At 35.0% G+C, this 115,343-nt stretch carries 83 protein-coding genes, 4 tRNA genes and 12 pseudogenes (2 of these 99 running past the window's edge); 44 read left to right on the top strand and 55 right to left on the bottom strand.

Annotated elements, in window-relative coordinates:
* Positions 1–23, bottom strand: a tRNA-Val gene (locus tag NL281_RS02705); it reaches 50 nt to the left of the window's first position.
* 250 nt (positions 24–273) lie between these two features.
* On the opposite strand from NL281_RS02705, the gene NL281_RS02700 reads away from it, so the two are divergent.
* The 6 genes from NL281_RS02700 (at position 274) to NL281_RS02675 (ending at position 8,361) form a co-directional block, all read left to right on the top strand.
* Complete coding sequence (locus NL281_RS02700) at positions 274–3,354, top strand: peptidase M2 (RefSeq protein ID WP_253303570.1); 3,081 nt, start codon at positions 274–276, stop codon at positions 3,352–3,354.
* 67 nt (positions 3,355–3,421) lie between these two features.
* On the top strand, positions 3,422–4,291 hold the full coding sequence (locus NL281_RS02695; RefSeq protein ID WP_253303228.1) for an IS982 family transposase: 870 nt from the start codon (positions 3,422–3,424) through the stop codon (positions 4,289–4,291).
* A 52-nt stretch (positions 4,292–4,343) separates the two neighbouring features.
* Positions 4,344–4,598, top strand: a complete 255-nt coding sequence (locus tag NL281_RS02690; protein ID WP_253303569.1) for a hypothetical protein — start codon at positions 4,344–4,346, stop codon at positions 4,596–4,598.
* Positions 4,599–5,729: 1,131 nt separating this feature from the next.
* Positions 5,730–7,202 carry a collagen-like triple helix repeat-containing protein gene (locus NL281_RS02685; RefSeq protein WP_253303763.1) on the top strand — a complete coding sequence of 491 codons (1,473 nt, stop codon included), beginning with the start codon at positions 5,730–5,732 and terminating at the stop codon, positions 7,200–7,202.
* Positions 7,203–7,231: 29 nt separating this feature from the next.
* On the top strand, positions 7,232–7,420 hold the full coding sequence (locus NL281_RS02680; protein ID WP_253303568.1) for a hypothetical protein: 189 nt from the start codon (positions 7,232–7,234) through the stop codon (positions 7,418–7,420).
* The gene (locus NL281_RS02675) at positions 7,405–8,361 is read left to right on the top strand and encodes an IS5 family transposase (protein WP_253303014.1); all 957 of its coding nucleotides are present in this window, start codon (positions 7,405–7,407) and stop codon (positions 8,359–8,361) included. Before NL281_RS02680 ends, NL281_RS02675 begins: the two co-directional genes overlap by 16 nt.
* Before the next feature lie 714 nt (positions 8,362–9,075).
* On the opposite strand, the gene glyA is transcribed toward NL281_RS02675, so the two are convergent.
* From glyA to NL281_RS02655, 4 genes are all read right to left on the bottom strand, one after another.
* The gene (gene glyA, locus NL281_RS02670) at positions 9,076–10,353 is read right to left on the bottom strand and encodes a serine hydroxymethyltransferase (protein ID WP_253303567.1); all 1,278 of its coding nucleotides are present in this window, start codon (positions 10,351–10,353) and stop codon (positions 9,076–9,078) included.
* A gap of 40 nt (positions 10,354–10,393) precedes the next feature.
* Entirely contained in the window at positions 10,394–11,614 is a 1,221-nt protein-coding gene (locus NL281_RS02665) for an MFS transporter (RefSeq protein ID WP_253303566.1), read from the bottom strand.
* A 135-nt stretch (positions 11,615–11,749) separates the two neighbouring features.
* Complete coding sequence (locus NL281_RS02660; protein ID WP_010962993.1) at positions 11,750–12,979, bottom strand: MFS transporter; 1,230 nt, start codon at positions 12,977–12,979, stop codon at positions 11,750–11,752.
* A 75-nt stretch (positions 12,980–13,054) separates the two neighbouring features.
* Positions 13,055–14,269, bottom strand: coding sequence for an MFS transporter (locus tag NL281_RS02655; protein ID WP_174515889.1), 1,215 nt, complete (start codon positions 14,267–14,269; stop codon positions 13,055–13,057).
* A gap of 713 nt (positions 14,270–14,982) precedes the next feature.
* On the opposite strand from NL281_RS02655, the gene NL281_RS02650 reads away from it, so the two are divergent.
* On the top strand, positions 14,983–15,471 hold the full coding sequence (locus NL281_RS02650; protein ID WP_253303565.1) for a hypothetical protein: 489 nt from the start codon (positions 14,983–14,985) through the stop codon (positions 15,469–15,471).
* Positions 15,472–15,516: 45 nt separating this feature from the next.
* On the opposite strand, the gene NL281_RS02645 is transcribed toward NL281_RS02650, so the two are convergent.
* Positions 15,517–16,710, bottom strand: coding sequence for a pyridoxal phosphate-dependent aminotransferase (locus NL281_RS02645; RefSeq protein WP_012673336.1), 1,194 nt, complete (start codon positions 16,708–16,710; stop codon positions 15,517–15,519).
* A 69-nt stretch (positions 16,711–16,779) separates the two neighbouring features.
* Entirely contained in the window at positions 16,780–17,796 is a 1,017-nt protein-coding gene (gene hemE, locus NL281_RS02640; protein ID WP_253303564.1) for a uroporphyrinogen decarboxylase, read from the bottom strand.
* Positions 17,797–18,198: 402 nt separating this feature from the next.
* Here hemE and NL281_RS02635 point away from each other — a divergent pair, with 402 nt between their 5' ends.
* Positions 18,199–19,017 (top strand): transporter associated domain-containing protein, encoded by an 819-nt coding sequence (locus NL281_RS02635; RefSeq protein WP_253303563.1) that lies wholly within the window; start codon positions 18,199–18,201, stop codon positions 19,015–19,017.
* A gap of 66 nt (positions 19,018–19,083) precedes the next feature.
* Here NL281_RS02635 and NL281_RS02630 read toward each other — a convergent pair whose 3' ends face one another.
* Together NL281_RS02630 and NL281_RS02625 are read right to left on the bottom strand one after the other, a co-directional pair.
* The gene (locus NL281_RS02630) at positions 19,084–19,362 is read right to left on the bottom strand and encodes a hypothetical protein (protein WP_410543422.1); all 279 of its coding nucleotides are present in this window, start codon (positions 19,360–19,362) and stop codon (positions 19,084–19,086) included.
* 80 nt (positions 19,363–19,442) lie between these two features.
* Complete coding sequence (locus tag NL281_RS02625; RefSeq protein ID WP_006280049.1) at positions 19,443–19,736, bottom strand: hypothetical protein; 294 nt, start codon at positions 19,734–19,736, stop codon at positions 19,443–19,445.
* Positions 19,737–19,869: 133 nt separating this feature from the next.
* On the opposite strand from NL281_RS02625, the gene purM reads away from it, so the two are divergent.
* Positions 19,870–20,907 carry a phosphoribosylformylglycinamidine cyclo-ligase gene (purM, locus tag NL281_RS02620; RefSeq protein WP_253303562.1) on the top strand — a complete coding sequence of 346 codons (1,038 nt, stop codon included), beginning with the start codon at positions 19,870–19,872 and terminating at the stop codon, positions 20,905–20,907.
* Here purM and purC read toward each other — a convergent pair.
* Positions 20,904–21,626 carry a phosphoribosylaminoimidazolesuccinocarboxamide synthase gene (purC, locus tag NL281_RS02615; RefSeq protein WP_006279491.1) on the bottom strand — a complete coding sequence of 241 codons (723 nt, stop codon included), beginning with the start codon at positions 21,624–21,626 and terminating at the stop codon, positions 20,904–20,906. The genes purM and purC overlap by 4 nt on opposite strands.
* Before the next feature lie 74 nt (positions 21,627–21,700).
* Between purC and trmD the strand changes: the two genes are divergently transcribed.
* From trmD to terL, 5 genes are all read left to right on the top strand, one after another.
* Positions 21,701–22,411: a tRNA (guanosine(37)-N1)-methyltransferase TrmD gene (trmD, locus tag NL281_RS02610; RefSeq protein ID WP_007549279.1), complete on the top strand. Its 711-nt coding sequence runs from the start codon at positions 21,701–21,703 to the stop codon at positions 22,409–22,411.
* Positions 22,395–22,772 (top strand): 50S ribosomal protein L19, encoded by a 378-nt coding sequence (rplS, locus tag NL281_RS02605; RefSeq protein WP_006279489.1) that lies wholly within the window; start codon positions 22,395–22,397, stop codon positions 22,770–22,772. The genes trmD and rplS overlap by 17 nt, the downstream gene beginning before the upstream one ends.
* 279 nt (positions 22,773–23,051) lie before the next feature.
* The gene (gene pstA / locus NL281_RS02600; RefSeq protein ID WP_253303561.1) at positions 23,052–24,302 is read left to right on the top strand and encodes a phosphate ABC transporter permease PstA; all 1,251 of its coding nucleotides are present in this window, start codon (positions 23,052–23,054) and stop codon (positions 24,300–24,302) included.
* A 6-nt stretch (positions 24,303–24,308) separates the two neighbouring features.
* Positions 24,309–25,106: a phosphoribosylformylglycinamidine synthase subunit PurQ gene (locus NL281_RS02595; RefSeq protein WP_182319642.1), complete on the top strand. Its 798-nt coding sequence runs from the start codon at positions 24,309–24,311 to the stop codon at positions 25,104–25,106.
* Positions 25,107–25,847: 741 nt separating this feature from the next.
* Entirely contained in the window at positions 25,848–27,311 is a 1,464-nt protein-coding gene (terL, locus tag NL281_RS02590; RefSeq protein ID WP_253303711.1) for a phage terminase large subunit, read from the top strand.
* A 667-nt stretch (positions 27,312–27,978) separates the two neighbouring features.
* On the opposite strand, the pseudogene NL281_RS02585 reads toward terL, so the two are convergent.
* Together NL281_RS02585 and ltrA (NL281_RS09130) are read right to left on the bottom strand one after the other, a co-directional pair.
* Positions 27,979–29,139 (bottom strand): annotated as a pseudogene (locus NL281_RS02585) (IS4 family transposase); the annotation flags it as partial.
* 106 nt (positions 29,140–29,245) lie between these two features.
* A pseudogene (ltrA, locus tag NL281_RS09130) lies at positions 29,246–30,343 on the bottom strand (group II intron reverse transcriptase/maturase).
* A 934-nt stretch (positions 30,344–31,277) separates the two neighbouring features.
* Between ltrA (NL281_RS09130) and NL281_RS02575 the strand changes: the two are divergent.
* The 3 genes from NL281_RS02575 (at position 31,278) to petA (ending at position 34,797) form a co-directional block, all read left to right on the top strand.
* Positions 31,278–31,350 (top strand) — tRNA-Val (locus NL281_RS02575).
* Positions 31,351–31,402: 52 nt separating this feature from the next.
* Positions 31,403–34,105 carry a DNA gyrase subunit A gene (gyrA, locus tag NL281_RS02570; RefSeq protein WP_253303560.1) on the top strand — a complete coding sequence of 901 codons (2,703 nt, stop codon included), beginning with the start codon at positions 31,403–31,405 and terminating at the stop codon, positions 34,103–34,105.
* A gap of 92 nt (positions 34,106–34,197) precedes the next feature.
* The gene (gene petA, locus NL281_RS02565) at positions 34,198–34,797 is read left to right on the top strand and encodes a ubiquinol-cytochrome c reductase iron-sulfur subunit (RefSeq protein WP_010963095.1); all 600 of its coding nucleotides are present in this window, start codon (positions 34,198–34,200) and stop codon (positions 34,795–34,797) included.
* Between the two features lie 9 nt (positions 34,798–34,806).
* Here petA and priA read toward each other — a convergent pair whose 3' ends face one another.
* The gene (gene priA / locus NL281_RS02560; RefSeq protein ID WP_253303559.1) at positions 34,807–37,149 is read right to left on the bottom strand and encodes a replication restart helicase PriA; all 2,343 of its coding nucleotides are present in this window, start codon (positions 37,147–37,149) and stop codon (positions 34,807–34,809) included.
* 165 nt (positions 37,150–37,314) lie between these two features.
* Between priA and NL281_RS02555 the strand changes: the two genes are divergently transcribed.
* A complete protein-coding gene (locus NL281_RS02555; protein WP_253303558.1) occupies positions 37,315–39,078 on the top strand; it encodes a hypothetical protein in 1,764 nt (587 codons plus the stop codon).
* 72 nt (positions 39,079–39,150) lie between these two features.
* Here NL281_RS02555 and thyX read toward each other — a convergent pair whose 3' ends face one another.
* From thyX to NL281_RS02540, 3 genes are all read right to left on the bottom strand, one after another.
* A complete protein-coding gene (gene thyX, locus NL281_RS02550) occupies positions 39,151–40,005 on the bottom strand; it encodes an FAD-dependent thymidylate synthase (RefSeq protein ID WP_253303557.1) in 855 nt (284 codons plus the stop codon).
* A 9-nt stretch (positions 40,006–40,014) separates the two neighbouring features.
* A complete protein-coding gene (gene murA, locus NL281_RS02545; protein WP_006279833.1) occupies positions 40,015–41,292 on the bottom strand; it encodes a UDP-N-acetylglucosamine 1-carboxyvinyltransferase in 1,278 nt (425 codons plus the stop codon).
* A 155-nt stretch (positions 41,293–41,447) separates the two neighbouring features.
* Positions 41,448–42,221 carry a CPBP family intramembrane glutamic endopeptidase gene (locus NL281_RS02540; protein WP_416635899.1) on the bottom strand — a complete coding sequence of 258 codons (774 nt, stop codon included), beginning with the start codon at positions 42,219–42,221 and terminating at the stop codon, positions 41,448–41,450.
* Between NL281_RS02540 and NL281_RS02535 the strand changes: the two genes are divergently transcribed.
* A complete protein-coding gene (locus NL281_RS02535; RefSeq protein ID WP_010082031.1) occupies positions 42,130–42,354 on the top strand; it encodes a hypothetical protein in 225 nt (74 codons plus the stop codon). The genes NL281_RS02540 and NL281_RS02535 overlap by 92 nt on opposite strands.
* A 147-nt stretch (positions 42,355–42,501) precedes the next feature.
* On the opposite strand, the gene fabF is transcribed toward NL281_RS02535, so the two are convergent.
* Together fabF and acpP are read right to left on the bottom strand one after the other, a co-directional pair.
* The gene (fabF, locus tag NL281_RS02530) at positions 42,502–43,773 is read right to left on the bottom strand and encodes a beta-ketoacyl-ACP synthase II (protein ID WP_077188419.1); all 1,272 of its coding nucleotides are present in this window, start codon (positions 43,771–43,773) and stop codon (positions 42,502–42,504) included.
* 13 nt (positions 43,774–43,786) lie between these two features.
* Positions 43,787–44,047: an acyl carrier protein gene (gene acpP, locus NL281_RS02525; RefSeq protein WP_006279836.1), complete on the bottom strand. Its 261-nt coding sequence runs from the start codon at positions 44,045–44,047 to the stop codon at positions 43,787–43,789.
* A gap of 145 nt (positions 44,048–44,192) precedes the next feature.
* Here acpP and NL281_RS08980 point away from each other — a divergent pair, with 145 nt between their 5' ends.
* From NL281_RS08980 to NL281_RS02500, 4 genes and pseudogenes are all read left to right on the top strand, one after another.
* Positions 44,193–45,200, top strand: coding sequence for a polyprenyl synthetase family protein (locus NL281_RS08980; protein ID WP_264705443.1), 1,008 nt, complete (start codon positions 44,193–44,195; stop codon positions 45,198–45,200).
* Positions 45,193–46,134: an FKBP-type peptidyl-prolyl cis-trans isomerase gene (locus NL281_RS02515; RefSeq protein WP_253303555.1), complete on the top strand. Its 942-nt coding sequence runs from the start codon at positions 45,193–45,195 to the stop codon at positions 46,132–46,134. The genes NL281_RS08980 and NL281_RS02515 overlap by 8 nt, the downstream gene beginning before the upstream one ends.
* Before the next feature lie 897 nt (positions 46,135–47,031).
* Positions 47,032–48,129 (top strand): annotated as a pseudogene (gene ltrA, locus NL281_RS09125) (group II intron reverse transcriptase/maturase).
* A gap of 106 nt (positions 48,130–48,235) precedes the next feature.
* A pseudogene (locus NL281_RS02500) lies at positions 48,236–49,473 on the top strand (IS4 family transposase).
* Between the two features lie 70 nt (positions 49,474–49,543).
* Here NL281_RS02500 and hslU read toward each other — a convergent pair.
* The gene (gene hslU / locus NL281_RS02495; protein ID WP_253303554.1) at positions 49,544–51,034 is read right to left on the bottom strand and encodes an ATP-dependent protease ATPase subunit HslU; all 1,491 of its coding nucleotides are present in this window, start codon (positions 51,032–51,034) and stop codon (positions 49,544–49,546) included.
* Position 51,035: 1 nt separating this feature from the next.
* The gene (hslV, locus tag NL281_RS02490; protein WP_253303553.1) at positions 51,036–51,590 is read right to left on the bottom strand and encodes an ATP-dependent protease subunit HslV; all 555 of its coding nucleotides are present in this window, start codon (positions 51,588–51,590) and stop codon (positions 51,036–51,038) included.
* 115 nt (positions 51,591–51,705) lie between these two features.
* Here hslV and gshA point away from each other — a divergent pair, with 115 nt between their 5' ends.
* Complete coding sequence (gshA, locus tag NL281_RS02485) at positions 51,706–52,866, top strand: glutamate--cysteine ligase (RefSeq protein ID WP_253303552.1); 1,161 nt, start codon at positions 51,706–51,708, stop codon at positions 52,864–52,866.
* Positions 52,867–52,869: 3 nt separating this feature from the next.
* On the opposite strand, the gene NL281_RS02480 is transcribed toward gshA, so the two are convergent.
* The 3 genes from NL281_RS02480 to NL281_RS02470 all read right to left on the bottom strand — a co-directional run bounded on the left by NL281_RS02480 (position 52,870) and on the right by NL281_RS02470 (position 55,515).
* Positions 52,870–53,691 (bottom strand): hypothetical protein, encoded by an 822-nt coding sequence (locus NL281_RS02480; protein ID WP_253303551.1) that lies wholly within the window; start codon positions 53,689–53,691, stop codon positions 52,870–52,872.
* Between the two features lie 78 nt (positions 53,692–53,769).
* Complete coding sequence (hemH, locus tag NL281_RS02475; RefSeq protein ID WP_236514410.1) at positions 53,770–54,717, bottom strand: ferrochelatase; 948 nt, start codon at positions 54,715–54,717, stop codon at positions 53,770–53,772.
* Positions 54,718–55,515: a hypothetical protein gene (locus NL281_RS02470; protein ID WP_253303550.1), complete on the bottom strand. Its 798-nt coding sequence runs from the start codon at positions 55,513–55,515 to the stop codon at positions 54,718–54,720. It abuts the gene before it with no gap.
* Positions 55,516–55,628: 113 nt separating this feature from the next.
* Here NL281_RS02470 and ndk point away from each other — a divergent pair, with 113 nt between their 5' ends.
* The 4 genes from ndk (at position 55,629) to NL281_RS02450 (ending at position 60,292) form a co-directional block, all read left to right on the top strand.
* The gene (ndk, locus tag NL281_RS02465; RefSeq protein ID WP_182309846.1) at positions 55,629–56,048 is read left to right on the top strand and encodes a nucleoside-diphosphate kinase; all 420 of its coding nucleotides are present in this window, start codon (positions 55,629–55,631) and stop codon (positions 56,046–56,048) included.
* 694 nt (positions 56,049–56,742) lie between these two features.
* Entirely contained in the window at positions 56,743–57,612 is an 870-nt protein-coding gene (locus NL281_RS02460; RefSeq protein WP_253303228.1) for an IS982 family transposase, read from the top strand.
* Positions 57,613–58,462: 850 nt separating this feature from the next.
* Positions 58,463–59,068: a recombination mediator RecR gene (gene recR, locus NL281_RS02455; protein WP_010963080.1), complete on the top strand. Its 606-nt coding sequence runs from the start codon at positions 58,463–58,465 to the stop codon at positions 59,066–59,068.
* A 3-nt stretch (positions 59,069–59,071) separates the two neighbouring features.
* Positions 59,072–60,292, top strand: coding sequence for a KAP family P-loop NTPase fold protein (locus NL281_RS02450; protein ID WP_253303549.1), 1,221 nt, complete (start codon positions 59,072–59,074; stop codon positions 60,290–60,292).
* Between the two features lie 45 nt (positions 60,293–60,337).
* On the opposite strand, the gene NL281_RS02445 is transcribed toward NL281_RS02450, so the two are convergent.
* Positions 60,338–61,162, bottom strand: coding sequence for a hypothetical protein (locus tag NL281_RS02445; RefSeq protein ID WP_253303548.1), 825 nt, complete (start codon positions 61,160–61,162; stop codon positions 60,338–60,340).
* Between the two features lie 69 nt (positions 61,163–61,231).
* Positions 61,232–62,596, bottom strand: coding sequence for a pyruvate dehydrogenase complex dihydrolipoamide acetyltransferase (locus NL281_RS02440; protein ID WP_010963079.1), 1,365 nt, complete (start codon positions 62,594–62,596; stop codon positions 61,232–61,234).
* Positions 62,597–62,771: 175 nt separating this feature from the next.
* On the opposite strand from NL281_RS02440, the gene NL281_RS02435 reads away from it, so the two are divergent.
* A complete protein-coding gene (locus tag NL281_RS02435) occupies positions 62,772–63,158 on the top strand; it encodes an SH3 domain-containing protein (RefSeq protein WP_253303547.1) in 387 nt (128 codons plus the stop codon).
* Here NL281_RS02435 and NL281_RS02430 read toward each other — a convergent pair.
* The 7 genes from NL281_RS02430 to NL281_RS02400 all read right to left on the bottom strand — a co-directional run bounded on the left by NL281_RS02430 (position 63,155) and on the right by NL281_RS02400 (position 72,444).
* A complete protein-coding gene (locus NL281_RS02430) occupies positions 63,155–63,649 on the bottom strand; it encodes a WBM0748 family T4SS-associated protein (RefSeq protein WP_253303546.1) in 495 nt (164 codons plus the stop codon). The genes NL281_RS02435 and NL281_RS02430 overlap by 4 nt on opposite strands.
* Before the next feature lie 123 nt (positions 63,650–63,772).
* Positions 63,773–66,520 (bottom strand): hypothetical protein, encoded by a 2,748-nt coding sequence (locus NL281_RS02425; RefSeq protein ID WP_253303545.1) that lies wholly within the window; start codon positions 66,518–66,520, stop codon positions 63,773–63,775.
* The gene (locus NL281_RS02420) at positions 66,501–68,855 is read right to left on the bottom strand and encodes a VirB4 family type IV secretion/conjugal transfer ATPase (RefSeq protein ID WP_253303544.1); all 2,355 of its coding nucleotides are present in this window, start codon (positions 68,853–68,855) and stop codon (positions 66,501–66,503) included. The genes NL281_RS02425 and NL281_RS02420 overlap by 20 nt, the downstream gene beginning before the upstream one ends.
* A gap of 44 nt (positions 68,856–68,899) precedes the next feature.
* Positions 68,900–69,274, bottom strand: a complete 375-nt coding sequence (locus NL281_RS02415) for a hypothetical protein (protein ID WP_253303543.1) — start codon at positions 69,272–69,274, stop codon at positions 68,900–68,902.
* Between the two features lie 94 nt (positions 69,275–69,368).
* Positions 69,369–70,772, bottom strand: coding sequence for a hypothetical protein (locus NL281_RS02410; RefSeq protein WP_253303542.1), 1,404 nt, complete (start codon positions 70,770–70,772; stop codon positions 69,369–69,371).
* Between the two features lie 113 nt (positions 70,773–70,885).
* A complete protein-coding gene (locus NL281_RS02405; RefSeq protein ID WP_253303541.1) occupies positions 70,886–71,917 on the bottom strand; it encodes an NAD(P)H-dependent flavin oxidoreductase in 1,032 nt (343 codons plus the stop codon).
* Between the two features lie 5 nt (positions 71,918–71,922).
* Positions 71,923–72,444, bottom strand: a complete 522-nt coding sequence (locus NL281_RS02400; RefSeq protein WP_010082022.1) for a cytochrome b — start codon at positions 72,442–72,444, stop codon at positions 71,923–71,925.
* A gap of 938 nt (positions 72,445–73,382) precedes the next feature.
* Between NL281_RS02400 and NL281_RS02395 the strand changes: the two genes are divergently transcribed.
* From NL281_RS02395 to NL281_RS02390, 3 genes and pseudogenes are all read left to right on the top strand, one after another.
* A complete protein-coding gene (locus NL281_RS02395) occupies positions 73,383–74,552 on the top strand; it encodes an IS4 family transposase (RefSeq protein WP_253302993.1) in 1,170 nt (389 codons plus the stop codon).
* Between the two features lie 176 nt (positions 74,553–74,728).
* A pseudogene (locus NL281_RS08640) lies at positions 74,729–74,821 on the top strand (ankyrin repeat domain-containing protein); the annotation flags it as partial.
* Between the two features lie 51 nt (positions 74,822–74,872).
* Complete coding sequence (locus NL281_RS02390) at positions 74,873–75,097, top strand: hypothetical protein (RefSeq protein ID WP_253303540.1); 225 nt, start codon at positions 74,873–74,875, stop codon at positions 75,095–75,097.
* Here NL281_RS02390 and secA read toward each other — a convergent pair.
* The 6 genes and pseudogenes from secA to murJ form a co-directional block, all read right to left on the bottom strand.
* Positions 75,081–77,741, bottom strand: coding sequence for a preprotein translocase subunit SecA (gene secA, locus NL281_RS02385; protein ID WP_253303539.1), 2,661 nt, complete (start codon positions 77,739–77,741; stop codon positions 75,081–75,083). The two genes, NL281_RS02390 and secA, sit on opposite strands and share 17 nt — an antisense overlap.
* 517 nt (positions 77,742–78,258) lie before the next feature.
* Positions 78,259–79,496: pseudogene (locus tag NL281_RS02380) on the bottom strand (IS4 family transposase).
* A 106-nt stretch (positions 79,497–79,602) separates the two neighbouring features.
* A pseudogene (ltrA, locus tag NL281_RS09120) lies at positions 79,603–80,700 on the bottom strand (group II intron reverse transcriptase/maturase).
* A gap of 910 nt (positions 80,701–81,610) precedes the next feature.
* Positions 81,611–84,145 carry an AsmA-like C-terminal region-containing protein gene (locus NL281_RS02370; protein WP_253303710.1) on the bottom strand — a complete coding sequence of 845 codons (2,535 nt, stop codon included), beginning with the start codon at positions 84,143–84,145 and terminating at the stop codon, positions 81,611–81,613.
* A 44-nt stretch (positions 84,146–84,189) separates the two neighbouring features.
* Positions 84,190–84,378 carry a hypothetical protein gene (locus NL281_RS02365; protein WP_253303538.1) on the bottom strand — a complete coding sequence of 63 codons (189 nt, stop codon included), beginning with the start codon at positions 84,376–84,378 and terminating at the stop codon, positions 84,190–84,192.
* A complete protein-coding gene (murJ, locus tag NL281_RS02360; RefSeq protein WP_253303537.1) occupies positions 84,360–85,859 on the bottom strand; it encodes a murein biosynthesis integral membrane protein MurJ in 1,500 nt (499 codons plus the stop codon). The genes NL281_RS02365 and murJ overlap by 19 nt, the downstream gene beginning before the upstream one ends.
* Before the next feature lie 150 nt (positions 85,860–86,009).
* Here murJ and NL281_RS02355 point away from each other — a divergent pair.
* The 10 genes from NL281_RS02355 to NL281_RS02310 all read left to right on the top strand — a co-directional run bounded on the left by NL281_RS02355 (position 86,010) and on the right by NL281_RS02310 (position 95,888).
* A tRNA-His gene (locus tag NL281_RS02355) sits at positions 86,010–86,085 on the top strand.
* Positions 86,086–86,151: 66 nt separating this feature from the next.
* A complete protein-coding gene (locus tag NL281_RS02350) occupies positions 86,152–86,595 on the top strand; it encodes a hypothetical protein (RefSeq protein WP_253303536.1) in 444 nt (147 codons plus the stop codon).
* 296 nt (positions 86,596–86,891) lie between these two features.
* A complete protein-coding gene (locus NL281_RS02345; RefSeq protein WP_253303535.1) occupies positions 86,892–87,356 on the top strand; it encodes a hypothetical protein in 465 nt (154 codons plus the stop codon).
* Positions 87,357–87,477: 121 nt separating this feature from the next.
* The gene (mnmG, locus tag NL281_RS02340) at positions 87,478–89,412 is read left to right on the top strand and encodes a tRNA uridine-5-carboxymethylaminomethyl(34) synthesis enzyme MnmG (RefSeq protein WP_253303534.1); all 1,935 of its coding nucleotides are present in this window, start codon (positions 87,478–87,480) and stop codon (positions 89,410–89,412) included.
* An 8-nt stretch (positions 89,413–89,420) separates the two neighbouring features.
* Positions 89,421–91,088: an aminopeptidase P family protein gene (locus NL281_RS02335; RefSeq protein WP_253303533.1), complete on the top strand. Its 1,668-nt coding sequence runs from the start codon at positions 89,421–89,423 to the stop codon at positions 91,086–91,088.
* A gap of 121 nt (positions 91,089–91,209) precedes the next feature.
* Complete coding sequence (locus tag NL281_RS02330) at positions 91,210–91,575, top strand: hypothetical protein (RefSeq protein ID WP_064125381.1); 366 nt, start codon at positions 91,210–91,212, stop codon at positions 91,573–91,575.
* 678 nt (positions 91,576–92,253) lie between these two features.
* Positions 92,254–93,423 (top strand): IS4 family transposase, encoded by a 1,170-nt coding sequence (locus NL281_RS02325; protein WP_253302993.1) that lies wholly within the window; start codon positions 92,254–92,256, stop codon positions 93,421–93,423.
* A gap of 109 nt (positions 93,424–93,532) precedes the next feature.
* The gene (locus tag NL281_RS02320; protein WP_253303376.1) at positions 93,533–94,564 is read left to right on the top strand and encodes an IS4 family transposase; all 1,032 of its coding nucleotides are present in this window, start codon (positions 93,533–93,535) and stop codon (positions 94,562–94,564) included.
* Positions 94,565–94,705: 141 nt separating this feature from the next.
* Complete coding sequence (locus NL281_RS02315) at positions 94,706–95,236, top strand: phospholipase D family nuclease (protein WP_015589462.1); 531 nt, start codon at positions 94,706–94,708, stop codon at positions 95,234–95,236.
* A 109-nt stretch (positions 95,237–95,345) separates the two neighbouring features.
* Entirely contained in the window at positions 95,346–95,888 is a 543-nt protein-coding gene (locus NL281_RS02310) for a hypothetical protein (RefSeq protein ID WP_006279913.1), read from the top strand.
* A gap of 338 nt (positions 95,889–96,226) precedes the next feature.
* Here the strand turns inward: NL281_RS02310 and rnc are convergent, their stop codons facing one another.
* The 11 genes and pseudogenes from rnc to NL281_RS02250 all read right to left on the bottom strand — a co-directional run.
* On the bottom strand, positions 96,227–96,925 hold the full coding sequence (gene rnc, locus NL281_RS02300; protein ID WP_253303709.1) for a ribonuclease III: 699 nt from the start codon (positions 96,923–96,925) through the stop codon (positions 96,227–96,229).
* A gap of 90 nt (positions 96,926–97,015) precedes the next feature.
* Positions 97,016–98,083 (bottom strand): quinone-dependent dihydroorotate dehydrogenase, encoded by a 1,068-nt coding sequence (locus tag NL281_RS02295; RefSeq protein WP_253303532.1) that lies wholly within the window; start codon positions 98,081–98,083, stop codon positions 97,016–97,018.
* A 130-nt stretch (positions 98,084–98,213) separates the two neighbouring features.
* A tRNA-Cys gene (locus NL281_RS02290) sits at positions 98,214–98,285 on the bottom strand.
* Between the two features lie 5 nt (positions 98,286–98,290).
* Complete coding sequence (locus tag NL281_RS02285) at positions 98,291–99,187, bottom strand: class I fructose-bisphosphate aldolase (protein WP_038228077.1); 897 nt, start codon at positions 99,185–99,187, stop codon at positions 98,291–98,293.
* Positions 99,188–99,251: 64 nt separating this feature from the next.
* Positions 99,252–101,558 carry an AAA family ATPase gene (locus tag NL281_RS02280; RefSeq protein ID WP_253303531.1) on the bottom strand — a complete coding sequence of 769 codons (2,307 nt, stop codon included), beginning with the start codon at positions 101,556–101,558 and terminating at the stop codon, positions 99,252–99,254.
* Between the two features lie 204 nt (positions 101,559–101,762).
* Positions 101,763–102,989 carry a DEAD/DEAH box helicase gene (locus NL281_RS02275; protein WP_010963123.1) on the bottom strand — a complete coding sequence of 409 codons (1,227 nt, stop codon included), beginning with the start codon at positions 102,987–102,989 and terminating at the stop codon, positions 101,763–101,765.
* Positions 102,990–103,024: 35 nt separating this feature from the next.
* On the bottom strand, positions 103,025–103,276 hold the full coding sequence (locus NL281_RS02270; RefSeq protein WP_006279919.1) for a cold-shock protein: 252 nt from the start codon (positions 103,274–103,276) through the stop codon (positions 103,025–103,027).
* 408 nt (positions 103,277–103,684) lie between these two features.
* Positions 103,685–105,001, bottom strand: a complete 1,317-nt coding sequence (locus NL281_RS02265; protein WP_253303530.1) for a TldD/PmbA family protein — start codon at positions 104,999–105,001, stop codon at positions 103,685–103,687.
* Between the two features lie 18 nt (positions 105,002–105,019).
* Positions 105,020–105,892: an ATP synthase F1 subunit gamma gene (atpG, locus tag NL281_RS02260; RefSeq protein WP_253303529.1), complete on the bottom strand. Its 873-nt coding sequence runs from the start codon at positions 105,890–105,892 to the stop codon at positions 105,020–105,022.
* Positions 105,893–106,087: 195 nt separating this feature from the next.
* Positions 106,088–106,910: pseudogene (locus tag NL281_RS02255) on the bottom strand (IS5 family transposase).
* 88 nt (positions 106,911–106,998) lie between these two features.
* Positions 106,999–107,613, bottom strand: a pseudogene (locus NL281_RS02250) (heme biosynthesis protein HemY); the annotation flags it as partial.
* A 246-nt stretch (positions 107,614–107,859) separates the two neighbouring features.
* Between NL281_RS02250 and NL281_RS02245 the strand changes: the two are divergent.
* Positions 107,860–108,879 carry an IS110 family RNA-guided transposase gene (locus tag NL281_RS02245; protein WP_253303708.1) on the top strand — a complete coding sequence of 340 codons (1,020 nt, stop codon included), beginning with the start codon at positions 107,860–107,862 and terminating at the stop codon, positions 108,877–108,879.
* 6 nt (positions 108,880–108,885) lie between these two features.
* Here the strand turns inward: NL281_RS02245 and NL281_RS02240 are convergent.
* The 6 genes and pseudogenes from NL281_RS02240 to NL281_RS02215 all read right to left on the bottom strand — a co-directional run.
* A pseudogene (locus NL281_RS02240) lies at positions 108,886–109,506 on the bottom strand (heme biosynthesis protein HemY); the annotation flags it as partial.
* A complete protein-coding gene (locus tag NL281_RS02235; protein WP_038250643.1) occupies positions 109,503–110,234 on the bottom strand; it encodes a hypothetical protein in 732 nt (243 codons plus the stop codon). The gene NL281_RS02235 and the pseudogene NL281_RS02240, both read right to left, overlap by 4 nt.
* The gene (locus NL281_RS02230) at positions 110,227–111,456 is read right to left on the bottom strand and encodes a lipoprotein-releasing ABC transporter permease subunit (protein ID WP_253303526.1); all 1,230 of its coding nucleotides are present in this window, start codon (positions 111,454–111,456) and stop codon (positions 110,227–110,229) included. Before NL281_RS02230 ends, NL281_RS02235 begins: the two co-directional genes overlap by 8 nt.
* 280 nt (positions 111,457–111,736) lie before the next feature.
* On the bottom strand, positions 111,737–112,945 hold the full coding sequence (locus NL281_RS02225) for a hypothetical protein (RefSeq protein WP_070357004.1): 1,209 nt from the start codon (positions 112,943–112,945) through the stop codon (positions 111,737–111,739).
* Positions 112,946–113,073: 128 nt separating this feature from the next.
* A pseudogene (locus NL281_RS02220) lies at positions 113,074–113,199 on the bottom strand (hypothetical protein); the annotation flags it as partial.
* 204 nt (positions 113,200–113,403) lie between these two features.
* Positions 113,404–114,201: pseudogene (locus NL281_RS02215) on the bottom strand (sugar phosphate nucleotidyltransferase); the annotation flags it as partial.
* A gap of 47 nt (positions 114,202–114,248) precedes the next feature.
* Between NL281_RS02215 and NL281_RS02210 the strand changes: the two are divergent.
* Positions 114,249–115,343, top strand: the 5' portion of a protein-coding gene (locus NL281_RS02210) for an IS4 family transposase (protein WP_253303197.1). The gene runs 75 nt beyond the window's last position; the window shows 1,095 of its 1,170 coding nt (coding positions 1–1,095); its start codon is at positions 114,249–114,251; the stop codon falls past the right edge of the window.

The following is a 115,343-nucleotide window of genomic DNA, read 5'->3' as shown; positions in this document are numbered from 1 at the left end:
TCTACCAACTGAGCTAATTACCCATCGTGGTTTTAGTATAGTGCTTTGGTGGAATGAAAGTCAATAAACCACTTTGCTTTTGTCCTTGTCCAATGTGATTCCGGAATATAGCTGTATAGAATTTCAGCCATATTCTAAATTTTACATATTAAGTTAACTATCTATACTTTATTTATTAAGATATAAATTATATTAATACAGGGATTTACGTTTTTTTTAGGGAAATTACTTTATGCTTGATATTGAAAGATCAGCAAATTAGAGGTTAAAATTATGACAATTAGTCAACAAGTAAATAAAAATATAACTAAAGCAGAATATTTCAACAATAACGGCAAAGGGTTTAATTCGCCACATGTTATAGAAGTTGAAGATTTAAATATTAAAGTAGAGGTTTATTCTCACAATTTAAGAGCAAGTAAAGTTGCTAACATTGAAAGTGAGATAAGAGAAACAGCTACTAATTTTAAAAACGCATTCGAGTTAGAACGCGGCAGTTCAGAACAAACATTTAAAATTTACATGTTTGATGACAAGGATGATTACACTCACCTTGGCGGAAGCGAGCGTTTCGGTTCTTACCTTGGAGACGAAGGTGGTAAATGTTACTACAAAGGGAAAGCTGACGTTTTTGCTGAAATGTACGTCTACCAGCAAGGTGGCGTTCATAACCTTCAGCATGAATTTGCACATGGTTTAACTTACTTGGCTACAGGAGGCAAATCTTTACCTACAGTATTAATGGAAGGAATTGCAGACTACTTTGAGCATCATTCAGATCATAAATTCAATTCTCAAGGATCAAGTATCGACAAAACTGAAGCTGCAAATTTGGATTTAGATAAAATTTTAAGTTTAGAATACTCAAAGGACAGCGAAGCAAATAGCTTGGTTTATAAAACAGGTCATGCGTTGATAATGTACTTACAGGAAAAAGATCCTAGTTTATTAAGAGACTACCTAGATGCTTTACGTCAAGGTAACTCAGATGAGTCAAAAAGTTTCTTGAAAGACATAAAAGGACACGATACTGACTTCAAAAGTTGGCTTGCTGAGAATGATACAGAAACTGCAATGGAACATCTCAACACTTTGCAAGTTACAAAAGGAGATTTCATAGCAATTGGTCAAGAAATAGTGGGTGGAGAAATTAAAAACGTATCCTACTATAAAGCAAATATAGAAAAAATGGATGGAGAAAACGTTGGAAGTTTTTCTCCTGTAGAACACATTGCATTTTATGATGTTGCTCGTGCTATAAATAGGGCAACAAATGATACACTTGATATATCAAAGGAATATCATTTCCTCAAGGTAGTAAAAACTTCCGATGGACAGGATAAACTAACTTACTCTGACCAACAAGGTAATGAATATCGAAACAGTCAAGAGTATAAAAATCAGGCTTTAAGGATATTATCAAAATATGATACAGAAATTAAGAATCAGGTAGATGAATTTGATAATTTGAATAAAGAACGTGGTGAAATGTATCAAAAATATCATAAAGGAGAGATTACTATTGAAGAGTTACGTAATGAGGAAAATACAAAATACAGACCAGCATTTTTAAAGTTTGATCAACTAAAAAACAAAGCTGTTGATAAGATTGAAAATAATTCCCAAGCAGCAAAAATATTAGATGGGCTGGTCAATATCGATCCAAACTTAATCAGAGGTACTCATATTGATCTACAAGAAGGTAAGATTTTTTCTATGCAAGCTCATGGTCAAGGAGATATGGGCGCACTGTCTATATATGACGGAAATACAAAGCTTGGAGAATTATTGAGCGAATCAGGATTTTTTAAGCAAGTTGAAGGCCAAACTAAAGAAACTTTCGTTTTTGAGGATATATTACACAACTTAAATGTTTCATACGAAGGTGGTGCTTACATGGCAGTTACAAAAGAAAACGGTCATTATAAAGCTTCCCTAATAGATGGCAGAACAGTTGAACGTGATGAATACTTTGATGAGGCGCATTTACATGAAAATGAATTGTTGCATCCTAGCACTGGACACATCCAAAAAGATTTAGATTCTCTGCTCCTTAGAGGTACCAAAATTTTGAATCATCAGGATTCAGAGCATGCCCAATATTCTGATGAGCAAAAGGCAAATGGAGTAATCGTAGAAAAAGGAAAACTACTGGATAATAAGGGAACAGATAGGACAGACGACGATGTACACGAAGCGGTTGTAAAACAAGGAGGCGAAAATTTACATACATTCAAAAATATGGGCTTTTATATTACCGAAAAAGGTGATCTATTTATTCATGACCATGGAGCAAATGTAAGGTTTCAACTACCACAAAGTATTACTCATCTAAAATTAGTGGAAAAAGACGGAACATATAAGCTTGTTCCGGTGACGAAAGATGGAAATGAACATCCAATAGGTATGCCAAATATATCAGATGAATATAGATACATAGATCCAATATTTGCACATGAATATGAAAAGAGAGATTATTCCCATAAACATGTAAATGTGGGCCTTATAAACTTAGAGAAATATGGCTCTGGCAAACTTTTTGCTATAAAGTACGACCCAAATGATTATCACATACAAAGAAACTCCAGCGGTGAAATAGTTAGAATAAAAGATCAAACATATTTCACTAAAGTAAAATTGTTTGATGGTGATGAAGAAATTGGAATGTTGTCTAATAACTTTCACAATTTCAAAGGGAAAATATTCTTTTCTACTGACTACAACTACAGTTATAACGATTTCCTAGCATCTGTTTCTCCTCAAGTTGAAATTGAAGATATGGGAAATGGAAGTAAAAAAATAACTTTTGATCAAGGCAGTGGCGATATCGGTGATACTAATAGAGGCTACACGGACTATCAGAGAATATTTACAAAAGAGAAACAAACCGAAAGTCCAAAAGGGCAAGTAAGTGAAACTAAGACAGAAGTTCATAGTACTACTAATGTTGTTGCACAAGCTGCTGAAGAGAAAACTGCATCAAACGACAATAGTGAAATGCAGTCTGATCAGCCACAAATTCCAACAAGGGCAAAAAGGTCAGCTTCAGTGGAGGAGAAAGAGCAAGAACAGGTAGTATTAAAAGACACAATTCTCAAAATAGAAAAGAGCTACGAGCAGGACTCAGAAGGGAAGCATAAGGCAAATGTAACGATAAATTATAATGATGTGAAAGCCTTGTATGATAGAGCGGAAGGAGCAGAAAAGCAATCTGTGTTAGATTTTTGGAACAAACTGCACACATCAGATTATAAGGTTGGTGCTTTGCCGGAAGACAAATACTATTTTGAAAAAGGCAAATTCGTAATCCACGATAGTGGCACAAAGAAGCTTATAACGCGAATTCTGGATTAAAGGAGAATAGAAAAGGCAAGAAAACAGGGTAAACTCAGCAGTTATAAAAAAATAGATGAGGTTACCCATGGAAGATATAACAAAACTGTTTTGTTTGGTCGATGATTTTTGCAGAGATATAGAGAAAAATTTTGCAGGTAAACTACTGCCAAATGGTAAAAAACCCACAAGAATAACGGAAATTGAGCACTCCGAAATCATGACAATAATCCTGCTATATCAACAATCTCCGTGTAAAAATTTCAAAACTTTCTACCTACATTACCTAACGTTGCTCTACAAATCAGAGTTTCCAAAGTTGCCTTCATATACCAGGTTTGTTGCTCTAAAGCCTAGGGTTTTGTGGCATTTAGCAATGTTGTTGCATTGGCTTTGTGGACAGTCAGAAAACACTGGAATTTCATATATAGACACAACTCCCATTGCAGTTTGTCATGCAAAAAGAATATCCAAAAACAAAGTTTTTGCTGGAATTGCAAAATTAAGCAAGAGTACTTACGGCTGGTTTTTTGGTTTCAAATTACATATGGTAATCAATGAAAATGGTGAAATTCATGCACTTACGCTAACAAAAGGCAATGTTGATGATAGGATACCTGTGCCAAATCTGACGGGAAAATTAACCGGCCTTTTGTTTGGTGACAAAGGTTATATTGCAAAAGAGCTTTTTCAGAAGCTGTTTGACCGAGGTTTGAAACTTGTTACCAAGGTGAAAAAAGGTATGAAAAATGCATTAATTTCGCTAAATGAGAAGATTTTACTGAGAAAAAGGTCTATCATTGAGACTGTTTTTGGTTACCTAAAAAATAGACTAGAAATTGAACACACTCGCCATAGATCCCCTGTTAATTTTTTGGTTCATATCTTTTCTACTCTCATTTCCTATTCCATCAAATCCAAAAAGCCTTCTATTTCCTATACTTTCTTCCTTCCTTAGTCCAGAATTCGCGTTTATAGTGTTACCTGAAGATAAGGTGTCCATCAAGATAATGAAGGATGGTGATAGTTATAGTTTAGCTATATCAAGTGGTAATGGCAAAGTAATAAGCAGCATTAGTAAAATAGATAATCCAAATTACGAATTGCTGTCAGATTCAAGTCATTTCAATTCAGGGGAGCAAGATAATATTGTATTATCAGATCAACATCACGAATATAATCTTTATCTAGAGAATGGTTTTGTGAAAATGTTCGATTGCGCAAGCGATCACATTTATCACGACCACAACTCGGCCTATATCTAATACATACAAGGAGGGCAGTGCCCTCTTCTTGTCATTCCAGTGTCAAGCACTGCCGTCTTGGATGGAAACCAGCGTCACGCCCTGGAATGACAGGGTTTGTCATCCGAGTAGCCCCTTCGGTGCTTACTATTACCCACAAATATAAATGTTTGTTGCATAGCTCTTAATGGCATAACTTTTGCTTGAAATAACTGTTTATATGGTGCAATTTACAGCTTTTAGTTGCTAAAATTATAACTCTTAGTTTAATAATTTTAATCTAATAAGCTTTCAGGTTAATAAAATTAAATTATTTGAGTAAATACAATACTATGTTTTTATTTGTGGGTAATAGTAAGGGTGTCATCCCAGTGCCCAGACACTGGGATGGCTTTGTTGCATCGCTACTTATGAAAGGCTAACTATAGTTAGGATTATAAGCAACCTATTGAAAATCTTGTTTTTTTGCAATCAATCTGATCAAATTTAAGAATAGTAATTTGTTATTTATATTAATAAATTTAATTCTATTGAAAATAGCTAAAGCATTGAAATTCTTGAATTTTAGCCAGATTAGTGAGTGGTAGTGAAATTTCTTTTACTCAAATTTAGGTATTCACTGACCGTTCTTGTTATAAATACCAGAATAATAAGCTACTGATATTCCCTATCTTTTTTATCTTTAATCCATCATAGCTAGCGATGCAACAAAGCCCACTGGGATCCAGAAAACTTAACTTTAAATAAGTGGCTGCATAATAAAGGCTGGATTCCAGACTGGAATGACATCATCTGCTACACACTTGAATGCTTACTATTACCCACAAATAAAAACATAGTATTGTATTTACTCAAATAATTTAATTTTATTAACCTGAAAGCTTATTAGATTAAAATTATTAAACTAAGAGTTATAATTTTAGCAACTAAAAGCTGTAAATTGCACCATATAAACAGTTATTTCAAGCAAAAGTTATGCCATTAAGAGCTATGCAACAAACATTTATATTTGTGGGTAATAGTAAGACTTGAATGACAAGAGAAGAATTCTGAAACAACAAGTTTCAAGGAAATCTTATGTAAAATCTAACATTAACGAAAATTATACTATTTTCATGCATGCTATGGTTTTTGTAATTAATGGAGGGTGATATGGCGTTGAGTGATCAATTGAATGCTAAGACAGAACAAGAGCTCATAGACGACAGTGTTTTTATAAATGCTTTAGTAGGAAAGCTCGCAGCAGGTGCTGGTGCTACTGGTATATATACTAAAAAAGGTGTAGATGATAAGTTGGCAAAAAAAGCTGACACAGCCGCTCTAGCTAACAAAGCTGACAAGAATTACGTCGATACTGAGCTAGGAAAGAAAGCTAATTCAGCTAATTTAGCAGCTAAAGCTAATGCTGCAGATGTTTACACTAAAAAAAATGTAGATGATGAGTTGGCAAAAAAAGCTGACACAGCCGCTCTAGCTGACAAAACTGACAAGAATTACGTCGATACTGAGCTAGGAAAGAAAGCTAATTCAGCTAATTTAGCAGCTAAAGCTAATGCTGCAGATGTTTACACTAAAAAAAATGTAGATGATGAGTTGGCAAAAAAAGCTGACACAGCCGCTCTAGCTGACAAAACTGACAAGAATTACGTCGATACTGAGCTAGGAAAGAAAGCTAATTCAGCTGATTTAGCAGCTAAAGCTAACACTGCAGACGTTTACACTAAAAAAAATGTAGATGATGAGTTGGCAAAAAAAGCTGACACAGCCGCTCTAGCTAACAAAGCTGACAAGAATTACGTCGATACTGAGCTAGGAAAGAAAGCTAATTCAGCTAGTTTAGCAGCTAAAGCTAATGCTGCAGATGTTTACACTAAAAAAAATGTAGATGATGAGTTGGCAAAAAAAGCTGACACAGCCGCTCTAGCTGACAAAACTGACAAGAATTACGTCGATACTGAGCTAGGAAAGAAAGCTAATTCAGCTGATTTAGCAGCTAAAGCTAACACTGCAGACGTTTACACTAAAAAAAATGTAGATGATGAGTTGGCAAAAAAAGCTGACACAGCCGCTCTAGCTAACAAAGCTGACAAGAATTACGTCGATACTGAGCTAGGAAAGAAAGCTAATACTGCAGATGTTTACACTAAAACTGCTGCTGATACTGCTTTTGCTAAAATCAATGCTTCCAACCTTACAGAGGCAGCAAACAAAAAAGCTTTCGCGGACGCTATACTTCCTGCAAAAGACGGCGACAAATCAATTCTAGTGGAAAAATTAGGAGGATTTCTTGATGCTACTGACACAGCGTATGGTGACAAAAATGATCAAACAGCAAAGGTGTTCTTAGGAGGTAAAGGGCTAAAAGGGGAGACAGGAGCCACTGGTCCTAAAGGAGCAGATGGTAAAGATGGAGCTCAAGGCCCACAAGGAGAGACAGGGGAGACAGGAGCAGATGGTAAAAGTCCAACAGCTGCTGAAATAGCTGCTGAGAAAGCCTTACAAGAGCATGTAACAAAGATAAGCATACAAAGTCCAGAATTTAAAAGAGCTGTGCAAGAGGAAATGTCACAACCGTATTTTGAGCCTCCAACAAGTGATGATGCTGCACTTAATTGGACTTGGTAATACAGCTTAGATCCAAGTAGTCACGCTACTTGGATGACGTCATATGGTCCTCTGATGACGGAAAAAGGACTCGGATAACACCCTACAATGTCATTCCAGCGCGTGACGCTGGAATGGCTTTGTTGCATCGCTCAAGTGAAAAGAACTGGCAGTTACTGACAAAATTCATTATAAATAGCCATTTAACTGTTGAAGAAAAAATATGCCACAAAAAATGAGAGTCAGTAACTGCCATGAATATAACAAATTTCTCCAAGAAAGAGGAAGCATTTTTTGTTATATCAATGACGCCATAGAAAATTGGTACGAGAATTGTCCAAAAATGCAGGGCGGCAACTATATTTATAGTGATAAAGTTGTGATTTTGGTGCATATAATCGTCAGTTTCTTTAGAATTGGTTTAAGACAAACAGTCGGGTTTATAAAAGGGTATTTGCAACAAATAGGAAGAGATTTGGCAGTTATCAGCTATTCACAAGCATCAAGAAGGTTTAAGAAACTTAATATTAAGATAAATGATTGCAGAATTGATAAAAATAATATGGAAGATATCGAAATTGCTATAGACAGTACAGGAATTAGTATATACAACAACACTCCTGGTCACAGCAAGGAAAATAGCACTGACAGAAAATATCGTGGCTATGAGCAAACGAGAAAATTGCACGTAATGTTGAATATAAACAACAAAAAAGCCATAGCTGTAAAATACAGTAACGGTGTCTACTCTGATCACTATGGAGCTTGTGATTTGCTAAAAGAAGTTGATTTTCAGCATGCCATAAAAGCACTATATGCAGATAGAGCATGTGATAGGCACAAGTTTTATAAGTTGTGTAACAAATACGATATAAAGACAAAAATTCCACCAATAAACAATGCGGCAGAACATCCAGAAATAGATTATATGTCTGACAGGAATGCTGCTATTAGGTTAATAAAATTATACGGTGAAGATGGCATGAAAGAATGGAAAAAAGAAGTAAATTATGGGAAAAGATCTTATATTGAAGGGTTTTTCTCAAGATTAAAGCAAATATTCGGATTTAGTTTTAGGAATAAATCTGAGATAAATCGAGAAAAAGAACTGCTAATCAAATGCTATTTGCTTAATAAATTCACTGATATTGGTATGGCTAAATTTGAGATAGTTACATGAATTTACCATAAATCACCATCTCATAAAGTGTGATGCAACAAAGCCCGCTGGAATCCAGCCTTTTCATAATCATTAAAATGTTGTATTTTAACATAAAACGGCTACTTTTATGCTTACCAACTTAATAAAATTCCTGGATCCCAGTGTCTGGGCACTGGGATGACAAAGGAGAGCAGTGTCAAGCACTGGGATGACACCCTACTAGCAGAAGTTACTCTCAAATGTTTGTTCATGTTAGCTACAAACATTAAGAAATTTACCAAACGAAAAAAAGGCAAAAGAAGCCCCAGTCATTGTCTATTTTCAGTATTGGCGTTTTTTAAGTCTTAAACACTGCAATTTAGCTGCTTTTAAATGCAACTCATCTTAGTTTAAATGTTTAAGAAATTTACTAAGCAGAAAAAAAGGCAAAAGAAATCCCGTATTAGCTAGTTGTCACTCTCTAATCCTGCAAATTGGCGTGCTATACTGTCTTAAACGCTTTATAAGCGCGTTTCAGCTTATATAGGTAAAAACCCAGAAATGTTGTGAAGACGTAGGGTGCGCATAGTGCAAAAAATTAAAAATAAGACGCCAATTACGTAATACTGTTGTCGTTTAATCTGCACAGATTGAAGATAAATGAATACCTTCAGTTTCATGATAAGAGGGCTGGCGAAGGGTGTCAAGTAAGTTTTTTCGTTTCTACCAGCTACTTGGATGACACCACATAAATTAATAAATAGGAAAATTACTACAAATCCTTTCAACTTTAGCTTTTACTGCTTTTTCGACACTTGAGCTATTTTCGCTGATTAATCCTTGAATTACTTCATTTATTAGACCAGCTATCTCTTTAAAATTTTCTGCCTCAAGTCCGCGTGTTGTCTCAGCAGCGGTGCCAAAACGGAGCCCTGAAGTGATGGTCGGCTTTGCTGTATCAAATGGTACAGAGTTTTTATTACAGGTAATACCGGCTTTCTCAAGGCTATCTACAACGTCTTTTCCAGTTAATTTCTGCGATCTTAAGTCAACTAGCACTATATGAGAGTCAGTGCCACCGGTTATAATGTCAAGTCCATGCTTTTGCAATTCTTGAGCCAGCACTTTCGCATTTTCCACGACTTTCTTGCTATAAGTCTTAAACTCTGGTGCTAATGCTTCTTTAAATGCAACAGCTTTTGCAGCTATCACATGCATAAGTGGCCCGCCCTGCAATCCTGGAAAAACTGCGGATTGAATTTTTTTGTGTAATGCTTCATCATTGGTCATCACTATTCCACCACGAGGACCACGCAAAGTTTTGTGAGTCGTGGAAGTCATAACATGTGCATATTCAGCAGGGGATGGATATTCGCCCGCTGCAATAAGCCCTGCATAGTGAGCAATGTCTGCAAGCAAATAAGCACCAACTTTATCTGCAATCTCGCGAAAGCGTTTGAAGTCCATTTTTCTTGGATAAGCAGAAGCACCAGCTATGATCAATTTCGGTTTATGCTCCAGCGCCAGCTTTTCTATCTCATCCATATTGAGCAGATAAGTGTCTTTATTTACTGTATATTGAATCGACTTAAACCATTTACCAGAAAGGCTTGGCGCCGCACCATGAGTTAGGTGCCCACCGCAACTCAGTGACAATCCAAGTATTGTATCACCTGGAGTAAGCAGTGAAGCAAACACGGCTTGATTTGCCTGAGAACCAGAGTGAGGCTGAACATTTGCAAATTTTACACCAAACAACTTACAAAGTCTTTCTATAGCCAGACTTTCAACTTTGTCCACATGCTCACAACCACAGTAATATCTTCTGCCTGGATAACCTTCTGCGTATTTATTAGTCAGAAAAGAGCCTTGTGCCTCCATTACCGCTTTGCTTGCAAAATTTTCTGATGCAATTAATTGCAATTGTGATTTTTGGCGTTGTAATTCTTTTTCTATAAACTGATAAACCTCGTTATCAAAAGACTTTAAACTATTTTTAGAGCCACAGATTTTCTTTAAAACACTCATCATAGATCAAACCTCGCTTTAATTTTAAGATGCACAAGCAATTTTAAGACTGCTTGTCCTGCTTTTTTAACCATAAGAGCCCAAAAACAGCTATTAGCAAACATACAGGAATAATAGATGTTGCTTTTATCAGCAATTCAGCACTATAAATAGGACTTCCATGTATAATCGCTTTATCCCAATAAGAACCTATTACCTTCGCAATTCCAGTGTGAAAGAGGTAGCCAAAAACCATAACTATCATATTTGATACAGCTGTAGTTAATCCTATTAAGTTATTATTTACATAACTTAATGCTTTGTACAGTGTTACTATTTGATATCCAGAAGCGAAACCTATAACAAGAAGTGCAGGCAATACAATATACAATCCGCCAGCCCGTGTAAAAAGTAAAAGGAAACTAGCAATCATTGCAAAGGAACAGACAATAATAACTTCATAATGTCTATTTGGGTATTTTTCTAATATGTGAGCAAAAGAGAGCAATCCAGCTGCAAATCCTACATATATAACAGAAGAAATTGAAGACGCTAGATCACCGGCCATTTGATATACCTCACATAAAAAAGCTTTTGTCCAAGCATCAGCAAAACCTTCTAGTGGACCTACCATTAAGCCACCAAAAAAACTAATTAGAATGATATATTTATTGAAAAGCACAGTTTTTAGATCCTTCATGCTAATTTTTTCTTTTCGAAAGTCGTAAGCATTGTAAGGAATAACTAAAAATAAAGATAAAGCGAGTAAGAAACCAAACCCTGAAAGAATATAAATTACGTAATTCCAACCAAACTCATCAAGCAAAAGTTCTATTGGTAGACCACCATATATTGCCCCTAATAGCCCTATAATAACAGATATGCTTGCCATTTTTGCTGATTTTTCTCGCGAAAAATACATACTGGCAACTTTAAATACTCCTATTGCTGACGCAGACGAGCCAATCCCAACAATTATTCTACCTAATACTGAATAATACCACTCATCAAAGCACACAAGAGGTAATGTTCCAATAGATACCAAGACAGCACAAATAGGTAAAACAATTTTTGGACCGAATCTATCAAAACAAAGACCAACAGGGATATGAACTAGTGTAAATCCCACATAGTAGAGACCATTAAATTGCCCTAAATCTGCAATGCTTATATTAAATTTTGTTATTAATACAGGCGCAATTATGTTTGGCATGACACGTAACACATACTGGTACGCATAGAAAAGAGACACTATCAACCATACAAAAAAATTACTTTTCGACATACCTACCACCTAATAAAACCCAATTACAATTAAAACAAAAATATCAAAGTAAAATAAAGTATTATATTTCATAATAACAAGAACCTTAAATTAGTACATCTAACGATTTTATCATACGAGCCTTCGATAAATTATCTACTTATTACAATCAACTTCTCTAAAATCTTTATTTTTTAACCATAAGAGCCCAAAAACAGCCACCAGCAAACATACAGGAATAACTGATGTTGCTTTTATCAGCAATTCAGCACCATACACAGGATTTCCTTGTATTATTGTTCTATCCCAACACAAATCTACTATTTTTGCGATCCCAGTGTGAAAAAAATAGCCAAAAACCATAACTATCATGTTTGACACAGCTGTAGCCAGGCCTACTAAGTTATTATTTACATAACTTATCGCTTTGTAAATGGTAACCACCTGATATCCAGATGTGAAGCCAATAATAAAAAGCGTAGGTAATACAACATACAAGCCTCCAATCTGAGTAAAAAGCAAAAGAAAACTAGCGATCATTGCAAATGAGCATGCAATTATTACTTCATAATGCTTATTTTTATATTTTTCCAATAAATAAGCCAAAGAGAATGATCCTGTTAACATTCCTATCAATATTACAGAAGAGAGAGAAGATGCCAAGTCTTCATTCATTTTATATACTTCAAAAAAGAATGCTTTCACCCAACCATCGGCAAAACCTTGCATTGGACCGACCATGAGTCCACCAAAAAAGCTAATTAGAATAATATGCTTGTTGAAAAGTATGTTTTTTAAGTCTCTAATGCTAACTTTTTCCTGTTGAGCATTGCTTTCAGGCGTTACTAAGAACAGCAACAGAGCAAGTAAACACCCAAATGCTGAGAATGTATAGATAACATAATTCCAGCCAAATTTATCGAGTAAGAAGTCTAAAGGTAACCCGCCACATATCCCTCCCAAAATTCCTATAATTATAGATAAGCTGGCCATTCTTGCTGATTTTTCTTGCGCAAAATACATGCTTGCAACTTTAAAGATTCCAATTGCCGAAGCGGATGACCCAATTCCCACAATTATTCTTCCAATTATTGAATAACTCCACTCATCAAAGCATATAAGCGGTAGTGTTCCGGTAAATGTCAAAACGGTACAAGCAGGTAAAACAAACTTTGGTCCAAATCTATCAAGGAAAAGACCAATAGGTATATGAGCTAGCGTATAGCCTACATAGTATAACCCACCAAACTGGCCAACATCTGCAATACTTATGTTAAATTTTGTTATTAATTCAGGCGCAATTATGTTTGGAATTACGCGTAATATATATTGGTATGCATAAAACAGTGACGTCAACAACCAGATTAAAAAATTCCTCTGCAACATGAATCTCAGCTAAAATTTAGGATTATAGATACTTTAGTTATAAAAAACAATACTATATTAATCATCTAAATCTGCTTAGCTCTTTTTACAGCTTATAACTTTAAGTAACCAAAAGCCTATCATTCCTATTAGTAGGCATATAGGTATTATTAACATAGACTTAACCATTACATCAGTTCCATAAAATGGCTTTCCATCGATAATTTCACCGTTCCAATAAAAATTCATTATATTTGCAATAATGACGTGAAAAAAATAACCAAAACTCATAACTATGGAATTACCTACAGATCCTGCACTTGCTACTGCTTCGTTTTTTACACAACTTACAACTTTAGCAGTAAAAACAATTTGGTATGCAGAAGCAAGACCAATAATGAATAGTAATATACATGCCAGGAGTTCACTAATATTGCATATAAAAAGTAATAAGAACACAATTATCATGGCCATAGCACAAGAAATTATTATTTCATAGTGCTTGGTTGGATTTTTTGCTAATATGTAAGGAAGTAATAAATGCCCAAAGCCAAAGCCTATTAGTATCCATTTTGAAATGCTATATGCAATGTGTCTATCTATAGCGTACATCTCATGCAAGAATGTTGCGGACCACGCATCTGCAAAGCCTTCTAATGGTCCAACCATAAAACCGCCAAACAAACCTATCAATAAAATATCTTTATTAAATATAACTTTGCTTAAATTTTTAATATTTAATTCTTCGTCTGAGGTGCCAACTTTAGGTATAGATATAAAGGTAGTTAAAGCAAGCAATAATCCAAGCATTATACACACAGTAAATAAATAATCCCACCCAAACTTATCAAGTAAGACATGTAATGGTTTGGTGGCAAATACACCACCTGAAATGCCAATAATAACCGATATGCTGAACATCATGGCAAATTTTTCTCTATGGTAATAGATTCTTATTATTTTAAAGAGTCCAAGTACTGAAGCAGAGGATCCAATACCAGTAATTATTCTTCCAATAATAGAATAACTCCAATCATTAGAACTGACTAAAGGTAAAGCACCTAAAGATGTTAATGCAATACAAATCGGTATAACAACTTTAGAACCAAATCTATCTAAAAGAATACCTACAGGAATATGTGCTAACACATAACCTACATAATACAGTCCACAAAATTGTCCTATTTCTGTTGTTCCTATATTAAACCTTACTACCAATTCAGGAATTATAATATTTGGAATTACGCGTAATATATATTGGTATGCATAAAACAGTGACGCCAACAACCAGATTAAAAAATTCCTCTGCAATACTTTACCCCAAAGCTAGCATTATAGATACTCTGTTTATAGAAAACAATATTTTTATGAATACTTATTTTAATTTACCGGAATTTTATACTTACTATTACCCACAAATAAAAACATAGTATTGTATTTACTCAAATAATTTAATTTTATTAACCTGAAAGCTTATTAGATTAAAATTATTAAACTAAGAGTTATAATTTTAGCAACTAAAAGCTGTAAATTGCACCATATAAACAGTTATTTCAAGCAAAAGTTATGCCATTAAGAGCTATGCAACAAACATTTATATTTGTGGGTAATAGTAAGAATTTTATACAGTTGAACTCATAGCCAACATAAGTAGTTTATGCATTAACTAAATTTTCCAGGTTCAAGTTTGGATGATAGAAAAAGTTCACTTTTTCTATTTTTAAAAGAGACCTTTTATTTTACTTATAATTTTTTCTACCATATCTACAACTGGCTCATGAATAAGGTATATGAAAAAAATTACACCACAAATGATAAATATATTTATGATTTTACCCTTATTCATCTTTATCTTGAGCTTCACTTTTGTTACAAGATCCATTTTATTTATGTTTTTATTTCATGCTGACAATTATATCTTAAATACCATAATTTTCAGTAAAATTTGACTTCAGAAGTATTCTATTAATTCAATATTAACCTTTTTATGTGTAAAATAGTTAATATAATATTAAAGCAGGCTGATGAATATAAGCACGATAGATAATACGCTGCAAAATTACATAACAAAATACATTGAACAAACATTCGCTACACACGTGCTAGGCAATAGATACGACAAATTGTATAGGAAACTTCTAAGTGGTATAGAAGAGATAATAAAGCTTGCTGTAAATGAAGCAAAACACTACGATGAAAATTTAGAAGATCTATATAACGATTCAAGATTTAATAAGAAATTTATTCAAGCTGTTGCTAAACATCAGGTGTCGGAATTTTTAAATACTTATCCGAAAAGAAAAGAAATTGTTGCAGAATTTTACAATGAACATCACATTAACGAAAGTGATTTTAAGACTCTGGAAAAGGGGAAAGATTTAGTAAATAAAATAAATAACATTAACTTACTGCAACAAAATGAAAAAAATGAGGAATTCAATATTAGAAAGACACTTGCTCAATCAATAAAAATGCCTTCCATAGAAAAACACAAGTTAGAACATTCAAAATAACCTTGGCGAAGTATGGCAAAATATACAACTTATGGATAGTCTATTTCATTTTAACTCCTGGCACGCTTTAGTAATACTATCACATCCAATTTCTAATTGTTCCTGAGAGGTTGCATAAGAAATTCTGATAAAATTTTCTAGACCAAATGCAATTCCTGGAACCACAGCAACCAAATGATCTCCCAGTAAGTATTCAGTAAAATCTAAATCATTATTTATTATCTTACCACTTTTTGTGCTTTTACTGAGCAATCCTTCACATGAGACAAATAAATAAAACGCACCTTGTGGAACAGACGCTGATAACCCCGGGGCAGAATTTAGCTCTTTCACCATAAAATCTCTACGACTCTTAAAAATCCTTGTTCTTTCTTTCAAAAAACTATGATCACCGTTTAATGCTGCTGCTGCTGCTGCTTGTGCTATCGAATTTGGATTAGAAGTGCTTTGAGACTGCAGCGTAGAGATAGCTTTTACTACATCACTTCTACCTGCAATATACCCTATTCTCCAGCCTGTCATTGCATAGGCTTTTGATACTCCATTGACTACAAAAACTCTATCATAAAGCTTCGGCTCAACCTGAGCGATAGTAAAAAACTTTTCGTCGTATATTATATGCTCATAAATATCATCTGTAACGACATTCATATGTGGATATTCAAGCAATATTTGTGCTATGTCTTTCAATTCATCACATGTGTACACAGCTCCTGCAGGGTTGTTCGGTGAGTTAAGAATTAACCATTTAGTTTTTTTAGTTATCCTGCTTTTCAATAATTCCGCTGTCAGTTTAAAATTTTGTTTGCATTCTACTACAACTGGCAAGCCGCCAAAAAGACTTACCATATCAACATATGAAACCCAATAAGGAGCTGGAATAATAACTTCATCTCCAGAGTTAATTGTTGCCATGAACAAATTGAATAACACCTGCTTAGCACCTGTACCAACACAGATTTGGTTAAGCGTGTACTCGAGGTTATTATCCTTTCTTAACTTATTAATTATTGCTTCTTTCAGCTCACGCGTTCCATCAACAGCAGTATATTTAGTCTTACCTTCACTTATTGCTTGAATAGCTGCTTTTTTTATATGATCTGGAGTATCAAAATCCGGTTCTCCTGCAGCTAAAACACAGATCTTTTTTCCTTCATTTTTCAACTTATTTGCCTTATCAGTTACAGCAATCGTAGGTGATGGTTTTATTAGGAACATTCTTTTTGCAAGGTCTGACATATTTTACTGAAGCTAAATTTAAATGATAAACCCCGTACAACAAAAAAGCTAGGAATTTTGTGTATTGTATTAGTAGCTTTTTACCAGGTTTACCAACGCAGCAATATTTTCAACTGGAGTATCAGGGAGTACTCCATGTCCAAGATTAAATATGAAGGGTAAATCTCTAAAGCAATCTATTATACGTTTTGCTTCTTTGATTGCTTCCGTTTTATTATAGGCTAAAAGATTAGGATCAAGGTTTCCTTGTAGAGGGATGTTTAGATTCGCTTTCGCCCATTTTATTGGAACATTATAATCTATACTTACTGCAGATACACCTGTTTGTTCGCAGTAATCTTTATAAAGATTTCCAGCAGACCTTGGAAAACCTATTATTGGAAAATCAGAAAATCTATCCTTTATTGCCAAGATAATTCTCTTTGTTGGTTCGATAACATATTCTTTAAACAATGGTTCCGATAACGCACCAGCATTACTGTCAAATAGCTGAATAACATCTGCTCCAAATTCTATCTGTTTAACTAGATAAATAATCGTTACTTCCGTTATTCGTTCAATTATTTCCTTCAAACACGAAGGATAAAAATTTAATACTTTGGAAAAAGTTTTGCTGCTCCCACCTTCTATGATGTATGAGGCTACTGTCCATGGTCCACCAGCAAATCCTATGAGAGATTTTTCTTTTGGTAATTGGCTTCTGACTTTTTTTATAGCGTTTAGAATTGGTAAGGTTTTAGTTTCAATTTCTTGTGGACCCTTCAATTCCTTAGGACTTTCCACGGGTTTTATTATTGGACCTACACCGCGTACGAAATTCACGTCACAACCCAAAACATCAGCTATTATTAAAATGTCTGAAAAAATTATCGCCGCATCCATGTCAAATCTTGTCACTGGCTGTAACGTCAATTCTGTCACTAAATCTGTGTTGTAGCATATCTCCATAAAATTATTCATATTTTCTACTGCTTTGCGGTACTCAGGAAGAGACCTGCCAGCCTGACGCATTAGCCAGATAGGCACTCTTCCACCTGGCTCATTTCTCTTAATAATTCTCGCTATTGTTGTTTTGCTGCTTTCCAATCTATTCTATTTATTCTTTTGTATATTAAAGTATAGCAGTAATAATAGTTCTATCAATAACTTGTTACTAACTTAAAATTCAGTAAAAATTGGCGTTATTCAACTTGTGGATAAATATGTGAGTAACTTTCGTATATTATTGATTTTCTGTTATGATTTATGTGTATAAGTAAGGTGTTTAGAGTGTTAGTAATTTTCTTTTATGGAAAATACTTTACCATCATGCATTGTTACACAACTATGTATATGTTGTTGAAAAAGTTGTTGATCAATTGTTGGTATTTTATATCAACAAATAATTCACAAATTAATTTGACATTATTCACATGCTTATTAAACATTTAATAACAGTTTTCTTGATAAATCTAATCTGAAAACGTTTTTGCCATTACAGGGAATAAATTGAGTAAAAAAAGAACCTTAGTAGAAAAAATAGCATATAGAATTTTTCTCTTCCTTTTCAAAAAAGCTTCTGTGTTGAAAAAGTGTGCGACTGAGGCATTAATGAAAGATCTGCCAGACCTTAATATATTTTATGGTCTATTAAAATTCCGCGATTGTGGTATAATGGATATAATGACTCCACGTACAGAGATATGCGCAGTAGACATTGAGTCAAGCGAGCGTGAAATAATAAAGAAGATAAAAAACACTTGCCACACTAAAATACCAATTTATAAAAATAACTTTGATAACGTAATAGGCTTTTTTTATGTAAAAGATGTTATTTTTAATAGGGATAAAAATTTTAATCTGAAACATATTATACAAAGCGTAATATTTGTTCCACCCTCGATGAAGACAACTAATCTTTTTGTTAGGATGAACTCTTCTAAATCATGCTTAGCTATCGTATTGGATGAATATGGTGGAACTGATGGTTTAATTTCAATGACTGATCTTATAGAGGAACTAATACCAAACATTGATAGTGAAAACGAAATAAATTCAGAATATACCATTACTGAATTGTCTCAAAATAAGTTTGAAGTATCAGCAAGGGCTCTTATAAAAGATATAGAAGAGGATCTAAAAATAGAATTACGTGACCCTGAAGAAGACTATGTTACACTTGGTGGTTTGATTCTTTCGATTGCTGGTAAAGTGCCTTCTGTAGATGAAGTCATTAAATATAAAAATGGTATGAAGTTTATCATCAAAGATGCAAATGAGCGCTACATTAATAAAATAGTACTAGACTTAAGTGATTACAAAAATTAGATTTGGTACCCCTTGTCGGGGAATGCCTTGACACGAAGAAAAAGTTGTAATAACCAAATATGCAACTCAAGTTATAGTTAAACCTATTTCCAGCAAATTATTTTCGCAAGTATAATGCATTTCAGTGTTATAGTACTCTAATAATAAAGAGGTCATATAGATATTAATATCTTTTGTATTTAAATTAGTGTCATTTTTTTTGATTAATTTGTTTACTAATGATTTGCTTATTGGTTTGTGTTCATTTAGAATTTTTATAGTTAATAGCATTTTATCTTCTGTTTGACTCAGTAAAACAGATACTAGTTCAACTTCCGCCACTGCACTGGCTATAGTTAGCACCATATTGGAAATTATCTTATTTATCTTTTCAATTAAATCTTCCTTATTTTTTGCAGAGTATGCGTCTATTTTCCACGTAAGCTTTACTTTTTTTTTAATAAATAATTTTCGATATTAGATTTGGTCTTATCAAAGCTATAATTATCCATTGAAGAAGAATATGCCTGCTTCATAACTTTATGTTTATATATTAAATCATCGGAGCTTTCTTTAAGAAACAACAACGCTTCCTTCTGCGCATCAGCATCATTCTTATCTATTACTTCAAGCTCTTCTACGCCAAACGTTATTCCATTCATAGAGTTAGCAAAGTCATGAAGCAGCCGTCCTGATAGCAGTTCCGTTATTAACAGTATGTTTTTGGTATTTTCGTTCATTGGATAATTATAAATGATTTAAGTTACCCTATATTGGTAAGTATATAATAGTCAATTAAGAGAAAGTTTCGTTGCACTTTTTATATCAAGGCATTAATATAGTATTAACAATTTTAAAATTTATAAAAGGATTATGAATACTTATACCAGATCAGGAATAGATATTGAACTATATAATAAGTTAATAAAAGAAGTCAAGCCTATTGCTCAAGAAACTACTAGAGAAGAAGTAATCAGCGAAATAGGTTCATTTTCTGCGTTATTTGATTTTGCTGCACTAAGTAAGAAGTATGACCATCCAGTACTCGTTTCCTCAACTGATGGAGTAGGTACGAAACTGTTGATAGCTCAAGAAGTGAATAAACATGATACTATAGGTATAGATTTAGTTGCAATGTGTGTAAATGACTTACTTGCACAAGGAGCAACGCCTTTGTTTTTCCTTGATTACTTTGCAACAGGCGTTTTGACCAAAGATGTTTTATTATCTGTGGTTAAGGGCATTGCAGAGGGGTGCAAGCAAGCTAAAATAGCATTGGTTGGTGGGGAAACTGCAGAAATGCCTGGAATGTATGGTAATAATCACTATGACCTTGCAGGGTTTGTGGTTGGTGTAGTTGATCGAAAGCAAATTCTTCCAAACTGTAGTATGATGAAAGCAGGTGATTATATAGTTGGCTTAGAGTCAAGTGGAATTCACTCAAATGGGTTTTCTTTAGTGCGCCATGTTTTCAAAAGCTTAGGTATAAATTATAACGATACATCTCTATGGAATAATAAATCTTGGAATGAAATACTACTTGAACCAACAAAAATATATGTTGATTCTTTGTTGCCTATCATGTCACAAGTAAAAGGTATTGCGCACATCACGGGTGGTGGTTTGGTAGACAATATTCCGCGAATTCTTCCAAAAAACTTATTTGCAAACATAGACATTAATTCCTGGAAATGGCCAGATATATTTTTATGGCTAACAAAGGAGGGTAAAATAGAGAAGAAAGAAATGCTAAAAACATTTAATTGTGGTATTGGTATGGTATTGATCGTAAGTTCTGAGAATATGCAAAACGTGAAAAATCATTTCCAAAAACGTGGAGAAAAAATTGAAATTATTGGAAAACTTGATGAGGCATGTAACCCTCCACTTGATAGAGTAGTATTTAGTTAACCTAACTCTACTGACAATCTTTCCGCAACTTCTAAGTATGCTTTTTTCAAGTTGCCTAAATTCAAACGAAAGACGTCTTTATCTAGCTTTTTATAAGTATTTTTATCCCATAACCTGCAGTTATCAGGGCTGATTTCATCGGCTAAAATGATTTTAGTACTGTCATTTATCAATCTGCCAAATTCCAATTTAAGGTCAACTAGATCTATGCCTGCATTTGAGAATAAATCAATTAGGATTTCGTTGATCTTTAAAGTTGTAGTTTTTACTTCATCCATTTCTTTGCTAGATAGCCAATCAAAATACAGTATGTGATTTTCATTTACCATTGGGTCGGCTAGGTCATCATTTTTGTAAAAAAACTCGATTATAGGAGATGCAAGCCTCTCACCTTCTTTGATATTAAAACGTTTGCAAAAGCTGCCAGCTGCAACATTCCTCACTACTACTTCAAGAGGTATGATTTTGAGTTTTTTGACTAGCTGCTCTCTTTCATTCAGAGTTTTTATAAAGTGTGTGCTAATTCCTGCTTTCTCAAGCTTTTCCATGATAAAAGCACTAACATGATTATTAATTATTCCTTTGCTCTCAATAATTTCATATTTTTCCTTATTGAATGCTGTAACATCATCTTTAAAGTGCTGTATAACAGTTGATGAGTCTTCAGTTTCAATAATGGCTTTCGCTTTACCTTCGTATATCGTTTTATTCAGTGACATGTTTAATTTAACTATATATTATATCAATTTACTATTCTTAGAGTATAGCCCCAAATAACTTAAAATAAACCTTAATGGCATTCAATGTTACAATATTAACCATATTCCCAGAAATGTTCCCGGGGTTTTTGAACTATTCTCTTGCCGGAAAAGCGTTAGAAAAAAAAATATGGAACCTTGAAGTAATAAATATTCGTTCTTTTGCGAAAGATAAACATTCAACTGTGGATGATGTTCCATATGGAGGTGGAGCAGGAATGGTTATGCGTTCTGATGTAGTTGGTGATGCAGTAGATAGTATGCTCTCTGTTCATAAAAACACTAAGTTTATTTACATGACTCCATCTGGAACTAAGTTTAATCAGAATATTGCCAGAGAATTATTAGAGTTTCCTCATATAACAATATTGTGTGGTCGATTTGAAGGTATTGACCAAAGGATAATTGATGCGTATACTCCTTATGAGTTAAGTATTGGAGATTATATACTTTCAGGAGGTGAGCCAGCTGCAATGGTGGTTCTTGATGCATGCATTAGACTTCTTCCAGGTGTAGTAAATAATACCGATAGTATTACTGAAGAAAGTTTTAATTATGGTGGTGGTGTACTTGAATATCCTCAATATACTAGACCTGAGCAGTGGAAGGGATATAAAGTACCTGAGGTTTTGTTATCTGGCAATCACAAAAAAATAAGTGATTGGAGGCAGAAGCAGTCTCATGTTATAACAAAAAAGCGTAGGCCTGAATTATTGAGTGGAGAGATAAATGACAAATTTACTTAAAAAATTTAACGAACAGCAAATGCAAGTGTTAGCTAAAGAAATACCAGAATTTCGTCCTGGCGATGATTTGAAGGTCACTTTTAAAGTAGTTGACGGTACAAGTGAACGTATACAGATATTTGAAGGTGTATGTATATCAAAAAGGAACCGCGGGTTACATTCTTCTTTTGCAGTCAGAAAAGTGAGCCATGGAGAAAGTATAGTGTCTCAGTTTTTTGTTTATTCTCCTGCACTGGTTTCAGTGCAAGTGACAAGAAAAGGAAAGGTTCGTAGAGCAAAACTGTATTATCTGTGCAAACTATTTGGAAAAGCTGCAAGGATCAAAGAGCGTACTACTTATGTTAAAAAGAAATCTAAGTAGATACAATAGGGAGTGATGTCAATTGTGTCATCTCAGAACTCTCTCTTGTCATCCCAGTGCGTGACACACAACTGTACGAACATTGTGTTTGCCTCCCGCTGTGGTGTCATCCCAGTGCTTCGACACTGGGATCCAGCATTCATTATTCTCCTTTTGGTTTGTGCTTTCATGGAAAATGTAAAAATTATTTGCAGGCAAAGCCTGCTGGATCCCAGTGTCAGCTACTTGCATGACAAAAAAGGGGAAAGTTTTTTCAAATCCTCGTGTAAAGAAAAGTAAATGAGTATAAAGAAAAAATTCCTTAAATTACTTCAGTCAAGGCGTGTACATGCTCGTATAAAAAGGAAAAATAAAAAGAACAGAGCGCTACGCTTTTGTTCTTTCACGGCACTAGTTATCTCACTTGGCTGTCCTGTGTGTATATTGTTGAGTATATTAGTTAACTCTTACAGTGCCTTAACAGTAACGAAAATTTTATTGCCAGTTGAAATAAATGCTGATCTTGCTTTGGCGAGTAATCCTAGTGATTTGCGGTATAAGTCCATTGGCTTACTCAACGATTCTTTACGTAAGGTGTTTGGAGGAACTGATTTTAAAGACGGTGATGAAATTTTAAGTCGTAATTCTTACAAAGAACTAGAGAAATTTTTTCGTAAGAAAGTAAAAGATAGTGGTGAATATGAGATCTGGTTTACCGCGTCAAGTATAATTAATTCAATAAATAAAGATAAACATTTGAATGATCGTTATGCTAAATTACTTGATTGGCTAAAAGAAAAGAGGAGAGTGAAAAAATTTTTTAATAAGTCTTTATTCCTTAAATCTGACTCTCGTGAACCTGAGAATGCAGGGATTTTAGGGGCATTTATCGGTTCATTAATGACAATTATAGTGTGCCTAGCATTAGCATTACCAATAGGAATTATGTCGGGCATCTGTCTTTACGAATTTATGCCTAAAAATAGGCTAATGACTAATATTGTAGAAATTAGCATAAATAATCTTGCTGCAGTGCCTTCAATAATATTTGGTGTAGTGGGCTTAACTCTCTATCTTGGCATATTTGGGCTACCACGCTCTTCACCACTTGTTGGTGGAATGACTCTTTCATTTATGATGTTACCTAATATTATAATTACAACAAAAAATGCCTTTGCGAATGTTCCTATTACGATAAAAGATGCAGCGTTTGCGCTCGGTGCACCTCACATCAAGGTGATATTAGATCACTCTTTACCGATTGCGTTACCAAGAATAATACATGGTACTGTGCTTGCAATTGCAAGGATTTTAGGTGAATCTTCTCCTTTACTTATGATGGGTATGGTGGCATTTATTGCTGATACACCTACGTCCTTTTTCGATCCGGCGACTGTTCTACCTGTGCAAATATACATATGGTCAAGCAATCCTGAAATTGCATTTGTTGAACTTGCTGCTATCGCAATTATAGCTTTATTATTGGTGTTATTTGCGTTAAATTTAGTAGCAAATTTTGTAAAAAGGAAATTCGAATTTTTTAATTTTTAGCAATTCATGAAAATCACAGTCCTATCTGGTTATGGCTTAAATTGCGAAAAAGAAACTGCATTTGCATTTATGGAATGCAGCAGAAAACTTGGTATTGGTAATATTGAAGTAAAAATCGTTCACATTAACGATATCATAGATAATCCAGGTGAACTGAAATTAAGCAATATACTTGCAATTCCAGGGGGTTTTTCCTATGGTGATGACACTGGTGCTGGTAATGCGTTTGCTTTACGTATTAAAAACAACTTGTTGGATGAGTTTCAAGAGTTTTTATCTCAGGACAAGCTGATTATAGGAATATGTAATGGTTGTCAGATATTAGTAAAATTAATTCCAGAGTTCTCTAATCTAGCTTTAATCCATAATGATATAGGCAATTACCAATGCCGCTGGATTAGAGTGAGAGTTAATCCGCAGAGTAATTCTGTTTGGCTACGGGGTCTGAGTGAACTATATCTCCCTGTTGCTCATGGGGAAGGCAAATTTTTTATGGATCAAGATATTTTGAACCAATTGATTGAGAGCAATTCCACCGCATTACGTTACATTGATAAAAATGGCAACTATGCTAACCTACAATTTCCTTACAATCCGAATGGGTCTACATACGACCTAGCAGCTTTATCAGATAAAAGTGGAAGAGTGCTAGCTTTAATGCCCCATCCAGAAAGGGGAATATTTTTTACCCAGCAAGATAATTGGCCCCTTGAAAAAGAAAAGAGCAAGCGTTTAGGTGTTGCTGTGCCAAAATATGGCGATGGAATGCTTATATTTGAAAATGCACTGAAGTATTTTTGTTAAAATTTATTGATAGGGATTTATGGTCGAAATTATCCCCTGATATTGCAAAAAACTTGCTTGACAAGCCTTGCCAGTCCCCTTATCATGAAACTGAAGCTATTTATTTATCTTCTCTGTACAGATTAAATGACAAAAAAACTCACGTGTCTGGCGTCCCATGTTTAATTTTTTGCACTATGTGCATCTTATGTCTTTATAAAATTTCTAGGTTTTTACCTAATATAAGCTGAAATGCGCTTATAAAGCATTTAAAACATCAAAAAACGCCGATTTAAAAAATGGATAGTGAATAACTAGCTACCCTAGGGTTTCTTTTGCCTTTTTTTCTGTTTAGTAAATTTCTTAATGTTTATAATTTAGATTAGTTGCGGCTTAAAAGCAACTAAATCGCGGTTATTAAGCGTTTAGAATAAAAAAACGCCATACTTGAAAGTATAATGTAAGTAATTAGCCAACCACGGGGCTTCTTTTGCCTTTTTTTTCGTTTGGTAAATTCCTTAATATTTATAGCTAAGAGAGCCCAAGAGAGGTGTCATTCCAGCGCGTGACGCTGGAATCCCAAAAAAAGGATGATGTCATTCCAGTGCTCCTTTTTTTGTCATCCCAGTGCTTGACACTGGGATGACACTCTCTTGGATGGAAAGCTACTTTCATGACATCATTCTTTTTCCTGGATCCCAGTGTCAAGCACTGGGATGACAAGAAAGGGGCTACTTGGATGACATCTTTCAACATTATATCATGAACTTTCTAAAATTCATTGAACTGTGCTTTCAAACGGTGGTGCCGGGGTGTGAGTATAATGATTATCAGTATATAAAAGTCATAGCAGACAGACTTGAAGCGGCAAATGTTGGCAAAATGAGGCGAATAATATTCAATATGCCTCCGCGTTCAATGAAGTCCCTGTGCGCTAGTGTTGCGTGGCCCGCATGGATACTGGGAAATCAGCCAACTGCAAGAATAATAGTTGCAAGCTACTCTCGGCTGCTTAGCGAAAAGCACTCGCTCGATACAAGATGCATAATGCAGTCTAGTTGGTATAGAGAGCTGTTTCCAGAGGTAGGACTATCCAAAGATCAGAATACCAAATACAAATTTCAAACAGTGCAGAGAGGATACAGAATTGCAACGTCCGTTGGAGGGACGTTAACAGGTGAAGGTGGTGATTTCATCATCGTGGATGATCCACTGAGTCCCGCCCAAGCTTTGAGTGAAACGTTTAGAAAGCGTGCTACAAATTGGTTTGACCAGACTTTAGTAGCCAGGCTCAACAATAGAAAAAAAGGAGTAATTGTTCTTGTGATGCATAGGCTACATCAAGAAGATTTAACCGGGCACCTTCTCTCCAAACCGAAAAACATATGGAACCATACTTGTTTACCGATGATATCTGAAAATAAGGAGATTATCTATTCAATCAAAAAGCCAGCGCCTCCTTTTCTTGTTCCTGTCACCCGAGTAACTACAAATGAGTACAAAAGCTGGATTACAGCATCAAGTGCTAGAATGACACCACCCGTAATATTATACTCAAGAGAAGAAGGTCAGTTGCTATATCCCCTCGATGGAGGAAAAGAAGAAGTTGAGATGATAAAGGTTGAACTTGGAAGTTACGCTTTTGCTGCACAATATCAACAAAACCCTCTGCCACTTTCAAGTGGTATAATTAAACGAGAGTGGCTGAAGCGCTATAGAAATTTTTCTGATAGTCTCTCATATGTCACTCAGAGCTGGGACACTGCAGTTTCAACAAGCAGCATGAGCAACTTTAGCGTCTGCACCACCTGGACAAAAGTGGGCAATAAATTCTATTTACTCGATGTATATCGCGCAAAGCTTGAGTATCCAAAGCTTAAAGAGCAAGTTCTGTCACTAGCTGCAAGATGGACACCGCACGCAATTTTAATCGAAGCAAAAACAAGTGGTCAGCAATTGGTGCAAGAGCTAAAGACAAACAGTGATTTACCAATTATCGAAATAGTACCACATGATGACAAACTCACTCGATTTTATCAAATTGTTCCGATTATAGAGTCTGGCAAGGTTTTTCTGCCGCACCAAGCAGTATGGCTGAACGATTTTGAGTATGAGATTTTAATGTTTCCTGAAACTCGACACGATGATCAAGTGGATAGTACCGTGCAATATTTGCAGTGGGTGAGAGATAGTAGCTCTAGGGTCGCAGCTTTACGGGCATTGTGATTTGAGTCTACCAGATCCAAGTAGTCAGCTACTTGCATGACACCCTGACAACCGTCATCCCGCTACGTGTTAGCGGGATCTATGCTAAAAGATACCACGGCGATATGACGTAGAACTGCTGCTTGTTAGCTGATGAGATACCGCGAATGAATCGCGGTATGACGGTTCGCGGCGGCATGACGATAAGGTTTATACCTTGTCATTCCAGCGCGTGACGCTGGAATCCAGCCTTTATTATGCAGCCTGCTTGGTTAAAATTAAGTCTTCTGGATCCAAGTAGTCAGGGCACTGGGATGACAATTACCTTAACAATTTCAAAAGAAGCATAGTGAGCTATCAGCCAATGGCGTCAACTTAAGAACTTTCATTAGCAAACTCTCCTAAAGACATGATGGCGTTTGGGCTTATCTACCTTATCGCGGCTATACAATCGTCCCGGTCGGATTTTAACTCTTACTATTACCCACAAATAAAAACATAGTATTGTATTTACTCAAATAATTTAATTTTATTAACCTGAAAGCTTATTAGATTAAAATTATTAAACTAAGAGTTATAATTTTAGCAACTAAAAGCTGTAAATTGCACCATATAAACAGTTATTTCAAGCAAAAGTTATGCCATTAAGAGCTATGCAACAAACATTTATATTTGTGGGTAATAGTAAGATTTTAACTTTAGCGCGTATACTTGCTCTATCAAAAAGGGCTTGAAAGTTTTTTGGCGCAATAAGTACCTGATAGAGTTTCTGCCTCATTACACCAAATAAAACCGAAAAATTTAAACGATACTCAGCAATTTGATCTGGATTCCAAGGCCCTTGTGCATTACACATATGAAGCGACAATATATTACACATGACTAAGTTTGCCCAAAATTCTTGTAATACAGCCTCTAAATTTACGCCAGAAAAATTCTCTAATTCTGCACCTATTTTGAGTCGTTTATAGCACTCCTCTATATGCCACCTTAACACATAAGCTTTGCTGATATCTTCCAAAGTAAATTTTACTCGGTCAAAAAGTGAAGTAATCAATACCTCTGTTTCTCCGTTGGCTAATGTCAGCACTATTACTCTTACTTTCTGTCCTTTCATTTTATTTTTTAGCTTTTCATTTTCTAATATAAAATCGAAATCTAATTCTCCAGATGCAATTCGTTCCCATAGCTTGCTATAATTTCTTTTTTGCAAGCGAAAAATAAAATCTACTTCCAAATCATAATGCTGCTGAATGAATTTTACTGAAGACGGTCGTAGATAAATAATAATCTATCTTGATTTAATGAACGCATTTGAGTAACGACTTCAGGTAATTGTTCTTCTGCTAACGTTTGCTCACCCACATTCCAAGCCGCAAGGCGAGCACTGCAAATCAGCGAAGTACATAAATCAACAAACAAAGAAACCCTTGCTAATGGTGGCATTATACCTGTTGTTCCATTTGGTTCAAACTCGGATACAATTTCCTCAGAGCTCGGTAATCGAATACCAGAACCATCTGCTGCAATAAGCCTATAGCCTCTCCAACTCAGGCTCATCTTGATAGGCTGTTTGGATGCTTAAATTCTTTAAAACCTGTATGACAAATCTTATATCTTGCTTTAGAAAAAGCTTGCTTTGAGGGTACATGTCAATGGCTCCATAAGTTCACATTCTATTCCCAAACTTTTTTTAACTAACTTTAAAATCATAGAAAATACTGTCGAAAAAGGAAGTTTTCTTGTTCGTGTAAAACTCAACACAATGGATTCTCTGAAAAGCTTTCGAGTATATTATATTTTTAATTTGTAGAATAAGATTTTTTCCTTTTTGTTTGGTAGAAGTCATAGTTTTAAATCCTCCTGATTAAGTTTTATCGCTATGACTCCCCCACCAGAACCGTGCTTGCAGCTTTCCCGCACACGGCTCCACAATGTAGTATTCACAGCATTTCCTATTTTGTATATAATGAGTAGCATATTCTTGGTTTTGGTAATGGATTAACTTGTAGATAGTGTATAAATTGCTTTGAATTCATACTCTTCTTCTGACTACGTCGGTTTATCCATTTATACGCTAGCTTGATTACCCGCCAGAAGAATTTATTCAACCACCGGTAATTTCCGCTAACTCCGAAGTAGTTATAGTGTCCTGTTAGTTTTGCTTTAAGTATTGACCACCAATCTTTAAGGTGAACTTTATTTCGGATCTTTTTCACCCATTCTTTGATTTCTTTAAGTTTTCTAGATAGATTTTCTTTCGAGGTTTTATGACCTACCATTACTCTACCTTTACGACTCCTTGTACCATAATGGGTGAATCCTAGAAAGTTGAAACTTTCCGTTTTTCGTTTCTCCCTTATTCCTTGTTGCCACTCCTTTTTGCCAAACTTTACTATTCTTGTTTTGTCTTCAGATATTTCCAGTCCAAATTTTCCTAGCCTTTGTTTCAGTGACTCTAAGAGTTCTCTAGCATCTTTTTCTCTTTCGCAGCAAATCAGGTGATCGTCTGCATACCTAACTAGCTCCATATAACCTTTAGATCTTAGCTTGAATTTCTTTTCAAACCACAAATCCAGCACATAATGCAACTATATATTAGCTAGTATAGGACTTACTATTCCCCCCTGAGGTGTGCCTAGTTCAGTTGCTTCATAATGTCCTGCTTCGACTACTCCTGCCTTAAGAAATCGTTTTACTAACCACAGTATGTTTGGGTCTGTTATCCGTTCTCTCAAGCATCTCATTAGCCATTTGTGCTGGACATTATCAAAGAATTTCTTGATATCAACTTCTACTACATAGTTAGTTGGTCTGTACATAACTGCTTTATTTAGTGCATTTACCGCTTGATGACAGCTTCTACCAGGACGAAAACCATATGAGTTATCCAGAAAGTTAGCTTCATAAATATTTTCTAATATCTTCTTCAGCATTATCTGGACTAACTTATCTTCTGTAGACGGTACTCCAAGCCCGCGTTTCTCTTTGCTTCCAGCTTTTGGTATATATACTCTTTTCACTGGTTGCGGTTGATATCGCTTTCTTTTCATACTATCCACCAGAGTGTTGAGCTTCTCTTCAAGATTTTCTCCATAAGCTTCTACTGTCACCTGGTCTATACCGCATGCTTTGTTATGCTTTAGCTCTTTATAACATTCAGCAAGATTCTCTGCGTTTATCAGATGAATTAACGATTAAATTTCAATCGTTTATCTTGCCTGGCTCTTACTGCTATCTGATTTAGTTTTCTTTGCACGTTATTCCAACCTCCGTTGTATTGGCATAGCAATTCCTAAACCAGTCACTATATTGCTGACCGCTTCCCCTTGTATGTGGCTTTCCCACACTCTGAGTACTATCAATCAGTCCGACTTCCTTTATATCTTCCGTCAGTACTCGCCTTTGTTGACTTGTTCCAACGTACCTTAATAGGAATACAAAGGATCTCCCAAGTTTACGTAAACTCCATCTCAACACGTGATACGGCCTCAGATCCCGATAGAGTGAGTGATAACTTGCCCTATTGTTACCCTTCTTGCTGTCTTCCACTATATGCAACGTGTCGACCTCTATGACATCGAGAATTTCGGGACTCAATACCTTCACTTTCGTTGTACCCTGTGTTGTCCATTCCACTAGCTTTACTACGCTCGTTACCTTACGCAGCATAGTGGTTTGTTCCAGCCTGCTGGCTAGGCTTTGCCTGGGTTGGATTTTCACCAACTGGACTTTACGCACTTTGCTTGGCGCACGCATGTTTCACCTAAAAAGGACACATTTTAGACTTCTTTATTGAAATAAAACAGAAACAAAAGTGCTGTTTATTGCACTCTTTGGATAATTTAATGATAAAAAATTTAGAGAGAAATTTTATACACTATCGCTGATATTTTTCCTTAAGTTGACGCCATTGCCTGAACGGATACAATTTATTGCTATTTTTGTTTACAATAATAATATTGAGCTATAGAATTAGATCTAAAGGGGCAATTAGCTCAGCTGGTAGAGCATCTCGTTTACACCGAGGAGGTCGGCAGTTCAAGTCTGTCATTGCCCATTTGCTTAACTGAATGTTAGTATTATTAATTACTTCAATTAAAGTATAAAAAATGCAGGATAATATAGTACCAATCTCAATAGTAAAAGAGCTGGAAGATTCTTATCTCTCCTACGCAATGAGCGTTATCATAAGCCGGGCTATACCTGACGTGCGGGATGGATTTAAACCTGTTCACAGGCGCATATTATATGCAATGTCAAGAGCTGGATTCGATGCCGGTAAGCCATATAAAAAGGCAGCTCGTATAGTTGGGGATGTAATGGGGAAATATCACCCACATGGTGATGCAGCTATTTACGATTCCTTGGTTAGAATGGCCCAAGATTTCTCTCTTCTTTTACCACTTGTTGATGGGCAAGGTAACTTTGGTTCGATAGACGGAGATCCACCAGCTTCAATGCGATACACAGAAGCAAGACTTCAAAAAGTGTCGCACTTTTTACTGAATGATATTGATGAAGATACAGTTAATTTTAGGCCAAACTACGATGGAAATGAAACAGAACCAGTTGTGCTGCCTGCAGAGTTTCCGAATCTATTGGTAAACGGTGCAAGTGGTGTTGCAGTTGGTATGGCAACCAATATTCCTTCTCATAATCTTGGAGAAATAATAGATGCTTGTATATTATATGTAAATAATCCTGAAGTTACTTTGGATGAGTTACTTGAAGTGATGCCAGGGCCGGATTTTCCAACTGGGGGAACAATTCTTGGAAGGTCTGGAATAAGATCAGCATTTGCAACTGGTCGTGGATCAATTGTTGTGCAAGGCAAGACTCACATAGAAGACCTGCCACAAGATAGGCAAGCAATAGTGATTGATGAAATACCTTACCAGGTAAACAAAGTAAAATTAATTGAGAAGATAGGTGAGCTTGTAAAAGAAAAAAGAATTGATGGCATAACAGAAATTAGGGATGAGTCCGATAAGTCTGGTATTAGAGTAGTAATTGACCTCAGAAGAAATGCTGAGGCAAGTTTTATACTTAATCAAATATTGGGGCTAACTCCACTAAGAAGTAGTTTTAGTGTTAACACTTTAGTGCTCAATAACAACAGGCCTGCTTTGATGTCGTTAAAAGAAATCATAGCTGCTTTTGTTGACTTTAGAAAAGAAGTGTTAATCAGGAGAACAGAATTTCGTCTAAGAAAAACGAGAGAAAAAGCTCATATATATATAGGGCTCTACATTGCGGTCCTCAGCATAGATGAAGTGATAAAAATCATCCGCGGTGCAAAAGATCCTGCGGAAGCAAGTAGAGAACTTTTAAATAAAGAATGGAAAACTTCGAATGAAATCAACACTATTATTGAGTTGATTTCAGATAGCGCAAGCTTTTTGAAAGATGGAGTGTATAGATTAACTGAGCTACAAATTAAGGCTATCCTTGATATGAAACTGCAGCGTTTAACAGGCCTTGAAAAAGACAAATTAGAAGCTGAGCTAAGTTCAATGATCAACCTGATAAAAGAATATATCGCTTTTCTTGGCTCAGAAGAGAAGTTGATGAAAGAAATAAAAAACAATTTACAAGAAATAAAGAACAGATTTGCCGTACCACGAAAGACTGCAATAGAGGAATCAGATACGGACATTGAAGCTGAAGATCTAATTCCACAAGAGGATATGGTGATAACCGTAACTATGAATGGTTATATCAAGCGTGTGAAGCTTTCTCATTATAGAACTCAGCGTCGTGGTGGAAAAGGAAAGCTAGGACAGGGATTAAAAGAAGAAGACGTAATTACAGAATTATTTGTGACAAATACTCACACTAGCGTTTTGTTCTTCTCTAACATTGGTCGAGTTTATAGATTAAAAGTTTATAAGTTACCTCTTGCAGAGCCAACTGCACGTGGAAGAGCGCTTGTTAACATATTTCCGCTTAGCGATGGTGAAACTATAACTAATATCATGCCATTGCCAAGTGAAAATGACGAAAATCAAAACATAGTTTTTGCTACTGCCTATGGAAACATAAGGCGTAACTCTTTAGCGGATTTTCACTATATTCCAAGCAATGGAAAAATAGCAATAAAGCTCGATGAAGGAGACAAATTAATATTGGTTAAAGTATGCAATGCAATTGATCATGTTTTTCTTTCAACAAGATTCGGCAAAAGTATCAGATTTGTTGTAAGTGATGTGCGTCAATTTAAAAGTCGCAATTCAGATGGCGTAAGAGGTATCAAACTTGCAAAGAATGACAGCGTGATATCCATGACCATATTAAATGGGATAGGTGTAGCAACAGAAACAAAAGAACTTTACTTAAAAGTTCCACTTGCAAAAAGACTGGGAACTGCAATTAATAACTCTATTGATTCTAAATTGGAAAAGACTTTGAATGATTTAGGAATAGATAACGAATTATTCTTAAAACTTGCAGTGAATGAGGAGTTTATATTAACTATTACCGAAAATGGCTTTGGTAAAAGAACTTCTGCGTATGAGTATAGAATAACTAACAGGGGTGGTGTTGGTATCACCAATATTCTTACTACTAGCAGAAACGGTAATGTTATTGCTAGTTTTCCAGTTGAGCAGGGTGATAATATAATGCTTATTACAGATAAAGGAAAGTTAATTCGCATTTCGGTCAATGAGATTAGAATTGCAGGACGCAGCACTCAAGGAGTCACTCTGTTTAAAACAGAAAGTAGAGAAAAAGTGGTGTCAGTAGCGAAAATTGAAGATCCTGATTCCACTGAAGATAGTATTTCTGAAGTTGAAAACTCTATCGCTTCTTAACCGTAGTATAGGTTAAACAAAAAGCGCAAGTTTTTGTTGATTAATATGCAGTATTTAAATTAAAATATATACTTATGGCTAAGTAAAGATCAATGGACAAAAAATTAACTAAAAATAAAAAACCACTGGCAGACAAAGAGGATAAAAAAACACCTCCTGTTAAAGATCTTACTAAAAATAAGAGTAGGAGAGATTTTATAACATTAACTACATGCGCTATGGCAGGTATAGGAGCTGCAAGCGGACTTTGGCCACTGGTTAAATCTATGAATCCTTCTGCTGAAGTTCTAGCAACTTCCACAGTGGAGGTGAATTTGTCTGGAATTCAGGAAGGACACGGAGTAAAAGTAAAGTGGCAAGGTAAACCAGTATTCATTCGTAGACGCACAAAGCAAGAAATTGAGGCTGCAAGAGCTGTGAATGTGAAGAGCTTGAGGGATCCTCAATTAGATGAGCAGAGAGTATACGAAGGAAAAGACGAATGGTTAATTATGCTTGGAATATGTACACATCTTGGGTGTGTACCGGTTGACCACGCTACAAGAGATGGTAATGGTTGGTTTTGTCCTTGCCACGGTTCATATTATGATACATCAGGTCGAGTAATTGGGGGTCCTGCACCGAAAAATATGGCTGTACCTGATTATTTTTTTCCCAGTGAGAATGTTGTGGTAATTGGCAAGAAGGCTTAACGGAACTCGTTAAAAAAAACTCACAGGATCAACATCTATTATCACTGCAATACTCGAATTCAAGTTACAATTTTTAATCCAATATTTCAGCTTTTTTTGTATAGATAAACTGTGTTTATTGTGTATTTTTAATAATACCCTATACCGATACTTATTATTTAAAAAATTTATCGCTGCTGGTGATGGGCCAAGAATTTCAAATTCCTTTTTGTCTACACCTACATTTTTTTCCTGGATACAAGTAGTTAAGCTACTTGGATGACAAAGAAGAGATTTTACTATTTCATTCGCTGCTTTTTGTGTTGCAATCTGATTCTTACCACAAATGATAAGCGCTATTAATCTGCTAAATGGTGGCATTTTGGCTTCACGTCTTGACTTAAGTTCAATTTCATAAAATGAGTCCCTTTTTTGATGCAGCAATGCTTTTATTATTGAACTTTCAGGGTTATTGGTTTGCACTATTACCATTCCTTTTTCATTAAACCTTCCTGATCTGCCTGCAACTTGGTGCAATAATTGATACGTCTTTTCCGCTGCTCTCAAATCAGAATTTTCGAGGCTCAAATCTGCATTTATTACTCCAACCAAAGTTAATTTAGGAAAATTGTGCCCCTTAGCAATTATCTGTGTGCCGATTATAATGTTCACCTCTTCCTTTAACACTAAATCAATGATGTTACTAACCGACTTCTGATCGCTGCTTATCATCGCAGTTTTTGCGTTTGGTATTAATTTCACCATTTCTTCAAGCAACCTTTCAATTCCTATGCCGTAGAGGAACAATGGCTGTTCACTTTGGCAATTAGAGCATTTCTCTGGAAGTTTTAATTGATAAGAGCAATGATGGCACAAAAGAGCATTTTTTTTCTTGTGATATGTAAGCCAAACAGCACAATTTAAGCAGGAAATTTTATATCCACACTTTTTACAAATTGCCAGTTGTGCATACCCTCTGCGGTTTAGAAAAAGCATAACCTGCTGTTTTTTCTCTATGGTTTGTTTGATGCTTTCAAAAAGCTCAGAGGAGATCCATTGCTTGTTGTTCCTCATATCTACTACTTTAATGAGTGGCAATTCTGCACCACCAAATCTTTTAGTTAGCTTTACATGATTGTAATTCCCGTTTTTAACATGATGAATCGTTTCAAGCAGTGGAGTAGCTGATGATAAAATAATCGGAATATTTTCAAATTTGGCTAAGATTATCGCCATATCTCGAGCATTATATATAATTCCCTGTTCTTGTTTAAAAGATGAGTCGTGCTCTTCATCAACGATAATCAATTTTAGGTTTTTATAAGGCAAAAAAAGCGCTGACCGTGCACCAATAATTATCTGCGCATTTCCATTTGCTATACTGAGCCAATTATTCCGGCGAGTTTTTGGAGTGAGCTCTGAGTGCCATTCAACTAAGTTTTTTGATATCTGACCATGAATACGGTTTACCAATTGTGAAGTTAAAACAATTTCAGGCAAGAGGATTAGCACTTGCGCATTACCTTCTCCTGATGTCATTTCAACATATTCTGGTGTCATACTAGTACGTGGCAAAGACGGTATGCTAAATGTTACAGTGGGTTTTGCCTTGAGTATAAAGGTGTCATTCCAGTGCTTGACACTGGAATCCAGGAATTTTGATTGTAAATTAGGTATTGGTTTTAAGTTAAAATAAACATTTGTAATGAGGTTATATGAAAAACTGGATCCCAGTGTCAGGCTACTCGGATAACACCCTCTTGGTAGACCCAAATCACAATGTTCGTACAGTTGTGTCTCTGGGCACTGGGATGGTAAAGTCTGAGCAGCATTTGGAACGGCAGTGTAATTCTTAATCAATTGTGCAATCACAGAGAGATAAACTTCGGTTTTTCCAGACCCGGTCTCACCGTCAAGCAAAGTCACTGAATATTCGTTCAAATTGCTGATTATTTTATCACTAGCTACCTGCTGTTCAGGACTCAATTTGCAGCTTATTTCACTTGTTTCCTGCTTTTGTTCAACACAAACCAATTTATCTATGTGATTTACTTTTAACACTCCTCCCATTATCACTTTGGCAAGCATACCAATAGGTATTAAGTTGTATTGCGCAACCCACTCTGCAAATGCAATCAATTTTGGTCTAATATTTGGTAAATCGATTTTTTGCTCAATAAATTTTAATTCTCGGTTACTTTTATCACTGTATTTCCAAACTATTCCGATTAAGCGTTTTTTGCCAAATGGCACTACTACGTAATCTCCAAGTAAAATCTCAGTATTTTCCTCAATTGCATATGAAAATAACTGATCAATTGGAAGTGGTAGTAATACGTCAACTGTTTTTGCCATAGTGATTGAGTTTAACATTGTTTTAAAGAGCTTGTAACTTTATTAAGCTTGGCAATATAGATGAACCGGTACAGAGAAAATCTTAACGTTTAACACATTTTTCATAGTACAGACCGTATGATTGATAAATAAAATGATTTATAGAATTTGTGGAGGCTACCAATGGTCAACGACAAGATTACTTTGAACTTTGAAATAGAAAAAGGCGAACCTATAGATCGATACTACTTTTCTGCACATATAAAGCTTACAGATGAAAGCAAAAATCTTTTGCGGGAGAAGCTTGGCAGTACAATTCAATTCGATAATCTAGATGATCACTTCGATCTTAACCATGAGAATTTTTATATCTACTACAACAAATATAGTGAGCACAATGGTAGAAGTGAGCTACACGTTAGGGATGATAACGGTAAATATTTAACCTCCAATCTTCCACTTAATTACTATGGATTCTCAATGGAACTATCACCTGACGGAGCGTCAATTGCAGATTATGGTTTTTATCCTCTGTATGCAATCTATAACCCAAATCACTATGATAAAGCAAAGGAAAAAGTATTTGATGATCACGGTGAATTGTCACCAATTGCATCAAATGTGTTAGATAATTTTTTAAGCAACACAAATAGCTTAACCACACAAGATATATTACAAAATGTATTCTCACAACTGCAGAAGAAAGCTGATGAAGAAGCAGAAAGATTGGCAAGAGAAAGAGAAGCAGAAAGACAAAGGGAGGAAGAGTTAAATGAAAAGAACGAGGAGTTAAAAGAACTTGTAGAAAAGGATGAGATTAAAATATTCAAAGTGGTAAAAGGTAATGATTTAGGTAATGGGCATTCAGCAGTAGTTTTACAACTTGATGGGGAAGAAGGTGACAAGATACCTCTCGACTCTAGTAAATACTACATAGCAGAGTATAGACACCACCCAGAATGGGAAGGCGATGAATATTTAAATTTTGTTAGCCCTGATAGTGATATGCTGGTTAATTATGAAAACTTATTTTTTGTGCTCAATCAAAGCTCCTACTCAGACTTTGAAAGTGGGTTTTATTCAGAAAACAGAACCGATCCCCATAATTATGCTAAATATTCAAAGGAACCATATTTGAGTGGTGACCAGCTATCTGAAAAATTATCTAATGAATTGGAGGAAGATAGCAATCAGATAGGTACTGAATTTACAATTGATGATGAGCAAGTAGACGAAGAAGTTGTGGTAGAGAGTGAAGCCAAGTCTGGGGAGAAAGGAACGGTTGGTGAGGATAACGCAAAAAATACTATACAGGAAGAAGAATCTAACTATATAGATCAAATGCAAGCGGATGATAGCAGCAGTTATAAACCAGCTTTGCAAAGCAATCGTGATGATTATGCTGATACGAAAAAAGCTCTGCAGAAAAAATTGCATGGAGATGAAATACACAAGCAAAGTAATGAGAAAGCTCAAAAAGATATAGAAGTAAAAAAAGTAACTGTGGAAACTGACAGTAGCAGTAATAAGACTGAAAAACAAACAAAACCAACAGAAGATGAACAAGAAACTGTTATGGCAAGTGTGATAGAAAATATGGATAAAAATTCTGATATTGAAGCAGAAACTTCTAACAGTGTTGCAAATTCACAACATCCCTTAAAAATAAAGACAGGAAGTCCTCTTGAAGTGGGAAAGTATAAGGTGGAGCTGCAAGTGACATATGATGATGTAAAGAATTTTTATGATACCGTACGTGGTAAATATCATGCTGGCGATGGATATAACTACGAACAAGTAATGGTTTTATATAATGAAATTGTTAGGCCCGCTCACAATCATCATTACGAGCTGTTTACTCTTGATGAAGCACATGTTGCTAATGATCACCTGTTTATCAAGGGTCAGGATTTTGGAACTCTAAATGATTTTAATGAGATGTTCTATAAAAGTGATGAGTTAATGTGATGTAAAAAGCAAGATTCAATCTGGTGAACGAGAGTTAACTGACAGAGGAGATTGACACGTATGCCTTTATCTTTAAGATTGTTTATCAAGTATAGACATCAGCTCGCCCCATTCTCTTTTACCAATATTACTTTCTTCTCTAGTAACGTTTTCCCCTTTAATTAATTTGCGAATTATTTCTAGACCAGTTCTTGAAATACAGGCTGATTCTAGGCAATATTCAACAAAGGCATTGTAGGCCAGTGGAACCCATTTTTTTATTATATCCAGCATAACTTCTGCATAAACTCTGATTTCATATTGGGCATGCTTATCAGCTCTAAGCTTCAAAAAATGAAGGAGATTATGCAGATCTATTTTCCAATAAAATTGCGTGTAGTAATTAAGCATTAGGTTAGTTCTGGCAATTTCTCTTGCAAGCCCCTGCTCAATAAATTTTTCATAATGAGAATATACTAAATTAGAGTCATTTGTTAGAGAATCTATTATTTCCTTTGAGGTATCTGGATCAAAAGCTTCCCCGCTACCTTGTTTATTATTGTCAGATTGTTTTGCAACTTGTTCTGGTTTAGGTGTATAAAATTCATTATCAAGTATTGAATACCTTGCTGAATATTCATTCACATTTGCAGTTCTATGCCTTATCCATTGCCTTGCAACAAAAATTGGAAGTTTCACGTGAAACTTAATTTCACACATTTCAAATGGAGTTGTATGATGATGTCTCATTAAATACTTTATAAGTGCTTCATCCTGACTTGTCTGTTTTGTTCCCTTGCCATAAGAAACACGAGCAGCTTGAACTATAGCGCTATCAGAGCCCATATAATCCACTACTCGAATAAATCCATGGTCTAATACCTTATGTTCTTCATATAAGATTGCATCTATTTCTTTTACTATAGTTCGTTTGGTTGCTTCATTCATAAAATATCCTCAAGACGAAATGGAGATATCAGCTCCACATGAATTGAGTTTTTCATGCATTGCTTCATATCCTCTCCATAAATGATGTGAATTGTTTATTATAGTTTCTCCACCGGCTACCAAAGAAGCAAGCACCAAAGCTGCTGTTGATCTTAAGTCAGTAGCATATAGATTAGCTCCAGATAAGCTTTTTATTCCACTTATAGTAGCTTTGCTTTTCTCGATGCTGATATTAGCACCTAACTTTCTCAATTCATCTGCATGTGTAAATCTGTTTTCAAAAATGTTCTCTTCAATTACTGATATCCCATCAGCGATGCACATTGCAGACATCAGTTGTGGTTGCATATCACTGGGAAAATTGGGGTATGGATCTGTCGCAACGTTAGCAGACTTAATAGAGCCATTTTTTCTGGAAATAACAATGCCTCCATCATACAGTTCAACCATAGCTCCTATAGTCTCCAACTCATTTGTAATACACCTTATATCAGATAGATTTATTCCTTCCAACTCCAACTTACCACCGGTTATTATAGCAGCTAGTGCATAGGTGCCTGCTTCTATGCGATCTGGTATTATTTTATGAACACATCCATTTAGTGCTTCAACTCCTGTTATTATGACCTTTGTATTATCAATTTCAATATCAGCACCCATTTTCTTCAGAAAATCTATTAAATCAAGAACTTCCGGCTCAGTTGCAGCATTGTTTATTGTTGTCACTCCTTCTGCAAATGTTGCTGCCATTATTACATTTTCTGTTGCGCCAACACTTATTTTCTCAAATGTGATTTCTTTTCCTTGTAGCTTTCCTTTCACTGTTGCAATTATATTATAGCCGTCAATTTCAATTTTAGCTCCCATTTCTTCTAATGCTTTAATATGCATATCAACGGGACGCTTTCCAATGTTGCATCCACCAGGAAATGCTGTTCTCGCTTTGCCAAATCTGCTAAGCATTGGACCCAATATTAGAAAAGAAGTTCTTAGCTTACTTGCGGTTTTATATGGCATCACGTGATTGTTGATATTGCTGCAGTCAATTTTCAAAGTATGGTTCGCTTTATAATTTTTATTGTGCATAAAGTTCACTTCTGCTCCAAGACTTTCAAGCAACTTAGACATTAGATGCACATCAATTAAATCAGGTACATTATGCAAAATTACCGGGGAGCTACTTAATAGACTTGCTGCCATTATTGGTAAAACAGCATTTTTTGAGCCATTAATCTTGATTTTTCCGACCAAAGGTTTGTAGTTATTTCTTATTAATATCTTGTGCATTTAATTAGATATAAAGTATAATTCATTAGTTTATTGAAGTCTTACTAAGTATAATAGATTGACCGTAAAAGGCAAAATTTGCTTTTTCTTCCTCATCATCCCAGTGTCATGCTACCTGCATGACACCTGATGCGAATTGCCCCCGAAATTTTATACTATGAATTACTCAAATGACGCTCTCGAGCTTTATCAAACCAAATAACACCAATTGCAACAATGAAATAACCAGCTGCTCCTAATGTAAGGCGAATTACTGCATCGAAAGTTGACAGAGGAGGAGACGGCATTAGAATGCTCAAAACACTATACACAAGATTATTTGTTGCATGAGCAATAGTTACTGGCCAAATCGAGTTGTCTTTTTCAAACAACCAGGTAAACATTATAGACATTGCACAAATATAAAGGGTATAAGCACAAATAGTCGGGAATGTAAAGCCATCCTTCCACAAAGCTGAGCCAGCAACCACATAAGTTGGTATGTGCCATACTGACCAAATAATACCGACAATAATTGCTCTGATATAAAAATTTGATATTTTGCTTTTAAGATTTTTCAAAAGATAGCCACGCCAACCGATCTCTTCACCAAGAGACATAATGATCCACATCACAAAGGTTGATAATAAAACAAATAACATCACTAATGGACTCAAAACTGCACTCAAATCCTTTACACGGTCTAACGTAAAAGACTCTCGGAAAAATGAAAAACCGCAGTAAATTGACAAAAGACCATTGGAAATTAGCATACTTACCAGAATAAGTATAAACCCTAATAGACAGTTTTTTGGCGAACTAAGTTTAAAAAGATCCCTTACCTTCTGTTTATTATAAATGGTTAGCAAAATTGCAACTGAAGCCGGAACAAATGTTGTTAATAATGTTATGTCTTTGAAAGGTAAGCACCAAGCTATAATGCACGTCAAAAAATATGTAATTACAACAAATAATGTACAATTAATAGTGGTTAAATTCATGCATACGCCTATCAATTCCTTTTCTGCATTATTGATCTTTATTCATAAATTGTCAATAAAATACTTCTTCAGGGATGAATAGAATATTTTTTCTTTTTGAATTGCTATTGATAGTTTAATTTTTATATGTATTCCCTTTCACAACCGTTTGTCATCCCAGTGTCACGTGCTGGGATGACAGTAGGAGAGCTGCTTGCATGACAAGAGGAAGACACTGGGGTGACATCAACTAAACTTGTCCAAATATGAGCGATGCATTAGTGCCACCAAAACCAAACGAATTAGAAAGTGCATATTGAATTTTATGCTCCTGAGCTTTAAACGGTACAAAATTTAAATCACATCCTTCTGAAGGCTTGTGTAAATTTAAGGTTGGCGGAATAATTCCATTATTTAACGCAAGAATACTGAATATTGCTTCAACGCTCCCTGCAGCACCAAGTAAATGTCCTATAGAAGATTTAGTTGAAGAAACAGGTATTTTATAAACGTAGTCACCGAATAACTGTTTCATTGCTATTACTTCAATTTTATCTCCAAGTGGCGTTGAAGTTCCATGTGCATTGATATACCCTACTTGATTGGGATTAATTTGCGCGCTCTTTAAAGCAAGCTGCATTGCCTTAAATGCGCCTCTTCCTTCTGGATGTGGTGCTGTAATGTGGTGCGCATCTCCTGTGAGTCCGTACCCAACCAGTTCAGCATGTATTTTTGCCCCCCTTTTTTTTGCATGTTCGTATTCTTCCAACACCAATATACCTGCTCCTTCACCCATAACAAAACCATCGCGTTCTGCATCCCATGGTCTTGAAGCTTCTTTGGGTTTATCATTGAATTTAGTTGATAACGCTTTCATAGATGCAAAACCTGCAATTCCAACTCTACACAGTGCACTTTCTGCTCCACCTGCAATCATAACATCTGCTTCACCAAGTTTTATAGTTCTTGCTGAGTTTATGATTGCATGCGCACCTGTTGCACATGCGGTTACTGCTGAATCGTTTGGACCTGTAAATTCGTATTTAATAGAAATATGGCCAGATATCAAATTTATTAGACTTGCAGGGACAAAAAATGGACTGACACGTCTGGGCCCTTTTTCCTGCATGGTAATAACATTTTCCTGAATTGACGGAAGACCACCTATACCAGAGCCAATAGTCACACCAACACGTTCCCGATTGATATTTTGGCTTTCCAAAATTAATGAATCATCTACTGCCTGAATAGCTGCTGCAATACCGTAATGGATAAAACGATCTGTCCTTTTTGAGTCTTTCTCAGAAATATAATCTAGTGGATTGAAATGGTGCTCAATGTTGTCTGATTGCAACGGCACCTGCCCTGCAATTTTGCAAGCAAGATCAGAAGAGTCAAATCTATCCGTATTGATTGCTTTTATGCCAGACTCACTTTTTATTAGCCTTGACCAAGTGTTGTCAACATCTGCCGCTAGTGGAGTGATTAAACCAACACCAGTGACTACTACTCTTCTGCTCATTTAACACTAACTATTAGCCTTTTTTATTATTAATGTACTCAACTATTTGCTCCATAGTTTCCATTTTTTGTGCGTCTTCATCTGGAATTTCTATTCCAAACTCTTCTTCTGCTGCCATGATGATTTCAACTGCATCTAAGCTGTCTGTACCATGCTCCGAAAGCTTTGAAGAGCTGTTGAATTTCTCTACATCCTTACTAATATGCTCTAGTATAATCTTTTTCACTTTTTCTTCTATGTCTTCTCTAGTGCTCTTTGCTAGTTCGCTATTCACATTTCTTACCAAAAAAATAACCTATTCTTTGATGTTATAAAAAATTTTTATGTTTGCAATATCTTTTATAACTGGTAAACTACAGTAAAGTTTTCTACTGCCCTAGCTGGCTAGCGTTACGTGCTAAACAATTAACAATTCAAAAATGCTAGACGAAACAACAAAAAATTTGCTTATTGTAGAAGTAAATAAACTCTTACCCGAAAATAGCGAGAATAAGCTTATATCAGCTATGCGTTATATACTCCTTGCTCCTGCAAAACATATACGCTCCTTTTTAGTCGTAGCTTCATCGCGAGTGTTTAACGCGGAAGCTAAAAAAGTAATATCAGTTGCTGCAGCAATTGAATTTGTTCATGCTTACTCTCTAATTCACGATGATTTACCGTGCATGGACAACAGTGATACTCGCAGAAGCCAGCTAAGCTGCCATAAAAAATTTGATGAAGCAACAGCAGTGCTTGCCGGAGATGCACTACTTACTCTGGCTTTTGAGGTATTATCTTCGTTAAATGAGAAACGCTGTGAGATCATAAAAGTTCTTTCTCAGGCAATAGGAATTAGGGGAATGGTGGGAGGACAGGCTTTAGATATTAACAGTGAGCATATAGATTTTAGCCCCCAACCCTCTGTCATTCAAGTAGCGGACACTGGGATCCAGAAGGCTTTGCCTACAAGCATTTCGTGCAAAAAGCCATGCGATAGTGGAGCTGAACATGAAATGGATTCCAGTGTCAGCTACTTGCATGACACCCTTTCTACCTTAAAACTACAACATTCGTACGGCTGTATGTATGACGCTGGAATGACGTCGGGCCAAGCTGATAAAATAAAAGAAATTCATTTGATGAAAACCGCAAAACTATTTGCAGCTTCATGTGAAATAGGTGCTATAATAGGGGATGCTACAGACAAGCAACGTAAAGCGTTATATAACTATGGAATAAATCTAGGGCTTATCTTTCAAGCTAAGGATGATATTGAAGACTACGAACAAGATAAAACAAATAACCTAATGTCTGTGCTTGGTAAAAGTGAAGTAGAGGACTATATAGACGGCCTCTTTAAACAAGGCTTGGATAATTTGAGTGCGCTTTCAGGGGATACTAATTATTTATATGATTTATTGAATCAAGTAAAGAAAGATGGTTAGAAAAATTATATTACAAATGCTTATTTCCGTAGTAACGATTCTCACTTTAACTTCTACTTTTGTGTTTACTATTGTCTATATAAACAAAGGTAAACCGGAAAAAAAGGACAAGCTTTATGAGATAAATGCCACGCATGGTGGTTTGATACAGACGATAGCATATTACCTAGTGAAGCCAATACTTGAATCAGCACTTGACCGCTATATTGAAAAGCATGGGCTGACAGAATATTTAGAAGAAATGACGCAGCAAAAAGAAGAAGATTCAATAAATTTTTATGAAATTACTGAAGGCAGTGGCAGCAAGGCTTTTTGTGGCCTGGAAGTCCTATTGCAAATATATAAAATTTCTAATAATAACTTAGCAACACTCCCTAGCAAAGTTTCTGATGTTACTTTGAAAATAGGTCAAGATAACCTAAAAGAAGTGAGTTTAGGGGTAATAGGTATGAAAGAAGGCGGAGAGCGTGTAGTTACTATTGCCAATGATAACAAAATGAATTTTAATTCTTATTACGTCAAACTGATCGAAATAAAGGATAAATATCCCGACTCAGTAAATAATCTGATGGTTTTTAATGACTTAATTAACAAGACTGGAAAACAAGTAAGGTGCGGTGATGAGATATCGGTTAAATATAGCGTAAAGGAGCATAATGGAGAATATATAGCCAAAGATCAAACAGTGCAATTTAGGGTTGGCGATAAAAAAATACCACTTGCTATAGAGCTTGGAGTTGTGGGAATGAGAGCTGGTAATAAAAGAACTATTCTTTCTCCGCCTGACCTTTTGACTATTACTGACGATATGTTAATAAAAGACATAGATTATGATGAAGAAAATATCTCAATAATTGACTTAAGCTTAGATGTTAAGCAAGAGGTCGCAGCACACCATTCTACTGTTGAAAAACAGCCTAAAGAATATAGCTGAAGTTTTAGGTCTACTGGCTGACCTTCTGAACACTCAATGGCGTCAACTTAAGGAAAAATATCAGCGATAGTGTATAAAATTTCTCTCTAAAACTTTTACCATTAAATTATCCAGAAGCCGCAGGAAACAGCACTTTTGTTTCTATTTTATTTCAACAAAGAAGTTTAAAATGTGTCCTTTTTAGGTGAAACATGCGTGCGCCAAGCAAAGTGCGTAAAGTCCAGTTGGTGAAAATCCAACCCAGGCAAAGCCTAGCCAGCAGGCTGGAACAAACCACTATGCTGCGTAAGGTAACGAGCGTAGTAAAGCTAGTGGAATGGACAACACAGGGTACAACGAAAGTGAAGGTATTGAGTCCCGAAATTCTCGATGTCATAGAGGTCGACACGTTGCATATAGTGGAAGACAGCAAGAAGGGTAACAATAGGGCAAGTTATCACTCACTCTATCGGGATCTGAGGCCGTATCACGTGTTGAGATGGAGTTTACGTAAACTTGGGAGATCCTTTGTATTCCTATTAAGGTACGTTGGAACAAGTCAACAAAGGCGAGTACTGACGGAAGATATAAAGGAAGTCGGACTGATTGATAGTACTCAGAGTGTGGGAAAGCCACATACAAGGGGAAGCGGTCAGCAATATAGTGACTGGTTTAGGAATTGCTATGCCAATACAACGGAGGTTGGAATAACGTGCAAAGAAAACTAAATCAGATAGCAGTAAGAGCCAGGCAAGATAAACGATTGAAATTTAATCGTTAATTCATCTGATAAACGCAGAGAATCTTGCTGAATGTTATAAAGAGCTAAAGCATAACAAAGCATGCGGTATAGACCAGGTGACAGTAGAAGCTTATGGAGAAAATCTTGAAGAGAAGCTCAACACTCTGGTGGATAGTATGAAAAGAAAGCGATATCAACCGCAACCAGTGAAAAGAGTATATATACCAAAAGCTGGAAGCAAAGAGAAACGCGGGCTTGGAGTACCGTCTACAGAAGATAAGTTAGTCCAGATAATGCTGAAGAAGATATTAGAAAATATTTATGAAGCTAACTTTCTGGATAACTCATATGGTTTTCGTCCTGGTAGAAGCTGTCATCAAGCGGTAAATGCACTAAATAAAGCAGTTATGTACAGACCAACTAACTATGTAGTAGAAGTTGATATCAAGAAATTCTTTGATAATGTCCAGCACAAATGGCTAATGAGATGCTTGAGAGAACGGATAACAGACCCAAACATACTGTGGTTAGTAAAACGATTTCTTAAGGCAGGAGTAGTCGAAGCAGGACATTATGAAGCAACTGAACTAGGCACACCTCAGGGGGGAATAGTAAGTCCTATACTAGCTAATATATAGTTGCATTATGTGCTGGATTTGTGGTTTGAAAAGAAATTCAAGCTAAGATCTAAAGGTTATATGGAGCTAGTTAGGTATGCAGACGATCACCTGATTTGCTGCGAAAGAGAAAAAGATGCTAGAGAACTCTTAGAGTCACTGAAACAAAGGCTAGGAAAATTTGGACTGGAAATATCTGAAGACAAAACAAGAATAGTAAAGTTTGGCAAAAAGGAGTGGCAACAAGGAATAAGGGAGAAACGAAAAACGGAAAGTTTCAACTTTCTAGGATTCACCCATTATGGTACAAGGAGTCGTAAAGGTAGAGTAATGGTAGGTCATAAAACCTCGAAAGAAAATCTATCTAGAAAACTTAAAGAAATCAAAGAATGGGTGAAAAAGATCCGAAATAAAGTTCACCTTAAAGATTGGTGGTCAATACTTAAAGCAAAACTAACAGGACACTATAACTACTTCGGAGTTAGCGGAAATTACCGGTGGTTGAATAAATTCTTCTGGCGGGTAATCAAGCTAGCGTATAAATGGATAAACCGACGTAGTCAGAAGAAGAGTATGAATTCAAAGCAATTTATACACTATCTACAAGTTAATCCATTACCAAAACCAAGAATATGCTACTCATTATATACAAAATAGGAAATGCTGTGAATACTACATTGTGGAGCCGTGTGCGGGAAAGCTGCAAGCACGGTTCTGGTGGGGGAGTCATAGCGATAAAACTTAATCAGGAGGATTTAAAACTATGACTTCTACCAAACAAAAAGGAAAAAATTTTATTCTACAAATTAAAAATATAATATACTCGAAAGCTTTTCAGAGAATCCATTGTGTTGAGTTTTACACGAACAAGAAAACTTCCTTTTTCGACAGTATTTTCTATGATTTTAAAGTTAGTTAAAAAAAGTTTGGGAATAGAATGTGAACTTATGGAGCCATTGACATGTACCCTCAAAGCAAGCTTTTTCTAAAGCAAGATATAAGATTTGTCATACAGGTTTTAAAGAATTTAAGCATCCAAACAGCCTATCAAGATGAGCCTGAGTTGGAGAGGCTATAGGCTTATTGCAGCAGATGGTTCTGGTATTCGATTACCGAGCTCTGAAGAAATTGTATCCGAGTTTGGCCGTTTTAAACCAAATGGAACAACAGGTATAATGCCACCATTGGCAATTTGTTTGTTGATTTGTGTACTTCGCTGATTTGTAGTGCTCGTCTTGCGGCTTGGAATATAGGTGAACAAACGTTGGCGGAAGAGCAATTACCCGAAGTTATCACTCAAATGCGTTCATTAAATCAAAAGAAATTATTATTTATCTATGATCGTCTTCAGTAAAATTCATTCAGCAGCATTATGATTTGGAAGTAGATTTTATTTTTCGCTTGCAAAAAAGAAATTATAGCAAGCTATGGGAACGAATTGCATCTGGAGAATTAGATTTCGATTTTATATTAGAAAATGAAAAGCTAAAAAATAAAATGAAAGGACAGAAAGTAAGAGTAATAGTGCTGACATTAGCCAACGGAGAAACAGAGGTATTGGTTACTTCACTTTTTGATCGAGAAAAATTTACTTTGGAAGATATCAGCAAAGCTTATGTATTAAGGTGGCATATAGAGGAGTGCTATAAACGACTCAAAATAGGTGCAGAGTTAGAGAATTTTTCTGGCGTAAATTTAGAGGCTGTATTACAAGAATTTTGGGCAAACTTAGTCATGTGTAATATATTGTCGCTTCATATGTGTGATGCACAAGGGCCTTGGAATCCAGATCAAATTGCTGAGTATCGTTTAAATTTTTCGGTTTTATTTGGTGTAATGAGGCAGAAACTCTATCAGGTACTTATTGCGCCAAAAAACTTTCAAGCCCTTTTTGATAGAGCAAGTATACGCGCTAAAGTTAAAATCCGACCGGGACGATTGTATAGCCGCGATAAGGTAGATAAGCCCAAACGCCATCATGTCTTTAGGAGAGTTTGCTAATGAAAGTTCTTAAGTTGACGCCATTGGCTGAACACTTTCTATACTACTTAAAGTAGGCTTTTCGTTTTTCCTAAAGTATAAACTTAGATAAATCAAGCTGCTTCGAAATTGACTCAAGTTTATCTTTTACATACTTGCTGTCTATAATGAATTTTTCGCTATTTTTCTCAGAAGCAATGAAACTTATCTCATCTAAAAGCTTCTCCATAACAGTGTGAAGCCTTCTTGCGCCTATATTTTCCACTTGCCTATTAACTGTAAACGCTATTTCAGCTATGGTTTTTATACCATCATCAGTGAACTCAAGTGTCACATTTTCTGTTTTCATTAAAGCTATGTACTGCTTTAACAAACTAGATTCTGGTTCCTTTAATATTCTTATTAAATCTTCTTGAGTAAGTGCCTTAAGTTCTACCCTGATCGGTAATCTGCCCTGCAATTCCGGTAAGAGGTCAGATGGTTTAGACTGATGAAAAGCACCAGATGCAATAAATAATATATAGTCTGTTTTTACATGGCCATACTTAGTTGTAACAGTTGTTCCTTCAAGTAATGGTAACAGATCGCGTTGCACTCCTTCTCTGTTTACTTCACCTTTTACTTCTGTACGCGCTGCAATTTTGTCTATTTCATCCAAAAATACTATACCGTCATTACTAACAAGATCAATGGCTTCTTTGATTATCTTATCTTCATCCATTAGCCCTTCACTTTCTTCATTAATTAATATTTCACGCGCTTCTTTTACCTTCACCGTAATAGTTTTTGTTTTTTTGCTCCCGTTAAACATCTTGCCCATTATTTCTGTTACATTCATCACACCAACTTGCCCACCTGGCATACCTGGTATATCGAAAGTAGGTAACATACTCTTGCTCTCTCTGACGTTAATAGAAACTTCTCCGTCCTCAAACTCTTTATTCCTAAACCTTTCTCTAAAAATTTTTTTACTCTCTTCGGTTGCATTTTCGCCTACCATAGAGTTTACTATTGTTTTCTCAGCTAAAATTAAAGCCTTTTTAGCTAAGGCTTTACGGGCTTTCTCTTTAACTAAAACTATTGCTGCATCAACTAAATCGCGTATTATCGAATCAACGTCACGTCCAACGTACCCTATTTCAGTAAACTTCGTTGCCTCAATTTTTATGAACGGTGCACCGGCAAGTTTTGCTAAGCGACGAGCTATTTCAGTTTTACCAACCCCTGTATGACCGATCATCAATATATTCTTAGGTATGATTTCATCACGCAATGGAAATGGAACCTGATTGCGACGCCAACGATTTCTGAGCGCAATAGCAACAGCACGCTTTGCATCATCCTGTCCGATTATGAATCTGTCCAATTCTTTAACTATCTTCTGTGGTGGCAGGTCATCTAACAAAACTTGAGTGCTGTCATTAACTTGAACATCGCTGTCATTTGAATCAAAACCACTCTTAGTATCTTTATAGAGGTTATCTTTTTCATCGTAGGTGTCACTACTACAAGACCGCCCTTCTGAAAGGGTTATGGGCTGATTGGAAAAATTGGTGCATAAAGTTTTTTGCTTGGAAGACATATCACTCCTCTATCTTTTCAATAACTACATTATGATTTGTATAAACACATATATCGCCAGCTATCTTCATAGCCTTTTTCGCAATTTCCTCTATTGATATTCCTTTAATGTCAATTAAAGCTCTTGCTGCAGATAGAGCAAAATTTCCCCCAGAGCCAATAGCTGCGACTCCATCTTCAGGTTCAAGAACATCACCTGTTCCCGTAATTACTAATGAAATAGATTTATCTGCAACGATCATCATAGCTTCTAATTTCCTCAGATATTTATCCATTCTCCAGTCTTTTGCAAGTTCAACACATGCTCTCATTAATTGCCCTGGGTGCCTGTCAAGTTTAGATTCTAATCTTTCAAAAAGAGTAAATGCGTCGGCTGTTGCCCCGGCAAATCCAGCAATTACGGAATCACCAGAAAGACGCCTAACTTTTTTTGCTCCAGATTTTATAACAGTGTGGCCCAGTGAAACTTGCCCGTCACCTATTACTACTACACTTTTATCTTTTCTAATTGATAATATAGTAGTGCCATACATTTTATTGTTATCGTGTTGAATCATTTTTCTATCACTTTAAATAAGAATCTCATTATACTTTAATCTTTAGTCAAATTTACTAAATATGTTCAACTATAGCTTATAATATAATACCTTCCTTATAACATTTAAAGTGCAGATGCAAAACATAATTCACCCAGATTTGGAAAAAAGTATAAATAATTGGTTCGAAGCAAAATTTAATGGCCTTACATCGCCATTTTATAGCTCTATAGATCTTAGAAACTCCAGCTACAAAATTGCCCCAGTGGACGCTAATTTATTTCCTGCAGGATTCAATAACTTAAGTGAAGAATCAAGAACAATGGCAGCAAGATTGATAAAAAGCTACTTTAAAAGACACCAATACAAAAAGGTTCTTATAATACCGGAAAATTATACACGCAATAAAATGTATATAGAAAACGTATTTGTTATAGAGAAAGTACTGCAACTCGCAGGTTTTGAAACTAGAATTGGCCTTTTACATAATGAAGTATACAATTTAATAGAACAGTATGAAACTGTTGTGAAAGAAAACTCTCTGCTAAAGACAACTTCAGGATTTGTGCCTGATGTTATTATACTGAACCGTGATATGACGAGCCACATTCCAGACACGCTGAAAGACGTAAAGCAAGATATAGTACCAAGCCCACTATACGGTTGGCATAGCAGGCAGAAATTTAAGTATTTTGAAATCTATCAAGAATTAGCATCTGAGTTTTGTGGCGAATTTAAAATAGACCCATGGCTAATTTCTGTGCTTACAGAGAGCTGTGATGGAGTTGATTTTGATGATGATTTGTCACTAGGAGCAGTAGCAACTAAAGTTGACCAAATATTATCTCTAGTGCAAAAAAAATATGAGGAATATGAAATAAAAACACAACCTTACGTTTTTATCAAAGCAAGCAATGGTACATATGGGATGGGCATTATAACAGCAACAAGTGGAGAGGAAATATTAAACCTCAATAAAAAAAAGCGTCATAAAATGAAAAAGATAAAAGAAGGAATAGCAATCAATAGCGTTATTATACAAGAAGGTGTACCAACCGTTGACATGTTTAAAAGCAGTTCTGCAGAACCGCTAATATACTATATAGGAGATACTCCAACATGTTACTTATACCGATGTAATAGCAGAAAAGATGTATATTCTAGCTTGAATGCCACTGACTGTGAGTTTCATGATGTTAGCCAGGTTGTGGAAGGTAAAATTCTGTCACTTTGGAGTATTGTTAGCAAATTAGCAGTACTAGCGTTGGCAGTAGAAATAAAATCTTTTCACCTCTAACCCTTACATTCCCACAGCGTTACCATCGGGCAGATCATTACCATCATTACCGTGCTGAATATGGTTATGGCCAGCACTATCAAGTTCAGTGGAAGGATCATCATTGACAGGTTGTTGAAACAATTTGTCAAGCTGAACTGCCAGAAATACTGCACTATATATTATGCTAACTGTTACGCTTAAGTTGAAATTATAGATTATACCATTACCTAAGTTTATTGGTATGGTTGCAGTCTCCATTCTTTTTAATATGAAGTTTAACAAACCTAATGACAAAGTTAATGTGCTGATAATAAGGTCCTTCTTACACTCAGCAGACTTTTCATGATCCTTATTATCTAGGTATTTTCTCCATGAATAATAGTAGCTTATAGGTTCCGAAATAAACAGAAATAGGATCGTTGATGTTAAGTGAATGTGACTTATTACGTCTGCATTACTCCTAGTAAAAAAATGGATGACTTTCAACATCATCAATGCTTCTATGATGCTGCTTGCAAGATTAGCCGATTTACCCACAATTTTTGCCAGCTCTTTTTTACTCTCAGGGTTTCTGTAATCCTTAATTAGATCCTGTAGAGTAAATGCAGGATGGGCAATGTATAGAATAGATGTCGGAAACTTTACTAGTCGAGCAACATTCCGTATAAGAAAGATATTGGATCTATTATTGTCAATGAACTCGCAGCAAAATTGCAGTGAAATCTTACACAATAGGGCTGTTAAACCTGTTGTGATGCAGATTACCTTCCTGATATCATGATTATAAGCATCATGTACCTTTTGTGCAACCGTATTTGATTTTTCTTTTAGCTTGCTTGGCATGAAATAGTTAATAAAATAATAACTTTCTGTTATTCTATCACATAAAATCCTAAAAGAAAAGCACTATAAATCAGGGCTTTAAGGGAGATTTATGCATAAATCAGCCAAGCATTTAATAAACAAAGAATCGGCACTGAGAGTTGGCACGCGAAAGTAATATCCATCCTTGATAATTGCTTTATATTCTATATCAAGTTCAACTAGAGTTTCTGAATGCTCAGAAACAAAAGATATAGGTGATAGAACTACAGGTACACCATCAATTTTTGCGCGTAATAGCTCACTTTCAGTGCTTGGCTCTAGCCAGTTTACAGGACCAATCTTACTCTGATAACATATTGACCAATCTAAGTTATTAATAGCTAACTTTTCTACTATTAACTCTACGCTTCTTTCTACCTGTGAAGCGTAAGGGTCGCCTTTTTTAATAATACTAAGAGGTAAGCTATGGGCTGAAAATAGGACTCTTGGTTTACCGATTTTGCTAGCCAATTTATAGTACTTAGCTATCAGATTAGCGTGAGCTTCAATAAAATCTTGGTTATCATAATAACGGTAAATCATTTTTGTATTGCATTTTAGGCCATACCGTTTAGCATTTTTTTGCCAATTCTCGATGGATGACAGAGTTGTGGTAGTTGAATATTGTGGATACAGTGGCAGCAGAATCACTTCATCAGGATCAAACTGTTTTACACTTTCAATAACTTCGTCAGCAAATGGACGCCAATAGCGCATGCAGATGAATACCTTGTGTACATGGTTTCTATTTTCATTTAATTTTAGTTCTAAAGCATTAGCTTGCATTTTTGTATTCTCTAGAATTGGCGATTTACCTCCAATTTCCTCGTATATTTTTCGTGCAGTATTTTCTCGTTTCGCAGATATAAACTTTGCTAAAAGAAACCGAAAGGGATTCGGTAGATTGATTATTCTCCTGTCATAAAAAAGGTTGAATAAAAAAGGACGGACCGCATTTAGTGAATCAGGCCCGCCAAGATTAAATAAGATAACTGCCTTTTTCACCTACGCACTACTACAACAAGTTACTTTCGGGGTACCTATAAAATTAGCTACACACTCATCAAATTTAGTTATAGGCACTAAATTTCTCACATTTGCATACAATAAGTGGCCAAATCTCTGCATGTTACTCTGTGTGGATTCAAAACTTCTATCAAAAAACAGATCAACACAAAAACTTGGCACGGTTTCAAGAAGTTCAACAGCAGCTAAAGATAGCATTATACAACTTTGCAGGACCTTCAAAAGAACCTTTAGAGGGAAAAGTAAAACTTTAACGAAAAGAGAGGTGCTACTCGTTTCATTCAGTGGTTGCCCTGAATTGGGCGAATTATACTCGATGTGTTTTCTATTTTGATCAAAAATAGGAAATTTTATAGTATCTTTCTTAAATTCCGCGTCTATTTCTTTTCTACTATGGTTAGTGATTTTTTCCATTAACTTCTCACGCAGATGAAAAGTTCTGACAATAAAACATGTGGCAATCATTAAGGCAGCACATAAAAGTGCGCATTGCATGAGGCTCATACTGCCTAGCATAGCTGGCAGTGCAAAACAAACAAGCGGTGCTATGATTGTCATTTCAAGAAATGGAATAGTGTTTCTTTTCATTGCAAAGACAGCACCTTCTTTTAATTTTGTATTATGATGTGAACTATATTCCAAATAACTTAAAAATGCCAGACTAAAAGTCAAAAACCCTTTTGTTCCACACAAAAGCGATGACTTAAAGTTACTTACTAATTTTTTAGTAGTAGATTCAGCTTGTTTAGTAGTGTTATTTTTACAACATTTACCCATACAATACCTCCTTGATGATTTGTCCTTAATTATAGATAAAAAATCACTTCTATGAAATTAAAATTTGTAATAAAATAAATCTATAAATGTACTATTCTATATAAGGAAATAATATGGCAATTGAGAAGACACTTTCAATCTTAAAACCTGATGCAGTAAAAAATAATATTACAGGCAATATAAATTCCTACATCGAACAATCTGGGCTGAAAATCACAGCACAAAAAATGATGTTACTAACAAAAAAACAAGCAGAGCTGTTTTATGAAATTCATAAAGATAGGCCTTTTTTTGGGGAATTAGTAGAGTTTATGACCTCTGGTTCTGTGGTAGTTCAAGTTTTAGTTGGTGAAAATGCAGTAAGTAAATACAGACAAATCATGGGAGCTACCAATCCAAAGCAGGCAGATAAAGGCACAATCAGGGGTGATTTTGCTGATGATATTAGTGAAAATAGAGTCCACGGCTCGGATAGTCTAGAAAATGCTCGTAAGGAGATAGCTTTCTTTTTTGCTGAATGTGAGTTGGTGTAGTTAACTCAGATTGGCGTCATCCAAGTAGCTGACAACATAGAAACGAAAAAACTTGCTTGATACCCTCCGCCAGCCCCCTTATCATGAAACTGAAGCTATTGTATTTGCTTTCGCCAATCTGCAGATTAAAAGGTAAGGATTACTTAATGTATCGGCGTCTTATGTTCAATTTTTTGCAGTATATAGATACTGTATGTCTTTACAAAACTTCATCTACATCTAGGTTTTTATCTAAATAAGCTGAACGCGCTTATAAAGCGTTACAAGACATCAAAAAATGCCAATACTCGACAGAGATAGTAAAAGACTAGCTAACTCGGGGATTCTTTGTCTTTTTTTCTGCTTAGTAAATTTCTTAAACATTTGCAGCGTAAGTTAGTTGCAATTAAAAGCGGCTGAATCTCGCTTGTCAAGCGTTTAAAACATAAAAAACGCCAATATTTTAAAGCGGATAATAACCCCAGGGCTTCTTTTGCCTTTTTTTTCATTTGGTAAACTTCTTAATATTTATAGCTAAAGTAATTTAAAAGTCCGTGAAGGGTGTCATGCCAGTGCTTGACACTGGCATCCAGTTTTCCATATAATCTCATCAAAAATGTTTATTTTCTAACGCGAATTCTGGATTAAAGGAGAATAGAAAAGGCAAGAAAACAGGGTAAACTCAGCAGTTATAAAAAAATAGATGAGGTTACCCATGGAAGATATAACAAAACTGTTTTGTTTGGTCGATGATTTTTGCAGAGATATAGAGAAAAATTTTGCAGGTAAACTACTGCCAAATGGTAAAAAACCCACAAGAATAACGGAAATTGAGCACTCCGAAATCATGACAATAATCCTGCTATATCAACAATCTCCGTGTAAAAATTTCAAAACTTTCTACCTACATTACCTAACGTTGCTCTACAAATCAGAGTTTCCAAAGTTGCCTTCATATACCAGGTTTGTTGCTCTAAAGCCTAGGGTTTTGTGGCATTTAGCAATGTTGTTGCATTGGCTTTGTGGACAGTCAGAAAACACTGGAATTTCATATATAGACACAACTCCCATTGCAGTTTGTCATGCAAAAAGAATATCCAAAAACAAAGTTTTTGCTGGAATTGCAAAATTAAGCAAGAGTACTTACGGCTGGTTTTTTGGTTTCAAATTACATATGGTAATCAATGAAAATGGTGAAATTCATGCACTTACGCTAACAAAAGGCAATGTTGATGATAGGATACCTGTGCCAAATCTGACGGGAAAATTAACCGGCCTTTTGTTTGGTGACAAAGGTTATATTGCAAAAGAGCTTTTTCAGAAGCTGTTTGACCGAGGTTTGAAACTTGTTACCAAGGTGAAAAAAGGTATGAAAAATGCATTAATTTCGCTAAATGAGAAGATTTTACTGAGAAAAAGGTCTATCATTGAGACTGTTTTTGGTTACCTAAAAAATAGACTAGAAATTGAACACACTCGCCATAGATCCCCTGTTAATTTTTTGGTTCATATCTTTTCTACTCTCATTTCCTATTCCATCAAATCCAAAAAGCCTTCTATTTCCTATACTTTCTTCCTTCCTTAGTCCAGAATTCGCGTTTCTAGCTACTTTTATACTTATCAACCCAGTATGCTTACTTACAATTAAAATTTCTGGATCCCAGTGGGCTTTGTTGCATCGCTAGCTATGATGGATAAAGATAAAAAAGGTAGAGAATATCAGTAGCTTATTATTCTGGTATTTATAACAAGAACGGTCAGTGAATACCTAAATTTGAGTAAAAGAAATTTCACTACCACTCACTAATCCGGCTAAAATTCAAGAATTTCAATGCTTTAGCTATTTTCAATAGAATTAAATTTATTAATATAAATAATAAATTACTATTCTTAAATTTGATCAGATTGATTGCAAAAAAACAAGATTTTCAATAGGTTGCTTATAATCCTAACTATAGTTAGCCTTTCATAAGTAGCGATGCAACAAAGCCATCCCAGTGTCTGGGCACTGGGATGACAGCTAGCCTGACAACCGTCATCCCGCTACTTGTTAGCGGGATCTAGAGATACCGAGAATGAATCGCGGTATGACGTAGGACTGCTGTCATTCCAGTCTGGAATCTAGTTCTTATTGTACATTTACTTGGTAGAGTTAAATTTCCTGGATCCAAGTAGTCGGCTACTCGGATGACAGGAGAAGGTACTGCCGTCATAAAGGAACCAGTGTCAGCTACTTGGATGATACCTTTTTTCTACTTAGTTTGGGTTATGCAAGAAGTCTATTATAATCAGGCTTTAAGTGTGCGGAAGTAATTTTTTTCGTTAAAGTAAAAAATTTTTTCTATAGCTGATCAAAGTGGGATCAAGAGAAACTTACCACTTTCTTTACAAAGGGTTTGATGTTACCATTTGACTGCCTATTCTGAATTTATTGAATGAACGTTAACATAAAGAATCTAGTTCATGCTTTCTCTAAATTGCCAAGTTTAGGGCCATCATCATCACGCAGGTTAGTTATACATTTACTCCAAAACAAAGAAAAAGTTATGCTACCACTTGCATCTTTGATTAAAGAGCTAGCAGATCTTATAATAGAGTGTGAAGTTTGCGGAAATCTAGATACTAAGTCACCTTGTTCTATTTGTACTAACCCAAAACGTGACACTAAGTTACTGTGTGTAGTAGAAGAATTAGGTGATCTATGGGCGTTTGAAAAAGGAAATATATATTCAGGTTTATACCATGTTTTGGGTGGCAGATTGTCTGCAATAAATGGCATAGGTCCAAAAGAACTCAACCTTGACACTATTCTGAAAAGAGTGACAGAGTCTAAAATTGAAGAGATAATTATCGCAATTAATCCGACATTAGAGGGCCAAGTTACTGCACAATATATAATTGAATTGCTAAAAAATTTGGATGTGAAAATATCACGCCTTGCTTGCGGCATACCAATGGGCGGAGAAATTGACTATCTTGATGAAGGAACGCTGAGGATAGCACTTACTTCAAGACAAGAATATGAGTTAAATATAAAATAAGACATGTGCTTAAAAAAACTTATATCGCTAATAACATTCAAAAAGAAAAAAATAGTGCCACCACTTAAAGTGGTGGCTTGGGAAAATGACCACCTAAACTATAAGCAATTTTCAGGTAAATTCAACACTATAATTAAAACAATTGATCAGTCTTTTACAATAATATCTTTGGAAGGATATGATGGATGGGGCAAGACGTTTTTTTTGAAAGAATGGGTAAAAGAGTTAAAACAGCAAAATGAAATTGCAGCTTATTATAGTGCATGGGATATCAATGCATTGGACCAACCACTGCCTTCTTTTTTAAATTTCCTATTTGAAGATTTATTTGTATCGTATAAAGTAAAAAGAAGTGTTATACAACAGTTCAAGAACATAAACCAAGAGCTATTTTCTCTAAACACACTAGGAAAGCTGATCAGTAAATCTCCACTTGCTATGCTTTCAGTATTTCTTGATGCTGCAAAAGAGGCTGATAAAAAAGACATAGGTTTTGTCTTGAGTGAATTAAGTCTTCTCCAAAGAAGAAAAGAGAGTACTAGAGATTTTAAAACACAGTTAGCGGATGTGGTTAATAAAATCAGAAAAGACAAAAACATTTATATAATGGTGGATAATCTTGATGTGTGCCGTCCTAAATTCGTTGTCGATTTTTTGGAATCTATAAAGTATATGCTTGATGTGGAGGGGCTGGTTTTCATTATTTCTGTAAGTAAAGATAAGAGTAATGTACAAAGAGCAATCAGCACAATACTTGGACCAAATTTTGACCTAAAATCTTTTACTGATCTCTCTTTACATTTGCCAAAACAACCGATAGAAAAATTTACAAAAGAACTATTTGAAAATATTAAATTGCCGAAAAAGTCAAAAAATTTGATTGTAGATAGTTTTATATTTTATGCAGAAAGCCTGTCACTATCGTTAAAAACAATAGAATACTGCGTAAAAAAAATAAAGCTGTGTCTTCTGAATCACACAAGAGAAGAATTACCTGATCCGAATTTGTTTTCATTTTTGGTAATACTGCAATCGATAAATATTGATATATATGAGGAATTAGGTTTTTCATATCAAAGAGCATTGGAAAAAATTGAAAATGAATATAAATCTTTAGTTCTAAATGGTCAAGAAGAATGGGAAAAACTTAAAACCTCTCTAGAAACTGCTTTTGCAGAGAGGGAGTCAAAAATTAACAAAGCTATAAAGGATATACTATTTTGAAAAGATACCCTACCTTTACATATACAAAGATAGGGTAACATTTGATTAACGCCCTTTTACTATGTCATTACCTTGTTCAAACTTTCTGATTAATTCGCTTACATTGACATTAGATAATTTTTTACCTGCAGATTTGTCATTATGTGAAGCATCAGGTTTACGAAGGTCTTCCTTACTGTTACTCCTAGTAATATTACATCTAACAATGTTTGAATTATTAGACTTATCGCTTACATCTGAAATATTGCTTTTTTCACTACATGAAGACGAATTACTCGACATATTGCCTAAGCTAAAGAGCTTTTTACCTTGATAGATTGGATTCCAATCAAGTGGATTATAAGTTTTTTTGCTAGTCTCAACCTTTTGGTTATTTTGCTGTTTAGGAGAAAAACCAAGTTTTTCTCTTTCTTTCTTGCTTAGCGTTTTGAGAAATTTTACGGTTTCTAATTCATCAGTTGCTTGTACTTTATGTAAATCAAAGCTTTTTTGATGGTTATCCTGCTTAACATTTTCCATCATTTTATCTTTTATTGTTCTATCCTCATCATCAGAAGTGCTGCTACTAATATCACTGATACCACTATCCCCTGAATTGCGGCGTTGTTTGTTAGGAGTGCTATGAATGTTGTCTTCCATGAGTTTTTGCATTGTTGAGCCAAATGTTCTTCCAAGATTGCTACTCACTGTTTTATTACTATCATTTGCTTGGAAATGAGATGCATTTTGCTCAAAAATTGCTCTTATTCCAGCAAATTTAACTTGGGAAGATTTTGGAGGAACAGGTGGAGCAACCATGCCTTTTGAGTTAATCTTTCCTTCATTTTGAGGAAAAATTTTTGGATTATTTTTTTCTACTGTAGTATTCATTTTTTTACCTCTAAACCTATTAACTAATAAAAGTATAAACTTAGAGGTATTAATTTTGTAATAACAATGCTAATAGATTACCGCAGTTTCAATAAGCATCACCAGAGGATTCTCTATATAATGCTTAAAGGCATTTAAAAACTTTGCTCCGAGTGCCCCATCAACTGCTCTATGGTCAACAGAGAGCGTTACTGTCATTATTTCTGCTATTTCTATTTTCTCATTCATAACAATTGGTTGTTTTTTAGATGCACCAACTGCCATAATGCAAGATTGCGGCGGATTGATTATAGCACTGAAGGCTTTTATACCAAACATCCCTAAGTTGGAGATAGTAAACCCTCCTCCTTGAAACTCTTCAGGTTTCAATTTTCCAGATCTTGCTCTGCTTACTAAATCTTTCACTTCTTTTGATATAGATAAAATACCCTTTTTATCAGCATTTTTTACTATAGGAGTAATTAGCCCATCTTCAAGTGCCACAGCGATTGAAATATCTATATTTGAATATCTCAGTATTTTATTATCTATCCACGAAGAATTTATATCAGGAAATTTTTTCATGCTGAAAGCTGCAGCTTTTATGATTAGATCATTAATTGTTACTTTATTGTTTTCATCTGCTGAGTTAATCTCGTTTTTTAACGATATTAACTTATCAACCTGGCAGTCTACAGTTAAATAAAAATGTGGAACATTCTGTTTTGATTCAGTCAGGCGCTGTGCTATCACTTGGCGCATGTTGCTTACTTCAACTATGGTATCTTTCTCAGGACTTTCAGTGTGTATACCACTGCCTAAAAACTCCAACACATCAGCCTTAATTATGCGACCATATGGTCCTGTACCTTTTAATTGCTGCACATTAACCCCTTCATTTTGAGCTATTTTCTTAGCTAATGGGCTTATTTTTGTTCTACCTTCTGCATAACCCTCTGTCATCTGAGTAGCTGACACTGGGATCCATTCTTCTTTTCTAGATCCCAGTGTCAAGCACTGGGATGACATTGAGGGGTTGGATTCCAGCGTCACGCGCTGGAATGACACCGAAGAATGACTTATTGGCTTTCCGTTTAAATCTTGGTGTTCTGATTTTTGATTATCAACAGCACTTTTTGTCACTTCCTTTTTAACTGCACTATTGATGGAAGTTGAAGTATAGTTGTTAAGTGCACTTTCATCTTCTCCTTCTTCCAGCATTAAAGCTATTGGTTGATTTACAGGCACGCCACTTGTTCCTTCTGTTACTAAAATTTTTGCTAAAACTCCTTCATCTATAGATTCAAACTCCATTATGGCTTTATCAGTCTCTATCTCAGCAATTACGTCGCCTACTTCAACTTTGTCTTGTTCTTTTTTATGCCACTTTACAATTTTTCCTCCAGCTTTGCTCATTGTTGGTGAAAGAGCAGGCATTAATATTTCTATAGGCATTGATTTTGCATTTAAAGATCTATTCAATTTTTAATTTACTCTTTATCTTATGTCAACCTAATCGTGAATTATGATGAATAAGTCTGTTACACTATCCCTCACGTTATCCCAGTGCGTGACACTGGGATCTTGGTTCAGTACTATTATCCTATTGTTTTTATTATTTAGCCATAGCTTGTTTGCTAACAACTTTGTTTCAACCAAATCAAATAAGATCAACATGAGAACGGGGCCAGGGTTTCACTATCCTGTAAAATGGATATACACTTGCAAAAATCTGCCCCTGAAAGTGATAGAAGAGTTTGAGAGTTGGAAAAAGGTCTGCGATATAGATGAAGACTGCGGATGGATAAAAGGCAATCTTCTTAGTGATAAGCGCTACGCGATTGTAAAAGAAGATACTTATGGATATCAAAAACAGAGTGTAGACAGCAAGATTACTATGAAAATAGACAAGTTTGTTGTGATGAAGATAGAAAAATGCAACGAAGAATGGTGCTTTCTTTCCACCCCAAAACGCAAAGCATGGGTACAAAAAAAACATATATATGGGGTTGATTAGGTTGACAAAAGATCTGAATTAACACTAGTTTCTAGGCCTTCTGTAGCATGCTCTTCATGTGAAGCAGAGGATGCACTGACTTCTTCATGCTCTGGAGACTGTACAGGGCTATCACAGAAACTCCTTAACATCTCCTCAGCGGATGAATCTAAAATTTGTACAATAGACTTTTCACTCTGCTCTTTTAGCGATTGATCCATTCTAGAAATCAACTCAGAAAACTCGCTACCTGATTTTTCAGCTTCATTTTTTATTTTACTTTCTATGCTTGCAATATTGCCTTGTTCAATTTCTTCTTTTGTTATGTTGAACGAATTTGCAGCATCTTGATATCCAATCTTGCAATTTCCACAACCAATTATGCAAAAAGCAATAGAATTAGATATTTCGCTTGCAGCCCACTTATGTATAGCGTAAGCCAAATAATTGTCATGGTATTTAATGCTAAATTGTTGTTCTATTAACTCAGAAATTTTATTCTTTAGAGACATAAAGCACCCTCCTCTTACATTCGTTATACCTTTTTGTTAAGATACAGCAATTACACCATTTACTACATGCTTTACTTTAATTAATTATTAAAACGAGAGCATAATTTTCAGAGTTATATCTTTTTACCTTAACAATTCTTTTTTGAGTTTCTCTATAATTATCTCAATTGTATTCGTGTCAAAATTACCCGTTAAAAAATCCCTAACCTTCCCGAGATCATGTCGATTTTTCATAATTCCTTCAGTAATATCATTGATTATGTTTTTGTCAAATCCCTTTATGATAGGCGTTATCTTCACATACCCTGCAGAGCCTTTACCATAAATTCCTTTGCTTTTATCAATGCAACCACCTGCACCAGGTTTATTGCTTCTAAAACCACTGCTACACTTTATTGTTTCATACTTGATTTCACCATTTTCTATATATGCTATTCTATTATCTTCAGTAGACTCCGATTCATTTGCTGTCCTGATTCTTTTTTCTAACTCTAAACTCTCTCCATGAATTACTGTTTCCTTATAACTCTTACCACCGTATACTCTATGCTTACCTCCACCTGCAATGGTGATTAATTCCCTGCAACTCTGTCTGTCTAAACTACACATTTTTATAAACATAGGTCCTCCGTCCTTATCTGAGGAGTGCTGTTCCTGGTTACCTCCTCCCTCTGTACCTTTCACCGTAATTACAGGATAATGAGGATCAACTTTCAGTTTAGCTTTAATATAATCCCCTGGTATTCCTGCTCTACTTTCAGTGGAACATGTAAGAGGTTTGCAGTCAATAGGTGTATCTTTTATATGACCTGCTTCACCACTTCCCCATACTTCTATTTCAACATGGCCAGTTATTTCCATATCAGAATCTCCACTTCCAAAACCATAGGATTCTTCGCTCTTTTTTTCAAATTCTTGTTCCTGATTTTCCAGTTGTTCCTTGATTATCTCTTTTAATTTCTCTTTGAGACCTTCTAAATCGAACCTACACAATTTATCAGCGTAAAAAACCTCTGTTCTGTTTGCTTTAATTGGTGCTTCTTGTTGCGTGACAACGCCATTTGCATCTTGTGAAATCTTTGTATAAAAAGATTGGGTGTTTTCTTTGTCTACATATCGTGTTGAACGGCTGCATGTTCCATTAAAGCAGATGCAGCCATCGTCACCTTGATTACATTTTTCTCTATGCTCTACATCCGTCAATTTGTATACTACTTTCAGTCCTTTATTAGATTTAAATGCATCGTCTATCTTATCATTTCTTTTTACACAGTAACTGCATTTCCCCTTTTCCTGTTTATTGTCGTCAGGGAAGAAAACATACCCTTGCTTATTAAACATTATTTTATCCAACTGATTTTGAGGTCTTTTCAAAAGGTCACCTATTTCCTTGCTTGGAAGATAATAGAACTGATTTGATTCTTTTGAATAAACAGAATTGTATTCAATATATTTTGTTCCCATTGATTTTAGTGGTACTACCTTACCTTCTCTTTCAAGAACAAACTCCTCTGGTTCTGGCTGCCATCCAGAAAGACAAAGCATTTTACTGTTAGAATTTCCTTTATACTTTACTTCTATTTCTGGTTGTCCTAAGTTGTTCAATTTGCACTTATTCCCCTGAAACTCTTTACATTCCGTTTCAATATCAGGAACATAGCCATATTCTTTCAGAACTTTAAATTGTTGCGGATTACTTTCTAATATACCTTCTATAATATTATCAATGTAACTTTTTGTGTTACTACTGTCAGTCGTTTTTGCTACTATTGCTGGTTTTACTACTTTTAAAGATAGAGGGCCGATGTTCTTAGTAGAATTAGTGATAACATTGAAAGTACAGACACCATTGCTGTAGACTCCATGTGCTCTATAAGTACAAGTGCTCTCGCTCATCTTCATTTTTATTTCTAGCGTGTTTTCATTTGCTACCTTCACTATCTCAGGCTCTGGAGCAGGTGGTGCCGGGAAACAGCGGACGAACTGTGGATTTTTTTTGTCTATACTTTGAGTTCCATGGTATTCAGCGCAGAGCTGGCCCTTTTTTCTATAGGTTTTGAAGTAATAGTGAGTATCCTTATCTGTAACAGTATATGAGTGATTTGGAATGTTCTCATTATTTGAAACAACGTGTGGAAAACCTAACTCTTTTCTTTCCTCCAGTCCGCTAATTATCACCCCAACTCTTGGATCGAAGTAATCATTATCTTCATTTGTTATAGGAACAATTCTAACTTGTGGAGGTGACATCGCAAGTTGTTCACAGAATGGAGGGGGGCTAGGTGCAAGTGGCACAGGAGCACATTTTACTGCCGTTTGGTAGCAGGTATCACAGACTTTTTCCATCTCCCCAGGACGGAAAATATTCTCACCCGAAAATACTCTAGAACCACATGAAGAAATTCCTGACATACAAGCCCCTTTTTGACTGCAAGCACATATTTTAGGAGAGTTAGCGAATCTTCTTTTTTCCTCATCAGTAACACCGTCTGCCCATTCCCATTTAAGACCCCGAGCAATTTCTCCTCCAGCTTTTGTTTTATCTCCTTCCCAGTCGATAAAAGCTGCAGCAGAAACTCCAGCTCCTGTACCTTGCGTTCCATATATCTGGCGGCAGGATTCCCCACTTTGTAAGCCATAACAATAACTTTGTCCATCATAAGCACATACTCTAATTTTGGGATTAAAGTAACCATCAACTCCTTGATCTTTTATTGCTTGCACCTTAATTTCCTTTACCCAATCTCCACCAACTATTGCTCCCCACCAAGTATTACTTTCTACAAATGTTGGACAATCAGCATATCCTTGATACGAAAGACCAAGTATCAAAAAAAATATCAATAAGAAATTAAGCTTTACACTTCTCATAAAATACCGGTAACCACTCATTAACTTCTTCTCCTTTTTCTTTTATTGCCTCATACATATACTTTATAGTCTCTTTGTTAGCTGAAAGTACATGTATTTCTTGCATATCCTTCAAATCCAGATTTAAGGTTACTAATCCTTTGTACTGTTTTATCAAAAATAAACCTTCCTGTGTTGGCGTCTGCAGAATTATATTCAGCTCCTCTTTTGATAAAGAAAATGCTTTCATGTATAATCTATTTGCATTGACGTTCGGCATCAAGATTCTTGTATCAACATGTTTATCTAAATATTGAGTAAATTTGCTAGCAAATGCGAGATTTAAATTTTCAGTACTTAGGATTACTACAACATTTAGTTCCGTCATTCTTTGCATCCAGTTATCAAACTCTTTCTCTGTAGGAAAAATATTACTTATCTCCCATGCTTCATCCAAAACAAGTATTGCAGGCGAGCCATCACATTTTGCCTCAAAAGAATATAAAAAATAGTAAAGTATCACGGACATACATTCCTTTTGTTTTGTAAGGTTTGCGGTGTTGAGAGATATAATTTTTGTTTCCCAGTCAATATCTGATTCATCACCATCTTGAAATAAGTAAGCAAAGTCACCATCGTCACACCATCTACTTATCTTACCCCCAAGGAGCAAGAGCACCTCAGAAATTTGTGAAATAGAACGTGATTCCTTGGGTATAGCAAATATAGAATCCACAATTTTTCTTATCTTTTCTTCTACGTCCACCAAGCTCGTATCGGCTACCATTCTTCTGATCAGTTCAACCAACATATTGCGATTGGAAGCACTATCTTCAATGTTTAGTGGATTAAATTTTAGGCTTTTGTCCTTATATTTTGGATCGATTATGTAATATTTACCACTCACTGCTTTAGTAAAAATTATTGATTTTCCAGTGTTATCCAATATGACAATTCTTGGGTTAAACTTTCTTGATTCTGATAATAGAAAATTAATGAGTGAAGTTCTGCCTGAATTTGGAGCTCCGAGTATCGTAGTATGGCCATTATTTCTTTTTCCATGAAAATTAAAGAAGTAAGGATTTCCTTTTTTTGAGAAAAAAATCATTACCGCTTCTTTCCACCTTCTTCCTTTTAATGTACCTGACGTAAAATCGTGCAGCATAGCAAAGCTGCAAGCGTATTTTGTTAAGATATTTTTCGGTTGCGTAATAAAAGCAAAATTGCCTGGAAGTTGTGCCCAAAAATGACTTTCCATATGTAAATCAGTTCTAAACATCATGAAGCCAACTAATGACATTATAGAAGATAAATCACTAATACTTCCAGCTAACTTATTCCTATCATCTGCAAATATTGTAAAAATAATTTTCTGTTGGCAGAAGTCTATACTAGAGGTCTTTTCAAGCTCTATTATTTCTTCAATTCCTGAGCTTTTAAGTAAGGTATTATCCTCACTAATTTGCAGCATGTTGATTTGTTTTTTAAATTCTTTTATTGCTTTGTTATTACTAGTAAATATCATTATTTCTGTAATGATAAATTCAGATTCAAGCTGCAAGCATCTATCTATATTACCTAAAGAGATTTCCCGGTATTCTTTTATGCTGAAAATAGAGCCAAATTTCTGTTGATTTTCAAATATTGTTTGAAACGTATTGAAACCAAAAGCTATTTTAAAATTTCTAATATATTGCGACAGGTCCCTTTCATGTATTGGATAATCTTTGTGCGTTAATGTAACAATATAGTGGAGAAATTCTATCATTTCAGAATATATTTTACCTTCACTAAACCTTAGACTCAGTTTTTTAGCTCCAAAAGGTCCTAAATCATTTTGAATTACGTCAGTTATCTTTTGCAACTCCTGATGGCTTTCTTGTAAAGACAACTTATGCTTATTCTTTATTCTATTGAAAAAAAACGAATTATTAGTATGCTTGCCAAAATCGCTAAACAATATTACAATGTATAGTTCATTTATATACTGTAATTTACTATCAGTTAGTTTATTAAACCACGTTGAATGTAGGTTGTCAGAGAAGTCTTCAGTTTTATTCCATTTCAAGCTCAGTTTATTGCGCTTTCTAACGGTATGAATCCAAACGGTAAAATACAGGCTATTAATATTTTTTGATATGCTTTTTCTAATTTCAGTTCTGAGGTCGCTGTAGTTATCAACAGAAGGATAATCTTCTAACTTGATTATTTTTAACAATTCTCCCTGTTTTGTGAGTATGGTTTCTTCATCGTAATGACAAGCATAAGGAACAAAATCTAAATCAATGCTTTCTAGTAATGCTAAGTTGTTCTTTTTTTTAAGCTTAGAGTTAACTGTTGGTACTTTTAACTGCATATGCGTATTCAATAAAGATAATTAAAAAAGATAAAAATACTATCTTAATTTTTATCTTTTTTTTCGCTATCGGATTGTAATTTTATATCTTTTGTAAAGTTAAATTTTTCTTTTAAGTAGTCTGTTGCCTTTTCTGTACTACCGAACATCAGGACCAGTACACCAAACATTATCATAAAAAAGATTAGACCTCTGAACACTACTGCAAGTATCACTGCAGCTATACACAACCCTATGATTGTTGAAGGACTCATATTTTCTACAGTATCTTTAACTGAAAATGAAGAAATAAAATTTTTTACCGTTTCTTGTATACCCTTTAATTCATCACTCGCCGAACTTGCTTCGCTAGAATATGATGCAAAAATGAAACTTAATAAGGCTATAAAAACCAAAACTTTATTCAATTGAATGCGCATCAACTAAACACCTTTTAAACATTCCTCAAATATAACAACTTTTATATCAATAGGCAAGAACTGAATTCACTTATCCACTACAAGTAACACATATTTAATTTTTACCGCTGCGAACATGCTGTAAGCTCTTATCATCAACAAGAGGACTCACATTAATGGATGTTAATTTACTTGATAGGAAGTTTGAATGCAATTCAGCTACTGCTGCTATAGCAAGCACTGCAACCATAGCAAGTAGTCCTGCTCCTATCAATCCTGATGTCATTGCTCCTGCAACAATGCACCCTATTGTGGAGAGAGCACAACCTGCTACAAATGCAACGTGAAGATTTCTGTTATTGGGTTGTTTTTCAAGTGGAGTATCTTCACCCTTTTTCTTATTCAAAGGAAATTTCTGCACGATTGTAATGGCGTTTTTTCTGTCCCTTTTTTCTTCGGGTTGCATTGAATCTTTTGCCTGGCTGCCTGTCATCTGAGTAGTTTGACTATTTGGATCCATACTTTCTTTTTCTCTGGATCCCAGTGTCACGCACTGGGATGACACCTGTGGTGACTCTTTCTCAACTTGATCTTCAATCTTTTTATTATATTTAGAAGGAGATCTTCGTCCACTTGGCCCTTTGGACCTTGTTTTAGTTAGGTGTGCTAATTTTGTCTCTCCTTCATCCTCTGGTTGTAAGCCATTATCTTCTTCAACAGAGCTCAATGTTGAGTTTAAACTTTCCTCAGATGAAGTGCTTGCTATTGATGTTAAACTGTTTTTTCTACTATTTATTGGTGATATCGAGTTTTTTTCACTCAGTCCAGGTGAGTTTATTCCACTATCTGAACCACTACCGTTACCAAGCTTAGGAGTTTTTATATTCTTCTTTAATTGCTCCATAACTTTACTATATTTTCTAGATACCTCTTTCGGAATATCTAATTGGCCAAGTATTTTAGTATCACCACTTTTTTTCTCAGCTACATTCAAGGGTGTTTCTTGTGTGTTGTTTTGCTCTTCAATATGTCCTAGCTGCATTTGATCTTCAATATTTTCTTCAACAGCATTTGGTATTGAGCTTACACTGCTGCTCCTGTTAGTAATATCCAAAATTGTTTGTACTATTGCTGCCTTTTTTTTTGAGTCTAGTTTTTTTGACTCTGTTATTTCTGCTTTCAACGCTGGAAGAAAGTGTTGGATATAATTATTATAATGTTCTCTTTTTTTCCCCACTGATTTTTCTAACTCAGCTAATGCTTCAGGACTAGTTCCTTGCTTGGATGACTCTAAGTGTTTTGCAATAGCCTGCTCATTTTGTCGTTCTCTCAGTATTTTTTCCAATTCAGCCAATGTTTTAGGACTAGCTCCCTGCTTGAACAACCTTTTGCATTCTTTGGAAGTCTCATCTTGATTTTCTTGATAATTTTCTGCTGTTACCTTTTTGTATATAGTGTTGCTCAATTGTTGGTTAATATCTCCTTCCTTACTCTTAGGTTTTTTAAAGGGACTGTGCATAACATTCCTCCATACATAATAAAATGTATAGATACCTCTTTAGCGTTAATTTTACATTAAAACTGGGCAATTATGCCCTATAATGGGCTCTTTCAGAGATAATTATGACTTGCTTACTGGTTAACTATTTGCTTTGCTGCTTCTACAGATTTGCGTTCAATATAATTGTTTGCCTGTTGAACTAACATATCCACTACTTCTTTTACAGGCTTTTCCCTATCAACCATGCCAACACTTTGGCCGGCCATTAAAGATCCTGTTTCAACATCTCCTTCAATCACTGCCCTTCTTAAAGCTCCAGCCCAGAACTTTTCTATTTCAAGCTGCCCATCTTCTTTTGAGATCTGTCCCTTTTGGTATTCATCAATAACTTCTTTTTGACGCTTCATGAAGTCATCACTTGCTTTGTTGGCTATAGCTCTTACAGGAATTACAGGAAAATCAGCACTTATCTGTACAGAAGGTATTGCATTACGTGCGGCCGATTTAATAAACACTTCCTTAAAATTTTTGTGGGCAATTGACTCATTAGTGCAGACAAATAATGTACCTATTTGACAGCCACTTGCTCCCATTTCCAGGTAATTAACTATCATTTCACCTCTTCCTATTCCACCTGCAACAAACACTGGTATTTGTTCATTTTTAAAATGAGGCAATATCTCTTGTGCAAGAACAGAAGTACTAACTGGACCTATATGCCCACCTGCTTCCATTCCTTCTATTATTAATGCATCTACTCCCATTTTTACTAACCTTTTCGCAAGGCTTAATGCTGGTGCAAAGCACATAACTTTAATGCCTGCACCCTTGATTTTTTCTATATTAGGCTTTGTTGGCAGTCCACCGGCAAGCACTATATGGCTCACTTTCGTTTCAATACACACATCTATCAACTCACTCAACTTTGGGTGCATAGTAATTAGGTTTACACCAAATGGCTTGTTAGTTAATTTTTGTGTCTCTATGATTTCTTTTTCCAGTAAGTCTGGGAACATTGCACCACATGCAATCACACCAAAACCACCAGCGTTTGAGATTGCTGAGACCAAGTTTCTCTCTGAAACCCAGCTCATAGCACCACCCATTATAGCAAACTCACTGCCAAGAAAATCTGTTCCTTTTTTCCAGAGGCTACTTAACATATAACCTATATCATACGTTTAAAAATGTTTTGTTTATCTATAAATGTGTGTTTTAAGGCGCCAAGTATATGTAAGATTATAAAAAGTACCATAAAATATGCAAGCATCGAATGTAGCTCGTTAGCCGTGTTAGCTAGATCTTTGTTTTGATTAATCAACAGAGGGATATGAAAAAAATATTTGATCTGTTTGCCAGAAGCAGAAGACATGACATAGCCAGATAGTGGCATTAGCACCATCAAAGAATATAAACCAAAGTGCACTGCTTTACTTATATTGATTACAAACCGAGAAAAATTTGCTGGAAGTGGTGGAACATAAGTAAAGACGCGAAAAAATATGCGTACTATGATTAATCCAAGAATAGTGATACCGCAAGCCTTATGAATAGCGTATATGTTGAACTTAATTTCATTGCTAAGTGGCAGGCTTTTCATATAAAGTCCAGAACAAAGCATACCGATAATAAAAACAGCCATCAACCAATGGATAACTCTTAAACCTAGGCTATATTTATCGTCTTCCATTTTGATTACCCTAAAGTAGCATTTATATAATAGAAAAACTATTTTTCAATCAAAATCATTAAAGCAATTTAGATTTACCGACAATGTAGCTATACAAATTCGACCCAGCCGGAAGTCAAGGGCACCTAAATCAAGAAACGGATTAAACGAAAAACTTACTTGACAAACTCCGCCAGCCTCCTTATCATGAAACTGAAGCTATTTATTTATCTTCGCAATCTGTGCAGGTTAATGACAAAAAACTTAGGGTATTTGGCGTCTCATGTTTAATTTTTCGCACTACGTGCATCGCATGTCTTTAAAAATTTCTGGGTTTTTACCTATATAAGCCGAAACGCGCTTACAAAGCGTTTAAGACAGCAAAAAACGTCAAATTGACAAGGGAGAATTTGAATGCTAGCTACTACGGGGTTTCTTTGCCTTTTTTCCTGCTTAGTAAATTTCTTAAACACTTGCGGTGTAGGTTAGTTGCAAGTTAAAAGCAGCTAAATCGCTCTTAATCAAGCGTTTTAGAATAAAAAAACGCCGATATTTTAGTACATAGTAAATAGCCAACCACCACGGGGCTTCTTTTGCCTTTTTTTTCATTTGGTAAATTTCTTAATATTTATAGCTAACATGAAGTTAAGTACGAACTTTGTTAAACACAACAAATGGTGTCATTCCAGTGCCCCTGTAATGTCATTCCAGCGCGTGACGCTGGAATCCAGGAATTTTATTAAGTTGGTGAGCATAAAAATAGCTGTTTTACGTTAAAATACAATGTTTTGATGATTATGGAAAGGCTGGATTCCAGTGTCAAGCACTGGAATGACACCATAGGGGCACTGCCATCATAAAGGAACCAGTGTCAGCTACTTAAATGACATCATAGGGGCGCTGGGCATAAGTGTTGAAAGTAACACAAAAAAGACATAAAGAACTATTATTGCAAGAAAATGGAGGCAATAATGGATCAAATAGAAAGAGTACTAAATTTAATAAAAGATGAGGATTTAGAAAGGCTAGGAAAATTAAGTGAAGTAGATAAATGTAATACTAAATTGTTGGGCAAGATTATATTTAAAGGTCTAATGAAGTTAATATTAATGGGGCAAAAAACAAGCCTAAGAGCGCTAGAAATGGTAATAAACAGGTGTATAATGGATAAGAATAGCGATAAAAGTACAGTAACATACAGTGGTTTGTCAAAAAGGTTAAAAGTTATAAATCCAGAATATTTTAAGGGAGTATATATTGATTTGATGAGCAAGATTAAAAAGCTATTACCCCAAAAAACATTAAATAACTTACATAAGTTTGATTCGACGATCATAAATTTATCGGGATATCTCATAAAAGATGGGCTAAAAATAGGCGGTAAAAGTAACGACAGTCAAGTTAAAGTGAGTGTAGGATTAAAGGATCAATTGCCGACAAGTATAAGATTTTGTAAAGGACAAGAAGAAAGTAGTGAAGATATAGCATTAGTGAGAGCAATTAATGAAGCTAAAGTTGAAAAAGAGGATATTTTATTATTTGATAGAGGAATCAGAAAAGTTGGAACTTTTGCCGAATTTGATGAAAAGGAGTACAAATTTATCACAAGAGTTAAAGTAGGAAGAAAACATGATGTTATAAGCAGGAACAAAGTTATAAGAGAACAAAAATCGGATGGATCAGAGATTTTAGAAGATATAATAGTTAATCTTTATCGTGCACGAGGTAAAGTGGCAGAAAAGCATGATCTACGGCTAATAAAAATCAGAAATAAAATTGGAGATGAAATATGGTTTTTGACAAACTTGTTTGAAATGCCAGCTTATGAAGTAACAGAGCTATATAGGCGCAGATGGGATATAGAAGTGTTCTTTAAATTTATAAAGCAAAATCTTGGATATAAGCACTTTTTAAGCCATACTATGAATGGCATGAAGGTGTATATTTACATGATTATTATTACGGCTTTGTTATTTCTTGTTTATAAAATCAAAAATAATCTACATGGGTTCAAAATAGCATTACTGCAATTCACATTGGATCTAAATGACTCTTTTATACGTTCGATTGTTTTACTGTCGGGAGGTAATTTACATGCCGTTGATCATCTCATATCACGTTATTTTTGATACTTTCAACACTTATGCCATTTATCCCCTAAGCCATCTGTATATTGCACGCTTGTACTTGTTTCTATCATTTTGATCCTAAATTATTTAGCTTACTCACTTTTTACATTTGTGGGTAAAAGTAAGTATTAAAAGGAGGGGCAGGTGTTGATGTACAAGATAAAGACGGAAGGACTCCTTTATATTATGCTGTTTATTACACTCATGGTGAATATCCAAGACTAAATTATCAACATCCAAAAGTAGCAAAACTTCTACTAAATGATGGTGCAGATCCATCATTTATTCATAGATCTAAAGCTATAACAGCAGGAGTTGCTGTGGGTATATTAGCTGCCATTGTTACTCCATTAGCACTCGTTTACGCTACTGCATTACCTGCACTAGCAATAATTGGAATTACTGTAGCATCTGCACTGATAGTTGGTGGAATTTCCTATGGGGTTGCATATAAGTCATCAGAGCATTCATTAAACAGTAAGCTAAGTGAGGTTAGATGCAGTAACATAGGTGGACAGACTACAGCTCCTAATTCACCACAGTAACCGCACCATGGCAGTGTTTGTATTTCTTTCCGGAGTTGCAAGGACATTTGTCGTTTCTTGAGACTTTGGGAAGTCTGCTATTTCTCGCAGAATGTAATCTATTGCCTATCTCTTGGTTGTCTGCCAACTTAAAGTGCGCTAGGCGGTGAATGGTGAGTTCCTTCCATTTTTCAAGCATCGACTCAAACATCAAGAAAGCTTCGCGTTTAAATTCATTCAGTGGATCTTTCTGCCCCATAGCACGTAAGCTTATGCTTTGTCTTAGGCTCTCTAGAACTGAAAGGTGTTCCCTCCATAAATGATCAAGTGTCATTATCATCATTTGCTTCACGATCGTATTCCACAAATCTGTAGTGTGCTGACTGTTGAAATATTTTTCTTTCTCAGTAAAAAATTCTTGTATCTTATCATTTATATAATTCAAAGCTTCTTGTTTATTCAAAAACTTTGCTAAATCTTCTTTATCAAGCGTTATTCCATACCTTGTATGGAATTCTTTGGCTATATCTTCAACATAATCTTCGTAATAGCCACTTTGGATTATACCTTCTACTACGCTCTCATTTACTTCGCTATATACTTCAAACAAATCATTGATTTCATTGCCTAAGATATTGTTTCTCTGCTTAAAAATAACTTTACGTTGGTTATTGATTACGTCATCAAACTTAAGTAGAGATTTCCGCACGTCATAGTTTCTAGCTTCAACTTTCTTTTGCGCTTTCTCGAGTGCCTTATTGATCCATGGATGATGAATAGCTTCGTTATTCTTTAACCCTACTTTTTGTAAAAAGCTTCTCATTCTATCAGAGCCAAATATTCTCATTAGGTCATCTTCGAGCGATAAAAAGAACTTAGAAAGTCCAGGATCCCCCTGACGACCAGAACGGCCGCGTAATTGATCATCTATTCTCCTGCTTTCATGTCTTTCGGTTCCAACCACACATAAACCACCAGCTTTTATAGCAATTTCCTTATCTTTTTTTACTCTTTCAACTATTTCTTGGTATTTTTTTTCTCTTTCATCAGCATTTTTTATCTTCTTTAGCTCCACCTTTGCAATCATTTCAGCATTTCCACCAAGCTGAATATCAGTTCCACGTCCTGCCATGTTAGTTGCTATAGTGATACTACCTGGCACTCCAGCTTGCGCTATTATGTACGCCTCTTGTTCATGATAACGAGCATTTAATACTGAATGCTTAAGAGAATGGCTTTGCAAAAGCGCAGAAAGCTTCTCAGAGTTTTCGATGCTCACCGTGCCAACAAGGACCGGTTGAAGGCGTTTGTAGCATTCTTCTATAAACTTCAACACAGCATTAAATTTTTCCTTTTCTGTACCGTAAATTTCATCATCAATATCAACTCTTTTTACAGGTACATTGGTTGGAATTTTTACTACATTTAATCTGTATATATCACGAAACTCTTCTGCCTCTGTTGCTGCTGTTCCCGTCATTCCGGAAAGTTTATTGTACATACGAAAGTAATTCTGAAATGTGACCGATGCTAAAGTTTGGTTTTCATGCTGAATTTCAAGATTCTCCTTCGCTTCAAGTGCCTGATGAAGACCATCGGAATATCTCCTGCCCTCCATCATACGCCCAGTAAATTCATCAATAATCACTACCTTGCCATCCTTTACTATATAATCTTTATCAGCAGTAAACAGCTTATATGCACGTAATGCTTGGTCTATATAATGAGTCATTATCATGCTGTCAGTATCATAGAGCGAGGAATTTTCAGGAATGAGATTGTATGACCTTAGTAGTTCCTCCACTCGTGAAATACCATCTTCAGTCAAGAATACCGTTCTACCTTTTTCATCTACTTCATAATCGGAGTCAACTAATTTGGTTACTATTTTATTGATATGCTTATATATCTGATTGTTTTCCTCAACCGGGCCAGAAATAATAAGCGGAGTGCGAGCTTCATCAATGAGTATTGAGTCCACTTCATCAACTATTCCGTAGTGAAAGCCTCTCTGAACCATGTCTTCTTGAGAAAATTTCATATTGTCTCGCAGGTAATCAAAGGCAAGCTCGTTATTTGTGGAATACACGATATCTGCACTGTAAGCCTCTTTCCTCTTTTCGTCTGTCAAGTTATTCGTAATAAACGCAACAGAAACCCCAAGAGAATTATATAATTTGCTCATCCACTCTGTGTCTCGTTTTGCAAGATAGTCGTTAACAGTTACGACATGTACGCCTTTCCCTTCTAAGGAATTTAGATATGCTGCTAAAGTTGCAACGAGTGTCTTTCCCTCTCCTGTTTTCATTTCTGATATCATGCCATTGTGGAGCACCATTCCACCAATCAGTTGAACATCAAAGTGCCTCATGTTAAGAAACCTTCGAGAGGCTTCACGCACAACTGCAAATGCAGGTACGAGAAGATCATTTAACGTTTTCCCATTTTTCAATTCTCGATTGAATTCTTCAGTTTTACCAGCAAGCTCCTCATCAGATAAGCTCTGCATTTCTGTTTCTAATGCATTTATTTGCTGAACAATTTTCCTAAAGGATTTTATTATCTTCTTGTTTGTTGATCCAAATATCTTTCTTATAAAAAAGAATGACAACGTAAAAATAAAAAATATAAGAATGGCTGTCAAAATTAGCGGAGAATCTAGCATAAACTTAAGTAAAGTCTTATTTAATATGAGATTATATTACTAAATGCAGCCTACAGCAATGACATATTAGATTCGGGGAATCTTTATGCTTAAGACAGCAAACAAAATTGACCCTGTTCGGCACTGTTATTACAATGTTAAAGAATCTGTTGCATTATCTTAGGCACTTGGTGACTTTAATTTTTTATAGAAAGAAGTTATTCGTAGGTTTAGTACTTACTATTACCCACAAATAAAAACATAGTATTGTATTTACTCAAATAATTTAATTTTATTAACCTGAAAGCTTATTAGATTAAAATTATTAAACTAAGAGTTATAATTTTAGCAACTAAAAGCTGTAAATTGCACCATATAAACAGTTATTTCAAGCAAAAGTTATGCCATTAAGAGCTATGCAACAAACATTTATATTTGTGGGTAATAGTAAGGGTTTAGTAGGGTATGAATGTAGAAAACAAACAGTCTGAAGTACTTAGTAATCGTACATTCAATGGCGTCAACTTAAGAACTTTCATTAGCAAACTCTCCTAAAGACATGATGGCGTTTGGGCTTATCTACCTTATCGCGGCTATACAATCGTCCCGGTCGGATTTTAACTTTAGCGCGTATACTTGCTCTATCAAAAAGGGCTTGAAAGTTTTTTGGCGCAATAAGTACCTGATAGAGTTTCTGCCTCATTACACCAAATAAAACCGAAAAATTTAAACGATACTCAGCAATTTGATCTGGATTCCAAGGCCCTTGTGCATCACACATATGAAGCGACAATATATTACACATGACTAAGTTTGCCCAAAATTCTTGTAATACAGCCTCTAAATTTACGCCAGAAAAATTCTCTAACTCTGCACCTATTTTGAGTCGTTTATAGCACTCCTCTATATGCCACCTTAATACATAAGCTTTGCTGATATCTTCCAAAGTAAATTTTTCTCGATCAAAAAGTGAAGTAACCAATACCTCTGTTTCTCCGTTGGCTAATGTCAGCACTATTACTCTTACTTTCTGTCCTTTCATTTTATTTTTTAGCTTTTCATTTTCTAATATAAAATCGAAATCTAATTCTCCAGATGCAATTCGTTCCCATAGCTTGCTATAATTTCTTTTTTGCAAGCGAAAAATAAAATCTACTTCCAAATCATAATGCTGCTGAATGAATTTTACTGAAGACGATCATAGATAAATAATAATTTCTTTTGATTTAATGAACGCATTTGAGTGATAACTTCGGGTAATTGCTCTTCCGCCAACGTTTGTTCACCTATATTCCAAGCCGCAAGACGAGCACTACAAATCAGCGAAGTACACAAATCAACAAACAAATTGCCAATGGTGGCATTGTGCCTGTTGTTCCATTTGGTTTAAAGCGGCCAAACTCGGATACAATTTCCTCAGAGCTGGGTAATCTCATACCAGAACCATCTGCTGCAATAAGCCTATAGCCTCTCCAACTCAGGCTCATCTTGATAGGCTGTTTGGATGCTTAAATTCTTTAAAACCTGTATGACAAATCTTATATCTTGCTTTAGAAAAAGCTTGCTTTGAGGGTACATGTCAATGGCTCCATAAGTTCACATTCTATTCCCAAACTTTTTTTAACTAACTTTAAAATCATAGAAAATACTGTCGAAAAAGGAAGTTTTCTTGTTCGTGTAAAACTCAACACAATGGATTCTCTGAAAAGCTTTCGAGTATATTATATTTTTAATTTGTAGAATAAAATTTTTTCCTTTTTGTTTGGTAGAAGTCATAGTTTTAAATCCTCCTGATTAAGTTTTATCGCTATGACTCCCCCACCAGAACCGTGCTTGCAGCTTTCCCGCACACGGCTCCACAATGTAGTATTCACAGCATTTCCTATTTTGTATATAATGAGTAGCATATTCTTGGTTTTGGTAATGGATTAACTTGTAGATAGTGTATAAATTGCTTTGAATTCATACTCTTCTTCTGACTACGTCGGTTTATCCATTTATACGCTAGCTTGATTACCCGCCAGAAGAATTTATTCAACCACCGGTAATTTCCGCTAACTCCGAAGTAGTTATAGTGTCCTGTTAGTTTTGCTTTAAGTATTGACCACCAATCTTTAAGGTGAACTTTATTTCGGATCTTTTTCACCCATTCTTTGATTTCTTTAAGTTTTCTAGATAGATTTTCTTTCGAGGTTTTATGACCTACCATTACTCTACCTTTACGACTCCTTGTACCATAATGGGTGAATCCTAGAAAGTTGAAACTTTCCGTTTTTCGTTTCTCCCTTATTCCTTGTTGCCACTCCTTTTTGCCAAACTTTACTATTCTTGTTTTGTCTTCAGATATTTCCAGTCCAAATTTTCCTAGCCTTTGTTTCAGTGACTCTAAGAGTTCTCTAGCATCTTTTTCTCTTTCGCAGCAAATCAGGTGATCGTCTGCATACCTAACTAGCTCCATATAACCTTTAGATCTTAGCTTGAATTTCTTTTCAAACCACAAATCCAGCACATAATGCAACTATATATTAGCTAGTATAGGACTTACTATTCCCCCCTGAGGTGTGCCTAGTTCAGTTGCTTCATAATGTCCTGCTTCGACTACTCCTGCCTTAAGAAATCGTTTTACTAACCACAGTATGTTTGGGTCTGTTATCCGTTCTCTCAAGCATCTCATTAGCCATTTGTGCTGGACATTATCAAAGAATTTCTTGATATCAACTTCTACTACATAGTTAGTTGGTCTGTACATAACTGCTTTATTTAGTGCATTTACCGCTTGATGACAGCTTCTACCAGGACGAAAACCATATGAGTTATCCAGAAAGTTAGCTTCATAAATATTTTCTAATATCTTCTTCAGCATTATCTGGACTAACTTATCTTCTGTAGACGGTACTCCAAGCCCGCGTTTCTCTTTGCTTCCAGCTTTTGGTATATATACTCTTTTCACTGGTTGCGGTTGATATCGCTTTCTTTTCATACTATCCACCAGAGTGTTGAGCTTCTCTTCAAGATTTTCTCCATAAGCTTCTACTGTCACCTGGTCTATACCGCATGCTTTGTTATGCTTTAGCTCTTTATAACATTCAGCAAGATTCTCTGCGTTTATCAGATGAATTAACGATTAAATTTCAATCGTTTATCTTGCCTGGCTCTTACTGCTATCTGATTTAGTTTTCTTTGCACGTTATTCCAACCTCCGTTGTATTGGCATAGCAATTCCTAAACCAGTCACTATATTGCTGACCGCTTCCCCTTGTATGTGGCTTTCCCACACTCTGAGTACTATCAATCAGTCCGACTTCCTTTATATCTTCCGTCAGTACTCGCCTTTGTTGACTTGTTCCAACGTACCTTAATAGGAATACAAAGGATCTCCCAAGTTTACGTAAACTCCATCTCAACACGTGATACGGCCTCAGATCCCGATAGAGTGAGTGATAACTTGCCCTATTGTTACCCTTCTTGCTGTCTTCCACTATATGCAACGTGTCGACCTCTATGACATCGAGAATTTCGGGACTCAATACCTTCACTTTCGTTGTACCCTGTGTTGTCCATTCCACTAGCTTTACTACGCTCGTTACCTTACGCAGCATAGTGGTTTGTTCCAGCCTGCTGGCTAGGCTTTGCCTGGGTTGGATTTTCACCAACTGGACTTTACGCACTTTGCTTGGCGCACGCATGTTTCACCTAAAAAGGACACATTTTAGACTTCTTTGTTGAAATAAAACAGAAACAAAAGTGCTGTTTATTGCACTCTTTGGATAATTTAATGATAAAAAATTTAGAGAGAAATTTTATACACTATCGCTGATATTTTTCCTTAAGTTGACGCCATTGTCCGTTCAGATGAGTTCATTGTCCCCTAAACCGTACGCCTAAGTAAATCAACTATTTTTCTTGCCAACCAGAGCGGTGAAGATTTGGTCTACATCAAAACTCATCTTAGGACGCCAAATAGGGCCATCCAAATGCATATCGATATAGATTGGATTACTATAATTTGGTGGTATGAAAAAGAACCTGAATATAGAATTTAAAGCGAAGTTAGATAAGGTTAAATTAGAAGAGATTGATCCTGATGCTTGATCAATCCCGAACTGTAAACTAGTTGAACATATACCACTCTTAATACTTGCTTTTCCGCTAATATTTTCAAAAAATGTCTTACCATTATATATATCAACATAAGCAAGTGTGGAAATTTCAGATTTATTCTTACTGCTTAACAAATTAGTGATAAATGAATTGAAATCCACATTAGTAAATTCTATTCCCTGTGCTTGTAAATTTATATCTCCTGATAAGTTACTAGCCCAATCATGAAAACTTTTTCCTTGAGTTTTGATTTCACCATTTAAGCTTACCTGACCATTTACATTGTCAATTCCTATAACCTTACCAATCTTTTTAGTGTCCAAATTTACAATAGAAAACCTTGTATTCATTGAGTCTGATCTTAAATAACCCTGAAAAAACACTTGCCCGCGTTCTAATACGTAACTTGCCTGCCTGATAGTGATAGTGTTGTTTCTTATTACCGCATCCAAATTAAAATCTTTCAAAACATTATGCTCGGTTTTAAATTCTGCAGTATTGATTTGCACATTTGCATCAAAGCCTTCTTTATCATCCAAAAAATCAAGCTGCTTTGTTGACCATTGAATTTGATCTATCTCATTTCTTTTCGTCTCTACTAAATTTGGTAATGTAATAATTTTTCCATTAAATTTACTGCCCGTAAGGTTAACATCTAATAAAGGTTTGGCGTATTTTTGATCTGCTAATATTTTTGCATTACCGGTAATATCGAAATCTTCTCCAGATAGTTTTATTTTATCTGCAACTAGCTTACCTTTTTCCATTTTCAGCAAAAAATCCAAATTTTTAATTTTCGTATCATTCAATGTAAGGTTATTAACACGGGCCTTTATATTTGCATCATACTGAAAATTTTTCAGCCATTGCATTTTAGGTAAACTGCTAAATAATGAATGAGCATATTTATCTGCATCAAGATTATGCATGCTAAATTCACCATTGACCACATTGTGTTTTTTTGTATGGCTTACTCTAATTGATCCTTGCAAGGATTCCTTATTATTTAGCAGTCTAATGTCTGAGATAGATAATATTCTTGGTGCAAAGTGTAATTTAGAACTTAGCATAAATTGACTTTTCTGGTTTTCTTTCATCTGTATAGAAGGGAAAAAACATAAAATGAATGACTCAAAATCATTTCCTTCGACTAATAAATCACCGTTGAATTCAGATAGGACATTATTGTTTGAGATCTCTCCTGATAAGTAAGATATATTATTGATTCCAGGAAATTTAAGAAGCGTATTAACTTTTACTTTGCCATCAGTGGATTTTAGTACAGCACGGAAATTATCCAATATTTTGTTTTGATATTGAATGTTAGAAGCTTCTATATTAAAATTTAAGCTCAAGTTCTTTGGCACAACTTCTCTAAAACATTCCAGAAGATCCTTCATATTCGTTGTTCTTTGTGAATCATTTTGTATGGAATCTAAGTCAACTTTACTGAAGCTAATATTGAGATTAGTGTGATCGCTTTTTCTATCGTTTTGTATTGTACCACTGGCTTGCATGTTTTTGGAATCAATTTTTAAGTCAGTTGCCGTAAACTCACTTTCATTAAGACTTATATTGGATGATATCTTGATATTTTCGCTAGGAATAACACAAGAGAGAAAGCTAAGATTAATGATTTTTGCTAAATCACTCACAGAACCGGAACTGTTATTAATTGTTAATGTTAAATTACCCTGGAGTTCTTCTTGATTTCTATTACCTGTAAATAGCAAATTTACAAAATTTGATTCAACACTAATGTGTACATTCTTTTTTGTGATATCAACCTTTCCTGAAAAATCGTAATTATTATCACCTACCTTTACTTTACCGGAGAATTGCCTATTTTTTTTTACAGCAACCTCCTTTATGTTAACAATATCAGCGAAATCACTCTTAAAACTTACTTGGCTGTCTTTTATTACTATATCGACTGTGTTACCACTGGCTTTTGTATTTATAATATTAAGTAAATTTTCTTTGTTGCTTTTCATACCAAACAATGTGATTGACTTTGGTTGCAACGAAAATAAAAACAACGATAGGAGTGACGGTTTTACCTCAATTTTTCTTACACTAATTAAATCTGACAACTTTTGCTCTTTATTTTCGTTGTATTGTACATATACATTATAAATAGTGAGCTTTGGGGTAATCAACGAAACTTTAATTTTTCCCCCAATACGCACTTCAGCATCATACGTCCTCTCCAACTCTTTTATAATATATCCCTTGTAGCCACTCCAATCCTTAAAAGTTGCAGCAATGTGCATGAGAATTAATAGCAGCGAGATTGATAATATGGCATATAAAGAAAGTCTCATAGTAGACCTCTCATTCCAGCATCCTTTCATCTTGTCATCCCAGTTCACCTTTTTCCTGTCATCCCAGTGCGTGACACTGGGATCCATCTTATTTTCATCATGGGCATTATTTCAGCGTATGCTCCTAGAATCTGTTGTCTATTGCACAATTTGTAAATACTTTTATATCTGGATCCCAGTGTCAAGCACTGGGATGACACCATTTGTTGTACCTTCAGATTACATTTATACATGTTTTCAAACTTCCTCTAAAAGTTAGGTAAAGAATACCAAAATAAACAATAACACTCAAAGCTATTAAAGTCGTTAAATAAACGATACGAGCCAACATTTTATCAAAAAATAATCCTGCCAACAAAGAATTAAAAATATAAAGGGCTATTGACATGACTACCGTTGCTACAAAAATTTTCATGATATTTAACAATAACGCTTGGCTAACCTTATACATCTTATTTATTGTTAAATAACTAATTAATAGAATGGAGTTTATCCAAGTGGAAACGGAAGTAGCAATAGCAATCCCCGTATGCTGATACTCGTTCATTAACAAAAGGTTTAGCACTACATTAATTCCAAGACACATTAGCGAAAATATGGTTGGTATTTTCAGATTGCCTTTAGCAAAAAATGTAGGTAGCAATACTTTATTTATAATAAATGCAGGTAAAGAAAGAGAAAATGCTATTAAAGTGGGAACAGTTTGCTGCACTGCATAATGATCAAACCGGCCGTAAGAAAAAAGCGTAAGTAAAATTATGTCGGGAATAATGATAAAGGCAGCAGTTGTTGGCATAATTAACATTAATCCTATGTTGAGAGCCTTGTTCTGTATTTTGACTATGTTTTCAGTATTATTCACCTGTTTTGAAATTAAAGGAAGAAGCACTGTACCAATTGCAGTACCGATTATTCCCTGCGGTAGTTGATTTAGTCTATCGGCATAATATATATAGGACACCGCATTTGGTATAAAACTTGCCATGATTGTATCAATCCATAAGCTTATTTGAGTTACACAATTGTTGATAATTGCAGGTATCACACGCTTAAAAAACAACCTTATTTCATTGCTTAATTCAAGGCTAAAAGAAAAAGCTGCCTTTAACTTGTATGCACTAAACAGTATCAGAAGTAACTGTAAAATCCCTCCGATCAGCACAGCTATAGAAAGGTTGTGCGCTGGAGTTTTTACGTAAGGCACAAATAAACTGATGATTAAACAGAGATTCAAAACGATTGGTGCAATAGCTGTTGATGCAAAATGCTGCTTTACTTGCAGCATTCCACCAATAAGTGATGCAATTGAAACAAAGATTATGTAGGGCATCATAATTCTTGATAAAGTAACAGTAAGGGTAAACTTACTTTGGTCAAATCCAGGAGCAAAAATTTGAATCATATAAGGGGAGAAAGTTTGCATGATAAGGCAAAAAATTACTAAGATAATAAACGTAATGGATATTACACTACTTGCAAAATTAAATGCCTTTTTATTATCATATGATTCTGTCGAGTATAACGGTATGAATGAGGTAGTGAACGCTCCTTCTGCAAAAAATGCTCGAAATAGATTGGCAAAGCGAAACGAAGAAAAAAATATGTCTGCAAGAGAGTTTGCACCAATAACCGTAGCAATCAATACATCCCTTATTAACCCTGAGATCCTTGAAATAGCCGTAAAAAAACTAAATGTGAAAATACTTTTAAACATACCACTACTTCATTAGTATCAATACAATTAACTATAATAGTAAAAGTATCAATGAAAATATTTATTGGCTAAACTTAGAACCCTCTACAAAAGGAGAGTTAAATAATCAATTGACTATTTGCGCTCTTATGTTAGAAATTTTATATCTTGGCGGGCGTAGCTCAGTTGGTAGAGCGTCAGTTTGTGGTACTGAATGTCGCCAGTTCGATCCTGGTCGCTCGCCCCACTAAAATTTTCTACTTTACAGAAATATGAACAAATGGTAACATATCAAATTAATTAGGGAGGGTGTATGAAAGAATTTTTAATAATCTGTGGTATAGCATCAGTAATAGGAGCATTGACAGGTTTGGGATTGAGTTTTACAGCTTTGTCACCTTTGGTTATAGGTGGAATTATTGCCGCCGTTCCTGCAATATTATTCGCTGCATGTATTATATGCGGTAGTGTACAAGAAGGAAAATTCTCCAAAAAAGATCTTTTCGAGACGGCCGTTTTATGCGTTGCAAGCGCTGCAATTGGAGTTGGCCTTGCTGCAGCCACAACTGCTATTTTTCCTGGTGCAATGCTTGGAATGGGCTCTGCAGCTTTAGCAGGTGCAACAATAGGAGTAATTGCGCCAATTATAGCGTTGCTTGCAATGAAAAATATTATAGTACCAATAGCTGAAAAAGTGAATGAGCACATTATATCACCTATAATTGAGTGTTTTTCTTCAAAAAAGCAGGACGTTTAAGCTAACCAAAAAGGTTTCTGTTATTCTATAGCTAAAGTGGCTTAGGTTTACCGACAATTTGAAAAACCGTCATCCCGCTGCTTGTTAGCGGGATCTAGAGATACCGTGACGGTATGACGTGGGGTTAGCTGTGCATTAGCTACTGATGATTGAAATAGTTAAGGTCAAGGCCTTTCTTCCGTTCTTGTTTCCAACATAAAAACATTACTTTGCTTATTCAATCAACCTAATTACAATGGCAATAGAGAGGGCTTAAAGCTCACAAAAAAATTGTTGTTATTAATTAGGAGGGTTATATGTCTAAAACGGTTGAACGTGTAAAAGGTTTAATGGTTATAGCAGGGTTAGGTGCTGTGCTAGGAGGGTTTGCAGGTTTGGGATTGAGTTTTACAGCTTTATCACCCTTAGTTGTAGGTGGAGTTATTGGTTCTATACTTCCAGGGTGGTGTATAGCTCCTTATTATATAAAAAACCTGTCAGAAGCTTTAATGGCGGCTTACAAAAGGGGGGTAAACGATGGATTTAAGATAATTAGCGCCATTACATTAACAGCTGTAAGCGCTGCAATCGGAGTTGGCCTTGCTGCAGCTGCAACTGCTATTTTTCCTGGTGCAATGCTTGGGATGCAATCACTGGCTTTAACAGGTGCTGTAATAGGAGCCATAGCACCAATTGCAGGGTGCTTTGTAACTGATAAAGTGGATAATTATATTATATCACCTATAGTTGAGCGCTTTTCTTCAAACAAGGTGCATGAATGAGCCAGTTTAAACTAATCAAGTAAGCTTTCTGTTATTCCAGTGTGCAGCATTGGAATAACAAAATTTGACATTAACCGCTAATAATTAGAATATTAGTAGAGTAAAAATTACTCAGGAAAGCATGCATAAATATGACGTAGTAGTAGTGGGTGGAGGTCACGCAGGGTGCGAAGCGGCTGCGGCTGCAGCTCGCCTTGGTGCAAACACGCTGCTTATAACTCATAAAATTTCAACTATAGGGGAAATGTCTTGCAATCCAGCAATCGGAGGAGTTGCAAAGGGTGTTGTAGTCAGGGAAGTTGATGCTCTTAATGGAATAATGGGAAGAGCAATCGATCAAGCAAGCATACATTCAGTCATTTTAAATAGCAGCAGAGGTGCGGCAGTGTGGGGACCACGTGCACAGGCAGATCGAAAATTATACAAGCAAGCAATACAGGAAATTATTCTAAATTATAACAATTTGGCGGTAAAAGAAGAGTCAGTTGACGATTTCCTTATAGAGAGTAATAACAATGGAGAATTGTGCATTAAAGCTGTAATAACAAGCTCAGGGGAACATATACTGACAAGCAAAGTCGTTTTAACTACAGGGACTTTCCTGCAAGGTGTGATTCATATAGGAGAACAAACAACCCCTTCAGGAAGAATGGGAGATAAGCCTGCCGTAGAACTTGCAAATACGTTGAAGAAATATAATTTCAAATTAGGTAGACTGCGCACCGGAACTCCGCCAAGGCTTGATCGTGGCACTATAAATTGGTCAATATTGCAAGAACAAGTGGGTGATAATCCACCTGTGCCGTTTTCTTATCTCACAGAAAAAATTAACCAACCTCAGGTATCATGCTTTATTACCCATACTAATGAAAACACGCATAAAATAATCAGAGAGAATCTGCACAGGTCAGCTTCTTCGTATTTGGATGATATTATAGCACCAAGATACTGCCCATCAATTGAAGTTAAAGTTAATAAATTTGCAGAAAAAAGTAGTCATCAAATATTTCTAGAGCCAGAAGGCCTGGATGATGATACTGTATACCCGAACGGAATTTCAAATTCATTGCCTATTGAAGTGCAGCGTGAAATGATAAAGAGTATCAAAGGACTTGAAAACGCAGAAATACTAAGGCCTGGATATGCAGTTGAGTATGACTATATTGATCCACGAGAACTAAGCCATACTCTTGAAACTAAGAAAATTAAAGGCCTATATTTTGCTGGCCAAATTAATGGCACCACTGGATATGAAGAAGCAGCAGGGCAAGGAATTATTGCCGGGATCAATGCAGCACTTTCTGCATCTGAAAGAAAAGAAAGCTTTGTTCTTCATCGCACAGACTCATATATCGGCGTAATGATAGATGATCTAGTCACCAAAGGGGTGATCGAACCTTATAGATTATTTACCTCGCGTGCAGAATATAGGCTAGCTATCAGGTCAGACAATGCAGATAGAAGATTAACACAAAAAGGTTATGATATTTCCCTTGTTTCGTATGAGAGATACTCTGTTTTACAGAATAAACTTGAATCCATTAAGCAGCTTGAAGAGAAGTTAGGGAGTCTGACGATTACTCCTGAGCAGCTTAGGTCTTATGGTATCAAAATATCTTATGATGGGATAAGAAAAACGGCACTAGATTTACTTAGCTATCCAAACATCGACTGGAATAAATTACAAGAAATATGGCCGGAGTTAAGCAGCGTCACGCGCTGGAATGACAAAATGGGACACACCAAAGCGGATAATAGAGCTAAGAATGAAATATGCGAAGCGGTTGAAATTGAAGCAAAATACAAACCTTATCTAATAAGACAAGAAGCGGATATGAAGTTTTTACGAGAGGAAATTAACACTCAAATTCCAATTGATTTCAACTATTCACAAGTTAAAGGCCTGTCAAGTGAAGTAATAGAAAAGTTGCAGACGATAAAACCAGCGACGATTGGCATTGCAAAGCAAATACAAGGCATCACTCCTGCAGCGATAGTGAGCATATTAGTGTATTTGAGAAACAGGAAAACGAAAGTGGCTGCTAATTTTGTATGAGGTGTTCTATGTCAAAAATCGAAGAATTTCGTTCTTTTATGCACGAGATAAACGTTGATGCATTTATGTTGCATACTAAAGATGAATATTTAAATGAGTATTCAGAGGAGCTAACAAAGCTGTGTGGCTTTACAGGAACAAATGGGCTACTTATCGTTACAAAAGACAACAAGTGCCCATTTTTTACGGATGGACGCTATATCACACAAGCTCGCAATCAGCTCGATCAGGGCAATTTTCAAGTATATAATATACAAGAAGAGGATCCACGCGAATGGATAAAAGCAAACTTAACATCGACTGCCTCACTAGGTTATTATTTGCAATATTTTACCATAGAAGATATAAGAAAGTATGAGAATATCTGTAAATTAATACCCTGTTTAGCTGGAAAAAAAAGTGACTGTCGAAAACAAGCAGTGGTTTTACATTCTATTGAATATGCTGGTGAAAGTAGTAAGGACAAATGTGAAAAAATAGCTAAAAGCATAGATAAAGAAGCTGAAGTAGTGCTTTTAACTGATCCAAATTCAATTTCATGGTTATTAAATTTAAGAAATGAAAATGCTAAATATACTCCATGTATATTGGGCCGTGCTATATTGTATAAAAGCGGTAATGTTGATTTGTTTATTCAAGATAAAGAACATTCAACTATAGAAGCAAATTTAGGCAATCATATAAATATTTTTGATATTAGTGAGCTAGAAAATTCGCTGCACAAGCTAAATTCAATAGTTATAGATCCAAACACAACTCCAATGAGTATTATGGCTGTAATAAAAGATAAACAGGTAGCTGAAAGAGAGGATCCTTGTCTAATTTATAAAGCAGTAAAAAACCAAACTGAAATAGCTGGGGCTATAAATGCGCACATCAGAGATGGAGTGGCAGTTACAAACTTTCTACATTGGCTTGAAAATAATGTTGGTACAGAGCTTGAAGCTGAAGAGAAACTCTTAGAATACAGAAAAGAGCAGAATTTGTTTAAGCAACTAAGTTTTCCAACAATTTCAGCATTTAATGAGAATGGAGCAATAATTCACTATCGTGCAAGCAGTAAGACGAATAAGGTAATTCAGAAAAGTGGACTATATTTGATTGACTCTGGTGGCCAATACCTTGACGGCACAACTGATGTGACAAGAACTGTAGCAATTTGCAGTCCAACTAATGAGCAAATAACCCACTATACAATAGTGTTGAAAGCTCACATTGCTATAGCAAGTGTCATCTTTCCTCCTGGCACTACTGGTGGAGAATTGGATATATTGGCACGTACGCATTTATGGAAATTTGGAATGGACTATATGCATGGTACAGGGCATGGAGTAGGAAGTTACCTATCAGTACACGAAGGACCACAAGCAATATCAAAAAGTAATAAAGTGAAACTCACGCCAGGGATGATACTTTCCAACGAACCTGGCTATTACATTCCGGGAGAGTATGGAATAAGAATTGAAAATCTGATATATGTTGACAGGCAAGAGAATGGCTTCTTAAACTTTAAACAACTGACCTCTATTCCATATGATAGAAGACTAATAAATGTGCAAATGCTTACTAAGGATGAAATTGAATGGATAAATGGCTACCATCAATTTGTCTATAAAAACTTAGAAAATAGCGTAAAAGATAAGGAATGGTTAAAGAAGGTATGTGACCCTTTATAAGCAAAGGAGCATTTTTTATTATTTAAAAAGTATTAATGCAATTGTGACAGGTATTTTGTATTGTTTTTAATTTTAAAATAATATATAATAAAGAACACGTATTTTTAGGTAGGTTATAATTATGATAGACAAAGGGCAAGAAGATGAATTTATGAAGCAGTATATGGATACTTGCAAAGAGCAAATAGAAAAATTAGCCAAGGATCCTGAATTGCTTAATCAGACTTTAAAACCATTTATGCAAATGTCTCAGCAGCTTATGGCTGGTGGTATGTTAGAAGGGGCTATGCCTGGCATGATACCTGATTTGGGCAGTATGGATGTTAACAAGATGATTGCTCAGATGAAGGAAATGATTGACTACATAAGAGGTAACTATAAGGAACTAATGAAAGAGCACAGCTCGCAGATTCAAGAGCTTGATGAATCCAGTAAAAAGCTAAGAGGCTTAGTTAAAAAATTGATAGAAAAGATCGAAAGTAAGTAAATAACATCTGGATTTCTGTCATTCTATATACAATTTTCTAGTTGGACGGTAAGTCGAGGTCAATTATTGATGTCATGAAAGTAGCTGACACTGGTTCCTTTATGATGGCAGTGCCCAGAGGTGTCATCCCAGTGCTTGACACTGGGATGGCTTTGTTGCATCGCTAGCTATGATGGATTAAAGATAAAAAAGATAGGGAATATCAGTAGCTTATTATTCTGGTATTTATAACAAGAACGGTCAGTGAATACCTAAATTTGAGTAAAAGAAATTTCACTACCACTCACTAATCTGGCTAAAATTCAAGAATTTCAATGCTTTAGCTATTTTCAATAGAATTAAATTTATTAATATAAATAACAAATTACTATTCTTAAATTTGATCAGATTGATTGCAAAAAAACAAGATTTTCAATAGGTTGCTTATAATCCTAACTATAGTTAGCCTTTCATAAGTAGCGATGCAACAAAGCCCACTGGGATCCAGTTCTTATTACCTGGTGTAAAGTTAAGTTTCCTGGATTCCAGTGTCAAGCACTGGAATGACAGCAATCCTACGTCATACCGCGATTCATTCCATAGCTGTACGAACATTGTCAGCAGGAGGGTGTTATCCCAGCGCCCCATAAGTGTTGAAAGTAACACAAAAAAGACATAAAGAACTATTATTGCAAGAAAATGGAGGCAATAATGGATCAAATAGAAAGAGTACTAAATTTAATAAAAGATGAGGATTTAGAAAGGCTAGGAAAATTAAGTGAAGTAGATAAATGTAATACTAAATTGTTGGGCAAGATTATATTTAAAGGTCTAATGAAGTTAATATTAATGGGGCAAAAAACAAGCCTAAGAGCGCTAGAAATGGTAATAAACAGGTGTATAATGGATAAGAATAGCGATAAAAGTACAGTAACATACAGTGGTTTGTCAAAAAGGTTAAAAGTTATAAATCCAGAATATTTTAAGGGAGTATATATTGATTTGATGAGCAAGATTAAAAAGCTATTACCCCAAAAAACATTAAATAACTTACATAAGTTTGATTCGACGATCATAAATTTATCGGGATATCTCATAAAAGATGGGCTAAAAATAGGCGGTAAAAGTAACGACAGTCAAGTTAAAGTGAGTGTAGGATTAAAGGATCAATTGCCGACAAGTATAAGATTTTGTAAAGGACAAGAAGAAAGTAGTGAAGATATAGCATTAGTGAGAGCAATTAATGAAGCTAAAGTTGAAAAAGAGGATATTTTATTATTTGATAGAGGAATCAGAAAAGTTGGAACTTTTGCCGAATTTGATGAAAAGGAGTACAAATTTATCACAAGAGTTAAAGTAGGAAGAAAACATGATGTTATAAGCAGGAACAAAGTTATAAGAGAACAAAAATCGGATGGATCAGAGATTTTAGAAGATATAATAGTTAATCTTTATCGTGCACGAGGTAAAGTGGCAGAAAAGCATGATCTACGGCTAATAAAAATCAGAAATAAAATTGGAGATGAAATATGGTTTTTGACAAACTTGTTTGAAATGCCAGCTTATGAAGTAACAGAGCTATATAGGCGCAGATGGGATATAGAAGTGTTCTTTAAATTTATAAAGCAAAATCTTGGATATAAGCACTTTTTAAGCCATACTATGAATGGCATGAAGGTGTATATTTACATGATTATTATTACGGCTTTGTTATTTCTTGTTTATAAAATCAAAAATAATCTACATGGGTTCAAAATAGCATTACTGCAATTCACATTGGATCTAAATGACTCTTTTATACGTTCGATTGTTTTACTGTCGGGAGGTAATTTACATGCCGTTGATCATCTCATATCACGTTATTTTTGATACTTTCAACACTTATGCCATTTATCCCCTAAGCCATCTGTATATTGCACGCTTGTACTTGTTTCTATCATTTTGATCCTAAATTATTTAGCTTACTCACTTTTTACATTTGTGGGTAAAAGTAAGTATAAAGACCAAGAGACTAGGCAGTATTTCTAAAGCTTATACAAAGCATAAAATGGGTTTACTGTTGCATAGTGCCTTAATAGTCAGCAGAGACGGATTACCTTTAGGTCTATCTTCCCAACAATGTTGGGCGCGTTCTATTAGGGAAGAAGAAACGGCACAAGAAAAAGCAAACAGAAAATACCGTACCTCCATAGAAGAAAAAGAAAGTTATAAGTGGATAACAGCTCTTAAAGAAACTATAAACAACCTTCCTCCAAATGTACAACTTGTTACCCTTGGTGATAGGGAAGCAGACATCTTCAAATTTTTATGGGTGGCTGAGACGTTAGGTAGTTTTTATGTAATCCGCAATCGAGCTAATAGAAGATTTATCTGTACTGAAGTCGGAAAAACAGATTTGCAAACACGCATCACTCAACTGCCAGTAAAAAAGAAAATTTCTCTAGAAGTTACTAAAGGTGGAAACCAGAGATCAAGGAAAGCTAATATTGAAGTTAAGTATATGAAAGGCTATATACCTATCAGATCTTCTTCCATTTATGGGTCAAAAGATACAATACATAAAATAAGTGATAAAATCCCTGTATATGTGGTAAGTGCAAAAGAAACAAATCCTCCTGATGGATTGGAAGCTATCGACTGGACTCTACTAACTAATGTACCGATTAATAATACTTTAGATGCCATAGAAAAGATAAATTGGTATAAGCTAAGGTGGAAAATTGAAGAGTATTTTAGGATTTTAAAATCAGGATGTAAGATAGAAAGCTCCCGCTTAGCTACAAAAGAAAGATTACAGAAGTTAATTGCTATAAAAAGTATAATCGCGTTTAAAATTTTATATTTGACAAAAGTGGCTTTATCAAATCCCATGGAAATTTGTACTAAAATTTTAAGCAACGAAGAGTGGAAGGTCCTTTACATGCGTGAGTATCGGGTAGCAACATTACCCGAAGAACCTCCAAACATAAAACAAGCTATTATTTGGTTAGGAAAATTGGGTGATTTATGAATAGAAAAAGTGATAATTTACCAGGGTCTATGACTCTATGGCGGGGCTATGAAAACCTTAAGGAGAGCATTGTTATGCTTCACATCATAACCTCTCAAAATTGTGGGTAAAAGTAAGCCGTATATCCGGGGGTGGGTTGTTGTGAGGCTTTTTCACTTTTTATTCTTGTTAATGTGTTTTTCTCTGTATTACTATGCGGGTTTTATATTTTCGCCCTGCCCAAAAGCTACGGTTTGCTTTTCACCTGGAGAAGATTGTGCTGTACCGATAATCAACGTAATAGATCAGTCTAAAAAATCTATCTTAGTTCAAGAATATACATTTACTCTTGGAACAGTTGCAAAATCTTTGATTAATGCTAAAGAACGCGGTGTTGATGTTAAAGTCATCTTAGATAAATCGCAACTCTACTCAAAATATAGTGTTATAAATGAATTATTTTCAGGTGGAGTACCAATTTGGATCGATGATAAGCCAAAGATTGCTCATAATAAGATAATGATTGTTGACAATCAAAAAGTCATCACAGGGTCATTTAACCTTAGTAAGACAGCTAAAAAAGGAAATGCTGAAAATTTATTAATTATTACAGATTATCCTGAATTGATTCAGCAGTATGTGAAAAACTGGGAGGCACGAATGTCACAATCTTACAAATACGCTCCCAACTAATCGAGAGCGCTTGCTCAAAATCAGTTTTAAAAACAGCAAGGGAGAGCTTTTTTGATTGATTGGCATAATGATTATGATATAATGAACTAAAAATTTAAGGAATAAAGTAATGGATTATATAAATGATGCTGCCGGTAGCTACACTGCTATTCATGATTTTTTTCAAAACAACGGTGTTGGAGATTACAAAGTTCAATGCAATTATGGTGGGGTGCCGTATGCTACTGATGAGTACGTGCATTCTGGCGATAAATTTTGGAGTAATAATTTCATAGACTCACATTTTGGCAGGGAAATAAAAATGTATCCTCAAAGTGAACTTTTAGCTAAAGAATATGCTGGAAATACGTTGCCAGTTTCAATATCACTAGATAAGGATTTAATAAAAATGAAGGAATGTCAGAAAAAAACGAAATTTGTGGAACTAGAAAGGGAATCAGGTGATTTAGTGCATGATAAGCAAAAGTATGTAAAGTGTTACACAACAAAGCTATCATATGATGATGTACATATTTACAATAACGATAAAGTTTCAACATTTAGCATAAAATACGACGTGCCAAATGATCCGAAATACAGTTTAAATATAACATTTACAAAGGTTAATGATAATAAACCAGGATTTTGGCAGAAATTTAAAAATATGTTTTAACGTGACCATTCACTGGTTTTTACTCAATCAACCAACAACAGTTAATATCAAATTTTTATAATTAAAAAATATGCTATTTTTTAAAACTTTCATTCTCCTTGACTCTGTCAACTTCACAAAACAACTCTTGGACCAAATGTATCTGGCATAACACCTTTTGGTAACTTGCTACTTCTTTTTTTCCGCATCTCCGACAACAGCCATTGATATTCCACTACATAAGGCTTGATTTTTGGTAGATCAACTTTTTTATGAATAATACTATGCTTCTCCTTAAATTGACCATTTACCCTAAACGCTATTAGCTTCCTTAAAATTTACATTAATGCCTATTTTGCCTAAACTGAAGCGTCTTTTCCAATTTTTTCTAGCATCAACTCAGCAGCTTTTTGTTCAGCAATCTTTTTACTAGAAGCGCATGCAGAAACTTTACCATAATCTTCTATGCAAACTGATATAGTAAATTCAGGATTGTGCGCTGGTCCAGTTTGTTTTACAAGCTCATACTCTGGTAAAGGCAATTTGTTTTTCTGAGTCCACTCTTGCAGTGAGGTTTTAGGATCTTGAGGGGGGTCAAGCATGCCTTTAGCTAGCTTTTCCCAATATTGGATAATAAATTTTTCAACATTTTCAAGTCCGCCATCAACATAAATTGCACCTATTAGTGCTTCAAGCGAGTTTTCTAAATTTTTTAAGTTACATCTTCCTCCATTGCAGCGTTCACTATTATTCATGATAATGAAGTTGCCTAATTTTATTTCTTTAGCAACATTAGCAATGGTGTTGCCACAAACTAAATCCGTCTTTCTTTTTGCCAATGCTCCTTCTTTTTCTTCAGGAAATAGTTTAAACAGTATGGCAGATACGACCATATTCAAAACACTGTCGCCCAAAAACTCTAGTCTTTCGTAGCTTACGATCTGGTTTTTGCTATTCCTTTTATTTACGCTTGGGTGAGTTAGTGCCTCTTCTAATATTGCATAATTTGTAAATTTATAATCAATGATCTTAGATATTGCATCATTCAAACTCTTCATACCCATTATTTAAAAGAAAAGCACTTTCTACCACCTTTATACCAGAGAATTAGTTTTATTTTATTAAAATAATACCACCAACTTCCAAAATTAATGTATACAACCCACCACCTCACTAATGTTACTAAATCCATCTCTCCTTATTAGTTCTGCAAGTTCTAGATTAATTTTGTTTACAACTTGAGGTCCGTGGTATATGAGAGCAGTGTACAACTGCACCAAAGAAGCTCCTGCCTTTATTTTTTTATATGCATCAGCACCACTTGAGATTCCTCCGCACCCTATCAATAATATTTTGCCCTTAGTAAATTTGTACATATCGCCCAATAACTCGGTTGAAAGTTTAAACAGCGGTTTGCCACTCAACCCACCACTCTCATTATGGTGAGAATGCAGATTATCTCTACTTACCGTAGTGTTGCTTACTGTTAATCCGTCAATCTTATATTCCAACGCAAGCTCAGCGATATTTTCTTTCGTTTGCTGATCTACATCTGGTGAGATTTTTAATATTATTGGTATGGATTTAGAATTATCAATTGATTTTCGGGTTAGAGTTACGGATTTCAACAATTCCGATAATTCTTGCTTATTGTGCAGATTGCGTAAATTAGGCGTGTTTGGGGATGAGATGTTCAGCACTATATAATTGCTCTTTCCATATACTATCTTTATTAAGTCAACATAATCGCTGATTTGGTCCTTTGATGTACTGTTTTTTCCTATGTTGATGCCAAAAATGCAGTCATCAAGCTTGGTTTCATCTATTTGTTTAAGAAAATAGTCTATTCCTTTATTGTTAAATCCCAATCTGTTAATTACCCCTTGATCTTTAATTAACCGAAAAATTCTTGGCTTTTTGTTTCCATATTGTGGATTACGAGTTACAGTACCAGTTTCAATAAACCCAAAACCAAATGAGAGCATAGGCCTTATAACTTCTGCATTCTTGTCAAAACCTGCAGCCAGACCTACGGGGCCTCTGAGCTTATTACCAAAAAAATTCACACTCAAAGATTCTGGTAGCTCTATAGGATTCTTATAAGGTATTTTCTTTAATGCCATAATTGCCAAAGAGTGAGCAACTTCGGGCGGTAGTAAAAATAGTAAATTACGTTTGTAAAACACTTTGCTTATTTTTAGTTTATTTTTTACCATGAAACGCTATAAGAGTATAACCATAACTTGAAAAGAAATTGATTTTACTATGGATAAGCTTTCTCTATCGGTTACACACTTAAAGCTACTGTTGAATTGAGCAACTTTTACAAGATATAGAGAATGAAAGAGGCCGGGACCGGGATTGAACCGGTATAAAAGGATTTGCAGTCCTCCGCATAAGCCATTCTGCCACCCAGCCGTTTTTTATGTGTAGATATCCATTATATCTTTTAGCATAGATAAAGCCTCCTCCCTTTTGCGTTGAAAAGTGTTACGTCCAATGATTGAACCATTACCGCCACCCTGCTTAATTTCTTTCGCTTCATTGTATATGTTATCTACTTCCTTCGATTCACCACCAGAAAAAACTACTATTCTTTTCCCTGCAAAACAAGACCTTTTAACATATTCAATTCTTTTAGATAATGATTCAATATTTTCTGTTTCTATTTTCTCCCTTTCCAAATATTTAGTTGGAAGTTTTACTTTTATTATATTAGCGCCAAGCAAAGCTGCCATGTGCGCAGCATAGGCAATAACATCAACTGCTGTTTCACCTTCTTTGGAAATCCCTTCACCGCGTGGATAAGACCATAGCACTACTGCAAGTCCATAAGATTTGGCTTCAGCTATGATTCCACGGGCTTCCTCCATCATATCGAAACACTTAGCAGAACCAGGATATATAGTAAATCCGACAGCTAAGCATCCCAAACGCAGCGCATCTTTCACAGAAGAGGTTATTGCCTGATCAGAGGTTAGATCCTTTGAATGTAAAGAGTTGGAACTATTAAGTTTCAAAATAAGTGGGAGCATTCCAGCATAAGTTGCAGCACCAGCTTCAATCATACCAAGTGGAGCAGCATATGCACTTACTCCCGAATCAACCGCAAGCTGAAAATGATAATGTGGGTCATAAGCATCAGGGTTAACTTCAAAACTTTTAATTGGACCATGCTCAAATCCTTGATCTACTGGCAGAATCACTAACTTGCCAGTGCCGCCAAGCTTTCCATGCATGAGAATACGAGTAAGATTTGCTTTTACCCCAGGGTTTTCACTTTCGTAGTAGCTTAGGACTTGTTTTACTTTATCACTTATCACTATAATTCAAATTGAATTTAAGTTATAGATTGTAACAAAGATGAAGTTCAATACAAGGATTTTAAACTATATCAAAAGCAATTTTATTTTTTACTTTATTCATATAGATTCTTAATTTCTTTCCTTTTATTAATTTACGATTCAGTATTTCTTCCGCTAAGTAACTTTTTATCTCTTTTTCAATAAGTCTCTCTATCGGACGTGCTCCCATTTCCTTACTATAACCCATTTGTACAAGATAAGATTTCACTTCATCCTCTACTAAGCAGTTTATGCCTTTTTGCGTCAGTTGCTTTTTCAGTTCTAGGATAAATTTATCCACAATATGCAAAATCACATCCGTACTTAAGTCGGAAAAAGAAATAATCGCATCAAGACGATTACGAAATTCAGGGCTAAAAACCTGTTCTATCGCTTTTTCACTATCACCAGTGTTAAATTTTTTATGCCCAAAGCCAACAAAACTTTTGCTGCGTTCAGCTGCTCCTGCATTAGTTGTCATAATTAAGATTATATTGGAAAAGTCAACTTTACGTCCGTAAGTGTCTGTAACACAACCATAATCCATAATTTGTAGCAATATATTATAGATATCGCTATGGGCCTTTTCAATTTCATCAAGCAACACAACACTATATTGATTGTTAGATACAGACTCTGTGAGTAATCCACCCTGATCATAACCTACATATCCAGGAGGAGAACCAATCATCCTTGATATCGTATGAGACTCAATATATTCGGACATATCAAAGCGTATAAGATTCATGCCCATGCTTTCTGCTAATTGTTTTGCTAGCTCGGTTTTACCAACACCGGTTGGCCCTGCAAAAAGATAATTTGCTAAAGGCTTATTGTAATTTCTCAACCCAGATTTAGCAATTTTAATAGAATTAACAAGAGATTCTATTGCCTGCTCTTGGCCAAAAATCACCTTCTCTAGATTAGCTTTTAAAGACTTTACTTTCTGCAAATCATCAGATTCAGATCCGCAAGGCACATTTGTAATTCTAGTAATGGTATTCTTAATATCTCTACTATTTACAATTTTACCCCTGTTTCTTAGCAATTTACAATATGCCCCTGCCTCATCAATAACATCAACCGCTTTATCAGGTAATGTTCGCCCAGTAATATACTTATGCGAAAGTTCAGCCGCAGACCTAATGGCATTCTTTGTATAATATACTCCATGATACCCTTCATAGTAGTGCTTTATACCATCTAGTATCTTTATCGTTTCATTAACAGAAGATTCTTTAACATTAATTTTTTGAAACCTTCTCGCTAGTGCTTTATCTTTTTCAAAACTAGCGCTGTATTCTCTATATGTGGTTGCACCTATACAACGCAGTGTACCTCTTGCAAGCGCAGGTTTGAGTAGGTTACCTGCATCAAGAAAGCTACCACTTGTAGAACCTGCTCCAATGATAGTGTGTATTTCGTCAATAAAAAGGATAGCACCTGGTTTTGCCTCAATCGCTTTTATTATAGATTTTATTCTCTCTTCAAAATCACCTCTATAGCGTGTCCCTGCAAGGAGTGACCCTAAATCCAAAGCATAAATTATACTGGACCTGAGCGCACTTGGAACACTGTTTTCAATGATTTTGAGTACCAAACCCTCAACTATTGTAGTTTTGCCAACACCTGGATCTCCAACATATAAAGGGTTGTTTTTTCTACGCCTCAATAATATTTCTATAGTGCGATTTAATTCATAATCACGACCAATAACATAATCTATTTTTTTGCTTCTTGCATAGTCATTTAAATTTTTACAATAACTTTGTAGAATTTCCTCATCTTTTAGTAGCTCACCTTTATTTACTGTAGTAGGAGCATCATTATTTTTATCAAGTTTTACTTTATGATTAGTGGTGTATTCATCTATATCGTTAGAGTATTTCATGTTAGATATGTGGTAAATCAAATTGGAATCTTTCGCACTTTGTTTCTGCAATAGATCTTCAACGTATAAATCTTGCCCAGACAAAATTTCTACTAGAACACTTGCTCCATTTATTTCTTTTTTCCCCAAGCTATGAGCCCGTATTATTGCTCTGTGTATTATGCATTGAAACATTGAGCTAGGTTTAACTCCACTGATAATCAATTCAGAACTGCTTTGTAAAAACCCTTTTATATTATTATTATAATCATTAGCCTTAATATTGCATCTTGATAGAATGTTATCCATACTGATGATTTCATCGGCTCTGATATTACATCTTGATAAAACGTAATTTACATCCACGTCTTTAGTTAACGCCAGCAATAAATGTTCTACTTTCGCATATTTAAGATTAAAATTAGAAGCAATGAATAGTGCTCTATTCAAACTTGCCTCTAAGTTTTTGGAAATCATCTCCTATTCTCTTTACAAAGTGGGAACTCATATATAATGAATAGCACACAATTATTAAAAAAATTGAAATCCAGCAGTTCGCTGTAGCCAATTTGAATCCCACTCTGGATCTACGTCATAGCACCGCAATATCTCAGCATAGATTCCGCTAATGAGTAGCGGAATGACGAGTTTTACGCTTATCAAATTGTAGGTAAATCCTATTTAATACGCTTTTTCTAGTACTCTGCTTTTCTTCTTAAATGCATTGATCTTTTTTCTACCGTATTTAGTCTTTAACGTACTTGGCCTTTTAAAGACCTTTTTGCTGTTACGTTTTTTAAATTGCACACTACAATCAAAATTTAGCTCTCCTTCTTTGTCTGCCAGTGCAGGCAGTCTTCTCTTATCTTGAGGTGTAACAAAAGACAGCGCATACCCTTCAGCTCCAGCGCGTGCAGTTCTACCTATACGATGAATATAGTCAGCTTGCGATTGTGGTGCATCATAATTGATAACATGTTGAATGTGGGGAATATCAAGGCCGCGAGAAGCAACATCTGTTGCAACCATGATTTGATTACGGCCACGACGAAAAGAATTAATGACCCTTTCGCGCTTGTGCTGCCTTAAATCACCATGAATTGCTAAAGCGCTATAGTCATCTTTGTGCAATCTGTTAGCTAGCTGATCCGCTCCTCGCTTTGTTTTGACAAAGATAATGATTGATCCTTCGCGCTGACATAGTTGTGTAACAAGCTTTTCATATTTTTCTGATTCTGATGCATAAACAATTTCTTGCTTAATTTTTACAGAAGTTGTAGCCTCACAATCAACAGAAATACGTTCTGGTCGATTAAGGTACTTCTCAGCAAGTTTTACTATATCTCCAGGAAGAGTTGCAGAAAACATAAGAGTTTGCCTTATTTTAGGCAAATGCTTCATAATTTCTTCAATCTGAACTCCAAAGCCCATATCAAACATACGATCCGTTTCATCAAGCACAAGAACGCTAACATTGCGAGTAATCAAAGTTTTACGCTCAATATGGTCTATAATACGACCAGGAGTACCTATTACAATTTGTGGTTTTTTCTGAAGCTGATTTAGCTGCCTAAAAATAGGCTCACCACCAATCAACAAAGCGACCCTTAGTGCAGAATTTTGAGATAAGAGTTTTCTTATCTCATTTGTTACCTGATGCGCAAGCTCTCTGGTTGGCACGATGACTAAAGCTGAACCAGTGTTAGGCTCATTCAGCAACTTAGCAACCAACGGAATAGCAAATGCTAAAGTTTTTCCAGTCCCCGTTTGAGCAGATCCGAGAATATCTTTACCTTGTAGCGCTAAGGGAATCGCTTGTATTTGAATCGGAGTTGGGACAAAAAGATTATTTTTATCTAGAGCTTGTCTAAGCGAAGCTGGGAGACCCATCTCATGAAAATTATTCACAATACGTTAATCCTGTTAAAAGACTTCATAATAGATTAATCTTCCAATCTTAAATTTATTGCAGATTTTTTATCTTCTCCGTTTCTACCGCGCTCCTCTTTAACCTCATAACTCACCCTTTCTCCTTTTATTCCCTTCTCTTTATTCTCTCCTTTAAGTGCCTCAGGTCTTATTCCCGAACGTTCCAATGTGCTAATATGTACAAAAACGTCACCCCCTTTACCTTCTGGCTTGATGAAACCATAGCCTTTTTCGGCATTAAACCATTTTACATTACCAAATTCCATTTAAACAACTCCTAAATTATTAACTAACATTACTAATGTGATGAAAAACTTTGAAATTACGATTGAGAATGCTTTAAGCTTAGCTATTGAAACTAAACCTTTATACTCCATAGTCTATTCTTAACATTACATGACAATAATACACAATTGTTGTACTTGATGCAAATAAATTTTTTAATCGTTAAGCGAACCTGCAACCGTCATTTCGCTAACTTTAATCGCTTACTATTACCCACAAATATAAATGTTTGTTGCATAGCTCTTAATGGCATAACTTTTGCTTGAAATAACTGTTTATATGGTGCAATTTACAGCTTTTAGTTGCTAAAATTATAACTCTTAGTTTAATAATTTTAATCTAATAAGCTTTCAGGTTAATAAAATTAAATTATTTGAGTAAATACAATACTATGTTTTTATTTGTGGGTAATAGTAAGCTTTAATCGTTGGTGAATTAAATTGCCCACAAAAAGTTAGATCATCTGCAACGACTAAATTGCTAAACATATCCTTCAAATTGCTAGCAATGGTAATCTCATGTATTGGATACGTTATTTTTCCATTTTCTATAAAAAATCCGGAAGCGCCTTGGCTGTAATCGCCATTGATTAAATTGACACCAAAACCAAATAAATCAGTTACATATATTCCCTCTTTCACTTCCTGAATTAATTCTTCAAACGATACATCACCATTCTCAATGTAGAGGTTACTAGCTGCAGGAATAACTGCAGCATTACTTGCACTTCCGGTTGTTTCTGAGTCTAATTTTCTAGCCGAGTATAAGTCTAAAATCCAATTTTGTAATATTCCGTTTTTTACAAATATATTTTTCTTGCTAGTTATCCCTTCTCCATCAAATGGTCTCGATGCTATGCCTCTTGGCAACAATGGATCATCGATAACATTAATTCTATCGTTAAAAATCTGAGCGTTTAAACTACCCCTCAAGAAAGAACTGTTGCTTATAATACTGCTCCCATTTATAGCAGAAGCAAAACTTTTTACTAGCCCTTTTGCTGCTCTTTTTTCAAAAATAACTGGAAATTTACCAGTTTTCATTGTACGTGAATTCAATTGATCAACTGCTCTTTTTGCTGCTTCTTTTCCCATTAACTCTGGCAACTTTAAATCACTAAAATTACATGCTATATCATAATCGTAACCAACCTTCATTTCACTTTCTCTTCCAGCAACAACAGAGACCTGATTAGCAAAGGTTGATTTACTAAACGAGCCAATAAAACCAGAAACAGTCGATAATACTGTATTCACTAAAGCGTATGAAGAAGAGGCTCCTTCAGAATTAGTGATACTCTTATGTGCAAGGGCTGAATTTTCTGCAGCTTCAGCAATTTCTTTTAGGTTATCAACGGTTACAACATTATTATCTGAGATACTTAAATCTGCAGAAGAGATATAATTACTACCATTTACAGCAAAATTAATGCAAGGATCTTCTGGCGCATTCTTTGCCATTTCTACCACTTGGCTTACTGTATCACTCAGATTATTCAAATCGTTTGTAGAAATATACGCAGCTTTGTTTTTACCTGCTATAGCTCTGATTCCTACAGTGCAATTTTTAGATTGTGATATTTGCTCAATTTTTGATAGACGCTGAGAAACTGAAGTCTTATTAGTTTCATATATTGTAACTTCCGCATCTTGATTTTGCTTTTTTATTAGTTTAGTAATATCTGCTGCAATATTTAATATATTCATTTTCTATTCCTTAGATTTCTATAAAGATTCTGCACCACCTATAACTTCAATTAAATCAGTCGTAATCGCTGCTTGACGAGAACGATTATAAAGCAATGCTAATTTGTTCAGTATCTCTTTAGTGTTTCTGTTTGCTGATTCCATAGCAACCATTCTAGCACTATTCTCACTCGTTGCACTTTCAAGTAAAGCAGAGTAAAGAGCAATTACAACGTAATCTTGAACCAAAGATTTTAAAATAAATTCAATATTTTGTGGTTCATACTCATAGCCGTAATCTGTTGTTGGACCAGCCAGAGAGCTATCAATCAAGGATGAGTCTTTACTCCATGGTTTTATTGTTTCCAACATTGGTTTTTGCGTGAAGGTATTATAGAATTTACTATAAAAAACTTTAACTTTATCGTATTTACTTAAATCTATACCATCAACCAAAGCTTCTACGTGCTTTAACGTGATTCCCTTACTATTTTCAATTTTTAAGATACTTTTAGAGTCAAATCTATTTTTACCTACATCAAAAGCTTTTTTACCAAGAAATACAATATCTACTTTTTTGCCATTTGCGATTGACTTATTTACACGCTCTTGACTAAATTTGACAATAGAAGAGTTAAAGTTGCCGCACAAGCCACGATCAGACGCAACAATGAATACTAGGTAAGAACCGTCGTTACTGACATTTAGAATTTTTGCCAGTAATTCTTGATCAACTGATAGCATTAATGAAGAAATAATGTTATGCAGCTTAGATACATATAATTTTGAATTTAATAACTTCTTTTGGCTTTGTAACAACTTTGCTGCAGAAACCATTTGCATTATCTTCGTGGTTTTCTGTACAGATTTAATATTCTTAATTCTTAAGGATAATTCCTTTAAGCTCTTCATTTTGTATACAACCCTGATTTATTAAAATATATAACTGTTAGTGTCTAAAAGCAAGTTTTTTTGACATTAAGACCAAGTCTAGCTAAGAAACTTGCAGGTTTATTGTTTGGAGATAAGGATTATATTAAGAAAGTGCTCTAACTTCAGCAATATCAATGTGAAAGTAGCCTAAGAGGTTGTCCACAAACCAGTAAATCAAGCATATTCCCTACTTAACATAACTTTACTCATAGCCAGATATATGAAACTTTCAGTAGATGTTGTAAGTAAATCGTACTCCTTTGATAGCCTTCTATTTCTATTGATCCAAGCAAAAGTCCTCTCTACCACCCACCTTCTCGGCTGTACTGAAAATCCAGGATCCCGTTGTGGCAATAGTTCTAGTGGTGTATCTTTATGCACCCAAAACCTACATGGAGGCCTTTTGACAATTTCAATATCTATCCCATATTCTCTCTTTACGTAATCCTTTAAATCTTTTCCTTGGTATCCCATATCAGCCCACATTTTCTTAATATTGCTGTATTTTTCCTTCATATTGTCCAATGCCATCTTCACCCCATCTCTGTCATTTTCGCTTGCAGCTCCTACATAGCAACCAAGCACAAATCCTTGAGTATCTGTGATTATATGTCTTTTTCTCCCCTTTACCTTTTTCGCACCATCATAACCTTTGACCCCCCTTTTTCCGTGGTTTTTACCGATTGACTGTCCACTATGCATGCGCTCGGCTTCCCATTTTTGACCTACTATATTTAGTGATATCATAGTTCATTTTCTCAAAAATTCCCTGCTTTTTCCATCTTCTAAACTGTTCATGCACAGCCTTCCACGGCGGAAAATCGTGTGGTAAATAGCGCCATTGACATCCTGTGCGCAGTATATAAAGAATTGCATCTACTATCTCACACTTACTGTATTTTGGTGGCCTTCCTCCTTTCTTGTACGATACTCTGAAGTGTTTTTCTATTCTTGCCCATTCTCTTTTACTTAAATCTGTTGGATATTTTTTCCTCATCTCTTACCTCAATATTCTTTCTTTATATACTACGTATTCCTTGGTTTGTGGACAACCTCTAATGGTAATTCCTACACTTTGTGGAATTTTATAATATATAATAAACACAATTAAAACTATTACAACTTGAACACTTATGATCCCATTGTTCTAGTTCCCTGTTACAATTTTTACACTTCCAGCCTGGATCAGGCAAAGCTTCTGAGCCCATCTTGTTTAGCCAATAAATTACCTTGTCGTGTTCTTGCAATGTAACCTTGAGTTGTATTACAATAAAGTAGATTGACATGTAATTAGCTTTTTTCATAGCAGTGTCTAAATATTGACTTGCAAGATCATATTTACCTGAACTCATTGAGGACAAAGCAAGTAAACAGTAACTAAAATAATAATCAGGGCGTAAGTTGTATAGTCTTTCAGCACCTTTACTATTTAAATTGATGTACATTTTAGCTGACTGAGGAGTAGGATTTACTGTATACTCTGCCTCTAGCACTGCAGAAGCTTTTCTGATTTTTCCAAGTTTAATATATAATTCTGCCTTTAAATAATTGATGGGCTGAAAAATTGCACTATAACGTTGTGCTCTAAATAAAGACTTTATAGCCTCCTTAAAATTTCCTTTACTTTCATATTGCTTTGCTAAAGCGCAATAAAACACTGCAAACATTTCTTTATGATCAAAGGGGAGATGGTATGAATAAGTATTGCTTGGTTGGAAGCAAGAGAAGATAATGACTTCTCAGAGTGGATAGGTGGCAGGTTGGATATTTTTCTGAAGCACTTTCTGCTCAGGGAGTAGAAAGAAGACTTCGTAGGGGAGATTAACTGCCCCTGCCACCGAAAATCATCGTGAGGCTCACAAAATGTGATGACCTCGTATAGGAGTTTGGAACAACCGGCAATATTCTACTCTGATATATTGAAATATGCAATTGGAGGAAAAAATATGCGTCACATTGGAGTTGATTTACATACCAATAGTTTTACTGTTTGTTACTTACAGGAAGGGAAACCTGAGCATATTCAAACGTTTCGCTTAAAAGACTTGGATAATTTCACCAAAGATCTTCAAGAAACAGATGAAGTAGCCATAGAAGCAACAGGTAACAGCTGTTTCTTTTATGATGCAGTTTCACCTTACGTTAAACGCATAGTAATAATTGCTCCTGGGCAGTTTGAAGTTGTTCGTCGCTCTGTGAACAAAACAGATAAGCATGATGCACGAGCTATTGCTTTCTTTCTCAGCAAAGATATGTTGCCTGAGGCAAGGTGCAAAAACAAACAATGCCAGCAGTTAGCTTCTCTTCTTCAAATGAGAGATCAGTTAGTAAAGTCACGGGTATCTTTAATCAATAAAGTTCATGGTCTTTTTAATTACCATGGAATAAAAATTAAAAAAGAAGTACTTACAACTAAAGTAGGATTTGAACGTGCTACTCAAAAGCATAATTGGGATCCTTTAGAAAAAGTTGAAATTGAAGTGATTAGCTATCATTTAGAAGCTATCCGAGAAAGCCTTAAAAAGCTTGAAAAGGAAATTATAGCTTTCGCTAAACAACTTCCTGGGTTCAGCAATCTTATCAGCATAAAGGGAATAGGTCCAATTTCTGCAGCTGTTTTTATTGTAACAATTGGAGACATTAATGATTTCCGTAGACCTGAGAAACTTACTGCATATTTTGGAGTTGTGCCAAGAGTTTCTCAATCTAATCAGCAATGTACAATTGGAAGAATTACCAAACGAGGGTCAAAAATAGCGCGTACTTCTTTAGTTCAATGTACTTGGATTGCTGTACGTTACAGTCCTTACTTGAAAAGCTTTTATGAACATATAAAAAAGAAGCGTGGTTCTGCTAAGGCTATAACTGCTACTGCTAGGAAATTTCTTATAACTATTTTCTACACTCTTAAAAATAACTGGGTTTTTAAAGATTTTACAAAATTTGAAATTTTTACTGGACAATAATCATAGGAGAAAAATATTGGACTTAACTGCTTCCTTCAACCTCAAAATTGCATTAATCCAATCTTCTTTCAATATGCCATGCTCTATTTGAAAGGGAATAGATAGCATTTTATCGTTAATTGAACTAGAGCAATATTCTATAAATTTTTGAAAGACTACTTTTTCTTGTTTGAGGTGGACAATCAGCTTATTGGCTAGAAGTAGAGCTAAGTTACGATTTTTATTTGCAATATTTGTTAAACCGTTACTGAAAAAGCTGTAATTTCCCGTCTTACCTGAGTTAAAGAGCTTTATTAAAGACAACCTATCGCTCTCCTCACTCAGACTTTTAACTAGCTTTTGGGCATTCTCTATATTATCTAAGTCTATGCTAAAGAAAGCTTCAAAGAGAAGCAATTCTTCCCTATCCCTTCTTCTATTTCTTATGTTGGCAAATGTTGATGAAATGGAGGAAAAAAAGCGTACAAGTGTAATTAATAAAAATAATAAAACTACACAAGTAAAAATAATGAAATATAGATCAATACTTATAGTGTAATTGCCTAATTCCAATTTTATTACTTCACCACTTACCTTGACCCATATACCAAATAAAAACGAAAAAGCGAAAATTATAAAATAAATCATGAGATATATTGTAATAAGTGATGATATATTGTTGAAATATTCTTAGAAGCTACAATAAAACCATTCAATTTATTCAGCCATGGCTTGAATTCTGAATGCGTTAAATTGCTTACTGTAACAGTTATATTTTGCCAATCATTATCATTTATTGACTCCTCAATTTCTGCGAATTTTACTCTTAATGGATCATTTCGGTCGTCTACCTTTATCCAGTTTGAAATGATTTTTTTAGACAATGTACTTTTGTTGTAATCGATAGTATCAATAGTTTTTTCAAAAGATAACTTCAATTCGTGTAAGGTATTTATCTCTTTCAAATTTTCTAATTCATCTACTGCATTTTCTATCTCTGGATCGTCAAGCTCTGATATCAAAGGCTTTATTGAATTTATATGGTTATCAAATTTTGCTTCTCGCAATAACGAATTCTTCATTTTAACCACAAGTAATAGCAATTTTGCAAGGTTCTTACATCTTGAGTTATTATCACCTTGCTCACATTGAGTATGCTGACTTCTCTTGAGGTCAAATATCTTTTTTTCTATTCTAGATTGATTAACTTCAAGCAACATTCTAAATTCATCCATGTTTTCCGTTAAAGCTTTCACATTGTTTTCACTCTCTTGCTGATTTATTTTTAAAAAGATTATGTTATTTATTGTGATGTAACCGGTAAATAACAATACAATTAAGAACCAACCTATGTACTTTTGCTGAGTATCATTCATAACGTAGTATCTCCGCAGGATCTTGTGCAGCTGCCTGCAATGCAGGAGCAATTGTCGCTAAAAATGATAAGAATAATGCAAGTGCAGAAATGTTCACTACATCTTGAGGAACTAATATCATTGGCAAACTTGAAAAAAAGTATATCATAGGATCAAACAGCTTGACGTTAGTAATGTTTTCTAAAAACACTCTAATATTTTCGATATTGAGAGAAAAGACGACACCTATAATACAGCCAAGACAAGTTCCCGTAAAACCGATTAATAGACCACAAGCACAAAATATGCGCATAATGCTTCCACTTGTTGCACCAAATGTACGCATAATTGCAATCGCGGATTTCTTTTCTTGCACTATCATCATTAAATTTGAGATAATATTAAACGCTGCTACAACTATAATCAAAGTGAGAATTAAAAACATCACATTTCTTTCAGTTTTTAAAGCACTAAAATAATGGCTTTGCTGTGATTGCCAATTTTCAGCTTCCATTCCTATTTCTTTTTCTATAGCATCTGCCAGCTTATCAGCTCTAGTAACGTCGTCTACAAGTACTTCTATATTTTTTATGCTATTTTTATAATTAAAAAAGGCTTGTGCTGATTTTAGAGGCATATATATCAAGGTATTATCATACTCAAACATACCCATATCAAATATTGCTATAACTTTATATTTTTTCATTCGTGGCATTTCACCAAGTAATGCATCAAATTCTTCAGATGATATAAACGTAATTTCGTCGCCATAGTCAATGTTCAAAACTTCTGCTAAGCGTGCTCCTATTATTATCCCTTCATCAAATTTTTTTACATCACCTATAATTACATTATTTGTAACGGCAGTACTATCAAGCAAATCTTTAGTTGACACACCTCGCACTACGCTACCTGCAATTTTACCATTTGCTACAATAATAACTTGATCATTGGTCATAGGAGTAGCTTTTAATATACCAGGAATTCTCTCAATAGATTTTGAAACTGCGTAGTAATCTGAATTTATGTTCCTATCAAAATAAACGTTAATATGGCCATCAATGCCAAGTATTGAGTCAAGCAACTTTGCTCTGAATCCGTTCATCACAGACATCACCACTATTAGTGTTGCAACTCCAAGGGCAATGCCGATAATAGAGAACAAAGTCATTATAGAGCAAAATCTGGCATTTCTTGCTCGCAAATAGCAAGCAGCCATAGTAATTTCAAAGGCAATGGACATTACAAAATATTTTGAGGTTAGACATTATATTTTTGAAACTTCGTATAATTGTAGACTTTTCTTTATTTAAAAACTAGAGATTTTTGCTTCCTTAAATTTAGCAGACTTATAGAGTATCTTTAACATTAGAATTTCAAAATCTTCCATATACATCATCCAACCTCACTATATCATTATCAGATAAATGCTCTCCTATCTGAAATTCAACTATTTCAAGTGGAGAGCTTGTGCTTTTATAACATAGAAAAAATCAAGAATATTATTGGGTTTATTCAATAAGTTATAATTCTTTCCTTCCATAATTTTCAAATTGTACAACTAGTTGCTTTACATTTACATCTGTGAGAAGAGCATTTTTGCTAACATGAGGTCTCGGATCAGATTTTGCTGATAAGGGATTCATCTGAGATATTTCATCCCTCATTGGAAATAAGCGAGATTGGGAAGCAACTTTTGGTGATGGCCTAGTTTTTTTCTCCACATCTATATTCACTTGTGCAACAGGAGGGGTCCTGCTTTCAATAGTTTGCGCATTAGGACTTTCTTTTGCTTGATTTTGTTTGAATTTTTTTCTTATCTCTTGTACTTTAATATCGATATTATAATTAATTTCTTTTTCCATAGAAGATACTACCATTTCTAGCTTTGTGCTTGATTTTTGATCAGTATGACCTAACTTTTTAAGTTTTAGTGGTAATTCAGGTTTATCTTTAGTTGATTTAGGAACAGTTCCTACTACTTTTGGTTTTTGTCTAACTTCTTGACCAGCAGTAAACATTTTTTTTGGCAATGGGGGTGCTATTGATGGTTTTGGCAATATTGGAGGTTTAGATTGTTGTTTTTGTTTAAGTTCTCTTTTTGCTTCCATATGTTCTTTAGGAACTGTTACATAAATTAGCTCTTCTCTAGGCGATTTTGAACTTTGTGAATTTTCTGTTAAAATTTTACTCTTCTTCTCTTGATAATTTGATATCTCTTTGTATCCAGGCTTTTCATCTAATGAATTTCCATGGCCTGAATCATTATAATTAACTTCTACTTGTCTATCTTCTTTTAGAAAACTGCGTTCTGGCTTTTCTGGAGCTATTGCAATATTTCCTCTTTCAACTTGCTCCAAACCTGAAATTTTACGATAAGCCTCTAGATATTCAAAGATTGTCATTGAAGTAGGAGGAGGTAATTTATCAATAAAACTACTTATATTCTTAACTGGAACATTTCTTCCCGAGATTCTATTCAATATTTCCTTTAATATCTTAAGACCTGATGGCTTTCCATTCATCGATTTTACATAATCAATTGAGTCACTACGTATAACAAACTTAGCTACATCTTCTGCCTTATCTGTAAAACGCTTTAATGCCTGAGATAAATCCCTTACCGTTTTATTATAATGTCTAATAGTTACTAACTCATCTCTTGCTTTTATAGCTTCTTTAAGGAAACCGAGATTTTCTCTATAATTGTCACTTTTAAATGGATCCTTCATATTAATTACAACTCATTATTTATTAAAATATGGGTATAGGTTTAAAATATTAAGATTTAGTAAATATTATTTTTTACATAAAGCAGCTATACCCATATTATAAATTGCCAACAAATGCATTTATGGCGTTACCATATTCTTCCATATACATCATCCAATCTCACTATATCATTATCAGATAAATGCTCTCCTATCTGAAATTCAACTATTTCAAGTGGAAAGCTTGTGCTTCTATTTTCAATCCTTACTATTACCCACAAATAAAAACATAGTATTGTATTTACTCAAATAATTTAATTTTATTAACCTGAAAGCTTATTAGATTAAAATTATTAAACTAAGAGTTATAATTTTAGCAACTAAAAGCTGTAAATTGCACCATATAAACAGTTATTTCAAGCAAAAGTTATGCCATTAAGAGCTATGCAACAAACATTTATATTTGTGGGTAATAGTAAGTTTTCAATCCTATGGGAAACTTCCCTTGGGATTTCTATCATATGGTCCTTTGCTATAGCATATTCTTTGTCTTCTAAACTAACATATCCAACTCCTGATAGCACTATATGGTATTCATCTCTATAGTGATGGAATTGCTTAGAAGTGCAGCTTAATGGATTGATAAAAAGATATTTTATAAGAAAATTTTCGCTCATTAAAATTATACTACAAAATCCCCATGGTTTAACTTCTTTCCTTATCACCTTTACTTTCTTAACTTTATGAATAAATGAAATTAGACTTTTGTTTGGTTGCTTACAAGCTCCACTCAATAAATTTTTATTACTTTCTGTCGTTGAAACTGGTTCTTTTTCTCTAATCACATGCTGAAATGATGCCGGTTCTTTACTAAACTTCTCACTCAATTCTAAAACTGAATTCCAAGTTCCAACATCCAACCAATCGAAATTAGCTTCTATCATTGCAACGTTTTTTGCTTTCTCCATCACCAAGTAATCAATGGATATGCCTTCAATTCCTGCAAAATCTCGTTGTTTTAAATACAGAAATCTCTCTTGCGGTGTGAAATATTTAAAACATAAATTGTAAAGATTCGGGGCAGATTTTTTAATCTCATCTATGTAGCGTTTTGCTTTAAACACAAATATTCCAGAGTTCCAATAATGATCGTTACTTAACTTACGCTCGGGCTTTTCTGTAAAATCTTTCACTATATGACATTTTTCTTTCTGATCATATACTGCATTTATATAGCCGTATTCAGAATTGAATTCATGAGGCTTAACCCCATAAGTGTTGAAAGTAACACAAAAAAGACATAAAGAACTATTATTGCAAGAAAATGGAGGCAATAATGGATCAAATAGAAAGAGTACTAAATTTAATAAAAGATGAGGATTTAGAAAGGCTAGGAAAATTAAGTGAAGTAGATAAATGTAATACTAAATTGTTGGGCAAGATTATATTTAAAGGTCTAATGAAGTTAATATTAATGGGGCAAAAAACAAGCCTAAGAGCGCTAGAAATGGTAATAAACAGGTGTATAATGGATAAGAATAGCGATAAAAGTACAGTAACATACAGTGGTTTGTCAAAAAGGTTAAAAGTTATAAATCCAGAATATTTTAAGGGAGTATATATTGATTTGATGAGCAAGATTAAAAAGCTATTACCCCAAAAAACATCAAATAACTTACATAAGTTTGATTCGACGATCATAAATTTATCGGGATATCTCATAAAAGATGGGCTAAAAATAGGCGGTAAAAGTAACGACAGTCAAGTTAAAGTGAGTGTAGGATTAAAGGATCAATTGCCGACAAGTATAAGATTTTGTAAAGGACAAGAAGAAAGTAGTGAAGATATAGCATTAGTGAGAGCAATTAATGAAGCTAAAGTTGAAAAAGAGGATATTTTATTATTTGATAGAGGAATCAGAAAAGTTGGAACTTTTGCCGAATTTGATGAAAAGGAGTACAAATTTATCACAAGAGTTAAAGTAGGAAGAAAACATGATGTTATAAGCAGGAACAAAGTTATAAGAGAACAAAAATCGGATGGATCAGAGATTTTAGAAGATATAATAGTTAATCTTTATCGTGCACGAGGTAAAGTGGCAGAAAAGCATGATCTACGGCTAATAAAAATCAGAAATAAAATTGGAGATGAAATATGGTTTTTGACAAACTTGTTTGAAATGCCAGCTTATGAAGTAACAGAGCTATATAGGCGCAGATGGGATATAGAAGTGTTCTTTAAATTTATAAAGCAAAATCTTGGATATAAGCACTTTTTAAGCCATACTATGAATGGCATGAAGGTGTATATTTACATGATTATTATTACGGCTTTGTTATTTCTTGTTTATAAAATCAAAAATAATCTACATGGGTTCAAAATAGCATTACTGCAATTCACATTGGATCTAAATGACTCT

Source organism: Wolbachia endosymbiont of Phyllotreta cruciferae (assembly GCF_918697765.1).
In the GTDB taxonomy this organism is placed as follows: domain Bacteria; phylum Pseudomonadota; class Alphaproteobacteria; order Rickettsiales; family Anaplasmataceae; genus Wolbachia; species Wolbachia pipientis.
The sequence above is the reverse complement of the archived record's forward strand: the minus strand, read 5'-3'. Positions and strand labels throughout refer to the sequence as shown.

What these genes read in the sequence shown, in the direction of transcription:
- NL281_RS02700 (WP_253303570.1), top strand. Translation starts at nt 274, where the DNA reads ATGACAATTAGTCAACAAGTAAATAAAAATATAACTAAAGCAGAATAT.
- NL281_RS02695 (WP_253303228.1), top strand. Translation starts at nt 3,422, where the DNA reads ATGGAAGATATAACAAAACTGTTTTGTTTGGTCGATGATTTTTGCAGA.
- NL281_RS02690 (WP_253303569.1), top strand. Translation starts at nt 4,344, where the DNA reads ATGAAGGATGGTGATAGTTATAGTTTAGCTATATCAAGTGGTAATGGC.
- NL281_RS02685 (WP_253303763.1), top strand. Translation starts at nt 5,730, where the DNA reads ATGGCGTTGAGTGATCAATTGAATGCTAAGACAGAACAAGAGCTCATA.
- NL281_RS02675 (WP_253303014.1), top strand. Translation starts at nt 7,405, where the DNA reads ATGCCACAAAAAATGAGAGTCAGTAACTGCCATGAATATAACAAATTT.
- glyA (WP_253303567.1), bottom strand. Translation starts at nt 10,353, where the DNA reads ATGATGAGTGTTTTAAAGAAAATCTGTGGCTCTAAAAATAGTTTAAAG.
- NL281_RS02665 (WP_253303566.1), bottom strand. Translation starts at nt 11,614, where the DNA reads ATGTCGAAAAGTAATTTTTTTGTATGGTTGATAGTGTCTCTTTTCTAT.
- NL281_RS02660 (WP_010962993.1), bottom strand. Translation starts at nt 12,979, where the DNA reads ATGTTGCAGAGGAATTTTTTAATCTGGTTGTTGACGTCACTGTTTTAT.
- NL281_RS02650 (WP_253303565.1), top strand. Translation starts at nt 14,983, where the DNA reads ATGAATATAAGCACGATAGATAATACGCTGCAAAATTACATAACAAAA.
- NL281_RS02645 (WP_012673336.1), bottom strand. Translation starts at nt 16,710, where the DNA reads ATGTCAGACCTTGCAAAAAGAATGTTCCTAATAAAACCATCACCTACG.
- NL281_RS02630 (WP_410543422.1), bottom strand. Translation starts at nt 19,362, where the DNA reads ATGGTGCTAACTATAGCCAGTGCAGTGGCGGAAGTTGAACTAGTATCT.
- NL281_RS02625 (WP_006280049.1), bottom strand. Translation starts at nt 19,736, where the DNA reads ATGAACGAAAATACCAAAAACATACTGTTAATAACGGAACTGCTATCA.
- purM (WP_253303562.1), top strand. Translation starts at nt 19,870, where the DNA reads ATGAATACTTATACCAGATCAGGAATAGATATTGAACTATATAATAAG.
- purC (WP_006279491.1), bottom strand. Translation starts at nt 21,626, where the DNA reads ATGTCACTGAATAAAACGATATACGAAGGTAAAGCGAAAGCCATTATT.
- trmD (WP_007549279.1), top strand. Translation starts at nt 21,701, where the DNA reads ATGGCATTCAATGTTACAATATTAACCATATTCCCAGAAATGTTCCCG.
- rplS (WP_006279489.1), top strand. Translation starts at nt 22,395, where the DNA reads ATGACAAATTTACTTAAAAAATTTAACGAACAGCAAATGCAAGTGTTA.
- pstA (WP_253303561.1), top strand. Translation starts at nt 23,052, where the DNA reads ATGAGTATAAAGAAAAAATTCCTTAAATTACTTCAGTCAAGGCGTGTA.
- NL281_RS02595 (WP_182319642.1), top strand. Translation starts at nt 24,309, where the DNA reads ATGAAAATCACAGTCCTATCTGGTTATGGCTTAAATTGCGAAAAAGAA.
- terL (WP_253303711.1), top strand. Translation starts at nt 25,848, where the DNA reads ATGAACTTTCTAAAATTCATTGAACTGTGCTTTCAAACGGTGGTGCCG.
- gyrA (WP_253303560.1), top strand. Translation starts at nt 31,403, where the DNA reads ATGCAGGATAATATAGTACCAATCTCAATAGTAAAAGAGCTGGAAGAT.
- petA (WP_010963095.1), top strand. Translation starts at nt 34,198, where the DNA reads ATGGACAAAAAATTAACTAAAAATAAAAAACCACTGGCAGACAAAGAG.
- priA (WP_253303559.1), bottom strand. Translation starts at nt 37,149, where the DNA reads ATGTTAAACTCAATCACTATGGCAAAAACAGTTGACGTATTACTACCA.
- thyX (WP_253303557.1), bottom strand. Translation starts at nt 40,005, where the DNA reads ATGAATGAAGCAACCAAACGAACTATAGTAAAAGAAATAGATGCAATC.
- murA (WP_006279833.1), bottom strand. Translation starts at nt 41,292, where the DNA reads ATGCACAAGATATTAATAAGAAATAACTACAAACCTTTGGTCGGAAAA.
- NL281_RS02535 (WP_010082031.1), top strand. Translation starts at nt 42,130, where the DNA reads ATGGTTAGCAAAATTGCAACTGAAGCCGGAACAAATGTTGTTAATAAT.
- fabF (WP_077188419.1), bottom strand. Translation starts at nt 43,773, where the DNA reads ATGAGCAGAAGAGTAGTAGTCACTGGTGTTGGTTTAATCACTCCACTA.
- NL281_RS08980 (WP_264705443.1), top strand. Translation starts at nt 44,193, where the DNA reads ATGCTAGACGAAACAACAAAAAATTTGCTTATTGTAGAAGTAAATAAA.
- NL281_RS02515 (WP_253303555.1), top strand. Translation starts at nt 45,193, where the DNA reads ATGGTTAGAAAAATTATATTACAAATGCTTATTTCCGTAGTAACGATT.
- hslU (WP_253303554.1), bottom strand. Translation starts at nt 51,034, where the DNA reads ATGTCTTCCAAGCAAAAAACTTTATGCACCAATTTTTCCAATCAGCCC.
- hslV (WP_253303553.1), bottom strand. Translation starts at nt 51,590, where the DNA reads ATGATTCAACACGATAACAATAAAATGTATGGCACTACTATATTATCA.
- gshA (WP_253303552.1), top strand. Translation starts at nt 51,706, where the DNA reads ATGCAAAACATAATTCACCCAGATTTGGAAAAAAGTATAAATAATTGG.
- NL281_RS02480 (WP_253303551.1), bottom strand. Translation starts at nt 53,691, where the DNA reads ATGCCAAGCAAGCTAAAAGAAAAATCAAATACGGTTGCACAAAAGGTA.
- NL281_RS02470 (WP_253303550.1), bottom strand. Translation starts at nt 55,515, where the DNA reads ATGGGTAAATGTTGTAAAAATAACACTACTAAACAAGCTGAATCTACT.
- ndk (WP_182309846.1), top strand. Translation starts at nt 55,629, where the DNA reads ATGGCAATTGAGAAGACACTTTCAATCTTAAAACCTGATGCAGTAAAA.
- NL281_RS02460 (WP_253303228.1), top strand. Translation starts at nt 56,743, where the DNA reads ATGGAAGATATAACAAAACTGTTTTGTTTGGTCGATGATTTTTGCAGA.
- recR (WP_010963080.1), top strand. Translation starts at nt 58,463, where the DNA reads ATGAACGTTAACATAAAGAATCTAGTTCATGCTTTCTCTAAATTGCCA.
- NL281_RS02450 (WP_253303549.1), top strand. Translation starts at nt 59,072, where the DNA reads ATGTGCTTAAAAAAACTTATATCGCTAATAACATTCAAAAAGAAAAAA.
- NL281_RS02445 (WP_253303548.1), bottom strand. Translation starts at nt 61,162, where the DNA reads ATGAATACTACAGTAGAAAAAAATAATCCAAAAATTTTTCCTCAAAAT.
- NL281_RS02440 (WP_010963079.1), bottom strand. Translation starts at nt 62,596, where the DNA reads ATGCCTATAGAAATATTAATGCCTGCTCTTTCACCAACAATGAGCAAA.
- NL281_RS02430 (WP_253303546.1), bottom strand. Translation starts at nt 63,649, where the DNA reads ATGTCTCTAAAGAATAAAATTTCTGAGTTAATAGAACAACAATTTAGC.
- NL281_RS02425 (WP_253303545.1), bottom strand. Translation starts at nt 66,520, where the DNA reads ATGAGAAGTGTAAAGCTTAATTTCTTATTGATATTTTTTTTGATACTT.
- NL281_RS02420 (WP_253303544.1), bottom strand. Translation starts at nt 68,855, where the DNA reads ATGCAGTTAAAAGTACCAACAGTTAACTCTAAGCTTAAAAAAAAGAAC.
- NL281_RS02415 (WP_253303543.1), bottom strand. Translation starts at nt 69,274, where the DNA reads ATGCGCATTCAATTGAATAAAGTTTTGGTTTTTATAGCCTTATTAAGT.
- NL281_RS02410 (WP_253303542.1), bottom strand. Translation starts at nt 70,772, where the DNA reads ATGCACAGTCCCTTTAAAAAACCTAAGAGTAAGGAAGGAGATATTAAC.
- NL281_RS02405 (WP_253303541.1), bottom strand. Translation starts at nt 71,917, where the DNA reads ATGTTAAGTAGCCTCTGGAAAAAAGGAACAGATTTTCTTGGCAGTGAG.
- NL281_RS02400 (WP_010082022.1), bottom strand. Translation starts at nt 72,444, where the DNA reads ATGGAAGACGATAAATATAGCCTAGGTTTAAGAGTTATCCATTGGTTG.
- NL281_RS02395 (WP_253302993.1), top strand. Translation starts at nt 73,383, where the DNA reads ATGGAGGCAATAATGGATCAAATAGAAAGAGTACTAAATTTAATAAAA.
- secA (WP_253303539.1), bottom strand. Translation starts at nt 77,741, where the DNA reads ATGCTAGATTCTCCGCTAATTTTGACAGCCATTCTTATATTTTTTATT.
- NL281_RS02370 (WP_253303710.1), bottom strand. Translation starts at nt 84,145, where the DNA reads ATGAGACTTTCTTTATATGCCATATTATCAATCTCGCTGCTATTAATT.
- NL281_RS02365 (WP_253303538.1), bottom strand. Translation starts at nt 84,378, where the DNA reads ATGTATAAATGTAATCTGAAGGTACAACAAATGGTGTCATCCCAGTGC.
- murJ (WP_253303537.1), bottom strand. Translation starts at nt 85,859, where the DNA reads ATGTTTAAAAGTATTTTCACATTTAGTTTTTTTACGGCTATTTCAAGG.
- NL281_RS02350 (WP_253303536.1), top strand. Translation starts at nt 86,152, where the DNA reads ATGAAAGAATTTTTAATAATCTGTGGTATAGCATCAGTAATAGGAGCA.
- NL281_RS02345 (WP_253303535.1), top strand. Translation starts at nt 86,892, where the DNA reads ATGTCTAAAACGGTTGAACGTGTAAAAGGTTTAATGGTTATAGCAGGG.
- mnmG (WP_253303534.1), top strand. Translation starts at nt 87,478, where the DNA reads ATGCATAAATATGACGTAGTAGTAGTGGGTGGAGGTCACGCAGGGTGC.
- NL281_RS02335 (WP_253303533.1), top strand. Translation starts at nt 89,421, where the DNA reads ATGTCAAAAATCGAAGAATTTCGTTCTTTTATGCACGAGATAAACGTT.
- NL281_RS02330 (WP_064125381.1), top strand. Translation starts at nt 91,210, where the DNA reads ATGATAGACAAAGGGCAAGAAGATGAATTTATGAAGCAGTATATGGAT.
- NL281_RS02325 (WP_253302993.1), top strand. Translation starts at nt 92,254, where the DNA reads ATGGAGGCAATAATGGATCAAATAGAAAGAGTACTAAATTTAATAAAA.
- NL281_RS02310 (WP_006279913.1), top strand. Translation starts at nt 95,346, where the DNA reads ATGGATTATATAAATGATGCTGCCGGTAGCTACACTGCTATTCATGAT.
- rnc (WP_253303709.1), bottom strand. Translation starts at nt 96,925, where the DNA reads ATGAAGAGTTTGAATGATGCAATATCTAAGATCATTGATTATAAATTT.
- NL281_RS02295 (WP_253303532.1), bottom strand. Translation starts at nt 98,083, where the DNA reads ATGGTAAAAAATAAACTAAAAATAAGCAAAGTGTTTTACAAACGTAAT.
- NL281_RS02280 (WP_253303531.1), bottom strand. Translation starts at nt 101,558, where the DNA reads ATGATTTCCAAAAACTTAGAGGCAAGTTTGAATAGAGCACTATTCATT.
- NL281_RS02270 (WP_006279919.1), bottom strand. Translation starts at nt 103,276, where the DNA reads ATGGAATTTGGTAATGTAAAATGGTTTAATGCCGAAAAAGGCTATGGT.
- NL281_RS02265 (WP_253303530.1), bottom strand. Translation starts at nt 105,001, where the DNA reads ATGAATATATTAAATATTGCAGCAGATATTACTAAACTAATAAAAAAG.
- atpG (WP_253303529.1), bottom strand. Translation starts at nt 105,892, where the DNA reads ATGAAGAGCTTAAAGGAATTATCCTTAAGAATTAAGAATATTAAATCT.
- NL281_RS02245 (WP_253303708.1), top strand. Translation starts at nt 107,860, where the DNA reads ATGCGTCACATTGGAGTTGATTTACATACCAATAGTTTTACTGTTTGT.
- NL281_RS02235 (WP_038250643.1), bottom strand. Translation starts at nt 110,234, where the DNA reads ATGAATGATACTCAGCAAAAGTACATAGGTTGGTTCTTAATTGTATTG.
- NL281_RS02230 (WP_253303526.1), bottom strand. Translation starts at nt 111,456, where the DNA reads ATGTCCATTGCCTTTGAAATTACTATGGCTGCTTGCTATTTGCGAGCA.
- NL281_RS02225 (WP_070357004.1), bottom strand. Translation starts at nt 112,945, where the DNA reads ATGAAGGATCCATTTAAAAGTGACAATTATAGAGAAAATCTCGGTTTC.